The organism is Pseudomonas sp. UTLPPB19802, assembly GCF_059730225.1.
The window spans coordinates 3,410,065-3,525,407 of the sequence record NZ_AP048545.1 but is presented as its reverse complement, the minus strand read 5'-3'; the positions used below and the strand labels follow the sequence as shown (position 1 = coordinate 3,525,407).

At 61.9% G+C, this 115,343-nt stretch carries 101 protein-coding genes (2 of these 101 only partly in view); 36 read left to right on the top strand and 65 right to left on the bottom strand.

Annotated elements, in window-relative coordinates; translation table 11 throughout:
• From AC6I6U_RS15815 to AC6I6U_RS15785, 7 genes are all read left to right on the top strand, one after another.
• A protein-coding gene (locus AC6I6U_RS15815; RefSeq protein ID WP_497882839.1) for an HlyD family secretion protein crosses the window boundary here: on the top strand, window positions 1-1,028 show its 3' portion. It extends 256 nt beyond the left edge of the window; 1,028 of the gene's 1,284 nt are visible here — the last part of the coding sequence; its start codon lies beyond the left edge, outside the window; the stop codon is at window positions 1,026-1,028.
• Between the two features lie 35 nt (window positions 1,029-1,063).
• Entirely contained in the window at window positions 1,064-1,477 is a 414-nt protein-coding gene (locus tag AC6I6U_RS15810; RefSeq protein WP_497882838.1) for a hypothetical protein, read from the top strand.
• A complete protein-coding gene (locus AC6I6U_RS15805) occupies window positions 1,474-1,776 on the top strand; it encodes a hypothetical protein (protein ID WP_497882837.1) in 303 nt (100 codons plus the stop codon). Before AC6I6U_RS15810 ends, AC6I6U_RS15805 begins: the two co-directional genes overlap by 4 nt.
• Window positions 1,777-1,924: 148 nt before the next feature.
• Complete coding sequence (locus tag AC6I6U_RS15800) at window positions 1,925-3,097, top strand: cupin domain-containing protein (protein ID WP_497882836.1); 1,173 nt, start codon at window positions 1,925-1,927, stop codon at window positions 3,095-3,097.
• A 6-nt stretch (window positions 3,098-3,103) separates the two neighbouring features.
• Complete coding sequence (locus AC6I6U_RS15795; RefSeq protein WP_497882835.1) at window positions 3,104-5,194, top strand: peptidase domain-containing ABC transporter; 2,091 nt, start codon at window positions 3,104-3,106, stop codon at window positions 5,192-5,194.
• Window positions 5,191-6,501, top strand: a complete 1,311-nt coding sequence (locus tag AC6I6U_RS15790; RefSeq protein WP_497882834.1) for a TolC family outer membrane protein — start codon at window positions 5,191-5,193, stop codon at window positions 6,499-6,501. The genes AC6I6U_RS15795 and AC6I6U_RS15790 overlap by 4 nt, the downstream gene beginning before the upstream one ends.
• 324 nt (window positions 6,502-6,825) lie before the next feature.
• A complete protein-coding gene (locus AC6I6U_RS15785; protein WP_497882833.1) occupies window positions 6,826-7,173 on the top strand; it encodes a DUF6124 family protein in 348 nt (115 codons plus the stop codon).
• Window positions 7,174-7,345: 172 nt separating this feature from the next.
• On the opposite strand, the gene AC6I6U_RS15780 is transcribed toward AC6I6U_RS15785, so the two are convergent.
• The 3 genes from AC6I6U_RS15780 to AC6I6U_RS15770 all read right to left on the bottom strand — a co-directional run bounded on the left by AC6I6U_RS15780 (window position 7,346) and on the right by AC6I6U_RS15770 (window position 9,115).
• A complete protein-coding gene (locus AC6I6U_RS15780; protein ID WP_497882832.1) occupies window positions 7,346-7,783 on the bottom strand; it encodes an acetyltransferase in 438 nt (145 codons plus the stop codon).
• Between the two features lie 289 nt (window positions 7,784-8,072).
• A complete protein-coding gene (locus AC6I6U_RS15775) occupies window positions 8,073-8,645 on the bottom strand; it encodes a DUF3158 family protein (protein ID WP_497882831.1) in 573 nt (190 codons plus the stop codon).
• Window positions 8,642-9,115 (bottom strand): AcaB family transcriptional regulator, encoded by a 474-nt coding sequence (locus AC6I6U_RS15770; protein WP_497882830.1) that lies wholly within the window; start codon window positions 9,113-9,115, stop codon window positions 8,642-8,644. The genes AC6I6U_RS15775 and AC6I6U_RS15770 overlap by 4 nt, the downstream gene beginning before the upstream one ends.
• A gap of 389 nt (window positions 9,116-9,504) precedes the next feature.
• On the opposite strand from AC6I6U_RS15770, the gene AC6I6U_RS15765 reads away from it, so the two are divergent.
• Entirely contained in the window at window positions 9,505-11,109 is a 1,605-nt protein-coding gene (locus AC6I6U_RS15765) for an IclR family transcriptional regulator domain-containing protein (protein ID WP_497882829.1), read from the top strand.
• A gap of 2 nt (window positions 11,110-11,111) precedes the next feature.
• Here AC6I6U_RS15765 and AC6I6U_RS15760 read toward each other — a convergent pair whose 3' ends face one another.
• From AC6I6U_RS15760 to AC6I6U_RS15720, 9 genes are all read right to left on the bottom strand, one after another.
• Window positions 11,112-12,386 (bottom strand): OprD family porin, encoded by a 1,275-nt coding sequence (locus AC6I6U_RS15760; RefSeq protein WP_497882828.1) that lies wholly within the window; start codon window positions 12,384-12,386, stop codon window positions 11,112-11,114.
• 61 nt (window positions 12,387-12,447) lie between these two features.
• Window positions 12,448-13,317: an aldose epimerase family protein gene (locus AC6I6U_RS15755; protein WP_497882827.1), complete on the bottom strand. Its 870-nt coding sequence runs from the start codon at window positions 13,315-13,317 to the stop codon at window positions 12,448-12,450.
• A gap of 87 nt (window positions 13,318-13,404) precedes the next feature.
• On the bottom strand, window positions 13,405-14,496 hold the full coding sequence (locus AC6I6U_RS15750; protein WP_497882826.1) for a mandelate racemase/muconate lactonizing enzyme family protein: 1,092 nt from the start codon (window positions 14,494-14,496) through the stop codon (window positions 13,405-13,407).
• Window positions 14,493-15,305, bottom strand: coding sequence for an NAD-dependent epimerase/dehydratase family protein (locus AC6I6U_RS15745; RefSeq protein ID WP_497882825.1), 813 nt, complete (start codon window positions 15,303-15,305; stop codon window positions 14,493-14,495). Before AC6I6U_RS15745 ends, AC6I6U_RS15750 begins: the two co-directional genes overlap by 4 nt.
• Window positions 15,306-15,365: 60 nt before the next feature.
• Complete coding sequence (locus AC6I6U_RS15740) at window positions 15,366-16,652, bottom strand: MFS transporter (protein ID WP_497882824.1); 1,287 nt, start codon at window positions 16,650-16,652, stop codon at window positions 15,366-15,368.
• A gap of 63 nt (window positions 16,653-16,715) precedes the next feature.
• Window positions 16,716-17,009, bottom strand: a complete 294-nt coding sequence (locus AC6I6U_RS15735) for a Dabb family protein (protein ID WP_497882823.1) — start codon at window positions 17,007-17,009, stop codon at window positions 16,716-16,718.
• Between the two features lie 15 nt (window positions 17,010-17,024).
• Window positions 17,025-18,422, bottom strand: a complete 1,398-nt coding sequence (locus AC6I6U_RS15730; RefSeq protein WP_497882822.1) for an aldehyde dehydrogenase (NADP(+)) — start codon at window positions 18,420-18,422, stop codon at window positions 17,025-17,027.
• Entirely contained in the window at window positions 18,419-18,877 is a 459-nt protein-coding gene (locus tag AC6I6U_RS15725) for a nuclear transport factor 2 family protein (RefSeq protein ID WP_497882821.1), read from the bottom strand. The genes AC6I6U_RS15730 and AC6I6U_RS15725 overlap by 4 nt, the downstream gene beginning before the upstream one ends.
• A 15-nt stretch (window positions 18,878-18,892) precedes the next feature.
• Window positions 18,893-19,690, bottom strand: coding sequence for an RraA family protein (locus tag AC6I6U_RS15720; RefSeq protein WP_497882820.1), 798 nt, complete (start codon window positions 19,688-19,690; stop codon window positions 18,893-18,895).
• Window positions 19,691-19,906: 216 nt separating this feature from the next.
• On the opposite strand from AC6I6U_RS15720, the gene AC6I6U_RS15715 reads away from it, so the two are divergent.
• The 3 genes from AC6I6U_RS15715 to AC6I6U_RS15705 all read left to right on the top strand — a co-directional run bounded on the left by AC6I6U_RS15715 (window position 19,907) and on the right by AC6I6U_RS15705 (window position 23,367).
• Window positions 19,907-20,827 carry an alpha/beta hydrolase gene (locus AC6I6U_RS15715; protein ID WP_497882819.1) on the top strand — a complete coding sequence of 307 codons (921 nt, stop codon included), beginning with the start codon at window positions 19,907-19,909 and terminating at the stop codon, window positions 20,825-20,827.
• Window positions 20,828-20,975: 148 nt separating this feature from the next.
• Window positions 20,976-22,001: an NAD-dependent epimerase/dehydratase family protein gene (locus AC6I6U_RS15710; protein ID WP_497882818.1), complete on the top strand. Its 1,026-nt coding sequence runs from the start codon at window positions 20,976-20,978 to the stop codon at window positions 21,999-22,001.
• 70 nt (window positions 22,002-22,071) lie between these two features.
• Window positions 22,072-23,367 carry an MFS transporter gene (locus tag AC6I6U_RS15705; protein ID WP_497882817.1) on the top strand — a complete coding sequence of 432 codons (1,296 nt, stop codon included), beginning with the start codon at window positions 22,072-22,074 and terminating at the stop codon, window positions 23,365-23,367.
• 9 nt (window positions 23,368-23,376) lie between these two features.
• On the opposite strand, the gene AC6I6U_RS15700 is transcribed toward AC6I6U_RS15705, so the two are convergent.
• The 12 genes from AC6I6U_RS15700 to AC6I6U_RS15645 form a co-directional block, all read right to left on the bottom strand.
• Window positions 23,377-24,726 (bottom strand): carbohydrate porin, encoded by a 1,350-nt coding sequence (locus tag AC6I6U_RS15700; protein ID WP_497882816.1) that lies wholly within the window; start codon window positions 24,724-24,726, stop codon window positions 23,377-23,379.
• 84 nt (window positions 24,727-24,810) lie between these two features.
• A complete protein-coding gene (locus AC6I6U_RS15695; RefSeq protein ID WP_497882815.1) occupies window positions 24,811-26,130 on the bottom strand; it encodes a c-type cytochrome in 1,320 nt (439 codons plus the stop codon).
• Window positions 26,131-26,137: 7 nt separating this feature from the next.
• Window positions 26,138-27,904 (bottom strand): GMC family oxidoreductase, encoded by a 1,767-nt coding sequence (locus AC6I6U_RS15690; RefSeq protein WP_497882814.1) that lies wholly within the window; start codon window positions 27,902-27,904, stop codon window positions 26,138-26,140.
• A gap of 15 nt (window positions 27,905-27,919) precedes the next feature.
• On the bottom strand, window positions 27,920-28,642 hold the full coding sequence (locus AC6I6U_RS15685) for a gluconate 2-dehydrogenase subunit 3 family protein (protein ID WP_497882813.1): 723 nt from the start codon (window positions 28,640-28,642) through the stop codon (window positions 27,920-27,922).
• Between the two features lie 270 nt (window positions 28,643-28,912).
• Window positions 28,913-29,929, bottom strand: coding sequence for a LacI family DNA-binding transcriptional regulator (locus AC6I6U_RS15680; protein WP_497882812.1), 1,017 nt, complete (start codon window positions 29,927-29,929; stop codon window positions 28,913-28,915).
• 77 nt (window positions 29,930-30,006) lie between these two features.
• Window positions 30,007-30,909, bottom strand: coding sequence for a DoxX family protein (locus AC6I6U_RS15675; RefSeq protein ID WP_497882811.1), 903 nt, complete (start codon window positions 30,907-30,909; stop codon window positions 30,007-30,009).
• Between the two features lie 12 nt (window positions 30,910-30,921).
• Entirely contained in the window at window positions 30,922-31,455 is a 534-nt protein-coding gene (locus AC6I6U_RS15670; protein WP_497882810.1) for a GlcG/HbpS family heme-binding protein, read from the bottom strand.
• An 82-nt stretch (window positions 31,456-31,537) separates the two neighbouring features.
• Complete coding sequence (locus tag AC6I6U_RS15665; protein WP_497882809.1) at window positions 31,538-32,032, bottom strand: GlcG/HbpS family heme-binding protein; 495 nt, start codon at window positions 32,030-32,032, stop codon at window positions 31,538-31,540.
• A gap of 171 nt (window positions 32,033-32,203) precedes the next feature.
• Complete coding sequence (locus AC6I6U_RS15660; protein WP_497882808.1) at window positions 32,204-33,391, bottom strand: L-dopachrome tautomerase-related protein; 1,188 nt, start codon at window positions 33,389-33,391, stop codon at window positions 32,204-32,206.
• Between the two features lie 38 nt (window positions 33,392-33,429).
• The gene (locus AC6I6U_RS15655) at window positions 33,430-34,800 is read right to left on the bottom strand and encodes an MFS transporter (RefSeq protein WP_497883037.1); all 1,371 of its coding nucleotides are present in this window, start codon (window positions 34,798-34,800) and stop codon (window positions 33,430-33,432) included.
• Between the two features lie 77 nt (window positions 34,801-34,877).
• Window positions 34,878-36,080 carry a mandelate racemase/muconate lactonizing enzyme family protein gene (locus AC6I6U_RS15650; RefSeq protein ID WP_497882807.1) on the bottom strand — a complete coding sequence of 401 codons (1,203 nt, stop codon included), beginning with the start codon at window positions 36,078-36,080 and terminating at the stop codon, window positions 34,878-34,880.
• A gap of 162 nt (window positions 36,081-36,242) precedes the next feature.
• A complete protein-coding gene (locus AC6I6U_RS15645) occupies window positions 36,243-37,283 on the bottom strand; it encodes a LacI family DNA-binding transcriptional regulator (protein ID WP_497882806.1) in 1,041 nt (346 codons plus the stop codon).
• Window positions 37,284-37,582: 299 nt separating this feature from the next.
• Here AC6I6U_RS15645 and AC6I6U_RS15640 point away from each other — a divergent pair, with 299 nt between their 5' ends.
• The 4 genes from AC6I6U_RS15640 to AC6I6U_RS15625 all read left to right on the top strand — a co-directional run bounded on the left by AC6I6U_RS15640 (window position 37,583) and on the right by AC6I6U_RS15625 (window position 42,861).
• Window positions 37,583-38,299: a gluconate 2-dehydrogenase subunit 3 family protein gene (locus AC6I6U_RS15640; RefSeq protein ID WP_497882805.1), complete on the top strand. Its 717-nt coding sequence runs from the start codon at window positions 37,583-37,585 to the stop codon at window positions 38,297-38,299.
• 90 nt (window positions 38,300-38,389) lie between these two features.
• A complete protein-coding gene (locus AC6I6U_RS15635; protein WP_497882804.1) occupies window positions 38,390-40,165 on the top strand; it encodes a GMC family oxidoreductase in 1,776 nt (591 codons plus the stop codon).
• Between the two features lie 11 nt (window positions 40,166-40,176).
• Entirely contained in the window at window positions 40,177-41,484 is a 1,308-nt protein-coding gene (locus AC6I6U_RS15630; protein WP_497882803.1) for a c-type cytochrome, read from the top strand.
• A gap of 126 nt (window positions 41,485-41,610) precedes the next feature.
• Window positions 41,611-42,861, top strand: coding sequence for an amidohydrolase family protein (locus AC6I6U_RS15625; protein ID WP_497882802.1), 1,251 nt, complete (start codon window positions 41,611-41,613; stop codon window positions 42,859-42,861).
• A gap of 281 nt (window positions 42,862-43,142) precedes the next feature.
• On the opposite strand, the gene AC6I6U_RS15620 is transcribed toward AC6I6U_RS15625, so the two are convergent.
• The 5 genes from AC6I6U_RS15620 to AC6I6U_RS15600 all read right to left on the bottom strand — a co-directional run bounded on the left by AC6I6U_RS15620 (window position 43,143) and on the right by AC6I6U_RS15600 (window position 47,998).
• Window positions 43,143-43,841: a hypothetical protein gene (locus AC6I6U_RS15620; protein WP_497882801.1), complete on the bottom strand. Its 699-nt coding sequence runs from the start codon at window positions 43,839-43,841 to the stop codon at window positions 43,143-43,145.
• A gap of 698 nt (window positions 43,842-44,539) precedes the next feature.
• Window positions 44,540-44,956, bottom strand: coding sequence for a PAS domain-containing protein (locus tag AC6I6U_RS15615; protein ID WP_497882800.1), 417 nt, complete (start codon window positions 44,954-44,956; stop codon window positions 44,540-44,542).
• A gap of 238 nt (window positions 44,957-45,194) precedes the next feature.
• On the bottom strand, window positions 45,195-46,805 hold the full coding sequence (locus AC6I6U_RS15610) for a methyl-accepting chemotaxis protein (protein WP_497883036.1): 1,611 nt from the start codon (window positions 46,803-46,805) through the stop codon (window positions 45,195-45,197).
• Window positions 46,806-47,134: 329 nt separating this feature from the next.
• On the bottom strand, window positions 47,135-47,542 hold the full coding sequence (locus AC6I6U_RS15605) for a hypothetical protein (protein WP_497882799.1): 408 nt from the start codon (window positions 47,540-47,542) through the stop codon (window positions 47,135-47,137).
• Between the two features lie 69 nt (window positions 47,543-47,611).
• Complete coding sequence (locus tag AC6I6U_RS15600) at window positions 47,612-47,998, bottom strand: response regulator (protein ID WP_497882798.1); 387 nt, start codon at window positions 47,996-47,998, stop codon at window positions 47,612-47,614.
• Between the two features lie 200 nt (window positions 47,999-48,198).
• Here AC6I6U_RS15600 and AC6I6U_RS15595 point away from each other — a divergent pair, with 200 nt between their 5' ends.
• From AC6I6U_RS15595 to AC6I6U_RS15585, 3 genes are all read left to right on the top strand, one after another.
• Window positions 48,199-50,385: an ATP-binding protein gene (locus tag AC6I6U_RS15595; protein WP_497882797.1), complete on the top strand. Its 2,187-nt coding sequence runs from the start codon at window positions 48,199-48,201 to the stop codon at window positions 50,383-50,385.
• Between the two features lie 107 nt (window positions 50,386-50,492).
• Window positions 50,493-52,412 carry a GAF domain-containing hybrid sensor histidine kinase/response regulator gene (locus tag AC6I6U_RS15590; protein WP_497882796.1) on the top strand — a complete coding sequence of 640 codons (1,920 nt, stop codon included), beginning with the start codon at window positions 50,493-50,495 and terminating at the stop codon, window positions 52,410-52,412.
• 49 nt (window positions 52,413-52,461) lie between these two features.
• Window positions 52,462-53,103, top strand: a complete 642-nt coding sequence (locus tag AC6I6U_RS15585) for an HAD family hydrolase (protein WP_497882795.1) — start codon at window positions 52,462-52,464, stop codon at window positions 53,101-53,103.
• Between the two features lie 40 nt (window positions 53,104-53,143).
• On the opposite strand, the gene ykgO is transcribed toward AC6I6U_RS15585, so the two are convergent.
• The gene (gene ykgO, locus AC6I6U_RS15580) at window positions 53,144-53,290 is read right to left on the bottom strand and encodes a type B 50S ribosomal protein L36 (protein WP_497882794.1); all 147 of its coding nucleotides are present in this window, start codon (window positions 53,288-53,290) and stop codon (window positions 53,144-53,146) included.
• 358 nt (window positions 53,291-53,648) lie between these two features.
• On the opposite strand from ykgO, the gene AC6I6U_RS15575 reads away from it, so the two are divergent.
• Window positions 53,649-54,008, top strand: a complete 360-nt coding sequence (locus AC6I6U_RS15575) for a hypothetical protein (protein WP_497882793.1) — start codon at window positions 53,649-53,651, stop codon at window positions 54,006-54,008.
• 166 nt (window positions 54,009-54,174) lie between these two features.
• Here the strand turns inward: AC6I6U_RS15575 and AC6I6U_RS15570 are convergent, their stop codons facing one another.
• The 21 genes from AC6I6U_RS15570 to AC6I6U_RS15470 form a co-directional block, all read right to left on the bottom strand.
• Complete coding sequence (locus AC6I6U_RS15570; RefSeq protein WP_497882792.1) at window positions 54,175-54,732, bottom strand: lysozyme inhibitor LprI family protein; 558 nt, start codon at window positions 54,730-54,732, stop codon at window positions 54,175-54,177.
• A gap of 62 nt (window positions 54,733-54,794) precedes the next feature.
• Window positions 54,795-56,261 carry a TolC family protein gene (locus AC6I6U_RS15565; RefSeq protein ID WP_497882791.1) on the bottom strand — a complete coding sequence of 489 codons (1,467 nt, stop codon included), beginning with the start codon at window positions 56,259-56,261 and terminating at the stop codon, window positions 54,795-54,797.
• Between the two features lie 35 nt (window positions 56,262-56,296).
• Window positions 56,297-57,130: a sulfotransferase family protein gene (locus AC6I6U_RS15560; RefSeq protein ID WP_497882790.1), complete on the bottom strand. Its 834-nt coding sequence runs from the start codon at window positions 57,128-57,130 to the stop codon at window positions 56,297-56,299.
• A gap of 125 nt (window positions 57,131-57,255) precedes the next feature.
• Complete coding sequence (locus tag AC6I6U_RS15555) at window positions 57,256-62,511, bottom strand: beta strand repeat-containing protein (RefSeq protein WP_497882789.1); 5,256 nt, start codon at window positions 62,509-62,511, stop codon at window positions 57,256-57,258.
• A 175-nt stretch (window positions 62,512-62,686) separates the two neighbouring features.
• Window positions 62,687-63,196 carry a hypothetical protein gene (locus AC6I6U_RS15550; RefSeq protein WP_497882788.1) on the bottom strand — a complete coding sequence of 170 codons (510 nt, stop codon included), beginning with the start codon at window positions 63,194-63,196 and terminating at the stop codon, window positions 62,687-62,689.
• A 482-nt stretch (window positions 63,197-63,678) separates the two neighbouring features.
• Complete coding sequence (locus AC6I6U_RS15545) at window positions 63,679-65,100, bottom strand: HlyD family type I secretion periplasmic adaptor subunit (protein WP_497882787.1); 1,422 nt, start codon at window positions 65,098-65,100, stop codon at window positions 63,679-63,681.
• The gene (locus tag AC6I6U_RS15540) at window positions 65,087-67,240 is read right to left on the bottom strand and encodes a type I secretion system permease/ATPase (protein ID WP_497882786.1); all 2,154 of its coding nucleotides are present in this window, start codon (window positions 67,238-67,240) and stop codon (window positions 65,087-65,089) included. Before AC6I6U_RS15540 ends, AC6I6U_RS15545 begins: the two co-directional genes overlap by 14 nt.
• A gap of 516 nt (window positions 67,241-67,756) precedes the next feature.
• Window positions 67,757-68,620: a Fic family protein gene (locus tag AC6I6U_RS15535; protein ID WP_497882785.1), complete on the bottom strand. Its 864-nt coding sequence runs from the start codon at window positions 68,618-68,620 to the stop codon at window positions 67,757-67,759.
• Window positions 68,617-68,937 carry a hypothetical protein gene (locus tag AC6I6U_RS15530; protein WP_497882784.1) on the bottom strand — a complete coding sequence of 107 codons (321 nt, stop codon included), beginning with the start codon at window positions 68,935-68,937 and terminating at the stop codon, window positions 68,617-68,619. Before AC6I6U_RS15530 ends, AC6I6U_RS15535 begins: the two co-directional genes overlap by 4 nt.
• Window positions 68,938-69,058: 121 nt before the next feature.
• Complete coding sequence (locus tag AC6I6U_RS15525; RefSeq protein WP_497882783.1) at window positions 69,059-69,649, bottom strand: TetR/AcrR family transcriptional regulator; 591 nt, start codon at window positions 69,647-69,649, stop codon at window positions 69,059-69,061.
• Between the two features lie 11 nt (window positions 69,650-69,660).
• Complete coding sequence (locus tag AC6I6U_RS15520) at window positions 69,661-70,881, bottom strand: multidrug effflux MFS transporter (RefSeq protein ID WP_497882782.1); 1,221 nt, start codon at window positions 70,879-70,881, stop codon at window positions 69,661-69,663.
• 113 nt (window positions 70,882-70,994) lie between these two features.
• On the bottom strand, window positions 70,995-71,183 hold the full coding sequence (locus AC6I6U_RS15515; RefSeq protein ID WP_497882781.1) for a DUF1289 domain-containing protein: 189 nt from the start codon (window positions 71,181-71,183) through the stop codon (window positions 70,995-70,997).
• A 3-nt stretch (window positions 71,184-71,186) separates the two neighbouring features.
• Window positions 71,187-72,119 (bottom strand): CDF family Co(II)/Ni(II) efflux transporter DmeF, encoded by a 933-nt coding sequence (gene dmeF / locus AC6I6U_RS15510; RefSeq protein WP_497882780.1) that lies wholly within the window; start codon window positions 72,117-72,119, stop codon window positions 71,187-71,189.
• A gap of 11 nt (window positions 72,120-72,130) precedes the next feature.
• A complete protein-coding gene (locus AC6I6U_RS15505; RefSeq protein WP_497882779.1) occupies window positions 72,131-72,406 on the bottom strand; it encodes a metal/formaldehyde-sensitive transcriptional repressor in 276 nt (91 codons plus the stop codon).
• An 89-nt stretch (window positions 72,407-72,495) separates the two neighbouring features.
• Complete coding sequence (locus AC6I6U_RS15500; RefSeq protein ID WP_497882778.1) at window positions 72,496-73,812, bottom strand: MFS transporter; 1,317 nt, start codon at window positions 73,810-73,812, stop codon at window positions 72,496-72,498.
• 68 nt (window positions 73,813-73,880) lie between these two features.
• Window positions 73,881-74,405, bottom strand: coding sequence for a gamma carbonic anhydrase family protein (locus AC6I6U_RS15495; protein ID WP_497882777.1), 525 nt, complete (start codon window positions 74,403-74,405; stop codon window positions 73,881-73,883).
• Between the two features lie 11 nt (window positions 74,406-74,416).
• Window positions 74,417-75,607, bottom strand: coding sequence for a CaiB/BaiF CoA transferase family protein (locus tag AC6I6U_RS15490; protein ID WP_497882776.1), 1,191 nt, complete (start codon window positions 75,605-75,607; stop codon window positions 74,417-74,419).
• 23 nt (window positions 75,608-75,630) lie between these two features.
• Window positions 75,631-76,560 carry a hydroxymethylglutaryl-CoA lyase gene (locus AC6I6U_RS15485; RefSeq protein WP_497882775.1) on the bottom strand — a complete coding sequence of 310 codons (930 nt, stop codon included), beginning with the start codon at window positions 76,558-76,560 and terminating at the stop codon, window positions 75,631-75,633.
• Window positions 76,561-76,673: 113 nt separating this feature from the next.
• Window positions 76,674-77,585, bottom strand: coding sequence for a LysR family transcriptional regulator (locus AC6I6U_RS15480; protein WP_497882774.1), 912 nt, complete (start codon window positions 77,583-77,585; stop codon window positions 76,674-76,676).
• A gap of 114 nt (window positions 77,586-77,699) precedes the next feature.
• Entirely contained in the window at window positions 77,700-78,869 is a 1,170-nt protein-coding gene (locus AC6I6U_RS15475) for a YbfB/YjiJ family MFS transporter (RefSeq protein WP_497882773.1), read from the bottom strand.
• 14 nt (window positions 78,870-78,883) lie between these two features.
• The gene (locus AC6I6U_RS15470) at window positions 78,884-79,741 is read right to left on the bottom strand and encodes a LysR substrate-binding domain-containing protein (RefSeq protein ID WP_497882772.1); all 858 of its coding nucleotides are present in this window, start codon (window positions 79,739-79,741) and stop codon (window positions 78,884-78,886) included.
• Between the two features lie 425 nt (window positions 79,742-80,166).
• Between AC6I6U_RS15470 and ttdA the strand changes: the two genes are divergently transcribed.
• From ttdA to AC6I6U_RS15455, 3 genes are all read left to right on the top strand, one after another.
• Window positions 80,167-81,066 carry a L(+)-tartrate dehydratase subunit alpha gene (gene ttdA, locus AC6I6U_RS15465; RefSeq protein ID WP_497882771.1) on the top strand — a complete coding sequence of 300 codons (900 nt, stop codon included), beginning with the start codon at window positions 80,167-80,169 and terminating at the stop codon, window positions 81,064-81,066.
• Window positions 81,063-81,671, top strand: coding sequence for a L(+)-tartrate dehydratase subunit beta (gene ttdB, locus AC6I6U_RS15460; protein ID WP_497882770.1), 609 nt, complete (start codon window positions 81,063-81,065; stop codon window positions 81,669-81,671). The genes ttdA and ttdB overlap by 4 nt, the downstream gene beginning before the upstream one ends.
• 431 nt (window positions 81,672-82,102) lie before the next feature.
• Window positions 82,103-83,023 (top strand): LysR family transcriptional regulator, encoded by a 921-nt coding sequence (locus tag AC6I6U_RS15455; protein WP_497882769.1) that lies wholly within the window; start codon window positions 82,103-82,105, stop codon window positions 83,021-83,023.
• 71 nt (window positions 83,024-83,094) lie between these two features.
• Here AC6I6U_RS15455 and AC6I6U_RS15450 read toward each other — a convergent pair whose 3' ends face one another.
• Both AC6I6U_RS15450 and AC6I6U_RS15445 read right to left on the bottom strand, forming a co-directional pair.
• On the bottom strand, window positions 83,095-84,576 hold the full coding sequence (locus AC6I6U_RS15450) for a Fic family protein (protein WP_497882768.1): 1,482 nt from the start codon (window positions 84,574-84,576) through the stop codon (window positions 83,095-83,097).
• Window positions 84,577-84,748: 172 nt separating this feature from the next.
• On the bottom strand, window positions 84,749-85,237 hold the full coding sequence (locus AC6I6U_RS15445) for an Hcp family type VI secretion system effector (RefSeq protein WP_497882767.1): 489 nt from the start codon (window positions 85,235-85,237) through the stop codon (window positions 84,749-84,751).
• Between the two features lie 192 nt (window positions 85,238-85,429).
• Between AC6I6U_RS15445 and ssp4 (AC6I6U_RS15440) the strand changes: the two genes are divergently transcribed.
• Both ssp4 (AC6I6U_RS15440) and AC6I6U_RS15435 read left to right on the top strand, forming a co-directional pair.
• Window positions 85,430-86,353: an Ssp4 family T6SS effector gene (ssp4, locus tag AC6I6U_RS15440; protein WP_497882766.1), complete on the top strand. Its 924-nt coding sequence runs from the start codon at window positions 85,430-85,432 to the stop codon at window positions 86,351-86,353.
• Window positions 86,350-86,811 (top strand): hypothetical protein, encoded by a 462-nt coding sequence (locus tag AC6I6U_RS15435; protein WP_497882765.1) that lies wholly within the window; start codon window positions 86,350-86,352, stop codon window positions 86,809-86,811. The genes ssp4 (AC6I6U_RS15440) and AC6I6U_RS15435 overlap by 4 nt, the downstream gene beginning before the upstream one ends.
• Before the next feature lie 291 nt (window positions 86,812-87,102).
• Here the strand turns inward: AC6I6U_RS15435 and AC6I6U_RS15430 are convergent, their stop codons facing one another.
• Window positions 87,103-87,375, bottom strand: a complete 273-nt coding sequence (locus AC6I6U_RS15430) for a DUF3077 domain-containing protein (protein WP_497882764.1) — start codon at window positions 87,373-87,375, stop codon at window positions 87,103-87,105.
• Between the two features lie 522 nt (window positions 87,376-87,897).
• On the bottom strand, window positions 87,898-88,386 hold the full coding sequence (locus tag AC6I6U_RS15425) for an Hcp family type VI secretion system effector (RefSeq protein WP_497882763.1): 489 nt from the start codon (window positions 88,384-88,386) through the stop codon (window positions 87,898-87,900).
• Window positions 88,387-88,578: 192 nt separating this feature from the next.
• Here AC6I6U_RS15425 and ssp4 (AC6I6U_RS15420) point away from each other — a divergent pair, with 192 nt between their 5' ends.
• Window positions 88,579-89,493, top strand: coding sequence for an Ssp4 family T6SS effector (ssp4, locus tag AC6I6U_RS15420; protein WP_497882762.1), 915 nt, complete (start codon window positions 88,579-88,581; stop codon window positions 89,491-89,493).
• Window positions 89,490-89,951, top strand: a complete 462-nt coding sequence (locus AC6I6U_RS15415; RefSeq protein ID WP_497882761.1) for a hypothetical protein — start codon at window positions 89,490-89,492, stop codon at window positions 89,949-89,951. Before ssp4 (AC6I6U_RS15420) ends, AC6I6U_RS15415 begins: the two co-directional genes overlap by 4 nt.
• 521 nt (window positions 89,952-90,472) lie before the next feature.
• On the opposite strand, the gene AC6I6U_RS15410 is transcribed toward AC6I6U_RS15415, so the two are convergent.
• Window positions 90,473-91,825 (bottom strand): dicarboxylate/amino acid:cation symporter, encoded by a 1,353-nt coding sequence (locus tag AC6I6U_RS15410; RefSeq protein WP_497882760.1) that lies wholly within the window; start codon window positions 91,823-91,825, stop codon window positions 90,473-90,475.
• A gap of 104 nt (window positions 91,826-91,929) precedes the next feature.
• Complete coding sequence (locus AC6I6U_RS15405) at window positions 91,930-92,988, bottom strand: tartrate dehydrogenase (RefSeq protein WP_497882759.1); 1,059 nt, start codon at window positions 92,986-92,988, stop codon at window positions 91,930-91,932.
• Between the two features lie 232 nt (window positions 92,989-93,220).
• Between AC6I6U_RS15405 and AC6I6U_RS15400 the strand changes: the two genes are divergently transcribed.
• Window positions 93,221-94,615, top strand: a complete 1,395-nt coding sequence (locus tag AC6I6U_RS15400; RefSeq protein ID WP_497882758.1) for an MFS transporter — start codon at window positions 93,221-93,223, stop codon at window positions 94,613-94,615.
• Window positions 94,616-94,669: 54 nt separating this feature from the next.
• Here the strand turns inward: AC6I6U_RS15400 and AC6I6U_RS15395 are convergent, their stop codons facing one another.
• From AC6I6U_RS15395 to glnT, 5 genes are all read right to left on the bottom strand, one after another.
• The gene (locus AC6I6U_RS15395; RefSeq protein ID WP_497882757.1) at window positions 94,670-95,995 is read right to left on the bottom strand and encodes an ammonium transporter; all 1,326 of its coding nucleotides are present in this window, start codon (window positions 95,993-95,995) and stop codon (window positions 94,670-94,672) included.
• A gap of 210 nt (window positions 95,996-96,205) precedes the next feature.
• The gene (locus AC6I6U_RS15390; RefSeq protein ID WP_054058043.1) at window positions 96,206-97,540 is read right to left on the bottom strand and encodes an FMN-binding glutamate synthase family protein; all 1,335 of its coding nucleotides are present in this window, start codon (window positions 97,538-97,540) and stop codon (window positions 96,206-96,208) included.
• Between the two features lie 15 nt (window positions 97,541-97,555).
• Window positions 97,556-98,239: a protein glxC gene (locus tag AC6I6U_RS15385; protein ID WP_497882756.1), complete on the bottom strand. Its 684-nt coding sequence runs from the start codon at window positions 98,237-98,239 to the stop codon at window positions 97,556-97,558.
• Window positions 98,236-99,156: a class II glutamine amidotransferase gene (locus AC6I6U_RS15380; protein ID WP_497882755.1), complete on the bottom strand. Its 921-nt coding sequence runs from the start codon at window positions 99,154-99,156 to the stop codon at window positions 98,236-98,238. The genes AC6I6U_RS15385 and AC6I6U_RS15380 overlap by 4 nt, the downstream gene beginning before the upstream one ends.
• A 72-nt stretch (window positions 99,157-99,228) precedes the next feature.
• Window positions 99,229-100,563: a type III glutamate--ammonia ligase gene (gene glnT / locus AC6I6U_RS15375; protein WP_497882754.1), complete on the bottom strand. Its 1,335-nt coding sequence runs from the start codon at window positions 100,561-100,563 to the stop codon at window positions 99,229-99,231.
• A gap of 287 nt (window positions 100,564-100,850) precedes the next feature.
• Between glnT and AC6I6U_RS15370 the strand changes: the two genes are divergently transcribed.
• From AC6I6U_RS15370 to AC6I6U_RS15335, 8 genes are all read left to right on the top strand, one after another.
• The gene (locus AC6I6U_RS15370; protein ID WP_497882753.1) at window positions 100,851-101,456 is read left to right on the top strand and encodes a helix-turn-helix domain-containing protein; all 606 of its coding nucleotides are present in this window, start codon (window positions 100,851-100,853) and stop codon (window positions 101,454-101,456) included.
• A gap of 205 nt (window positions 101,457-101,661) precedes the next feature.
• The gene (gene purU, locus AC6I6U_RS15365; protein WP_497882752.1) at window positions 101,662-102,528 is read left to right on the top strand and encodes a formyltetrahydrofolate deformylase; all 867 of its coding nucleotides are present in this window, start codon (window positions 101,662-101,664) and stop codon (window positions 102,526-102,528) included.
• A complete protein-coding gene (folD, locus tag AC6I6U_RS15360; protein WP_497882751.1) occupies window positions 102,525-103,430 on the top strand; it encodes a bifunctional methylenetetrahydrofolate dehydrogenase/methenyltetrahydrofolate cyclohydrolase FolD in 906 nt (301 codons plus the stop codon). Before purU ends, folD begins: the two co-directional genes overlap by 4 nt.
• Entirely contained in the window at window positions 103,412-104,653 is a 1,242-nt protein-coding gene (locus tag AC6I6U_RS15355) for an FAD-dependent oxidoreductase (RefSeq protein ID WP_497882750.1), read from the top strand. Before folD ends, AC6I6U_RS15355 begins: the two co-directional genes overlap by 19 nt.
• Window positions 104,654-104,663: 10 nt before the next feature.
• Window positions 104,664-104,969: a sarcosine oxidase subunit delta gene (locus AC6I6U_RS15350; protein ID WP_497882749.1), complete on the top strand. Its 306-nt coding sequence runs from the start codon at window positions 104,664-104,666 to the stop codon at window positions 104,967-104,969.
• A complete protein-coding gene (locus AC6I6U_RS15345; RefSeq protein ID WP_497882748.1) occupies window positions 104,966-107,863 on the top strand; it encodes a 2Fe-2S iron-sulfur cluster-binding protein in 2,898 nt (965 codons plus the stop codon). Before AC6I6U_RS15350 ends, AC6I6U_RS15345 begins: the two co-directional genes overlap by 4 nt.
• 1 nt (window position 107,864) lies before the next feature.
• Window positions 107,865-108,467 (top strand): sarcosine oxidase subunit gamma, encoded by a 603-nt coding sequence (locus AC6I6U_RS15340; RefSeq protein ID WP_497882747.1) that lies wholly within the window; start codon window positions 107,865-107,867, stop codon window positions 108,465-108,467.
• A gap of 19 nt (window positions 108,468-108,486) precedes the next feature.
• Window positions 108,487-108,636, top strand: coding sequence for a hypothetical protein (locus tag AC6I6U_RS15335; RefSeq protein WP_497882746.1), 150 nt, complete (start codon window positions 108,487-108,489; stop codon window positions 108,634-108,636).
• A gap of 5 nt (window positions 108,637-108,641) precedes the next feature.
• On the opposite strand, the gene AC6I6U_RS15330 is transcribed toward AC6I6U_RS15335, so the two are convergent.
• Window positions 108,642-109,553: a LysR substrate-binding domain-containing protein gene (locus tag AC6I6U_RS15330; RefSeq protein WP_497882745.1), complete on the bottom strand. Its 912-nt coding sequence runs from the start codon at window positions 109,551-109,553 to the stop codon at window positions 108,642-108,644.
• 156 nt (window positions 109,554-109,709) lie between these two features.
• Here AC6I6U_RS15330 and ydiJ point away from each other — a divergent pair, with 156 nt between their 5' ends.
• On the top strand, window positions 109,710-112,778 hold the full coding sequence (gene ydiJ, locus AC6I6U_RS15325) for a D-2-hydroxyglutarate dehydrogenase YdiJ (RefSeq protein ID WP_497882744.1): 3,069 nt from the start codon (window positions 109,710-109,712) through the stop codon (window positions 112,776-112,778).
• A 75-nt stretch (window positions 112,779-112,853) separates the two neighbouring features.
• On the opposite strand, the gene treS is transcribed toward ydiJ, so the two are convergent.
• A complete protein-coding gene (gene treS, locus AC6I6U_RS15320) occupies window positions 112,854-114,920 on the bottom strand; it encodes a maltose alpha-D-glucosyltransferase (protein ID WP_497882743.1) in 2,067 nt (688 codons plus the stop codon).
• A gap of 172 nt (window positions 114,921-115,092) precedes the next feature.
• On the bottom strand, window positions 115,093-115,343 hold the 3' portion of the coding sequence (locus AC6I6U_RS15315) for a FadR/GntR family transcriptional regulator (RefSeq protein WP_497882742.1). The gene runs 466 nt beyond the window's last position; only the last 251 of its 717 coding nucleotides appear in the window; its start codon lies beyond the right edge, outside the window; the stop codon is at window positions 115,093-115,095.

Genomic DNA, 115,343 nt, shown 5'->3' with positions numbered 1-115,343 from the left:
TCACACACATGCAGGTGTCCGAAGGCCAACACGTCCAGGCCGGCGATACCCTGTTCGCAGTTTCCGCCGAGCGCCTCAGCGCAGCAGGCGCTACCCAGCAGTTGATCGCCGAACAACTGGAGCAGCGCCTGCACCTTCTGGAGCGTGATCGTGTACTGGCCAATGACCGGCTGCAAGAGCAGTTGCGTACGCTCGACCAGCGCTTGCGGGCCATCGACGAAGAGCTCTTCCAGTTCCAGGAAGAACGCAATCTGCTCAAGCGCCGGGAAGCACTCGCCATGGCTCATCTGGATCGCCAGCAACAGTTGGTCGCGGCCGGATTCGTCTCCAGGGCAGTACTTCAACAGGCCGAAACCGAGTTGCTGACGTTGCAAGGCCAGCAGCGTACCCAGCAGCGCGGGCGGACCAGCCTGCGGCGCGAGCGGGCGACACTGCAGGCCCAGCGCGAGGAAGCCCAGCTGCGCCAGCGCAGCGACTTGTCCGATGTCGACAGCCATGTTGCCCAACTGCGCCAGGAACAGGCCGAGAACACCGTGCGTAAGGGACAGAACATCGTCGCCCCGTTCTCGGGGACGATCACCGGCGTCGGTGTACAACCCGGCCAGCAAGTCCAGGGCGGCGCCCTGCTGGCGAGCCTGATCCCCGAGCACGCCACGCTCTGGGCCTACCTGTATGTCGGACCACGCCAGGCCGGGTTCATAGAGCCTGGCCAGCCGGTAGTGCTGCGCTACGCCGCCTACCCGTTCCAGAAATTCGGCCTGGCCCACGGCATCGTCGAGGAGTTGTCGAAAAGCCCCTATGCCCTGCAGGAGTTACCCGCGCACATCGCCAGTGTCGTGGAGGACAAGCCCAAGGGGGCCCAACTGTTCTACCGGGTCAAGGTCAAGCTCGACGAACAGGTCATCCGCCTCTACGGCAAACCCCACTCACTGCAAGCCGGCATGCTCCTGCAGGCAGACATCGTTCGCGACCGCCGGCGCCTCTACGAGTGGGCATTCGAGCCGTTGTATTCGATTTCCGGCAGGTAGCCGGGTACAGGGACTTTCAACCACGAGGGATACGCATGGAAAAACTACTCAAGAGCAAACTGGCAGTCATCACCGGCTGGGGCACAGGCGGTGCAGTGCTGTTCGCCTGGTTCGGCCGCGACCTGAAGGCCGACTCCCCCTGGCTGGCCATCGTCGATATGGCCCTGGCCACCTGCACGGTGACGTTCTTCGTCCTGTTGGTGATGGCGGCGGCCAAGGCGCCTACCGGCACCGGCAACACACAGGGCAATGAATCGGGCAACGGCCGGGCCCTGCTCGGATCGATCCTCTCGCTGTTGCTGCTGATTGGCGGCTGGAGTCTGCTGCAGGTTTCCATTGAGCCTGCCGCCACCAGAACCGCCACGACCTTCGGCGCCCTGTTGGCGGGCGGAGGGTTGCTGGTCACTTACAAATGGATAGCCAGACTGATGAACAAGGAGTGGTCATGAGAGAACTTCAGATGAGTGAGCTGACGCTGGTCGGCGCAGGTGACAGCAGTGCCGGCCAAGCGGCGGCCGCAGGCGTGGGCGGTGCGCTGGGCACCACTGCCGGCAAGATCACGGGGAGTACCGTGGGTGGTTACGTCGGTGGATTGATCGGGTCATTCGCAGGCCCGGTGGGTACCGCCGCGGGCGTGGTGATCGGCCGAGCCGCAGGGAACTACATCGGCGGCGCGATCGGTGCAGGCCTTGGTGGATACGCCGCCAGCGAAGCCTACAACGCCGCAGCGGGCACCAACTACCACTGATCCGACAACAACGCCCGCTACCCCGCAGGGCAGCGGGCGCCCACTCGCCCTTTTCCCTAATCGAATGACCGGGCCATGCACCTGCTCGGGGGCTTTTCGTGCCCACCGATCGCCAGTGCCAGCCCGCACTCTCATAAAAAGACACGCCATGATCAAGCCACGCAACAACATCGCCTTCGGCACCAGTGCCGAAGCTTTCGCCGAACACTATCAGGAACGCCAGCCACTGCTGATCAGGGGCGCAGTGACTCGGCATGACTGGACCTGGCGCCAGGTCAACGAACTACTGCAACGCTGCGACCCGACCAGCGAGGATTTCAAGCTGTCGTGCGACGGTCTGCGCCCCAAGCATGAATACGTCGAGCAATACCGGGACATCGGCACCTTGCGTCATCGTCTGATCAAGCCGGTGATCTACGACTACCTGCGCCAGGGTGCCACCCTGATCGCCAACAAGCTGGTGCACGAACCGCTGGTGGATGCGTTCGCCCGACAGGTTGCCGAGTTCACCGGACGCCAGGTGGTCAGCAGCGCCTACGCCGCGTTCGGCTCCCGCGATTCGTACAAGGCCCACTGGGACACCCGCGATGTGTTTGCCATCCAGCTGATCGGGCGCAAACGCTGGATCCTCCACCCGCCCTCCTTCGAGGCGCCGTTGTACATGCAGCAGAGCCGTGACCTGGAAGCCCGCTACCCGCGTCCGGAGGAAGCCTGGCTGGACGTGGTGCTGGAGCCTGGTGACGTGCTCTATGTCCCACGCGGCTGGTGGCACAACCCGCTACCGCTCGGCGAAGGTACTTTCCACCTGGCGCTGGGTACCTTCCCGGCCTACGCGGTGGACTATGTCGGCTGGGCGACCCAGCAGTTGCCTGAGCTGGCCGCCGCACGACAGTCGCTGCGCGGCTGGGAACAGGATCGCGCCCTGATGGCGCAGGTGGCCGAGCACCTGACGGTGCTGCTCCAGGATGAACACAGCTACCGACGCTTCCTCGATGAATTCCATGGCGCGGTGCGTGTCGAGTCGCCGCTGGCCATCGAGACCTTTGGTGTGCCCGCTGGTCCTGCGCTGTCGCCGGACAGTCGACTGCGCCTGAGCGGCAACCTCCCTCACGGGCTCGAACAGGGCTACCTCATCGCCAATGGCACCCGACTCAACCTCGACGCGGCAGGCCAGCAACTGCTGGAGGCGGTGGCCAGGCAGCCCGGCATTCGCCTCGCTCAACTGGCTGGACAGTGCCCACTGATCCCGCCTGCACAGTTGCAGAAGCTGGTGGCCGGACTCTGCCATCAGGACCTCCTGCACCTTGCCGACGCCAGCTGATCGGCCATGATGAAACTCGTATTGCAAGCCGAAAGCCAGGAATGCGGCCTCGCCTGCCTGGCGATGATTGCGCAGTTCCACGGCGCCGACCTCGACCTGATGCACCTGCGCCGACGTTTCTCGATTTCGCTCAAGGGCGCGGACCTGGCCCAGGTGGTGAGGTACGCCCAGCACCTGGATTTCACTTGTCGACCGTTGCGCCTTGACCTCGACGAAATGACGCAGTTGAAGCTGCCCTGCATCCTGCACTGGGACCTGAACCATTTCGTGGTGCTGGAGAAGGTCGCCAAGGGCCGTGTGCATCTGCTCGACCCTGCCCGTGGCCGACGGACCCTGCCCCTGGCCCAGGTCTCGGAACATTTCACCGGCGTGGCGCTGGAGCTGACGCCAAGCGCCACCTTCGAACCGGTGCAGCAACGCTCGCGGATCAGCCTGCGCAGCCTGACGGGTACCACCGCCGGGCTCAAGCGCGCGCTGGCACATATTCTGCCCCTGGCATTGGCACTCGAAGTAGTGGCGCTACTGTCACCGCAGGTCACCCAATGGGTGGTCGACAGCGCCCTGGTCAGTGACGACCGACACTTGCTGCTGCTCGCCGTACTCGGCGGCAGCCTGCTCCTGCTGGTCGACTTCCTGATACGCCTGGCCCGTGGCTGGATGGAACTGCGCCTGAACCAGCAACTGACCTTGCAGTGGGGCAGCAACCTGTTCGCACACCTGTTGCGCCTACCCTGGCCGTTCTTCGAAAAGCGCCAACTGGGCGACATCACCGCCCGCTTCCACTCCCTGGACAACATCCGCAGCGTGCTCACCAACGGCGCATTGACAGCCCTGATCGACGGCCTGATGACCCTGGTCACACTGGCAATGATGCTGGTGTACAGCCGCATCCTGACCTGTGTGGTAGTCGCGGCGCTGCTGCTGTACATGCTACTGCGTGCGCTGTTCTACCAACCCCTGCGCAACGCCTCGCAAGAGCGCATCATCATGGCTGCGCGGGAGAACACCTATTTCCTGGAGACGCTGCGCGCCATCCTGCCGCTCAAACTGTACAACACCACCGCCATGCGCCTGGCGACCTGGCAGAACCTGGTGACCGATGTGCAGAACCGGGACGTCACCACGCAGAAGATCGTGCTGGCGTTTTCGGCACTGAACACCTTCATCTTCGGCATGGAAGGCATGCTGTTGCTGTATGTGGGCGGAACCGCGGTACTCGACAACGAGCTGTCGCTGGGCATGCTCCTGGCCTTCATGGCCTACAAAAGCCAATTCACCGGGCGGGCCAGCAAACTGGTCGACCTGGCGATCGAAATACGCATGCTGGGATTGCATGCCGAGCGCCTGGCAGACATCGCGCTGGAAGCTCCCGAACCACAAGTGATGCAGGCCCTCGATTTTGATCATCTGGAGCCGCGCATCGAGTTTCGCGATGTGTCCTACCGCTATGCCGAAGGCGAGCCCTGGGTGCTGCGCAATCTGTCGCTGGTGATCGAGGCCGGCGACTCGGTGGGCATCGTCGGTCGTTCGGGCTGTGGCAAGAGTACCTTGTTCAAGCTGATGCTTGGCCTGCTTGCCCCTACCGAGGGGGAAATCCTGGTCGGCGGCGTGCCACTGCGCCAACTTGGCCTGCAAGGGCTGCGCAACCAGGTCGGCACCGTCATGCAGGAAGACCAGTTGCTGGCCGGCTCCCTGGCGGAAAACATTGCCAGCTTCGACCCGCATGCCTCCCAGGAACGGATCGAGGAAGCCGCGCGCGTGGCCCACGTACACAAGGTTATCTCGCGCATGCCGATGGGCTACCAGACCCTCGTTTCGGAAATGGGCAGCGGCCTGTCCGGCGGGCAGAAGCAACGGATCCTCCTGGCCCGTGCCCTCTACAAGAAGCCGCGCATCCTGGCCCTGGACGAAGCCACCAGCCATCTTGATCTACATAGCGAACATCATGTGGTTCAGGCACTTCACGGCCTGTCGACCACGCGCATCACAATCGCCCACCGCCGCGAGACACTCGGTTTTGCCCGACGCCTGATCTGCCTCAAGGAGGGTGCAATCATCGAGGATGTACGCCTGGATCAAGAGCAGGTGCCGGCATGACTCGCCTGAAAATCTGCCTGTGCGCACTTGTGCCATGGGGCACCTTGCTGGCGCCTGTCCATGCCGCCGACCTACTTGATCTCTACCAACTGGCCTTGACGAACGATGCCAGGTTTGCTGCCGCCCAGGCACAGCAACGTGCCGGCAATGAACGCCAGGCCCAGGGCGCAGCCGGGCTGCTGCCACAGATTTCCGCCAGCAGCCAGGTGGGCTGGACCGAAAACCAATACGAAGTCACCTACGGCCATCTCTCACAGAACCAGGGCAACCGCAGCTACAGCGTGCAGTTGATACAGCCGCTGTTCCGCTGGCAGAACTGGATCGCCTATCAGCAAGGTAATTTGCAACAGGTGCTGGCCGATGCGCAGTTGGAAAAGGAGCGCCAGGCCCTGATCTTGCGATTGGCGCAAGCCTACTTCGCGGTCCTGGCCGCAGAGGATGTCGTCGAATCGGTCGAAAAGCTGCGCATCGCCTCCAGCGCGCAACGTGACAGTGCACGTAAACGCTACGAGTTGGGCAGCGCGAACATCATCGACGTGCAGGAGGCGCAGGCCAGCCTGGACAGTGCGATCGCCCAGGGCATCAAGGCCCGAGGGGACCTGCAAGTGGCACACCATGCGCTTGAGCGTTTCATCGGTCGTGAGCCGGGCAAGTTGGCAGTGCTGGGCGAAACCTTGCAGGTCAGCACACCTCAACCCGAGAACTCCACCACTTGGGTGCGAGCGGCCGAACGAAGCAATCTGGATGTGCAAGTGCAGGAGATCACGGCACAGATCGCCGACGGTGAGGTGCGCAGTCGACGTTCGGAACACCTACCGACGATGGATCTGGTGCTCAGTCACTCGATGCAGCAGAACCCCAACGTCAGCACCCTGCGCAGCGACTCGGACGTGATTGCCTTGCGTTTGAACTTGCCGCTCTACAGTGGCGGGAGACTCTCGGCGGCGGCACGGGAAGCCGCCGCTCTCGCTGATAAAGCCCAGTATGACCTTGAAGATGCACGACGCGCTGCAGCACATGCAGCCCATCAAGCGCTGTCAGGAGTCTTCGACGGTGTTGCCCAGGTGGCGGCCCTACGTGCCGCCAAACGTTCGGCGCAAGCGGCAGTGGCTTCCAACCAGTTGGGCTATCAACTGGGGGAACGAGTCGGCAGCGATGTACTGGATGCACTCGGCAAACTGAGCGAGGCCGAACGCAAGCTCGCCCAAGCGCGTTACGACACGCTCATATCACAACTGCAACTCAAATCCTCGGTGGGCGCCCTCGGTTACACGGACCTGCGTGACCTCAACGCCTATCTGAACTGACCGTAGCCAGACAGCTCCCTTTCCATTGAGTGAAATTTCCTAGAAAATCCCGAGCGCTTGTTTGCGCCTGATCGCGGGGCTAGGCTCGGGTTCGTCACTGCCAATTCAGTGACCGGGTTTAGTCGCCCGCCAGCTTGATCAGGCGCACAGCGCCACCTTCTACGAGGCGCTTTTTTGCAGCCTCCGTTTTATGGTGGCCGTGCGCAGGGCACTTCGGTGCGCCGGGTTTCCTGATCACCGGTCGACTAACCTGCGTACGGCTGCCACCTCTTCGTTTAGTCGCGAACGTGACGGCTCCCAAAACCGATCGGGAGTTACCACCCTATGTTCAAAATCATCCCCACTCCCCCGCCCTCCTCCCATGCTGGAGGCATCAATCCGCGTATCGCGGACCGGGCCTTGTCTCACTACAACCTGGGTCCGGATGTGGGCTCGAAATCACCCTCATCTGAAGGGACTGGCCGACGTCTGCACGAACCTGGGAATCAGGAAGAAGCCCTGATCGATGTGTATTCGATTCTGCAGTCAGCCGCGGCTACGGCCTATGAGCACGCCGACAACCAGACCGGTTCGAACCGAAGGGTGGCGATGGGCGTGGTGCACCTGATCGAACTCGCACAACTGCGCATGGATTCGATGCTGGAAAGCCACGCCATCGGAGCCAGCGGTTGACCGACACTTGACGATGAAACGGAGAGCCTGGCTTTCCGTTTTCACTGGGCCTCGCGGCATAACCAGTCCAGGTTTTTGTCCGCACCCCCGGTGGGTCAGTTTTGCATCGGTACTGACAAGGGTAATGAATCGCCCCGAAGCAGAAGCCTGGGAGCGATTCACGATTACAGCCCTAGGCGGGCAGGCTCAGGTGAAGCAAAGGGAAAGGGCGGCCCTCGCCATCCAGCGGAGAACGACCGGTTTGAACAAACCCGTAATGTAGATAGAACCCTATCGCTTCAGGGTTTTGCTCATTCACATCAACACTCATCTGGCTGCGCGAACGGCGAGCATGATCCAGCAGCGCGCGACCAATACCTTTCCCTCGCAGATCCGGCTCGATAAAGAGCATCTCGACGTGGTGTTCATTGAGCCCGATAAAGCCCAGCGGGCAGTCCTCGGCATCTACCGCAACCCAGGATTGAACAGCGGGCAGGTACATATCGCGCAGTTGAGGAAGCAATGCCTCAATATCGGATTCTTGCAGGAAGTGATGAGTGGCGCGAACAGAGCGCAGCCAAATGTTGAGCAGTTGCGGATGGTCGGCGTGAGTAGCCTGACGAATGATCATGGAATCATCCTTTACACTTGATATCGGAAATGAGGCGCGCTAGTGGATAGCGACCGTATAAGTGTCGGCAACTTGTATGACCGCTTCGCGAGTCAACGCCTGGGCGGTTCACGGCAGAGCTGGCCGCAAAGGAGGGAGTGCGGACGTTACTGAGAGGCTTCCCAGGTGTCAACGAAATATCGCGAACCGGCCCGCACACAAAAAATCTGACAGTCCCGTCCACCAACCCGGACAGCTCTGTAGGGTGAGCACTCTCGCCTACCTTCACCCCAGAAGTTGGTAGCCATGTTCACTTCCCTCCCGAGTGAAGCCGGGCGTGTTCAAGTATTCGCTGCTGATACGCCTCATCGACCGCCTCTACCTTACTGGCACACAAGAACGCCTGGCGCCCCATGCTGTGCAATAGACCGATCTGCATGTTGATCACGATCCGCTGTACCTCCAACGCATACAGGTCGGAGATCAAGTTGATCGGCGTACGCTCATCAAGAATCAACTCCTTCCATAGATCAGCGCCCATCCGAGAACGGTCTGCCCGACGCCAACGTAGAAAAACAGTCCCCATTCCTGTCGACTGCTTGACCAACCGAGTGGGCAACAGCGTGAAGGGGTATCGCTCGGCCTGGGCCAGTACTTCCTCGATCGCCAAAGCGATCAATCCCTCCGTCAGCTCACCACACCGCTCACCCAATTCAAGCAGCTCCCCCTGTCCCCTAAAGGGCTTTAAAAACCCTTTAGGGAAAGCAGTGTGTTCCAGCTCATGGAAAGCAGTGTTTTCCAGTGGCTGGAAAGCCCTGTGTTCAGGCCCCTCTCCCGACGTCGCCGAGCCTAAAGCGTTGTCACCTCCTCGTATCGTGGTCATCGCATCAACCCTCCAAGGCCGCAGATGTCATCTGCACCGAAGTATCCCCAGGAACAGCACCGCCCCACACAACCCGGACCCACCCCAGCCGCTGAAACACCACGCGCCAGTCCAGACAGCCTTCGCAATACATGGCTGGCGCCATCAATGCGGCTCTCCATCGCCCGCCGGCCAATCAACGAAACATGATGAACATGCAGCAATCGGCGCACGATCTCGTCATAGGTAATCAGCAGGTACACGGCCAAGAAACCGAGCCTAGAACCGACCAACATGGGCAGAGTGACGGGCCGAACACTGAAGTTATCCTGCGCGCAAATCAGCCCAATGAAACGAGCCAAACTCGTGATCGGTGGTTTGTATTCACTGGCAGGCCTGCCCTGCCAGATACGCACGGCATGATGGGTGTGCGACGTCAGATGCGTAACACTGCGCAGCGGCCCAATTTTGCTTTGAATAGAACCGGACATGGATGACTCCTGGCTGAGGTATCAAGCACCCAGTGTCATCAGGAACGAATCGGTCATCAGCCAGAAAACAGAATCGAGACCCGGTGGTTTTATGCCAGGAGAAAAACCGAACTGATCTTGGACAACAGCAAGACGCTCAGCGTCCTGTAGGGCAGTACCCGCCGCTACCTGCGCCTCATGGTGAGTAGCTGCTCCGACGGTGGCCCCTTCCCTCGATTTACTCAGCTGTGCCTAACGCAGCCGTCATCTGCCTACTCCATTAACAACGGCTTGGTATCAGAGCAGGTCTTTTACGCTCTCACATCATGAGAATTTTCCACGGAATAAATTCGAATAAATGGAATTCACTCTCGCTTAATGATACTTCGTTGAAAAAAAACGAGGTTGTCATGGAACGAGCCAAAGGTACCGCAGCGCTTGAAAAGGCTTTCGACTTGCTCGAAGCCATTGGGCTTTCCTCCGAGGGCCTTGAGCCTCAACAGTTGAGCGCGCAGGTCAACCTGCCGCGCGCAACGCTCTACCGTCTGCTCGGTCTGCTGGTCGAACGTGGCATGGTCCGCCGCGATGCCACGCAGAAACGCTACCGCCTGGGCTTTCGCTACCTGGAAATGGTCCGCGGCGCCTGGCTGGAGCCAGACCTGGTGGCCGCCGCCAGCTTCGAGCTGCGCGCCCTGCGCGACCTCACCGGCGAAACCACTTACCTGGCTATCCGCGAGGGTGACCAGGTGCTGTCGCTGGAGCGTTGCGACGGTGCCCACAGCCATCGCTCCGCCGCGGCCATGGGCCAGAACAAGCCCATGCACTGCACCGGCCAGGGCAAGGCCATTCTCAGCGCCATGCCCGAGGGCGAACGCCGCGAATTGATGAAGCACATGCAACTGGCGCCGCTCACCCCGCTGACCATCACCGACCGCGACCGGTTGCTGATTGAACTGGAGGTGACTCGCACCCGTGGCTACGCGATCGACGACGAGGAGATCGCCCTGGGCATCCGCTGCGTTGCCGCCCCGGTGGTCGATTCGGCAGGACAGGTACGCGGCGCCCTGAGCATCGCCGGGCCGGCCTATCGTCTGACCCGCAAGCGCCTGGACCTGCTCGGCCCGGAAGTCGCCGCCTCGGCGCAACGGGTCGGCAGCCAGCTGGCCGTGCGGCACACCGCCGATAGCGCGGACGCCCTGCAACCCCTCGGCGACCGCTGGGCATTTCTCGGCGGCCAACCGCGCTGGAGCGAACGCGAGGCCTGCCTGTACTGGACCGACCGGCTCGGCCCGGCCGTCTACCGGCACGGCCCCAACGGCACGGAAAAGGTGTTCCGCTGCGAGCGGCCGATCCTCGGCATGGAGCTGACCGCCGACGGGTTGTTCGTCGCCCTCGATGAAGAGTATTTCTTCGTCACCGAAGGCCGGATACGCGCCCGTGGCCAGTGGGGTTTCGGCGTCCCGACCTGCCTGTGCAGCGACCGCGAGGGACGGCTGTGGGCGGCGATCAGGATGGGCAGCGGTCACTGGAAGGTCGGCGAAGTGCACCGCGACGGTACCCTGGCCAGTCACTGGCAGTTCAACGAGGCGATCAGCGCCTTGTGCTGGGATTTCCAGCACAGCCAGTTGTTTGCCCTGGGCGCCGACTCGGGCACGCTGTTTCGCCTGGAACAGGGCGGCCAGGTACGCCGCTTCGCCACTCTGCCCAAGGGTTCGGGACTGCTCAGCGGTCTTGCGGTGGATCACGACGGCAGTGTCTGGACCGCGCTTTCGGGCGGCTGGAGCATCGTCAAGTTCGACCGTGGCGGCAACCTCGAACGCATGGTCGGCGTACCCGTCGCCTCGCCGACCGACCTGTGCTTCGGTGGCACCGACGGGGCCACACTGTACATCACCTCGGCGCGCCAGGCAGTCAGCCGCGAGGCGCTGAAGACCGCGCCCTGGTCGGGTACCGTCATGAGTACCCCGGTGGACAGCCGTGGAGCCCCGGCCGCGATCACCCGGGGCCCCGCCTGAGGTTACTTGAGGGCGAAGGTGTAGCTGAGGATCACCCGGTTCTCGTCACGATGCTTGGTCGCATCCCCCTGGATCTCGACGTTGCGCCAGCGCAGCGCGAGGTCCTTGAGTGGCCCGCTCTGGATCACGTAGCTGACGTCGAGGTTGCGTTCCCACTCCTTGCCGGCGTGGCCGTTGACCTGGAAGTTGTCGCCATACACGTAGCGAGTGAAGGCACTCAGCCCCGGCACGCCAAGACCGGCGAAGTCGATGTCGTAGCGCGCCTGCCAGGAGCGCTCGCGAGCACGGTCGAAACGCAGCACCTGGATGGCGTTGGACACACCCGGCAGGTCGGTGTCATGCAGGAACGGCAAGGCACTGTCACCGGCGTTGAACTGGTAGCCCATCGTCACTTTTTGGAAACCGTAGGCGGCGCTGAGCAGCCCCGAGGTCATGCGGCTGTCGAGCACACCGGCACGGGCCTGGCCGCTCTCGCCGCTGTCGAGGTAGTTGAGGGTGCCGCTGAGCCGCCAGCGCCCGATGTCGATGAACTTGGTCCCGGTGTACAGCGTCTGCTGGTAGACATCTTCCAGTCGCCCTCCCCAGATCCCCAGGGACAGGCTCGGGTCTGGCGTCCAGGTACCGCCGAGGTAGTTGAAGCGGTCGCTGGTGACGTTGAGGTAGTTGCCGGTCTGCATGTCGCGCGAACCGCTGAATTCGCGGTAGTTGACCTGGCGCATCTGGCCGAGGCTGAAGCTGAAGTGCTCAAGTTCGTTGACATCCAGCATCGCCCCCTCGAAGAACTGCGGCAGCAGCCGCGAGTCGCCGGCATACACCAGGGGGATTTTCGGGAACAACCCGCCGACCTTCAGTTCGGTCCTGGAGATTTTCATCTTCAACGCCGCCGTGGCCTCGGAGTACTGGTTTTCCGAGCTGGGATCGGCATTGCGCGGACCACCGGCCCGGTTGTAGGCCCCCGGCAGCAACGCGCTGCCGCTGCGGTCCGGGGAGGAGTCGAGCTTGAGCCCGAGGCCGGCATACAGGTCCACGCCAAGGGCCACTGGCGTATCGGTATAGCCGGACTGCGCCTTGAGGATGAAGCCCTGGGCCCACTCCTCAATCTTCGATTGCGCAGGCGGCCTGGAGTCGCGCAGGTCGTGGTTGTAATAGAAGTTGCGCAGGGTCAGGTTGGCCTTGCTGTCTTCGAGGAAATCCGCCCGGGCACAGGCCGGCAGCAGGCCGGAGAGGCACAGCGCGAAAACGGGGACGGACGAGGGGCGAAGCGGACGGAATTGCATTGTTATTATTTTCCTTCGGTCGAGTGATGTTGCAGCACCGGCCCATGCAGCCGGTGCGGATTCAGCGGGCTTGCCAGTTGAATACGAGGGTGCTGCCCAGGCGCTGTCCCGGCTCGAGCACTTGCGTGCCCTGGTCGGGCCACTCGGCGGGCGGACTGTTGAAGGCGTCCGCCAGGTGCGAGACCGGCTCCAGGCACAGGTAGGCGGCGTCCACCGGGGCAAAGGCGACGAAATGCGTCAGCGGCGCCTGGGCCTCCATCAGCAGGCGGCCCTGCGGATACTCCACCCGCAGCGCGCCGTCCCATTGCGAGCCATACAGCGCGAGTTCCTGTTGCAGGCTGTCGTCGATGACCACTGGCTGTTCAAGGGCTCGCGAGTGACCGGTGGGCAGGTAGGCCGCGTCGATCGCCCAGGAACGGCCGACATTCAGCTCGACACGCATGCCCGGATGGCGCTGGAAATACGGGTGCAGGCCGAGCCCGGCGGGCATCGACGAGTGGCCGAGGTTGGTCAGGCCCAGGTCGATGCGCAGTTGCTGACCAACCAGGCTGAAACGCTGCTCGAAGCGCACCGGCCACGGCCAGTGTTCACCGTCGTATTCGCAGGCCAGGCTGACATGCTCGGCGCCCTGCTCCACCACTTGCCAGGCCAGCGTCTGGGCCACGCCGTGCAGGGTGTGGGGCAGCGCCGCCGGGTGCGCGGGCAAGGCATGGGTAACGCCGCCATGGCCGAGCCGGGCCTCGCGCAAGCGGTTGGAATACGGCAGCAACGGGTAGATGCCGCCCCGCGGCCAAGCCAGCGGATCGAAGGCCTCGGCCCGAATCGGCGTCATGATGTCCAAGCCATCGGCCTGCAACAGCGCCACACGGCCACCCCATTCGGGCAGCAGCGCAAGGGACCAGGTCGCGTTCGTCAGCTCTATACGTTTCATCGACAGCTCCAGATTCGCGGCATGCAGAGTCCCGCCCGGCGCACGCTCGCGCGCCGGTGGGCAGGTTTTTCAGGTGAGTTCCGGGGGCTAGCTGCGCCGGAACTGCTCGAACACGTCCATGTCGAGGTCAAGGCCGAGCCCGGTGCCGGTCGGCACCTGCATCATGCCGTCCTGCAGCAGGCCCTTGACGTCATGCAGCCAGCCGTCGGTTTCGACATAGTGGAATTCCACCAGTGGCACGTCGGGCTGGACCGCCGCCAGATGCAGGGTCGCCAGCAGCCCCGGACCGAAGTACGGGCTGTGGGGCAGCACGAGGGTGTCATGCCGGCTGGCCAACTCGGCGATGCGCAGGCATTCGCTGATCCCACCGACCTTGGTCACCGAGGGCTGGATCGAGTCCACCGCGCCCTGGAGCACCGCGTTCTCGAACTGCACCGCAGTGCACCAGTTCTCCCCCGCCGAGATCGGCACGCCGTGACCGCGCAGGCTGGCCAGGGCCGGGAAGTCCTCGGGCGGGAAGATCGGTTCTTCGAGCCAGGCCAGTTCGAGTTCCGCCAGGGCCGGCAGCCACTCGCGGGTATCACCGATACTCCAGGAGCAGTTGACGTCGGTCGCCAGCGGAATGTCTCGGCCGATTGCCCGGCGGCAGGCGGCCACTGGCGAGACGGTGTTCTCATGCAGCTTGATATGCTTGAAGCCTTCGCGCAGCGCACGCTCGCACGTTGCCGGCGCAAGGCCGTTGTCGCCGTAGCGCACCAGGCTCGCATAGGCGGGAATCGCCTCGCGGGTGGCGTTGCCGAGCAGACGGTGCAGCGGTTGCCCTTCACGCTTGGCCTGCAGATCCCACAGCGCCATGTCGACCCCGGAGAGGCCGAACATCGTCACCCCGTAACGACCGAAAATATGCAGGCGCAACTGCGCGTCGAGGTTCCAGGCCGGGATGTCGGTGATGGTCTGGCCGACGGCCAGCGGCGCGATCAGCCGGTCGATCATCGAACGCACCGAGTCCGCCACGAAATAGCCGAAGGCCTCGCCCCAGCCGACGTTGCCCTGCTCGTCCTCGACGCGAACCAGGACGTTCTCCAGGGTGTGCCAGGTCATCGGCGTGATGACCTTGGCCGGGCCACCGTCGTGGAACGGGATCTCGACGACGAACGTCTGGATGCTGGCGATTTTCATGGCCGTGCTTCCAGCAGGCTGACCAGTCTGGCGCCAGCGTAGGCACCGCCGACATGGTCACGTCCGGAGGTAGCCGGGTCCATCGCCTCGTAGGCCAGGTAGCCCGGCGCCAAGTGATCCTCGGCATTGTCCTGCGGCTGGTAGCCCAGCTCGCGGGCGCGGCGGTTGTGGAACAGTGGATGAGGGCTCTCGGAAACGCCGTAGACCACCTCGTGGCGTACCTGCGGGTGTTCCAGGCCGATGCGCACCAGTTGCGCCAGGTCGCGGGCGCTGGTCCACATCCGCAACCGGCGAGCGTCGGCCACCTGCGGGTCGGCGTTGCCGATACGGATGACGAAGGTCGCCAGGCCGTGGCGCTGGCTGAAGGTGGCACAGGCCGCTTCGCCGAACACCTTGCTCATCGCGTAGTAGCTGTCCGGTGCGGCGGGCAAGTCATCGAAAGTCTGGGCGGCGTCGGTGCGGTACTGGCCGACCACGTGGTGGCTGCTGGTGAACAGGAAGCGCTTGGCGCCATGGCGCTGTGCGGCTTCGAGCAGGTACAGCGTGGCGTGGTAGTTCGGCTCGACGGTGGCCTGGAAGGCAATATCGGTGCCGTGGGCGCAGGCCAGGTGCAGGATGCCGAAGACGCCTTCGACCGCGCGCTCGACCAGCGCGGGGTCGGTCAGGTCGCCGACGATTTCGCTCTCGCCCGGCTGCAGGTCACCGACCGGGCGGCGATCGAGCAGGCGCAGTTGGTAATGCTTGCGCAACAAGGGACGCAGGGCCGTACCGACGATGCCTGCCGCTCCGGTAATCAACAGGGTTTGCATGGAATGAAGTCCTCGTTCCTAGTCAGCCATGCCGGGCGGGCCGGCACGGCCGTTGAATGGTCAGGCCGCGATCAGGGCCGGGTTGGCCACGGTCTTCTCGGTGACGAAGATCGCCACGATCAGCGCGCCGATGATCCCCAGCAGGCCGGCCAGGGCGAAGCCGCTGGCAAAGGTGCCGGTGTACTGGATGATCAGCCCGGTGACGGTCGGTGCGACGATACCGGACAGATTCGCCAGGCCGTGCATGAAACCGCCGGCGGTGCCGACCTGGTGATCCGGCACGGCGTCCTGGATCATCGACCAGTACGCCGGGGCGGACAACATCAGGAAGCCGACCGCAACGGTCATCACCGCCACCGCGCCGGTGATGCTCTCCAGTTGCCCGGTCAGGCCAACGCAAGTGGCGGCGACCAGCAGGCAGCAGACCAGTACCACCTTGCGCGAGAACAGCCGCCGGCCGGTGCGTTTGAACACCCAGTCGATCAGCAGGCCGCCGCCGATGAAACCGAAGGTACCGACCAGCCAGGGTAGCGCGGTGACCACGCTCATGGACTTGAGGTCGACGCCCTTGGCATCGATCAGGTAGCTGGGGAACCAGGTCATGAAGAAGTAGAGGATGTAGTTGTAGCAGAACAACGACAGCCCCGAGATCAGCACCGCCCGCTGGCGGATGACCTCGATCACCGGCGTCGCCGGCACATCGCTGGCGGCCTGCACCGGCACTTCGCGATCGGCGTTGATCAGCGCCAGTTCCTCGCGGCTCACTTCAGGGTGTTCCTGTGGCGTCGAGGTTGCAATACGCCACCAGGCGATGGCCCAGACGATGCCGACCACCGAGATCACGATGAACGCCACGCGCCAGCCCAGCCAGATGGCCAGGAAGCCGACGATCGGCCCCGCCAGTGCCCCACCTAATGGCCCGCCAGCCTGGGCGATACCGATGGCGCGGGCGCGTTCGGCAATCGGGAACCAGCTGTTGATGGCCTTGTTCGCGGTGGTACTGACCGGGCCCTCGCCGATGCCAAACAGCGCACGGACGACCAGCAGCGACCAGAAGTTGAAGGCCAGTGCGGTGGAGCCGCACAGCACCGACCAGAACGACATCGACCAGGTCAGCACCCGCTTGGGGCCGAAGCGGTCGGCAAAGTAGCCGCCAACAAAACAGAACAGCGCATAGCCGAAGAAGAAGCTGCTGAAAATCAGGCCCTTCTCGGCTGGGGTCAGGTGGTAGTCCTGGGTGATGAACGGCATGGCAATCGACAGCGCCGCGCGATCGACGTAGTTGATCACCATGGCGAGAAACAGCATCGCCAGGATGGTCCAGCGAAAGGACTTCTTGTTCTTCATCGGTGTCTCCGCGCGCCCTCGTTGGGGCGCGTCTGTTGTTATTACGGTTATTGCGGCGAGTGTTCAGGCGGTGTAGTCGACCGCCACCCACTCGAAGTACTGCTTCAAGTCCTGGACCAACGCCTGGTGTGCCGGATGAGGCAGGTAGCGCGCTACCGCCTCGGCATCATCGAAGCTGGAGTCGAGCAGGTAGTCCCAGCAGATAGGACGATCCAGCTCGTTGGCCGCTACATGCCAGCCACGGATGAAGTCGATCTGTTGCGGAAGAATCCGCATGCGTTCGACCAGCTCAGCCTCGAACTCGGGCTGAACGGGAACATCCGGCAGGCGGCGAAACATCACGAGATGACGCATCATGGCTTCGCCCTCCCCTTATGCCTGAGCCCAGGCCGGCGCATCCTGCAGCGCGACCGGACGCAGGAATCGCTCCAGTGCCGCGTAGCCAACCGAGGTGGTCTGCGGCGCGGTGGACGATGGCCATGGACCGCCATGTTGCTGGGCCGCGCAAACCGCGACACCGGTTGGCACGCCCTGGAACAGTACGCGACCGGAAACCTGCCCTGCAGTTCGAGCCAGGGAACGGTTGGCCGGGGTGTCGTCGTTGGCCCCCCAGAGCGTGGTGGTCAGGGTGCCACCGATGGCCGCCAGCACCTGCTCGACCTGGGCTGCATCGTCAGCGACCACCACCAGCGCGGCCGGACCGAACATTTCCTCGCGCAGCGACGGGTTGGCGATGAACGCCGCCGCGTCGGCGCGATACAGACGCTGGGCCGGGCCAGCAGCAGCACTACCCTCGAACAGCGTCGTGGCGTGTTGGGCCACCACTGAACTGGCGTGCTCGAAACCTTCGCGCATGGCCGGCGTGAGCATCGCATGGGTACGCACCGGCCCTAGCGCTTCGCCCAGTTGCACGAGGAAACGCTCGCTGGTTTCGCCCTTGAGCAGCACGATCACGCCGGGGCTGGTGCAGAACTGGCCGCAGCCCAGGGTGATGGAACCGGCCAGGGTCGTCGCCAGGCCCTGGCTGTCGGCTTCCAGCGCGGCCGGCAGGGCCACCAGCGGGTTGATCGAACCCAGCTCGCCGAAGAACGGAATCGGCCGTGGTCGTTCATTGGCCAGGCGCCACAGCGCGGTGCCGCCCTGGTAGGAGCCGGTGAAGGCCACGGCGGCGATCCCCGGATGCTGCACCAGGTAGCCACCGGCGCCACGGGAGGCGCCTTCGACCAGGGTCAGCACGCCTTCCGGCAGGCCCTGGGCCAACACCACTTGGCGGGCCAGGTCGAACACCGCCCGCGACAGGCGTGGATGGCCGGAGTGAGCCTTGACCACCACCGGGCAGCCCGCGGCGAGTGCCGACGCGGTATCGCCGCCAAGCACGGAAAAGGCAAACGGGAAGTTGCTCGCCGAGAACATCGCTACCGGGCCCAGCGGGCGTAAGACGCGTACCAGACGTGGACGACCGACTGGTGGGGCACCTGCCACCGCTTCGTCCACCACCGCTAAATGGGCGGCACCGGCTTCCAGTTGTTCGGCGAAACCGCGCAGTTGGAACGCGGTACGCCCCACTTCACCGTTCAGGCGCCCGGCGCCGAGATGGCTTTCCTCGTCGGCGATCGCCACCAGGTCGGCCTGATGAGCCTCCAGGGCAGCCGCCAGGCCGCGCAGCAGGTTGGCACGCACGGCGACGCCGGCCTCGGCCCAGGTCGCAGCGGCTTGCACCGCCAGGCTGACCGCCTGGTCGATTGATTGATGAGCGTTGTCCTGACTCATGCCTGGCCTCCACGCGACTGCGGCTCAAGGTGATAACCACGACCGGCGTAGTCGAAGTCGACCAATTCGTTGATGGTGACGTTCTTGTCCGCCGGCGAGGCGTAGAACGCACGGATTTCACTGATCAGGCCGCTGTCCTTGTCGAAGATGTACCACTCGTCACCGCGCAGGGCGGTGCCCAGCTTGCTTTTCCAGTGGGTCCACTCGATCACGGCCTCGTCGCTGTCGTGGCTGACCAGGATTTTGTCGATGGTCCACTGCGAGCCGAGGTTCTCGACGCACCAGACCCACTTGCGAGCGATGGTGTCAGCGGTACGCCACGGCACGTCCGGCAGGCCGGCCGGAAAGTAGTGCACGGCGTCGGGGGTGAAGCAGGACACCAGCTTGTCGTAGTCGCCTTCGTTGCAGGCGGCAAAATAACGACGGATGGTCTGGGCGTGCTTATGCTCTGCCATGATCCGGGTCCTCAATTACTTGTTGATGATCGAAGGGATAGCCGGACGACCGGAAGCGACCCAATCCTGGTAGGCGGCAATGGCTTCCGGGCTCGGCGGGTAGACGCCCCACAGCGGCTCGCCGGACGCGATGCGCATGGCCAGGTAGTTCTCGATGTCGTCCTGCTCCAGGCAGACTTCGGCCAGTTCCTCGGCCAGGTGGGCCGGCACCAGGGTCAGGCCATCGGCGTCACCGACGATGACATCGCCCGGGTAGACAGCGATGCCGGCGCAGCCGATCGGCACTTGCAGATCAGCCACATGGTGGTACGAGATACGGGTGGTCGCGGTGATCTCGCGGGCATAGGCCGGCAGGCTCATCTCGGCGATCTCACTGCCGTCGCGCAGCGCACCATCGGTGACGATCGCGCGGGCACCACGGGCCAGCAGGCGAGTCACCAGAATGTTGCCGGCGGACGCGGCGGCCGGGTCGTTGCGGCTGTCGATCACCAGCACGTCGCCGGGCTGGATCTGCTCGACGCCCTGCCATTGCAGGTTGTCGCCATTGGGGCGGGTGGTCATGGTGCCGTAGGTGTCGATGTCCTCGCGGGCCGGGATGAAGCGCATGGTGAAGGCACGCCCGGCGAACGGCTTGGCGTTGCGGCTCATGGCTTTCAGGCCAACGAACGCCGGCTGGCGAAAACCGCGCTTGAACAATTGGGTGGTCAGCGAACCGCTGGAGCAGCGGGAGAGTTTTTCGAGGGTTGCATCGCTGACGGACACCTTGCGGTTGGCGCTGTTGTCGTAGTCTTCGGCGTATTGGTGGATCGCCATTGTTATTCTCCAGGCTGAAGGGGACGGCGGGCTCGGCGAGCCGGCAACTGGAGGTCGATCCTAGGGGCAAGCCTGGCTGCGACAAAATGTCATCGTCCGTCCAACAGGCCGCATGTCTCACATCGCGAGAATCGCCCCTGGCGACAGTGGCGGAAAAAAACCTCGGGAAAGCGCGCGCCACTAGGCTGTGCAGGACTTTTCACCAGAGCCCCTGCCATGACCACGTACACACTCGATCCCAACCTCGCCGCCTACGTGGCGCAAAGCGCGACCTTCGTACCCGAGAACGACAGCCTGCCAGCCCGGCGCAAAGCCTTTGCCCAAGCCTGCCGGCATTTCACCCCACCGCAGCCGGCGAACATCCGGGTCGAGGACGATGATATCGACGGGCTGGCCGTGCGCATCTACACCCCCGAACAGCCGGAGCCGGCAAGCGGCTGGCCCACCCTGCTCTACCTGCACGGCGGCGGCTGGAACATGGGCAGCCACGCCACCCACGACTGGTTTGCCTTTGCGCTGCTCAAACGGGTGCCGGTGGCTATCGTTGCCGTGGACTATCGGCTGGCGCCGCAGCACCCGTTTCCGGCACCGCTGGAAGATGCGCTGAGTGTGTGGACTGCCCTGCGGCGTGGGCATTGGCCACAACTCGATGGAGAGCGCCTGCTGGTCGCGGGCGACAGTGCCGGCGGTTCGATCGCCGCCGGCCTGTGCGTGGCACTCAGGCAACTCGGCCTACCGCAGCCGCTGCTGCAGGGGCTGGTCTATCCGGTACTCACGACGGACGAGTCACTGGACTCCATGCAGGTCCACGCTCACGCGCCGATGCTGACCACCGCGGGCTTGCGGGTATCACTGGAAGGTTATGTACCGGATGCCGAGCGCAAGGCCGACCCTCGCGCCCTGGCGCTGGAGATTGATCAAGCCGCTGGCCTGGCGCCCGCCTTCATCGGCGTTGCCGAGTACGATCCGTTGTTCGACCAGGGCCGCCAGTACGCGCAGGTCCTGCAACAGGCCGGTGTGCCCGCACGCCTGCATATCGGTCGTGGGCTGGTGCACGCCAGCCTCCGGGCCGCCGCAGTACCGGCGGTAGAGGCATTTTACGACGCTCTGGCCGAGGCTGTGCGCGACACCCTGTAGCACGCCGTGTAGCGCTGTCGTGCGGCCACGATTCCCACAGTGCGGGACGCAAATCGCCTCGACCGGACCGACGCGATTGCTGCCTGCGACGCTTTTGCACACCCTGCACGCATTCCACTTCATCCAAAAATAATCAGGGGAATGCAGCATGAAAGTATTTATCACCGGCGCCAGCGGGCGCGTGGGCAGCCAGGTGGCCAAGGCGCTGATGGCGCGCGGCCACACGATCATCACAGTGGTCCTGCCGGGCGATCGCAACCTGGCCGCGGCCCAGGCCGCCGGTATCGAATGCATCACCGGCGACCTCGCCGATCGCACCTGCGTGCGCCGGGCGATGGAAGGTGCCGAGGCGGTGTTCCACCTCGCGGCGCTGATCTCGTTCCGTAGCGAGGATCGTGATCGCCTGTGGCAGGCCAACGTCACCGGCAGCTACAACGTGTTCGACAGCGCCGCGCAACAGTCAACCGAACGTCCGGTACGACTGATCTTCGCCTCCAGCGACCAGGTCTACCCGACGCGATTCGCCCGCTATCGTCCGGTCGATGAAAACCACCCGCGCGAGCCCTACAGCTTCTACGGCATGACCAAGCTGCTCGGCCAGGACCTGCTGGACTTCTTCGCCCGCACCCACCCGAACCTGAACGTCACCACCGCAGTGTTCTCACATATCGAGGCGGCGACGGAAGTGGTCGACCCGAATGGCGAGTACTCGCGCCCGGCGTTCTCCCTGCAGGGGCGCATCGACAGCCTGCGCGCCGCCAACAGCCACAACGCCAACTCGGCAGCCAGCGATGTGCAACGCCTGCTGGATATCCTCGAACCCCTGGCCGCTGACGACGACCCACTGCTGCTCGCCCGCGATGCCCACGGCAATGCCCATACCCAGGAGCTGACCGACGTGCGCGACATCGTCGACGCGCTGCTGCTGATGCTCGACAAGCCGGCGGCCATCGGCGAGACCTTCAACCTGGCACCACCGAGCCTGGTCGGCCTCGACACCTTCATCCCCTACCTGGCCAAGGCCACCGGCCGACGCTACGTCGAGGCGAGCCTGCCGGCCGAACTCGGCCAGCCCCACAGCACGGCGGCGAAGGCCCGTGCCCTGCTCGGCTGGGTGCCGCGCTACAGCCTGTTCGACATGGTCGACGAAGCCGTGGCCGCGCAGAAACGCTGAGGTCCCTCTCCTTCCCAACCCGACGCGCAGGCTTTCTAAGGCCTGCGCGTGCCTGCACAGGCGAACCTTCATGAACAAGAATAAAAGCCAATACCGCTGGTTCATCGTGACCCTGCTGTTCATCGCCATGGTCATCAACTACATGGATCGTGCCGCCCTGTCGGTGGCCATGCCCTTCATCACCAAGAGCTTCGAACTCACGCCCAGTGAAAAGGGCATGGTGTTCAGTGGTTTCTTCATCGGCTATGCCGCGTTCAACTTCATCGGTGGCTACCTCGCCGACCGCTATGGGCCCAAACGCGTGTTCCTCTGGGCAATGTGCATCTGGTCCGGGTTGTGCGCACTCACAGCCACCGCCTACAGCTTCTGGTCGCTGCTGATCGTGCGCGCCCTGTTCGGCATTGGCGAAGGCCCGGTACCGACCACGGCGAACAAGGTGGTCAACAACTGGTTCCCGATCCGCGAGCGGGCCAGGGCAGTCGGTATCAACCAGGCCGGAGGTCCCCTCGGCGGTGCCTTGGCCGGGCCGGTGATCGGCGTACTGGCGCTGTCGCTGGGCTGGCAGTGGTCGTTCGTGATCGTCGGCGCCATCGGCGTGGTCTGGGCGCTCGCCTGGAAACTGATCGCCACCGACCACCCCGCCGAGCACCCGCGGGTGAGTGCCAATGAGCTGGCCGATATCCAGGCCGGGCGTGACACCGCCATCACAGCCGATGACGCGGCGAACAGGCCGGGCCTGCTCCGCGTACTGCTACGCCCTTCGGTGCTGTGCACCGGGTTCTCGCTGTTCTGCTACAACTACACGCTGTACTTCTTCATGACCTGGTTCCCCAGTTATCTGGTAGACACCAAGGGCGTCAGCCTGCAGCAGATGAGCTGGATCACCGCGTTCCCCTGGCTGGTCGGTGCCTGCGGCATGGCGGCGGGCGGATTCCTGATCGACCGTATCTACCAGAAGACCGGGCGCCAACTGTTCTCGCGCAAAGTGGTGCTGGTCAGTTGCCTGACCATCGCCGCGGCCTGCATCGGCATGAGTGGCCGCTCGGAGTCGACTCACTTGGTGGTGTTCTTCATGTCCATCGCGATCGGCTTCCTGATGCTCACCGCCTCGGCCTACTGGGCACTGATCCAGGACACCGTGCCGAGCTGCTACGTCGGCACCGCCGGTGGCCTGATGCACGGCATGGGCAACTGCGCCGGGCTGTTCGCCCCCACCCTCACCGGCTTCATCATCCAGACGACCGGCACCTACAGCGCGGCGTTCGTGGTGACCGGGGTGCTGGGCGTGGCCGGAGCACTGGCGGTCGGGTTGTTCGTTCGCGAGCGCCGTGACGATGCCGGACAGCGCCTCCAACCCCTGACATGAGTCGGGAAGTCAGAAGGCCGCTTGCATTTTCAATCCACCCACCCAGGCATCATCGATGTGCGAAACACCGCCCGGATGACGCACGTATTGCAGGTTCGGCCTTACTGTCAGCCAGCGGCTGACATGCACGCCGTAGTACAGCTCGGCGTTGTATTCAGTGTCCTGGATCGGCAGGTAGTTCGGATCGTCGTAGTCGTCCACGCCGCTGGCACGGTTGAGCGCCTCACTGTTGCGCCGGTAGTCCGGATTGACGTGAACCTGTGAAACGGCCAGGCCGATGTCGTCTTGCGGGCGTGCATCGAACAGCCCCTTGTACACCGCGCCAACGGAGACGTAGCGGTCGACCTTGTTGGTCTTGCGGTCATGCAGGGTGGCCATGCTGAACAGGCTCAAGCCACGCGAACTGTCGCCCCCCTTGCCGGTGACCTGCTGCTGCACGCCGAACCACAGGCCGTGCTTGCTGGAAGCGCTGCGATAGGCCTCGCCACTGAGTACCGCGGGTTCTCCGTTGCGGTCCTTGTAGACATCACGGGCCTTGGCGGTGCTGTAGTAGTAACCGACACGGTACTCACCTGGCAGACCGGCGAGGGTTGGATGCCAGACCAGCTCCACCGGCAGTACCGCACCCTGGGTGCCACTGCCGCTGAGCTTGAAGCCATTGCCCGGCTCGGTATTCGACGGGTTCTGCTCAAAGGCACCGACCTGGGCATAGAGCTCTGGAGCCAGATGGTACTTGACCCGCAGCCCCCACTGCTGCACCGGCCAGTTGTACCAGATGGCGCCCCAGTTACCGGCCTGAGAACCGCAGAAGGTCAGGTTCTGGAAGTCACAGGCAAAGCTGTTGAAGTCCTCGCCCTCGCCGAAACGGCCCAGCTTGATATCCAAGCGCCGGTCGAGGAACTTCTGCTGGTACCAGGCCTGGGTCATGCGCCAGTGGGAGCCACGCCCCCAGACCTCCTGGGAGGAACTGAGCGTACCGACCCGTGGATCGCCGACCCGATCGTTGGAGATATTGTCGCCATTGCGGTCGGCGATGCTGAGCTGGAACTCGGCGTCCGGCCAGCCGAGCAGCTTCTGCAGGTCCAAGTGGGCGCCCAGGGAATACTGGTCGCTGTAGCGAGCGGTGCGGTCGTGGTTGTAGCCGCCGCCGAGGTTGGTACCGATTTCGCCGACGTATTCGAGGTCGAAATCGATACCGCGCTTGACCAGGTCGCTACGGGTACCGCCCCAGTCGCCGAGCATCCACGGCGAGTCGGGATCGAAGGCGTCGGCGGCGTTGGCATAGCCAGCGCCCAGGCTCAGGGCAAAGGCCAGGGGAAGTGCGCAAGGGTGCGCGATGAAGTGTCCGTACTTGGGCATGTTCGTTGAATTCAAGGTGCTGAAACGTGAGATAGACACGGGCCGCCAGGCAGTCCTGGCAGCCCGTTACCGAGATGTTGCCGATCAGTTCGCGCTAGCGCGCAGTGGCTCGCGCAGCTCCAGTTGCTTGCGCATGGCGCCGACAGTTTTGGCGTCAACGGCCGTGGCCGAGTTGCCCCAGCTGTTGCGCAGGTAGGTGAGGATGTCGGCAATCTCGCCGTCGCCGAGCTTCCAGTCGAACGCCGGCATGCCGGCCCCGGTGACGTTGGTGTGGGTGTGTACGGCATGGGAGCCGCCCAGCACCACACTGGTCAGGGTATCGACATTGTCGGCGAGAACCGCCTTGTTGCCGGCGAAACCGGTGATCATGTGCGGTACACCCTCTCCGGCCGGTGCATGGCAGGCCGAGCAGTGCACCTCATACAGGCCGGCGCCGGCCTTCATCCGCGTATCGCTGGCCGCCAGGGCCGGAGCCGGTGCCACGGGCTTGCCGGGCAGCGACTTGAGGTAGGTGGCGATGGCGGTCAGATCGGCATCGGTCAGGTGCTGGGTCGAGTTTTCGATGGCTTCGGCCATCGGGCCGCTGGCTACCGCAACACCGTCCGAGCCGGTCTTGAGGTAGTCGACAATCTGCTCGACGCTGGCATCGCCCAGGCCCTGGTGCGCATCGTTGGTGATGTTCGGTGCAAACCAGGTGCCCACCGCCCCGCCCTGCAGGTGCGCCGAAGTGATCGCGCCGCCCAGGGCATTTCGCGGGCTGTGGCAGGCAGCGCAGTGACCGGCGCCTTCGACCAGATAGCGGCCACGGTTCCAGGTGGCATCGTGGGCCGGGTCCGGCACCAAGGGTCGGTTGTCGAAGAACAGCCAGTTCCAGCCGGCCATCAGCAGCCGCTGGTTGAACGGGAAACGCAGCCCGGCCAGTTCATCCACCGTGTTGCGGCGCGGGGTGAGGGTGCTGAAGTAGGCCCACAGCGCGTGCAGGTCCTGGTCTTCCATCCGCGTGTAGTCGGTATACGGCATGGCCGGGTACAGCAGGCCATGACGACCCTGGCCATGGCGCACGGCGTTGAAGAAGTCCCGCTCGGTGTATTGACCGATACCGGTGTCCCGATCAGGCGTGATGTTGGACGACACGATCTGCCCGAACGGCGTGCCGATGGTATAGCCCCCGGCGAAGTCACCGGCATGGGCCGTATGGCAGGCCGCACAGTCGGCGCCACGCATCACGTACTCACCGCGCTGGACCAGCGCCGCATCGCTGGAACGCCAGTCGGCCAGGCGCACCTTGTCGTCCGCCACGCCCGAGCGTTGGGTGGAGTTGGCGTGAATCACCAGCCCCAGCACCACCAGGGCACCGGCCAGCACCACGCCGCCGGCCAGGCCGGCGATGTTTTTTCTGTTCATGCTCACCTCACGCCAACGGGCCGGGATTGTGTTGATACTTCTCGTGGATTGCCCGCGCGGTGCGGATGGCCAGTGCGCCGACGGTGCCGGTCGGGTTGTAGCCGGCGTTGGTCGGAAACGCCGAGGCGCCGACCACGAACACGTTGTGCGCGTCCCAGCTCTGCAGGTAGGTGTTCACCGCACTGGTACGCCGGTCCTCGCCCATGACCATGCCGCCCTGGGTGTGGTTGGAATACTCGTCGTAGGGATTCCAGGTCTTGGCCGCGGAGTTGAAGGTCACGTGGTGCCGGGCCCCCAGTTGCTGGCCGATCTCCACCGCCCGCTGCTCGATGAAACGCGCCATGTTGCGGTCGTTCTGGTTGAAGTCGAAGGTCATGCTCAGCAGCGGCACGCCGTAGCGGTCCTTGTAGTTCGGGTCCAGCGAGAGGTACGAACCGCGATCGGGCATGGACGTACCCTGGCCGAAGATGATCGCGTAGTTCTGGTAGTACTTCTGGTAGGTACGTTTGAAGTCCTTGCCCCAGCGCGGGCTGCCCGGCGGCAGCAGGCCGGCACGGCCGATCGGCATGCCTTCGCGGGACACGGTGAGCAGGCCTGCGCCACCGATGAAGTCCAGCGCACTGTGGTCGAAGTTGTCGCCGTTGTAGTCGTCCACCTGGATACCCAGGCCACCGGCACCAATGAACGGGTTGAGGGTCTCGCCCTCGAACCAGATATGCGCACCGGAACAGGTCTGGTAGTTGTAGTTGCGGCCCAAGGTGCCCTTGCCGGTGGCCGGGTCGTACTGCTCGCCAATGCCACTGAGCATCATCAGCCGGGCGTTGTCGTAGGTGAACGAGGCCAGGCAGACGATATCGGCCGGCTGGTACACCTGCTGGCCCTTCTCGTCGTAGTAGCTGACACCGGTAGCGGTCTTGCCGTCCTCGGCCTTGTGCACCTGGTAGACATAGCCCTGGGTGACCAGGGTGAAGTTCTTGCGGCGCATCAGTGCCGGAATGATGCAGGCCTGGGGCGAGGACTTGGAGTAGTTGCCGCAACCATGGAACATGCAGTAGCCGCAATAGGTGCACGGCGCCATGCTCACGCCCAGCGGGTTCACATAGGCCGCGCCAACGTGGGCCACCGGGATGTAGAACGGGTTCAGGCCCATGTTCGCGGTGGTGTCACGATACATCTGCATCAGGCGCGAGTCCTTCAGCGCCGGCGTCGGGTACTCGCGGCTGCGCGGCCCCTCGAACGGGTTGCCACCCGGACGGCGCTCGCCGTTGAGGTTGCCGGCCACGCCGGAAATGCCGGCGATGCGCTCGAAGCGATCGTAGAAGGGTTCCAGTTCCTGGTAGGTGATGCCCCAGTCCTGCACATGGTCGAGCCCCTTGAGCTTGCTCGCGCCGTAGCGCTCCAGGGTGGCGCTGCGCACCTTGAAGTCCCACTCGGTGAAGCGCCAGGCCATGCCGGCCCAATGGAAACCGGCGCCGCCGACCGACTTGCCCATCTGGAAGGCTTTCAGCTCACGGGTCGGAATCGCCGTCTGTCCGGCGTGGTTGCGAAACGTCAGGGTGTAGTCGCTGGGCTGCAGCAGCAGCTCGCGGCGCAGGGTCCAGCGCAGCTCGTCGGGATCGACGGCCGGCGGCGTATCGGTGGAGGTATCGAGCCAGGGACCACGGTCGATGGCGACCACTTCCAGTCCGGCGCGAGTCAGTTCTTCGGCCATCAATGAGCCGGCCCAGCCCAGGCCGACGATGACGACGTCGGCCTTCTTGCGTTGTATTGCCACGTTAGTCTCCTCGGCTCAGCTCACAGGGATCAGGCTGATGGGCTCAAGACCCAGGTTCTGTCCACGGCGTTCGATGTATTGGCGGTAGTCGTAGCGGGCACCGGGGAAGCCGACCAGCTTCCAGCCGACCATGTCGCGGTTGCCGCCATACAGCGGGTCGCTGAAGTAACCCTCGCGTACGCTCTGCAGCAGCGCTTCGAACAGGCGTACACCACTGCCCTCGCCGCTCCAGTCCAGGCGTCCGGCCTCCATTTCGACGAGCACGGCGTCGATGATTGGGCCATCGAGTTCGGCAAAGGCGCGCTGGTGCTTTTGCTGGGCGTAGTGTTCGAGGAAGGCCAGGCCCGCCAGGTAGTACTCGCGGCGGGTGCGCAGGTCGATGGCCAGGCCCATCAGTTGGCTCTCGTCGGCCTGCAGCGGCTGGTCGAGGTAGACGTCCTTGGATTGCCCATAGGGGCCGGCCATCTGCGCATCGATAAAGTCCACGCAACCGGCTTCGCTGGCCGAGGGTCCGGCTTCGTCATGGGGAATCAGGCGGTCGAAGACAGCGGTCAGGGTCGCCCGCGCCTGGCCCTTGAACACCTCGGAGCGACCGCCGGAAAACACCGGCGTCGGCAGCATCTCGGGATTCAGACCGGTTTGCGGCGGCACACTCTTGAGTTCGCCCGCAGTGACCTTGCCCAGACCGATGGTGGCTGCCAGGGCCCCCAAAGAACGCAAGGCGTCCCTTCGTCTCATGTTTTTCTCCTTCGGCGACCGTCATGCGGCCACCTGCTGATCACGGTGGTGCCGTGGGCATCGGCAGAACGCGAAGGCGCGTTTTTTCGGGCGCACAGAAGCTCGCGACGATGGGCCGAAGGCACGTCGGGCAAGGGAAAATAAGAGGCGGATAGGCGAAAAAACGCGGCCAGGCGACCTGTCGGTCACGGCGCGGCCAGTCTAGGGTGCGACAACCCGCCACGCCATCGGAGTTTTGACGTGTTTACGTCAAAACCGCCTGCAGGCCTTTCAATCCGGGAGGGTTTCGTCGATCACCAGGCGCAGTTGTGCCTGTACCTGTGGCGGTGTATCCAGGTCGCCATTGGCATGCAGCAGGTGCTGCACCGCTGCTTCGGCCTGGCCTTCGGGGTCCTGGTCGATGACCAGCGACAAGAGTCCCTCGCGAAGCAATCGATGGTGCTGCTCGGTAGCCTCGTAACCGATCCAGACAGGACGCACCGACTGCTCCCGCAGCACCTGGCAGACACCCGTTGAACCACTGCCGGTGGTGTATAGTCCCAGCAGTGGCCCCTCCTGCAGGGCGGCACGCAACGCCGCGGCCGTACGCGCATTATCGTCCTGGCACTCCACCGGCCCGATCACTTCCAGTTGTGGGGCCTGCTCGCGCAGCACGTCGAGAAAGCCACCGACTCGCTGCTGGTGGGCGTGATAGAGCAGGGAGTTGGTGACCAGCAGCACCCGCCCGGCTTCGCCACGTAGCCACTGGCTGAGAAGACGTCCGGCGCTGCGGCCGGCGCGCTGGTTGTCGATACCGACGTAGATGGCACCGGGCAGGTCGGACAGGCTGCTGGTCAGCAGGATCACCGGCACGCCCTGGGCCAGTTGCGCCGCCAGGGCTTCGCGGATCGCCGGGGTGTCCTGCCCGACCACGATCAGCCCTTGACGGGGTGTACGTGGATTGCGGATCAGTTCCAGCAACTGCTGCGGGTGTGCCTCGGCCCAGAGCTGGCGCTGCAGTACCAGGCGCGAGCGCAGCAGATCGGCCTGCCGGGAGAAGGCCTCGGCCAGGCGCTGGAAGTGATCGGTGGGACTGTCGACCATCAACAGGTCGAAACGCAGCAGCCCATGCACGGGGGATGGCAGCAGGCGGCGCAAGCCAAGCTCGCGTGCAGCCTCGAGGACCTTGCGCCGTTTGCGGTCGGATACGCTGCCGCGCTCGTTGAGAACGCGGTCGACAGTACTCAGGCTGACACCCGCCAATTGGGCGACATCAGCCATGCCTTGGCGACGGTCAATCTTGTCCACCTGCAACCACCCAGTTACCAAAAGGGCGGAGTCTGCCATGCTTGCGCAGATTTCGCCTACTCCACCCTGAAGGCTGGTCAGTCGTGACGAACCCCGCGCGCATTGACCGCCAGCGCAATCAGCCAACGCGGTAACAGCCTTCGACTCAATAGCCAGCCATCCAGGGAAAACTTCCCTGCCCCGGTAGCCATCACCCCCGCGAACACCACCAGCAACAGCATCACATACTCCCAGCCGCCGCCTCCTGGCGAAGCCCAGGCATAACCGCGACTCCACTCGCCGCCGAAACCGACCGTCGCCACCAGGAAGTAGACCAGGCTCATGAGCGCGCCCAACCTGGCGAACAGGCCGAGCCCGACGCTGACGGCGCTGGCGAATTCGATCAGCCCGCCCAGGACCACGAATGCTGCCGCGGCCTCACCCAGGCCAAAACCCTGGAATCCGGCCTCCAGCTTATGGAACCAGCCCAACCCGGCGAAAATCTTCTCCGAACTGTGACACAGCTCGTTCAGGCCGAAGTACAGGCGCACAATCGTCGCCTGCCAGAGCAATGTCCCGAGCCAGGCCGCCGACTTTCCACGATCACGACGCAGGTCGCCCATCACACAGTCGATGAACTGGAGCAACAACGGCACCGCAGCGAAACTGGCGACCCAAACCATGACGTTGGCGTCATTCATCGCCGCCACGCGCCAGGCAATCAGGAAAGGCAGCAACGACATGAGGAACCCCGGAGCGAATGCCCTGGGCGTGACTAGCACGGCACTGAGCAAAGCGACGCACAGCCAGAGCGTGCTGGACCAGGCGGCGAAATCCGGGAGCGAGTGATTGCCCCAACTGCAGTAGACAGATGCCAGCAAGGTTGCCGCCAGCCCGGCCACGCTGAGCGCATTGGGTACGGTGGAGGGTTTGAGCATGCCGTAGTCGTTTGCATAGGCACCCTCGACAACAGCAGCAGAAAGCACAAGAGGACTGTTCATGGCGGGCCTCGATCAAGGATGGGTGGCAGGCAAGGTTTTCTCGAAGGCACGCACCAGCTCGGTGGCAAATCGCTGCTCCTGGGCATCGCCGGCACCACCGGCAACGCCGATGGCCCCCACTGCCCGCTCCTTCTGACGGATCACCACCCCTGCGACCGCCGGCAAGATGCCGGGGATGCTGCCCAACTGCAGATTTTCCTTGCGGGCCAGGTCATAGAACACGATCGTGTCGACGTCGTTTATCGCCGCCGAATTGGCTTTTTTCATCGCCGCCTCGATACAGCCGGGAGCAGCGCCATCCATGCGTTTGAAGGCCAGCAGGTAGCCATTGGCATCGGTCACTGCGATGCAGGGATGAACCCCTTCGCGCAGGGCCTTGGCCACTGCGTTATCAAGCAGCGTGGTGGCCCCGGCCAGCGACAAGTTGGCGGTGGCACGTAACGCCGAGCCGTTTTCAGAGGCCGTGGCCCAGGACGCGACCAGCATCGCGAAGGTGACAGGCACAAGCAGGCGCACGGAGGCCTGGAGCCCGGAACATAAGCTCATGAGTGATTCCTTTCCAAGAGAGGGTTGCAGAACCCAGCCTTCTGCCTTGCGCCGCTAGCGGCAAGGCAGAAGGCCAGTGCCATCAGCGGAACGTGGCCGCCACGTCCTCGGCCAGCTTCTGCTCGGTCAGATCCGTTGCCCCACTGATGCCGACACTGCCAATCACGTGGCCGTCATGCTTGACCACCACACCGCCCACTGCCGGCAGGATGCCGGGGATGGTGCCGATCGCCAGGTTTTCCTTGCGGGCCAGGTCGTAGAAGGTGATGGTGTTGATCGCGAATCGTGCAGCGGACTGGGCCTTGGCGATCGAGGCCTCGACACATCCGGCGTAGGCACCCTGCATCCGGGTGAACGCCAGCAGGTGGCCGTCTGCATCGGTGACGGCGATGCAGATGTTCATGTCTCGGCTGTTGGCGATTTCGGTCGCGCGCCCTGCCAGTTGCAGGGCAGCCGTCGTCGACAGGTTTTCCTGGGTGACGACTGACGTGCTCGTGCCGGCAGCCGCCTGGACGGACGAGGAGGCGGCAGCGATCAGGGCAAGGGACAAGGCGGCCATGGTCATTGTTGTTTTCATTGGTACATCTCCTGGGTTGATGGCCTGTGCGCTGTTGCACAGGCCTGATGAAGTCGTTCGCTGGCGTTTTTCGCGCAGCCGAACACGATCCGCGAATCGCCGCAGCGCTCGCAGGAAAAGGGGTTTCGTTGTGAAAAGGGTCAGGTGTCGACGACCACCTGAAGCCGACAGTTACCGGACGGCCGCCTTCAACGGCTTGCCCACGACCGCCGGGACTTTCTCGCGCCCGCCCAGGCTGGTGGGCAGTTGCACCTTGTAGATCTTGAATGGCATCTCGATGGCGTCCTTGCCGCCGGGTCCCCGGTTCGAGGCCATGCGCGCACTCTGTGGCACGGGGATGTACAGCTCGCGCTTGTCGGAAATGATCATGGCGTCCGGGTTCCACAAACGCGGATCCTCGGCGACCACCCGCAACGTGCCGTCTGGCGAGTAGACCGTCACCCTGGGCTTGTCGTACTCACCCATGTAGACGTTGCCGGCACTGTCCATCGCCGTCCCTGTCAGCGGGCTGGTGTCATAGACGAACTCCACCTGCCGGGACAACGCCTCCTCACTGACGTGGGCGTCACGCAATGCCTGGGTCGGCACCCGCCACAGCGGCCCGCTCAGGGGCTGGTAATAGAGCCACTGGCCATCCGGACTGATTTCGATGGGATCGGAATGCACCTGATGGTCACTGCCATCGGCCAGCAACAGCACCTGGCCGTTTTCGCCAATCGGCCGCCGCTCGGGACTCATCTGGGTCGACGGGTGTCCGGCAAGGCGCCTTACCGATTCACCCGTGCGCAGGTTGACCACGATGATTGCGCCCAACCCGGAGTCGGTGACATAGGCATGCTCGCTGTCCAGGCGCAGGTCGTTGAGGTTGGCACCGGCCGGCAGCACGCTGGCCGGCAGGCTGATGCTGCGCAGCAGCTTGCCGGTGCGGGTGTCGAACTGGAGGATTTTCTGCCCCGGATTGATCCCCTGGGGGCCCGCATCCTCGCCCTGGTCGATCGCCCACAGCGTGTCGTCGTCAAAGATGTGGATGGTGTTGATCTTGACCAGTGCGGCGGAACTGGGCTTGCCTGGTGCCCAGTCATTCCATTGCCCACCGGGGAAGGGTTTCAGGCTGCCGTCGGGCATGACCTCGGCAATCGACGGTGTGTTCTCGAAACCCGGCCAGCGTGGCAGGCCGACGAACAGGCGGCCGTCAGAGGTCAGTGCCACGGCGTTGCACAACCAGTCCAGGCGGGCGACTTCGGTTAACGGCTGGCCGTTCGCCGGAACATTGCCTGCCTGTGCCAGGGAGGCACACGCCAGCCCTGCAGCGCAGAAGGCAATCCTGAGGGCGCGGGTCAAATGTCCTGATGCGTTCATTATTGTTGTCCTTTTCAGTTGTATGGCCAGTGCGAGTACTAGCGTGCGGTTGCGGGGTTCAACGGTGGTTCAGGGAGGCATTCACCCTGGGGACTTGCGGCATCGTCCGGACGTTGCAGCGGGCCGACGATGATCAGGTAGCTGACGAACGCACCCACGGCATTCAGCGCGACATAGACCAGGGCGCCGTTGAAGGAGTGCATCGACTGCACCATGTAGCCGATCACCACCGGCGTGACGATGCCGGCGAGACTGCCGAAGGTGTTGAAGATCGCGCCATTCATGCCGATGCTGTCCTTGGGCGAGACGTCGGCAATGATGGCCCAGCCCAGTGCGCCCATGCCCTTGCCGAAGAACGCCAGGGCCATGAACAGCACCACCAGCAGGTCGGTCTCAACGTAGTTGCACAGGATCATGCTCATCGACAGGGTCATGCCGATGAAGATCGGCAGCTTGCGCGCGCGCGTCAGCGATACGCCTCGACGCAGCATCCAGTCTGAAACCATGCCGCCGCTGATACCGCCAATGAAGCCGAAGAGCGCAGGGACGGCCGCCAGCAGTCCGGCGTTGAGCAACGAAAGCCCACGTTGCTGTACCAGATAGACCGGAAACCAGGTCAGGAAGAAGAACGTCAGGGTGCTGATGCAGAACTGCGCCAGGTAGATGCCCAGGAACATACGCTGTTTCAGCAGATTGCGGGCGCGTGTCCAGGTCTGCTGCCAACCCTGTGCCGGCGCTCGGCTGGCTGCATGCTCGCGCAAGCTGGCGCCGCCCTGGCGCATGGCCTCAAGCTCCATCGGGCTGATCCTGCCATGCTCGATTGGGGCCTTGATCCGCAGGATGAACACCACTCCCATGCCGACCCCGGCCGCCCCCATCACATAAAACACCCACGGCCAGCCCCATCGGGTAGACACCCATGCCAACAGCGGAGTGAAGACCACGGCAGCAAAATACTGGGAGGAATTGAAGATGGCTGTTGCCGTACCACGCTCGGCGGTCGGAAACCACATCGACACGATCTTGCTGTTGGCCGGAAAGCAGGGAGCCTCGGCAGCGCCCACCAGAAAACGCAAGGCAAAAACCGCAACGAAGGCGAAGCCTACCGGCATCATGGCCACCGTACCGATCAGGCCGGTGAAGACCGACCAGGCCACGATGGCCAGCCCCAGTACACGGATACTACCGAAACGGTCGATGGCCAGGCCGCCGGGCAGTTGCAGGAGCATGTAGGCCCAGGCAAAAGCCGAGAACAACCAGCCCATCTGGGCGTGGCCCAGTCCCATTTCATCCGAAAGACTGGCGCCGGCGATGGACAGCGTGGCACGGTCGCCCTGGTTGATGATCATCATCACGAACAGCAGGGCAATCACTTCATAGCGCCGGTGTTCGGCCATGAAGCGGCGCAGAGAAAATGTTTTTTTCATTGTATTCTCAAGAGCAGATTGCAAAGGTGGGCAACCCACGGTTGCCCCACAGGCATCACTCAGCCGCGAGTTTCGCGAATGATCGCGTCCGCGCGACGTCGGACTTCAGGCCGCAACGCCGTACCCAAGCCAGGTAGTACGGGTGCCAATGCAGAGCCGGCATCGATCTGCGGAAGATGGGTCACCAACTCCCCGTACCAGGTCGACAGGGAAGCCCGAACCACTTCCTGCAGCACCGCAGTAGGCGCATGCAGCCCCAGGTGCAGCCCGGCGAACAGCGCCACCGGCCCCGTACAGTCATGGGGCGCCAGGGGCTTGTTGTAGGCCTGTGCGAGCGCGGCAATCTTGCGCGCTTCGGTAAAGCCACCACACCACACCAGGTCCAGCATCAGGTAATCGAGGCTGCCCGCCTTCAGCAGGTCCCGGTAGGCAGTACTGCCGCCCAGCGTTTCACTGGCGCAGATCGGTACGCGGGTGCGGCTGCGCAGGTCGGCCAGTGCCTGGGCATCGTCCATCTTGCACAGCGGGTCTTCTACCCAGTAGACATCGAAGGCTTCCAGCGCCTGGCAGATGCGCAATGCCGCCGTGCTGTCCCAGAGGCTGTGCAGCTCGCACATGATTTCAATTCGGTCGCCCACCGCCTGGCGAATCTGGCGGAACGCCTCGCAGCCCTTGCGCACTTCATCCAGGCTGATGCTGTTGGCGCCCTGCTGGCGGGCGAACTGATCGAACGGCCAGATCTTCATGGCCGTGTACCCCTCCTCCACCAGACTGACCGCCAAGGCGCCCGCGTCACGACTGAATGCCAGCTGATCGTCATAGGGGCCCTGGGCACGATCCGCCGCGGTGATTTCCCTACGCGCGCCCTGCTGGGTATTGAATTCGTAACCTGCGCAGGTGTTGTAGACCCGAATCCGCTCCCGACAGGCACCACCCAATGCCTCATGAATGGGAACCCCGTGGCGCTGCCCCTTGAGGTCCCACAACGCGATGTCCACGGCACTCGCGGCCCGTATCTCCGCACTGGCGCTGTGATAACCGACATAGGGCGTGGTGAGTTCAAGGGAAATCGCCTCGATGTGCCGGGAGTCCCGGCCAAGCAGTCCCGGGGCAATCAACTCGTGCACGGCCGCTTCAACGGTGGCCGCGCCTCGAAAGGTCTCCCCCAGGCCGACCAACCCCTCATCGGTTTCGATCTCCAGCCAGATCAGCTTCGGTCGTTCGGGCAGGCGCAGGGTTCTAACGCAGGTAATCTTCGACATTGTTCTTATCCTGAATCCGTTCGCGCAAATGGTATCGTTACCATTTCTAATAAAAACCTAGCGCATCGCTCGAAACAGAACAAGATAAATCAGGAAAAATATTGACAACCTGGAAAAATGATAACGCTATCCAGTAGCGCAATCATCGCGAAAACGACCGACCTAGACGGCCGGCCCGGTGCTGGCACGCTGTATGAGGCTGAAGCCGATATCAACGGTGGTCGGCGACTGGCTTTCGCCCTGCAGGCGCTCCAGCAGCAGCCTGGCGGCCGTGTCGCCCAGGGTGGCGCCATCGATCCTGACTGTCGACAGTGCCGGGAAGGTATGGGCGGCGAAGGCCATGTCGCCAAACCCCATGACCGCCAATTGCCCCGGCACGGCAATGCCGCGGGCAGCCGCCTCGGTCAGTACGCCATGGGCGATCGTATCGGAAGTGCAGACCACCACGCAGGGCTCGGGTGATTCCAGTCCCTGCACCTCAAGGAGCTGGCTCAACCCCTGGCGTCCCTGCTCCAGGGTGGGCAGGCCCTGCCAGGTTTGTCGATGCACGGTATCGATACCCTGCTCCGCCAAGGCCTGGATGAAACTGTTGGCACGGCGCATGCCCCGCGGGTCATCGACGGCGAACAGGGCGAACTGGCGATACCCCTGCCCAGCCAGCAAACGAGCGACATCGCGCCCTGCCTGCTCGTGGGAAAAGCCCACCAGCATGTCGATCGGCTCAGCGGACAGGTCCCAGGTTTCCACCACCGGCACGCCCGCCGCACGCAGGCGATTACGGCTGGTGTTCGTATGCATCGTACCGGTCAGGATGATGCCATCCGGACGACGACTGAGGATCACCTCCAGCAGTTCCTGCTCCTGCTCACTCTGGTAGCCCGACACCCCCAGCAACACCTGGTAGCCGGCCTTGGCCAAGCGGTCGTTGATGGCCTGGAAGGTGTCGGAAAAAATCGGGTTGGTCACCATCGGCAACACCACCGCCACCAATCGCGTACGGTTGGAACGCAATGCTCCGGCCAGTCGGTTGTGCACGTAACCGGTCTGCTCGATCGCCCGGCGAACCTTCAGGCGAGTGGGCTCACGCACCGCCTCAGGCTGGTTGAGATAGCGGGAAACCGTCATGGGGGCAACACCAGCCAGTCGCGCCACGTCACTCAAGGTGACCGTCGCTCGACCCTGCCCCTTACCGTCTGAAGACATATCCGCCCTACCCCGTGAATGCGCCAATGCTGAAGTCGAGCAAGAGTAGCCTGCAAAAATTTTGAAGGAAACCCGTCAAAATTCTCGTGGCGTGATGTTCTACCGCCCCCCTAGACTCGCCTCGCCTGGAGCCACGCAGTTCTCGGCCCTGTTTCGCACAGGCCGTTACCGCCCTGCCGACCCGATGCAGCATGTTCGGCGGGAACTGCGCCTGGGCAAATAACAATAACGCAAGCGTCACCCCCGACGCGGTGTGACAGCACCGCTCGCAGATGACGCACGTCCTGAGGATGATGGACATGAACAGACGTGAAGCCTTGATATCGCTTGTTCAACTGAGCGCCGCGGGCGTCATCGGCAGCGCCAGTGCTGGCGTGATACGGACCGATACCCACTTCCCCATCGGCACCCACGCCGACGCCCTGCCCAAGCCCCCGTCCCGGGGTGAACTGCAATACCTCACCGCAGCCGAAGCCAAGGAAGTGGCCGCCATTTTCGATAGATTGATTCCCGAAGATGAATTGGGCATGAGCGCCAGCCAAGCGGGCTGCGTGGTGTTTCTCGATCGGCAGCTGGCCGGCCCCTACGGCCAGGCCTCCAGCACCTACCGCCTCGGCCCGTACACCAAGGGCACCGCAGAACAGGGTCCGCAGTTCAGGCAGACACCTGCACAACGCTACCGTGAAGGCCTTGCACACCTGGGTGACTACTGCCAAAGCCACTACTCCAGCGCCTTCAGCGGGCTGACATCCAGCCAGCAGGATGAGCTGCTGCACGCCATGGAAGCCGGGAGCAACAACCTTCCAGCTGCACTCGACAGCGACTTCTTCGCGCTCATGTTGCAGAACGTCCGCGAAGGCTACCTGGCAGACCCGATGTATGGCGGCAACCGCGACATGGTTGGCTGGAAGCTGATCGGTTTCCCTGGTGCTCGCTATGACTACCGCCCCTATATCCACCGCAAGGGCATGGCGCTGGACCTGGAACCCGTGAGCCTGCTCGACAGGGCCGGCTGACCGCTCGATAGCCACGTAAAACAACTTATCTCCCGCGAGGCGGCCATGGCATCTGCCGGCACCCGGCTGCGTGCGTACCAAGGAAAACCCATGAAAACAGCAAGACCCAAAGCGGACGTGGTCATCATCGGCCTGGGCTGGTCAGGCTCGGTCATTGCCGAGGAACTGGCCCGGGCCGGGCTCAAGGTGGTGGCCATCGAGCGTGGTGCCTGGCGCGACACCGCCAGCGATTTTCCACCCTCGGTAGACACCGACGAGTTGCGCTGGGCAACCCGCAAGGAAATTCTGCAAGCGCCCAGGCTGGAAACCTACACCGTGCGCAACAACGCCAGCCAGCAAGCCCTGCCGGTACGCGAGTGGAGCAACCTGACCCTCGGTAACAATGTCGGCGGAGCAGGCACCCACTGGGCCGCCGCGTCCTGGCGCTTCAATCCCTTCGACTTCCAGCCCTACAGCAAGACCCTCGAACGCTACGGCAAGGGGCAACTGGCGCCGGGACTGCAGGTTCAGGACTGGGGCGTGACCTACGAGGAACTCGAACCCTTCTACGACCGCTTCGAACGCATCGCTGGCACCAGCGGCAAGGCCGGGGTCATCCAGGGCCAGGTGATGCCGGGTGGCAACCCGTTCGAGGGCTCGCGCAGCCGTGAATTTCCGACGCCCCCGCTGGTACCCAGCCATTGGAACGACCTCTTTACCGAGAAGACCACGCAGATGGGTTACCACCCCTTCCCGGTGCCTGCCGGCACGATCTCACAGGCCTATGTCAACCCGCTCGGCGTGCGCATGGGCCCGTGTACCTACTGCGGCTACTGCCAACTGTTCGGTTGCGGCAACTGGTCCAAGAGCAGCCCGAACGCCTGCGTCATGCCGGCCTTGATGCGCCACTCGACGTTCGAAATGCTGACCGAGACCGAGGTCCTGCATATCAACAAGTCGGCGGACGGCAAGACCGCCACCGGCGTGAGCTTCATCGACCAGAACGGCGTGGTCGGTGAGCAACCCGCCGACATCGTCATCGTCGCCGCCTACCAGCTCGACAACGTGCGCCTGATGCTGCTCTCGGGGATCGGCGAACCCTACGACCCGCGTACCCGCCGCGGCGTGATCGGGCGTAACTACAGTTTCCAGACGCTTTCCTACGCCTATCTCTGGTTCGAGAACGAGCACCTCAACCCATTCATGAACACCGGCTGCCTGGCCATCCAGATCGATGACTTCAACGCCGACAACTTCGACCATACCGGCCTGGGTTTCATCGGCGGCGCCGGCATTCAGTCGCTGTCCAACAGCGGCCTGCCCATCGGCATGGCAGGTGTCTTGCCCAAGGGCGCGCCGACCTGGGGCAAGGGCTGGAAAAAGGCCTTCCGGCACAGCTACCAGAACTGGGCGATGATCCAGGGCCAAGGCACCAGCTACGCCCACGAGGACATGTACTTCGACCTCGACCCCACCTACAAGGACAACTACGGTCGCCCGCTGATGCGCATGACCTTCGACTACAACCTCAACGACAAGCGCTCGGGGGAATTCATCCGACAGAAATGCGAGCAGATTGCCAACGCGGTAGGCGGCCGGCATATCGAGTCCTACAACTTTGCCGCTGATCACTACAGCCCCTTTCGTGCCAATGACTCCTCCCATACCAATGGCGGCGTGGTCATGGGCACGGACCCGAACACCAGCGCCCTGAACCGCTACCAGCAGTGCTGGGCCGCGCACAACGTCTTCGTACTGGGCGCCTCGTCGTTCCCCAACAACGGCGGCTACAACCCAACCGTGACCATTGGTGCCCTGGCGCTGTGGACAGCCAAGGCCATCATCGAGCAATACCTCAAGAACCCCGGCCCACTGGTTCAAGCGTGAAAGGAACTGTCATGACAAAAGCAACGAAACTGACAGCCCTCGCCTGCGCGGTGTCGGCTGCCCTGGGCATCGCCCTGTACCTCAATGGCAATACCTCGGCCGACAACGTCGCCGATGACCAGGTGACGGCAGTAAATGCACCCGCACCCGATCCGGCAGCCGTGGCGCGGGGCGCCTACGTTTCACTCCAGGGCGACTGCGCGGCATGCCACACAGTCCCAGGCGGCCGGGCCTTCGCGGGCGGGTACGGGTTGCAGACCCCCTTTGGCGTGATCTACTCGACCAACATCACCCCCGATCTCAAGACCGGTATCGGCAACTGGACCGAGCGGGACTTCTTCCGTGCCGTCCGCCATGGCCGGCACCAGAACGGGCAACGGCTCTACCCGGCGATGCCCTACAACGCCTACGTCAAGATCAGTGACGCCGACATGCACGACTTGTGGGCCTACATGCGTACGCTGCAGCCCGTCGAACAGTCCTCATCACGCAACACCCTGGGCTTTCCCTACAACATCCGCCACGCGATGCTGGGTTGGAACCTGCTGTTCTTCGACAACACACCGTTCGTGCCACAGCCTGGTCAGTCCGCGCAGTGGAACCGCGGGCGCTACCTGGTGGACGGCGCCGGCCATTGCGCGGCCTGCCATACGCCCAAGAACCTGCTCGGTGGCGACTTCGGCAGTTACCTTCAGGGCGCTGAGTTGCTGGGTAGCTACGCCCCGGAGATCACAGGGGATTCGTACCGAGGCCTGGGCAACTGGAGCAGCGAGCAGATCCAGGCGTACCTCAAGACTGGCGCCAACCATCAGGCGATTGCCTCGGGACCGATGGGCGAAGCGGTCGAATTCTCAACCCAGCATCTCAACGACCAGGATCTGGCGGCGATTGCCGACTACCTGAAATCCCTGACCGGATCCCGTACCCCTCGACCGCAGGCGTTGGCCGCCTCCGACCCGATCATGCAGCGGGGGGAGAAAATCTATGAATACAACTGCATGGCTTGCCACAACGTGGCCGGTGAAGGGATCAACGGCATGGTGACCGCTTTTGCGGACAACCCGGGGATCCGCACACCCAGCGGATCGAATCTGATCGCCACGGTCCTCAAGGGCGGCAAGGCCGTGGTCACCGACCACAACGTGACCGGTGCCGGCATGCCGTCGTTCGACTGGAAACTGGGCGATAAAGATATTGCCGCCGTGCTGACCTATATACGTAACAGTTGGGGCAATGCAGCTCCTGCCATTGGGGCGGAACAGGTCGCAGCAGCGAGGAAAACCCTGGAGGCGACCCCGCCTCTGCACAGCTCATACTGATTGAGGTAGACGCTCTTGAAATCATCCATGGCCGCTCTCCTGCTACTGCTCTGCTCTCCTGTGGCATTCACATCCGCCACAGAACCCTCCGATGCGCTCTTGATACAGGGTGGACGGATCATGACGATGGACCCGGCCATCGGTGACATTGAGGGCGGCGACATCCTGATCAGAGAAGGCCGAATCGTTGCAGTGGGCCGCAATCTGGAGCCGGGGAACGCACGACGTGTCGACGCTCGCGGCCAGTTCGTGCTGCCTGGTTTCGTGGATACCCATAACCACCTTTACGTGACCACGATGCGGGGACAGTTTCGAAACCGGCAAGGCCCGTTCTTCCCGGTCAGCTCGCGTCTGGCTGCGCAAATGACTGCGGACGATACCTACACTGCCATGTACCTGGGCGCATGGGAGCTCCTCGCCGGTGGGATCACGACCACCGGCGACTTTTTCGACAACGTGCTCTCACCGGCTCATGGCGAAGCCGGGGTACGGGCATTGGAAGACGCGGGTATCCGCGCAACGCTGTTCTACGGAGGGCCCGACAAGACTACCCGGACAATCATCGACCTCAAGCAGCTCCAGGCCCTGGTCCAACAACAAGGTGCCGATGGCCGGGTAAGGATGGGATTGGCATGGCGCCTGCCGCGCAACCGCGAAGACACCAGCAACTGGGCGCTACGCCAGCGCGAGTATGACGCGGCGCGCCACCTCCAGATACCGATCCAGGTTCACGTCAGTGGCGAAGCACAGCCGATGTTCGATGCGCTGATCAAGCGCAATTTCCTGTATCCGGGCCTTACGGTCGTCCACGCCACCGACGCCACCCCAGAACAGTTGCAGGCGCTGGAAAAGGCCGGTGGCAGCCTGGCGTTGACACCTGTCAGTGAACATCGCGTGGGGTACGGCCTGACCCGTCTTGATCATTTCAGCGCAGTCACCCGACAAGGACTGGGCATCGATGGAAATGCCCTGGCAGGCAGTGCCGACATGTTCACCAGCCTTCGTCTGGCGGCGCTGACCTGGAGTGGTGGGCTGCACAATGAGGCTGCTCCCGACCCACGCGCCCTGTTACGGCTGGCAACCCAAGGCGGCGCCGAGACGCTGGGGCGTGCCGATGAAATCGGTACGCTTACGCCCGGCAAGCGCGCCGACCTTCAAATCATCACACTTGATGAACTCAACCTTGCCGGTTTTAGCGGAGGCGATCCTGCAGCACTGCTGGTTTATTCAGCGCGGCCGGAGAATGTGCGCACTGTAGTGGTGGAGGGGCGCGTCGTGAAACAGGACGGCAGACTTCAGGGGGTCGATTTACCCGACTTGTTGCAGCGCTCCGCGAAATCCGCCATGCAAATAAGAGCGCGCGCCGCCAACCCTTGAAAATCTGATCGTGGCGGGTGATAGAGCCCTAAGTGGAGGATGTAGGGTTCGACCTGGTGGTGCGTGAGAGCACCCAGGATCGAGCCCCCACCAACTGCCGCGTTTCGTACAGGCCCTAGCCCAGTTCGCGGGCCAACTGCTCGCGGTCGAGCGCACCATCCCTTCGGGCAATGAAGGCACGCAACGACCTCCTTGCCGATGCCGGCTTCGCCGTGAATCCCATCGAAAACGCAGTCGGGAACGTCAAAAATCAGGGTGAGTTACCGGGAATTATCAATACATTAAAACTTAGCGAGAAAGTCAACCAACTTCCTATACTCTACCGACTCACTTGCGCAGTCATAAATACCCGAAAAACGCCTGATCAAATTTGAGTCAACAAACAAATAAGTGCCAACCGATTGATTTTGGACAAGGTAACTCGTCGCCGTCTGATTACAAGGAATACCGACAATCCCGGCATGTGTCTGTCTTGTTGCATGGAAAACGCGAAGAACCACAGAAGAGCTACCCATGATTTCTTCATATAAAAGCATCAGGTGACCAACTCTGGAGTTTCCATCCACGCCCAAAGCCCTGAGTTTTCCACCAACAGCGGACAGTACATTTCTCGCGACACCAATGGATGAATGGTCCTTCAATCCCGGCAGCAACTGGCGAATTATTTGATCGCCTACAACATCCTGACCGCCCCTGATTTCAATTTTCTTTTCATGACTTTGCATTTCAACAAAATAACCACAACCACTAATAATCCTCAACCATGCATCATAGTCAAACAGATCCTTCCCATTTTTACGCATCGCTTCGGTCATGGCACTCAGCATGACAGCTGCGCCCTTGAGCAAGGATCTGGAATCATCCCCTAACCGACCATCGAAGCTAGTCGTAGAAATAAAAATATTCCCAGTAGCGTTTAGCCGACACCCCACAACATCATCGTCGGATTTTTGAGCCGGCTGAATATCCAGTTTTTCCATTTCCCTGCCCCTATTTTATAAAAATAGCAACTAGCTCTACGCAAGCATAAGTACAAATCCCAGCTTGCCTCCACAAGCCAAGTCTCAACCACGCTCTCACGTTATACGCCTTGCCCCAAGAAAATTGAAAGGGAATTACTCAAGTGATTCGCGATGTCAGCTGAAACTCAACCGGTCTCCATGTCCCTCATAGGCAGATCACAGATTGAGTTCCTGTTGGCCTTCGAGAATGACTCTATCGATCTGGTACTTCACGTGAACCGAGGCCAGTCGGCATCTGCTCGTCAAAAACCCACCCCTCCAATAGATTGGCGTTCATCCGGGAACGGTCTGTTCGGCGCCAACGCGACAAAAAATCCCCGCACCCGTCGAATGCTTGAGCAACCGAATGGGCAACAGCGTGAAGCGGTATCGCTCGGCCTGACCAGCCCCCCCATCGATCGCCAAAGCGATCAATCCCTGCGTCAGCTCACCAGGCTCAAGCAGCTGTTGTCTTCCCCTCGTGTCGTGGTCATCGCATCAACCCTCGAAGGCTGCAGATGTCACCGCCCACCATGAATCACGACTGTTGATGACTGATTCAGGTTGAAGCAGCTTCTGTCCACTCGACCTTGCTGGACTCCCGCCACCTCACATCACTTCAGTTTCCGTATAAGTTAGCATAACCATGTTCAAGTCCAGCCCCATGGAATTCATCCTCATCCAGGATGCCAAGTCACTCCTCGGCGCCTAAACTTTCTACAGCCATACCACCTCGACAGACGCCCTGCTCTCCGCCCGGAGTTCTTCTGAACTGTCTGTAAATTGAAAGACTCTATTGGCAAGGCATATGGAAAGTCGCGTACCGCGCCAATCACCCGTGTCAGGCGGCCTTGCTTATCACGCACCGCACGCCCCCGCTCGCGACAACAGATGTAGCCCCGTTTTTTGTGCTGCATCCGGTACTCGAAGACATACTCCCCCTCCCCCTGGCTGCCAAGAGTCTCGCGGTCGAAGATTGCCATGATTTTCGGCAAGTCCTCTGGATGCGTGATGCCGACCTGGGCATCACAGCCCTCCGGCAGCTCGTGGGCAACGTAACCGAGCAGTGCCCGGAACTGATTGGAAAAGCGCATGCAACTGGCAGGGTCCTGCACTGCGTCACGTCGAAACGCTGATTCTAAACACGGACGCCAGGTGATTGCTTGTACGAGCCTGAAGCAGGCCTTGTTCAGGCCTGACACGTCAAGGGCACAAAAATCCTGGCCGAGTCCACACAACAGCGGAGCCCGCCGAGCCATGCTATGGCTCAGCGGGGGTCGTGCTTCGCCAATTGTCGAGTCGACTTCATCGCCTACGCCCATACTGCGTGCACTACAGCTTGAATTGCGCCACCATCCCATTCAGCCCGACCGCCAGGCGCGACAGATCTTGCGCCGCGGCATTGGTCTGGTTGGCACCCGCCGAGGTTTGCATCGCCAGGTCGCGGATGTTCACCAAATTGCGGTCCACTTCACGCGCCACTTGCGCCTGTTCTTCCGAGGCGCTGGCGATCACCAGGTTGCGCTGGTTGATCGAGGCGATGGTTTCGGCAATCACCTCCAATGCCTGGCCAGCGCCCTGGGCCACACCCAGGGTATTGCTGGCGCGGTCCTGGCTGCTTTGCATGGCGGTGACGGCGCGCTCGGTACCGGTCTGGATACCGGCGATCATCTGCTCGATCTCCTGGGTCGACTGCTGGGTGCGGTGGGCCAAGGCCCGTACTTCATCGGCCACCACGGCAAAGCCGCGCCCGGCTTCACCGGCACGAGCTGCCTCGATGGCGGCGTTGAGCGCCAGCAGGTTGGTTTGCCCAGCGATGGCGCCAATCACATCCAGCACCCGGCTGATTTCGTTGGCGTTGCTGGCGAGCTGTTCGATTTCGCCATTGGTTTGGGTGACGTCGGTGACCAACTGCTGGATCGAGGCCAGCGCCTGGTTCACCTGATCACGCCCTGCCTGGGTGCTCTGGTCTGCGTCCTTGGAGGCCTCTGCGGTGTTCACTGCGTTGCTCGCCACCTCTTCCACGGCAGCAGTCATCTGGTTCACCGCGGTAGCCGCCTGGTCGATTTCCGCGCTTTGCTGGTGCAGGCCGCGGCTGGCATCTTCGGTCACGGTGTGCAGCTCTTCCGAAGCCGAAGCGAGCTGGTCGGCGCTGCCGGCAATCTGCTGCAGCGTATCCTTGAGGCTGTTCTGCATCTGGTTCAGGGCTTCAAGCAATTGCGCCGGCTCATCCCGGCCGCGGACCTGGATGCCACGGCTAAGGTCGCCACCGGCTACCCGCTGCGCCACCGCAACGGCCTCGGCCAGGGGCGCAACAATACTGCGGGTGAGCAACATGGCGATCACCACGAGCGCCAGGATGATCAACACCAACATCACCCAGATAATCATCTGGGCGCGCTCAGCGACGAGGCTGCTCTGATTGGATGCGTCTTCAGCGCCCTTGCTGTTGTAGACGATCAGGGCGTTCATGGCTTTCATCATCGCGTCGGCGCTTTGGCTGATCGGCCCGCCGATCAGTTGCCTGGCATCCGCCGTACGGCCTTCACTCACGGCACGCAGCACGGGTTGCTGCTGCGTCAGGTAGCTTTGGTAGGCGACAGTAAAGGTGTTGAACAACGCGCGGTCATCGGCTTCGATGATGAGGTCTTCATAGTCCTTGAGACTGGTCTTGAGCCGCTCGGCAGTCTCTTGCAGCATGCCCAGGTTGCGTTGGCGGCCGTCGAGGCTTTCATCCAGGATGGCGCGCAGGGTGACCGCACGAGAACGACCCAGTTCGCTGCTGATTTCACTCAGGGACACCACGGCCGGCATCCAGGTCTCGCGAATGGCGTCGGTGGCGCTGTCCATGCGATGGGTCTGGTTCAGCGAGAGCAGGCCCATGGCCAGGACACCGGCGCCGAGTAGAGCAAACAGCAGCGCTGCGCGTTTTCCGATTTTCATATTGCGTAACAGCATCGAACATTCCTTGACGAAAGCAGGCAGGCGTCAAGAACGCGGGCAGCGCCATTCCTGAGGCGCTGCAACAAATGAGTTAAGAGGTCATCGGCCAAGCACAAATTATTTTTTCATATGATGTCACAAGGCCATAAACCCAGTCCAGATCGTAGGAATGTAGGACAGGCTGACAACATGCACATCGCCGTCAGGCCGGCAGGCCCTCTTCCCATGCTGGAGGAGCGCGCCGCTGGCACCAGCGGCTGACCACTTTCTGTGGAGGAACGGGAAGCGCCGCTTGCCGTCTTGCGTAAACCTGTACGGGTTGGATCGGCTCAGGCAACACTCTTGCGCAGCGTGTCCAGGCGAACCTGATAACTCCTGGAGTCGGCAACCCCCAGGCAACCCATGCGCTCGAAGTTCTGCAAATGCGTGAGCAGTGAATCAATCGCGCCTGGCTCGGCCTCAACCACTCTGCGGCACAGCGCTCCCAGCATGACCGCCGCGAGCTCTGGGTTGTCGAGCCGCGTAGCATCAAAGGCACCGGCGATCTCGAAGGCCAGGGTTCCGAGCGCAGGGTTGATCGCCTGGAGCCTTCTCAGCTCCATGTGTTGCTTCACGCTCAAAGGCAAAGGCATCGCGACTCCGTCACGTCGATATTTTGGCGCCAATGGAATTACATCATAGCCCCACAAGACGACGTCTTGCGAGCGCTGCGTTGCACCGGGACTGCTATCGTTCATCCGGGAAGACACGCCTGGAGCGGAAACAGGCAAGGTTTCGCAGGGTTCAATCGCTCAACACTTGCCGGGTTACTGCGGGTTGCCCGCCTTTGCGGCAATCAATTGCGAGAACTTCTCCAGGGACCACGGCTTGGGAAAGAACGTGACTCCAGGGCCGAGCTGGGGAGACGCATTCATGTATCCCGAGGTCAGGATCACCGGAATCTGCGGGTAGCTTGCCGAAACAGTGAGTGCCAGATCCCCGCCAGTGATCTGTCCCGGCATGCAAAAGTCCGTGATCACCAGGCGCGTCTTGCCGTGCCCCGTCGAGATGAACGCCAGGGCATCGTCCGCCGAGGTGAAGGGACGCGGATCGAACCCCAGCTCGGCCACCAGCTCCACCATCAGGTCAAGCAGCATGGGCTCATCCTCGGCAATGACGATCGTGAGCGCTGGGGAGGTTTGAAGCAGGGACATGGTCGGGCACCCAAGGGAAAGTGGCCATTTGGTCATATGGAAACGAGATCGTTCCAAACTATTTTCAACATCGCGTGTAATTTTTTCACAGCCTGTGGCTCCAAGGTGTCTGGAACCCAGCCCTTGTTATCTTCGGCCGGCTCCAGATCTTTAGCTCAACAGCCCTGCGCATCCGGCGTACAGGCGGCGATGGTAGACAAATGTCCGACAGCAATTCACTGCAACACCTGACGCGCGAAGAGCTGGAAGCCGAAGTGATGCGCTGGCGTGGCTACACCGGGACTGCCGATCAAGCCGTGCGACACGGTAGCGCCGTCGACCTGAATGCGATCCCCTCTTCGGTCGAGGCCCTGCGCCTGAACGAGCAACGCCTACGAACCGTCCTGAACACCATCGAAGCGGCATTCGCCATCGCCGAAGTCAAGTTCGACGAGCAGGACCGCCCGATCAACTACCGTTTCCTCGATGCGAACCCGGCGTTCGAGCGGCAATCAGGCGTGGACCTCAGGGGCAAGTGGGTCACCGAATACGCACCCGACCTGGAACCCTTCTGGTTCGAGGTCTATGGCCATGTCGCCAAGACCGGCGAACCGGCCACCTTCGAGAGCTATGCGACGACCTTCGATCGCTGGTTTGACGTGCGGGCGGTACAGGTGGGCAATCCGGCAGACCGCCAGATAGCCGTGTTCTTCAGCGATGTCACCCAGCGCCGGCGCGATCAGGAGCGCCTGCGGGAAAGCGAAGCGCTTGCCCGCGAAAACATCGAGAGGGTTCAACTGGCCCTGGAAGCCGGTGCAATCATTGGTACCTGGCATTGGGACTTGCTGACAGGCCTGTTCAGCATCGACGCCGCGTTCGCCCGTGCGTTCGGCCTGGACCCGGCGCTGGGGCAGCGTGGACTCAAGCACGAACAGATCGTCTCCACGGTCCACCCGGATGACCAGGAGGCCCTGACGGCGACAATCGACGAGGTGATCGCCAATGGCGGCGCCTACATACACCAGTATCGGGTCAAGCGTGACGATGGCCAGTATTACTGGATCGAGGCCAATGGCCGGGTCAACCGCGCGGCCGACGGCACGCCCTTGAGCCTGCCCGGCGTTCTCATCGATATCGAGAAACGCCGGGCCGTCGAGGATGAGCGTGACCACGCCATCGCGGAACTCATCGCCCTCAATGACACGCTGGAACAACGCGTGGAGGAGCGGACTGTCGAGCTGATGCAGGCGGAAGAAAAACTGCGCCAGTCGCAGAAGATGGAGGCGGTCGGGCAACTGACCGGGGGCCTGGCCCATGACTTCAACAATCTCCTGGCGGCCATTTCCGGCTCGCTGGAAATGACCGTGACCCGGCTGGCCCAGGGCCGGGTGGCGGAAACCGACAAGTACCTGATCGCCGCCCAGAACGCCGTCAGGCGCGCTACCGCCTTGACGCATCGGCTGCTGGCGTTTTCCCGCCGGCAAACACTCGACCCCCGGCCCACCGATGTGAACGCCCTGGTGCATGACATGAGTGAGCTGGTGCAACGCACGGTTGGACCGAGCATCCAGCTGGAAACCGTCGGCGGAGCCGGCCTGTGGCCTGCGCTGGTGGATGCCAGCCAGTTGGAAAACGCCATTCTCAACCTTTGCCTCAACGCGCGGGACGCCATGCCAGAGGGCGGTCGGATCACCCTGGAAACCGCCAACCGATGGATCGACCGGAAGGCAGCGGCGGCCTACGAAATCACCGAAGGCCAGTACCTGTCGCTCAGCGTGACCGATACCGGCAGCGGCATGAGCCCCGAGGTGGTCGCCAAGGCCTTCGAACCCTTCTTTACCACCAAACCCCTGGGACAAGGCACGGGCCTGGGCCTGTCGATGATCTACGGCTTCGCCAAGCAGTCCGGAGGGCAAGTGCGGATCTACTCGGAGTTGGGCATGGGCACGACCGTGTGCATCTACCTGCCACGCCATTACGGGGAACTGCAGATGGATGAGCCGGTGTCGGCTTCACCGGTGGAGGGGACAGGAAAAGCCGAGACCATCCTGGTCGTCGATGATGAACCCACCCTGCGCATGCTGCTCACCGAAGCCCTGGGCGCAAACGGCTACACGCTCATAGAAGCCGCCGACAGCATCGCCGGCCTGAAACTGTTGAGGTCCGATGTGCATATTGATCTGCTGATCACCGACGTCGGCCTGCCCGGCGGCATGAATGGCCGGCAGATGGCTGAAGCCGGAAGAGAGCTGCGTCCAGGCCTCAAGACCCTGTTTATCACCGGCTACGCAGAAAATGCAGCGATCGGTAACGGGCACCTTCCTCCCGGCATGCAGGTGCTCACCAAACCCTTTGCGCTGGAATCGCTGGTCGCTCGGGTTCAAGAGATGCTGATACATCAAGCCTGATCCAGGGAGAAGACGCCCTCGGCTTGCGCAACGCATACACCTGTCGCTCATAGTGACCTTTTACTGCTAGGCTGCCCACCAGATCGCCACGCTCCCCAGGAGCATTCATGCCCGCTCAAAACAACGCCAGCCTGTCCCAGGTTCTCGCATTACCACTGCTTGAGCCCGTCATATCCAACGATATCGAGCTCCTGCACAGCATCAGTATCGAGCTGATCAGTGAACAGAACCTGGAAGTCCTGTACGGGAAGATCGTCGACGCCGCCGTCACGATCACCGGCTCGCAGTTCGGCACGATGCAGCAACTCTGCCCCGATGACGATCCGTCAGGGCACGGCGGCAAGCTGCGGCTGTTGTACGCCCACGGCCTGTCGCCGGAGGCTGTTTGCTTCTGGCAGTGGGTCTCCCCCACCGCCATCAGTAGCTGCACCCAGGCGCTCAAATGCGGCCAGCGCGCGATCATTCCCGACTTTGAACGCTGGGCCACCATCGCTGGCACTGAGGATCTGCTGGCGTTTCGCCGGGCCGGCATACGCTCGGCACAAACCACCCCCCTGCTCTCGCGCAACGGCACGTTGCTCGGGATGATCTCCACGCACTGGAACGTGCCCCATACGCCCTCGGCCCGTGACCTGCGCCTGCTGGACATCCTGGCCCGGCAGGCGGCCGACCTGCTGGAAAGAACCGCCGCCGAGGAAGCGCTGCGCAAACGCGAACAGGAGCTTGCGCAAACCTGCCAGGCCCTGAAGGAAACGGAAGAGAAACAACGCCAGGCCGAAGCACAACTGCGCCTGTTGAACCAAACACTCGAACAGAGGGTGGTCGAGCGCTCGGCCGAGCTGTTCAAGGCCGAGGAACAACTGCGCCAGTCACAAAAGATGGAAGCCGTGGGTCAGCTCACCGGCGGCCTGGCCCATGACTTCAACAACCTGCTGACCGGTGTTCTCGGCTCCCTCGAGATGATGAGCCGAAGGATCCGCCAGTCTCGCATGGACGAACTGGACAAGTACGTCACCGCCGCTCACGGCGCCGCGACGCGGGCGGCCTCCCTGACCCAACGCCTGCTGGCCTTCTCCCGACGCCAGGTGCTGCAGCCTGACCGCATTGACGTCGACAGGCTGGTCAGGGGCATGATGGATTTGATCAAGCGCACGATCGGTCCGGGCATCACCCTTGAGGCCACCTCGCCAGCTCATCCATGGTCGACCTATGCGGATGCCGGGCAGTTGGAAAACGCCCTGCTCAACCTGTGTATCAACGCCCGTGATGCCATGCCCCATGGTGGGCTCATCCGGATCGAGGTGGCCAACGACCTGGTCGCCCACGACGCGCTGAGGAGCCACGCGATTCCTAATGGCGAGTACCTGCGCCTGAGCGTGACGGATAACGGCGCGGGCATGCCCCCTGAAGTCCTGGCTCATGCGTTTGAGCCGTTTTTCACCACCAAGCCGGTCGGCCAGGGCACCGGCCTGGGGCTGTCGATGATCTACGGCTTCGCGGAACAATCGGGAGGACATACGCGAATCGAGTCCCAGGAAAATGCCGGGACCACCGTCTCCATCTACCTGCCGCGCTTCAAGGAAACCGAACACCCGCAATGCCCGCCAGGCCCAGCACAAGCGATCGCTGCCGCCGGAGAGAGCGAAAGCATACTGCTGGTCGATAATGAGCCCACCTCACGCAGCCATGTCGCCGAAATGCTACGCCAGCTGGGGTACACCGTTCTGCAAGCCGAGGACAGCCCTGGCGCCTTGAAGATGCTCAGTTCAGGCGCCAGGATCGATCTCTTGTTGACTGACGTGGGTTTGCCAGGCGGCATGAACGGCAGGCAACTGGCTGAAGCAGGCATTGAGTCCAGGCCAGGACTCAAGACCTTGTTGATCACCGGCCATGCCGAGCAGGCGGCGATCAGGAGTGAAAACCTCCATGGCGAAATGCGCGTGCTGGCAAAGCCGTTCTCGGCAGAGACGCTCGGCACCCGCCTACGTGACAGTTTGAGCAGTGCCCGATCGCAGCAACACCTGTAAAGTGGCTGCCGGGTCCATCATCGCTTGCAATACGGAAGGAGCACCACCGATGCACAACGAGTCCAAGGGCATTGAAGCGGTTGTTTTCGATCTCGGCGGAGTGCTGGTCGACTGGAACCCTCGCCATCTGTATCGAAAGATCTTCGTGGACGACGACGCGGCGATGGAAGCCTTCCTGCAGGACGTCTGCAACACCGAGTGGAACGAGCGCCAGGACAGGGGACGCCCGTGGGCCGAGGCAACCTGTGAGGCCATTGCTCGCCATCCGTCCCATGAGCCGCAAATCAGGGCCTATCGCGAGCGCTGGGAAGAGATGCTCAATGGCGCTCTGGAGGGCACCGTGGAGGTGCTGGAAGAGCTCGATGGCGCTGGCGTAAAGCTGCTCGCCTTGACCAACTGGTCGGCAGAGACCTTCCACTACGCCGAAGAGCGTTTCGCGTTTCTCAAAAGATTCGCCGGCATCCTGGTCTCGGGCAAGGCGGGACTCATGAAGCCCGAGCCAGAGATTTTCCAGCTACTGATCCGTCGCCATGAACTGAACCCTTCACGCACGGTTTTCGTCGACGACGTCCAGAAAAATGTCGATGCCGCGATCGCCCAAGGCTTGCAGGCGGTTCGCTTCACCAGCGCTGCACAACTGCGCAAGGACCTGGCAAGGCTCGGCCTGCCAGTCGAAACTCCAGCGCAGTAACCGCGGCCAGTATCTGGCGAAGCTCGACTCGACGCCCCACTTACCCGCGCTTCTTCCTGACCCCTCCCTGGCGCGCCTTGAAGCGTGGGTTGCTTTTGCAGATGACATAGATCCGCCCGCGACGCTTGACCACCTGGCAGTCACGATGACGATTCTTGGCTTGCTTGAGGGATGACAAGACTTGCATGGGGACCTCCTTCGATATGTAATAACATTACGTTAACGCGAATCATTTGCATTGCGCAAGGGGGCATGCTCATAAACGCCTGAGCGATTTCTGCGACAAGGCGCGAAACGACCTATCGAAATTGCGTCGGTTTCCTGTGCCATAGAGGCTTCGGCCTGCCAGCTTCCCATTCACCGGTCGTTCAACCTGCGTACCGCTCGACACCTTTTATAGGCAGACAGCTTTTCGATGTTGGAATACATGGCCGCAGCTCAGTCAAACCTTTCATTTGAAAGTATGAGACCGCCTCGCTACGATCCACCTTCTCTATTGAGTCATATTGGCGCGTGGCTTCGATCGGGATAAAGGATATTCGTTCATGTCAGAGCACTACGTTCAAATTGCTTTTGGATTAACAGCCCTGCTTGGAGCAGCAACACAATGCATCAAGTACCGATCTGCCCAAAAAAAAGGGATATCCAGGTCCGAATACATCCTGCAGAGAGCCGGTGGCGCTGAGAAATTACTGAAAAAACTAAAGCGAAACAGACTAATCGCTTACACCCTCATCAGCAGCCCATTCGCCTGCTTTTTATTAACAACCAAAGCATTCACGTTCAATTTAGCCCTATTCTTTATATTTGAAATTATTTTGCTTCCTATAGCCTTGGTAATTTTATGGGACGCAAGAAATAGTCAGAAAATCGCCAAAAGTGCAGTAGAGAATCAGACCTCATAGGTGCGAAGTGAGCGCGACACATATGGTCAGGCTAGCACCCGCTGCTGGCTCACTCCATGGCTACCGTATAAGTACCTGTTTCCATACCCTCGGCGCACTCGAGCACCTCATAAGAGCCGAAGTGCTTTGTGCAACGCCTCACACTCACCTCACGATATAAAATCTCTCAACCTCCCCTAGGTAGATTGCTGAAAAAATCGATTCGTTTCTTTGTCTCCTCAATCGCACACTCGATAGAAAACACGTTCACCATCATATTATTACCTCCCTGCAGTCCACCGACATAGCTGCAGTGCTCATCTCTGAAGGTTTTCCATGCAATCTGTGCCTTCATCAACTGCCCTCTGGTTTTCCTCGTATCCCACTTATCTGTCTCGGGCAGCTTATCAAGGGCAGCCGTATAGCTGGAGTCCAACTGTTGCTCCAGTATCTTGAGTTTCTCTCCCGAGCACTGTGCCACGCCTAACGTATTGTTCAGAGAACAAGTCTCTTCTTCCGCAATCACACCCGAACAATAGATCATTCCAAGCGCACTGAAAGATATTAGCGCTCCAACCTTCATATATATGTTCATCCAATACCTTTCCCCGTCTAAAGATGCGTTGGTCTTGCAAAGCACTCCATAACTACTCCAAGCCTTTTTGGTTCTCCATCCCTTGGACACCTTCACTTCCCCCTGGGAAATTTTACCCATTTCAAAGTAGCCGTAGGAACCAATCAACACCAAACAGCGCACTCACCAATACCAATCGAAACGCAAATATTTGATGGAAGATGTGTTTCCAGTTATGGGTAAATAACCTTCAAGTCCAGACCTCCCAAACTCGATGCCAGTTGAATCCGCGCATTCTGCCAACCTGCCACGGCGCTGATCTGCTGCTGTTGAGCGTTGGCCAGGGCCGTCTGGGTGGTGATCACTTCGAGGATGCCGGTCACCCCCTTGGCATAACGCGCCTGCGCCGCCTCGAAAGACTGCCTGGCGCTTCCAAATACTTCCTGACTGGTGCGTACGTTCTCGGTGCCGACCTTCAAGGCCTGGTAGTCCGACCAGACGCTGGAAGCCACTTGCAGTTCAGCATCGCTCAGGGCCGCCTCCTTGCTCTCGATCTGCGCCTGTGCAACGTGGACCTGGTAGGTACGGGTAAACCCCTCGAAAAAAGGAATGTTCACCTCAAGCGCCACCGAGCGGTCACGTACCGTCTCGCCCGTGAACTGCTGGCCGGCGCCGGAGCTTTGTGGCTGATTGTCGTAGCTGTACTTGCCGACGAAGCTGATTGTCGGCCGGCTCTGGGCACGGACCACCTGTTCATTGGCCTGAGCCGCCGCCAACTCGGCGCGGGCAGCAATCAGAGAAGGGTGTCGTTGTTGAGCAGTCTTGAGCAAATCATCGACGGACTCTTCAAATGCCATGTCCGGGGGAGCCATGCCCTCCTCTCCCAGAAGATGCAGAGGCAGGTTGGGACGTCGTCCCATGTCGATCGCCACCTGCCCCATTGCACTCTTCCAGTCACCTTCGGCCTTGTTGCGATTGAAGGTGGCCTGGTAGTAGGAGGTTTGGGCCTGCAATTGATCGCTGACCGCTGCCACCCCATGGCGCACACGCAACGTGGCGGCGTCCAGGACCTGCTTGGCATCCGCCTCAATCTGCTGGGTCGCCTGCCGGTCCTGCTGCGCCACCAGTGCGGCGTAGTAGTCCTTCACCGTACTGGCAAAGACCGTCTGCAGGGCACTGTCCTGCTCGGCCAAAGCCGAAGCGAGTTTGCTCTGGGCATAGTCGACGCCCGCCGAACGGGCACCGAAGTCGTAGAGCACCCAGTTCAGGGTCATGACTGCGTTCTGGAAGTGGCTGTTGGACTGGACCTCAAAGGGATTGGATGAGGTGCCGTGGCTGGTCGAACTGTCCTTGGCCTCTTGCAGCGTCCCGCTGAGGGTCGGCAGGTAGGCGGCCTTGGACACACCCACCTGGGCGGTCTGAACCTTGACGTTCGCCCAGGCTTCACGCGTCTTCGGGTTATGGCACAAGGCACTGGAGACGATGTCCAGCAGGCTCAGATCGGCCTTCGAGTTGTCCATGCAGCCATCCACCGTGGGCGATGAATCGAACATATGATTGGCGGCGGTGGCCGGTACATCATCGAACTGGCGCAACGGATCGGACGGCCAAAATCCAGCCGCCGATACCGGCCCCATTCCGATCACCAGAGCGATGCACACGCCCAGATTGAACGACATCGCCTTACGAATTTTCAGCATGCTTTGCGCACTCACCCTAGCCTTTCACTTCTCACTCAGATGATCGTCACGCCACGCGTATTGAGCTCGGCATGGTTCCAGAAGCTGGTCGCTGAATAGCGCGCAAAGAGGTCGGGCGGAATGCACAGCGGGCGGGCCTGGTACTCGACGGATTTGCGCACGGAGTGCAGGCCGGGCATCCCCAGTTGAGCATCGTATTCAGGTTCGTCGTACACCACGTTCTGCAGGTCGTGCTCGAACCAAGGCTGGCCCAACTCGGCGTAGAGCCGCTCGAGGGTGCGCCGCGGCTCTTTGACCAGGTGATCGTAAGGGACCAGGATCAGGCGCTTGGCCTGCTCGCTGAACCACGCCTCACGCAGATTGCTCCAGGCCAGGCCGATGAGCCCCGTGTCTGAGTTCATCAGGGTTTCGGCCCGGGCATAGACGGAAGCGCCCGGTTGGAAGTTGAACATGCGCGACAGTTGCAGGGGGTTCTTGGCGAGCATGCGCTCGATGCTGTCGATGATCCAGCCGACCTCGCGGACGCAACAGATGATGCGCGATTGGGGGTACAGGGCTCCCCACAGCGCCGCCCTCCCCGTCCAGGTACGGTTGGTATCGAAGAGCACCCGGTCCTCGGGCATCCCGGAAACCTGATCGGTGTAGTACGACTCGACGACGGCGCGCAGGATCGACGCGCGCTTGCGGTCATCGAAAAAGCCGCCGAACTCACCGCCGCACATCTTGGTGTGTGTGGCGCCCACCAAAGCGGCAACCGGGCTGGTGATCGCGGCGGAAAAACGTGGGTTCTGGCGCAGCAGGGCCGACAAGAGCGTCGATCCCGAACGCGGTAAACCCGATATTGCATGAAACTGAGTAGCCAAGGGCACTCCTTGGGTGTTTGCGGCTTCAAGACGGCAAGCCGAAATCACCGTGCGCTGACAGGCGATACCCCTGGCGGCTGATCGCCGTCAGGGGTATCGAATAGATTGATGAAAGTAACGTGGGTCGGTAATCAAGCCGCGTGAGAAGAAGCGCTCAGCGTCACTTTCTGGTCCGCCAGAGAAGGCGGCAGCAAGGTGGTATCCGCTACCCCGCCGTCAGCACCAAACGTGGACATCGCCTGAATCAACTGGCTCACGCCACTGCCGCCCACGGGCGAGGTGTTGCTGCCCGCGCCATAGAGTGACCCGATACCAGCCAGGTCTGTTTGATCCAACGTCCGGTTGCTGGCGGTGAGCTGATAGTTCATCACCGAGTTCTGGTCAGCGTTGTCGGCAAAGCCCAGCGCGTGACCGATTTCATGCTGCAGCACCTGGGAAAGCGTGGCCTCGGTACCGGCGTAGATTTGCTGCCCATCGGCGCCCGTGGTCAGTGCATCCTGCGCCGTGTCTTCAACACGAATGATGGTGTTCGACTCCAGCTGGCCAGCTTTGGCCTGATAGCTGGTGTAGCCAATCACCCCAGTATTGGCGGTATCGAAATCGCCAAAGCCGATCCGGATGTTCGACTGCGAGGAGTCAGCCACCTCTTCGAAGGTGACGCCTGGCATCGCATCGGCCCAAGCGCCAAAGGCCGCCTGCACAACAGACTCCTCGGCACTGCCCATGTAGCCGGAGAACGGGGCAGCCTTTGTGCCCGCGCCATCGGCCAAGCTCCAGGTGATGACCTGCTGGTCCCATTTGACGCCCTCAAGCACGACAGAGCCCGAGCCTGCGGTGGGCGTCAACGCTGCAATGCTGGCTGCCTGGTGCTGGGCCGCCTCGGCTGATTGGGCGGCGGAGAAATTGCCGTGGCTCAGGTCGTATTGCGCGATAGAACCAATGTTGGCCCCCACACGAGAGGACACCAGCGACTGCGTGCCGGCAAAACCGTACCCGCCGCCATCATCCCCGCCGCCGTAGCTGCCCGGCAGGTCTTCCCCTGGTCCAGTGCCGGTATAACCGTAGCCACCGATAATGTTGCCCGAGCCGTCAGCGCCGGAGTAGACGGTGTCGGTTTCAACACCGCTACCACTCCAGTTATAAACGACCGAGGTGCCATCAGCGCGGTCATCGATGATCCGGTCATTGATGCCGGTCGCGGAGAAATTATCCTTGTTGCCCTGAACGACCATCGTGCTGTTATCGCCCTGTAGGGTGATCTGATCCGATGAGCCCTGTATCACGTTCCCCGAGCCATTGATCGAGACAGCTTTCCCGAAGGTAACGGTAATGGTGTTGTTGCCGCCGGACAGCACATCGGAAGAGCCATCGAGCGTGATGTTGCTGTTGATCGCGGAGATCGTGTTGTTGTTGCCGGTGATGACATCAGTGGCATTGCTATACCGGTTGCTGATGGTCAGGCTCTGCCCATTGGCCGAAATCGCGTCACCCGACCCCGTGATGACAGACCCATCACCCAGGACGCTAATGCTGTTGTTGCTGGTGGAGATACTGTCCGAGCCGCTGGCGGTAATATCGTTGCCACCGCCTACGACGTTGACCGCTGCCCCTGTGTCGAGAAAGACCTGGTTGCCTGTGGCATTGATGGTATCGGTGCTGAACTCACTGCCACCGGTGGTCCCAACGTGGATGAGATCCCCGGTGCTGGCATTGATGGTGTTAGCGCCCCAGCCGTCACTGGTCAGCGTGACATCCTTGCCCAGTGTGATGCCGTGGCCATAGCCATTGAGATTGACTGAGCTGCCATCTCCGAAGCTGAAGGAGTCGTAGTAACCGACCACATTCTCGTTTGCGCCGGTCATGGATACAGCGGCATGGCTAGCCGAGAGGGTTTCGTTCGAGCCCACCAGGGTTACGGCACTGTTATCGGCCGACACCGTGTTGCCGTCACCCATGATGACGTCGCTGGCACCACCACCGGTATTGGAGATAGACAGGCTTTCGCCGCTGGCAGAGATCGCATCACCTGCACCGGTGATTGCATCGCCGCCGCTCACCAGGTCCAGCGTGTCGTTGCTGGCGATGATGTTGTCGCTACCGTTGGCAGTGACGGTGTTGCCACTACCCACAACGTTGAGGGATGAACCACTGGCCAGACTGATGTTCTGGTTGTCATCCACATAAAGCCTATTGGTGAAGTAGTAGTCCGAGTTCACCGTTGCGCCGATAGACAAGATGTCATCGGAGGTCGCATAAATGGCGTTGAAGCCATCACCGACGCTGTTCAGACTCGACCCTGCCCCCAAGGAGATCGTATCCCCGTAGCTCGTCACCGATGCCGTGGTGTTAGGACCGAAGGTGACCGAGTTGTAGTTGCCAGCAACGGTTTCGTCCGTACCGGCCAGCGACAGTGTGTCAAAGGTGCCTGTAACCGACTCGCCAGAGCCCTCAAGGATCACGGCACTGTGGTCAGCCGACAAAGTGTTGTTGTCACCGGTGATGACGTCGCTTGCCCCTCCATTGTTCGAAATCGACAAGCTGTCGCCGCTGGCGGAAATTGCATCACCACCACCGGTGATGGAGTCGTTGCTACCCAGAATGTTCAGCGTGTCGTTGCTGGCCGTGACAACATCCCCGCCATCCACCGCCAGGGTATTGCCGTTACCCACCACGTTTACCAAGGCGCCAGTGCCCAAGGTGATGTCCTGGTTATCGTCCGTGTACAGCGTATCGCTGAAGTAGTAGCCCCAGTTCGCCACCGCATTCAAAAGCACCGTGGAGTCGGACGCTGCGTAGATGGAGTTGAAACCACTACCGGAACTGACCAGGCTCGAACCGGCGCCAAGAGTGACCGTCGCCCCATAGGTATCGAGAGAAGCGGTATCTCCCTCCCCAATGCTCACCGCGTCATAGTTACCCGAAAGGCTTTCACCCGATCCATCCAAGGTAAGCGAGCTGTTATTGGCCGAAATAGAGTTGTTATCTCCCACGACAATATCGCTCGCGCCACCAGACCCTGTTGTAATGCTCAGGCTGTCGTTACTGGCGTTGATGGTATCGCCTGCTCCCGAAATCGCATCGCCCGATCCCAGGAAGGTGAACGTATCGTTGCTGCCGTACACCGCATCACCGCCAGCGCCAGTAACCGTATTTCCTGCTCCGACAATATTGACGTAGACGCCGCTGTCCAAAGCAATGTTCTGGTTGTTGGAGACGTTCAGCGTATCGGTGTAATAAGAGTCATAGCCGATGGTGACCCTGTCGTCAGAGGTCGCGTAGATGGTGTTGGAACCGTCACCATCACTGGTCAGCGTCGCACCGGCCCCCAGGCTGATTGAAGCGCTGTAGGTATGCAAGACAGCCGATGCAGCGTCGTCCAGAGTGATGGTTTCGAAGTTGCCAGAGACAGACTCGCCGGTACCAGAGAGCTCAACGGTGTCACTGCTCCCGGTGACGGTCTCACCCGATCCCTGCAAGCTCAGTACACTGCTGTAGGCTGAAATGGAGTTGTTATCCCCCATCACTACGTCCGCGGCACCAGTGGCTCCCCCCGAAATGAACAGTGAGTCGTTACTGGCAGAAATCGTGTCGCCGGAGCCGGTCACTGAGTCGCCGGAGCCCAGGAACGTGAACGTATCACCGCTACCCGAAATGGTGTCACCACCGGCGCCAGTGAGCGCGTTACCCGCCCCCACCAGATTGAGGTAAACGCCGCCGTCCAAGGCGATGTCCTGATTATTGGAAACGATCAGGGTGTCGGTGTAGTAGGAATCGTTGCCGATAGTGAGCTTGTCGTCAGCGGTGGCGGTGATGGTGTTAGAACCGTCGCCATCACTGATCAGGGCCACACCATCGCCTAAGGTGATCGAGGAGCCATAAGTGTGCAGCGTGGCAGAACCACCATCATCCAGGTGGATGGTATCGAAGTTGCCTGAGACCGATTCGTTGCTACCCGAGAACTCGAGGGTATTACTCCCCCCAACGAGGGACTCATCCGAGCCATCCAGGGTCAGCACACTGCTATTGGCCGAGATAGAGTTGTTGTCACCGATCACTACATCCGCAGCATCACTGGTTCCACCCGAAATAAACAGAGAACCATTACTGGCAGAAATCGTGTCGCCGGAGCCGGTCACCGAGTCGCCAGAGCCCAGGAACGTGAAAACATCACCGCTGCCCGAGATAGTGTCTCCACCGGCACCTGTGAGCGCGTTGCCCGTCCCCACAAGATTGAGATAGACGCCACCGTCCAACGCGATGTCCTGGTTGTTGGAGACAATCAGTGTGTCGGTGTAGTACGAGTCGTTGCCGATGGTCAGCTTGTCGTCAGAGGTCGCCGTAATGGTATTGGAGCCGTCGCCATCGCTGATCAGGGCCACACCATCGCCTAAGGTGATCGAGGAGCCGTAGGTGTGCAGCGTGGCAGAGCCACCATCATCCAGATGGATGGTATTGAAGTTGCCTGAGACTAACTCGTTGATACCAGACAGCTCAAAAATATTACTCCCGCCAACGAGAGACTCACCAGAGCCCATCACTGTCAGCGTGCTATTAGTGGCCGAAATGAGATTTTTATCGCCTGTTAACACATCAGGCGCGTCACCTGATGGGGTCGATATGATCAGACTGTCATTGTTCGCCGAGACGTCATTGCCAGAGCCGGAGAGCGTCAGCGAGCTATTCGGCTCAAGATTTACTTGAGCATCATCAAGCGACGTAGTCATTCCTTGGCCAGCGACTGTAGCCGTTTGCTTGCCGTCCCCGTCGGTGTCTAGCTCCATAGCGCCAGTGCCGCTTTGATTAGTGGTAAGCGCGACGGTGGGGTCACCTGGGAGGGTGTTATCTTGAATAGTAGTTGTCGAGTCACCCAAACTGTCTATTGTATTTTTTAGTCCAGACCCGTCTGGTGCCTGCATCGCATCCTGTTGCGATTGCAAGTAGCTGTTTAACTGATCCTGCGTAGTCGGCAATACGTTATCACTTGCCGGCGTCTCAGTACCAAATACGCCAACATCCGTTGGTAGCGGTATATTGGCAGCCGCCAGTGCAGTATTCGCGACACTGTTTGAATTCTGTGTGGCAGGTGAATAGGTGAGTCCTAGCGCCTCAATATCTTGATACGTCGAGACAATTTTTTGCCATTGGGCGCTCAGATCATCCCCAGTAGCGAGGACTTGCTGTTTATAAGGAGTACCTGCATCTGCATTAACCCCCCCAGTCACAGGATCGTTTTTAGGAACTACGTCCACGCCTCCAGTAGGGCTTGTGTCACCGGGGTTGAATGCGCCATTCCCTTCGACCTTTAGAGTGCCCCAAACAGAAGGAGTATTGTAAATTACATCATTCGCAGCCAGCGCAATGTTCCCTACCGTCTGGACCGGGTTCATATCCAGCTTGGCGTTTGCTGTTGTAGGCCCTGCCGAAATATAGTAAGAGCCTTGGGGGGTTGTATATATCAATGTCTGGTGATATGTCATAACCCCCAACAAAGATTTTACAGGAACGAATGCCACCGATATTGAAGATCCACTTCCAGAACCTGACATAGAAACCTCCATTCACCTAAAGATGCGTTGATCTTGCAAAGCAGTACATCATTTTCCCGAGCCTCTTGGGCTCACCACTGCTCTGGTCTGGCCTGAAAGTAATTTCAAACACAGTATTCGATATCAGAGAATCATCTAACAAAAAACCACTTCCCATGTCCTGCCTATCAGGACTATCCGCTGGTAGATTGTGATTGTAATCCGGCACTAGGACACTCTCTCCTTTGTGGCGCGCGCGCGAGCCAGCAGCCCTCATAACCGTCTCAATATCAGAAAAAAGCATTCCTGCTGGAAAATATTTATTGCAGACATCCGTTAAAATATAGGTGCGCCGGGACTCCTGATTTACCATTTTTTTAAACTCGCCTTGTATTTCTTCCTTGAACTCTCGCCCCCTAATCTGAAGTTCGCTACTACCCGCCACCTCAACCGAATTTTCATCGGACTCACGAAAAAATACAGCCCATATCAAGACGACTGAAACAACACAAACGAGCGTAAACTTCATACCTCTGGTGATTTTCATTTAGTAATCCACCTCAAACACAGCCAAACCCTAGCAAGTCGAAAGCAGGCAACGATCAATTCAGCGGATACGAACAACCACCCTCCCAGATCGACCGCTTCTGCGTGAACAAACCTCAAAAGTTACCTTAACGAACCTCTCGATCTTTTCTCTCTCAGTCTCTAGCTCGTTAGGCATTTGAACTTTTCCCAAACTCCAAAAAGTGTCATATCGAGACTTCCCCATCGGGCCGAACCTTAGAGATTCAAGCACATTTACTCTAATATTCCCTTCACCCTTCCAATACACCCCAAATCTATGATGCCGACAAGCCATATCCGGCGCCTGAATGTGCCAAATGAACATTCTTCGCCTACGATCGATAGTCCAAGATGTCGGATGAACTCGCTACTTCATTCACAAAAGGCATGACCAACCCTCAAATCCCGACCATCCATTAATCAGAAAACCGCTCACCCAAAACATCTTCAGATAAGATAGGTCTATCGTTCTCTCAACGCTTCGCTCTCGTACCTCAGCAACGGTGTCAGCATGTATTCGATAATCCGTCGCTGCTCGGTCTTGACCTCCACCGAACTGGTCATCCCCGGCTCCAGCTGAATGCGCTTGCCATCGGCGACAATCTCATGCGCCCCAAGTTGGATACGGGCCGGATAAACCAGTCCCAGCTTTTCGTCCTTCACCGAATCCTGCGAAATCGACATGACCTTCCCAGTGATCGTCCCGTAGTGGGTGTACGGAAAGGCGTCCAGCTTGATCTCGGCCTCCTGCCCTGCGCGAACAAAGCCAATGTCGCGGTTGAGAATCTGCGCATCCACTTCCAGCCCAACATCGTCAGGCACGATCACCAGCAAGGCTTGGGCCGGCGTCACCACCCCACCGATGGTGTGCACCGCCAGTTCCTGGACAGTCCCGCTCACCGGAGCGGTCAAGTGGGTTTGACCCTGCCGTTGGCGGGACTTGGTTTCATCACCCTGGTCCTGGGCGAGTTGCTGTTGCGCCTGGTTGAGCAGGTCGAGTTGCTCACGCCGAAACTGGGCGATCGCCGTATCAATATCGTCGCGCTGTTCCTGGATGGTGGCTTGCAGTTCCTTGGCGTAGCTCTGCTGCCCGGCCAACTCCTGCTCCTGCTCGATACGGGCCTGCACCTTTTCAAGGTAGGCGTGCCGTGGCACGTAGCTTTGCTGCAGCAGGGTTTTGTAGTCCTCTTCCTCCGCTCGGGTCATGGGCAAGGTCTGCTGCAGGCTGCTGATCTTGTGCTGGGTGGTCTGCAGTTCCTGCTGGCGCTTCTGCAGCTCAGAACGCAGACCGGTGAGCTTGCTTCGTTGCTCGTAGAAAGCACTCTCGGCAAATCGTTGGGTATCGCGCTGGCGATCCTCGCTCGCATCCTGAACCACCTCGACCATTGGCGCCCGGTTGGTCGTTTGGGTGTCCAGCAGGGCCTGGGCACGGTTGATCACCAGCATCGCGTCGATTCGGGCCATCCTGGACTTGCTGACATCAGCGGTGGCCTCGGTCGGGTCCAGGTCGATCAGCGCCTGCCCCTGGGTCACGTGCTGGCCGTTGTCGACCATGATCGCCTTGACGATGCCCGCTTCGAGCGGTTGGATGGTCTTGCTGTTGCCATTGGGCACCACCTTGCCCTCTGCCACGGCCACCACATCCAGCTTGCCGACGATGGACCAGATCAGGGCGATTGCGAACAGCAGCATCAACATCCACATCAAGCCACGCCCAATGGGCGACGCTGGCGTTTCGAGTACCTCCAACGCTGCGGGCAGAAACTCAACCTCATCGCGCCTTCGCTGCACGCTATTGCCCTGGGCTTTCTCAACTTCAAGGGCTGCACGGACTATGTCGCGGTAATGCCGCAACCGGGGGAACAAGCGATCAAGCAGCGACATGGAGATGCCCCGTCTGATGGTGCCACAGCGAGGCATAGCGGCCGTTCTGTTCGAGCAGTTCCTCATGGCTGCCCTCTTCGACGATGGCGCCCTTCTCGACGGTGATAATGCGCTGGGCGATCCTGACGGCGGACAGGCGGTGGGCGATGATGAACACCGTGCGCCCCTTGCAGATCTGGTGCATGTTGCCGTGGATGATGGATTCCGACTCGGCGTCAAGTGCCGAGGTCGCCTCATCGAAGATCAGGATCTTCGGCTGGGTCGCCAGGGCCCGAGCGATCGCGATGCGTTGCCGCTGCCCGCCGGATAGTCCAGTGCCCCGCTCGCCCAGTTCGGTGTCGTAGCCCTGGGGCAGCTCCAGAATGAAATCGTGAGCGCCGGCCAATTCCGCAGCTTCGACCACCTGCTCGAAGGCCATACCGGGCGAAGCGAAGGCAATGTTGTCGCGCACCGTGCCCTTGAACAGCATGTTCTCCTGCAGGACCACGCCGATCTGCCGACGCAGCGATGCGGGATCAAGTACCGACAGGTCCATGCCATCGATCAGCACCCGCCCGCGTTCCGGTGAGTACAGGCGCTGAATCAACTTGGTCAGGGTGCTTTTGCCAGACCCGGAGGGGCCAACGATGCCGATCACGCCGCCGGCCTGCACCGTCAGTGAGAGTCCACGCAGGATCTCGGGGCCATCGGCGCGGTAGCGAAACACCACTCTATCGAACACCACTTCGCCTTTGACGGGCGGCATGGACGCTTGTCCGGCAGACGCTCCGGATTCGGCCTTGTTGTCGAGAATGTCGCCCAGCCGGGCCATGGACAGTCGTACCTGCTGGAAGTCCTGCCACAGTTGCGCCAGGCGCAGAATGGGCCCGCTGACGCGACCGGAGAGCATGTTGAAGGCGATCAACTCGCCGACCGACAGGTCGCCACCGATCACCAAGCGAGCCCCGAACCACAGCAATGCCGCCGTGGTGAGCTTGCTGATCAGGGAGGCCACCTGATTGGCAGAGCTGGAGAGGTTTGAGGCCTTGAAGGCGCTGGAGACATAGGCGGCCAGTTGCTCCTCCCAGCGCCGTTGCATCAGGGGTTCGACGGCCATCGACTTGAGGGTTTCGATACCGGTCACCGACTCGACCAGGAACGACTGGTTTTCCGAGCTGCGACGAAACTTCTCATCGAGCCGGGCCTTGAGCACAGGCGTCACCAGGACCGACAAGGCGACATAGCACGGCAGGGAAATGAACACGATCAGGGTCAGCCAAGGCGAGTACGTCAGCATCACCGCGAAGAACACCAGGGTGAAGAACATATCCATCGCCACCGTCAGCGCGTTGCCGGTGAGGAAGTTGCGGATGTTTTCCAGCTCGCGTACCCGCGCCACGCTGTCGCCTACTCGCCGGGCCTGGAAATAGGCCAAGGGTAACCCCAGCAGATGGTTGAACAGACGCGCGCCCAGTTCGACGTCGACCCGGTTGGTGGTGTGGCTGAAGACGTAGGTACGCAGACCACCCAACAGCGCTTCGAACACGGAAATGGTGATCAGGCCAAACACCAGAACATCCAGGGTCGACATCGACTTGTGCACCAACACCTTGTCGATGACCACCTGCATGAATAATGGCGAAACTAAGCCAAACAACTGCAGGAAGAACGACCCTGTCAACACTTCCACGAATTGCTTGCGGTACTTGACGATCGACGGAATAAACCACGACAGGTCAAACTTCCCACCACCTTGCACCAATACCGCCCGCGAAGTGACAAGAATCAAACGACCGGACCAGACTTTTTCGAAGTCACTCGTACTGATCTGGAAGGTTCGTTGTTGCACTTCATCGTGCAGCAGCAACTGCTCGTTCACGCACTTGGCCAACACCAGATAACGGCCATCACTCATCTCGACAATGGCCGGGAGTGGAGTCTGCGCAAAGCGGCTGATCGGGGTGCTGGTGGCGCGTGCCTTGAGGCCGACCTGTCGGGCCAGGCGCACCAGGGTCAGGGTATCGACCGGCGTGGACAGGCCGGACAGGTGCCTGAGGCGTTCAACACTGACCGCCACGCCAGAGAGCTGGGCAATGACCACCAGAGAGGCAAGGCCACTGTCGACCCGGTTGGATTGAGCGGGCTTGGGGGCCCTGTCCATTGATGCGCTTCCTGACACAAAGATTCCCTAGGCCAGCATTCCTGCCAGACTTCGTAACAAGCCAGATACTTAATAGCGCTTCAATGCTGTTGGATGAACAAGCCAGCCGAAAGAGCGCCTGAAATGCCCTCCGCCCACCTGTGCCAATCAGGTTTGGAGTTTTATCAAAACGCCATATTTCTAACAGGCCGCACGGTGCTTTTCCTTCGATTTTTCTCGCAAGCACACTTTTTAACATTCCCATTCAGCCAGGGTTCAGAATGGGAAAAACAGATGAAATTTGCTGGCCAAGCACTTAAACTGGAATAATTGTTGCTATATACAGATAATAATTTTTCCGAAACTTATAAGATGAAATTTTTTTCATTTTCGAGTGAAGCCCAAAATAAGTGCATCACTCAATAAACCGGCAACTCACCGAAATGAAAAACCGCTGCAGGGTAGAGTCACCACGATGCGAGCCCTGAAACATCACATGCCAGGAAGGCGAAATCCTCTCGCCAAAAGCAACCTCGCCTATGAACCACTCTTCCAGTTCTTCATGGTCCGGTCGCTGTCAAACATGCTGAACGACCATTCACTGCCGTGCTTTTCCTTCTGGAACAGGCCCAGGTCAACCAGGCCATTCAGAACGCTGGCGGCAGTGTTGTAGGCACAGCCAAGGTTTTCCCTTGCATCCGTCACGGTAAATACCGTCTCGACCCCTTGCCTGGCCACGTTGAATACAACCCGCTGCCTCTCGGACGATTTTGAGTAAAGCCCGGACTTGTACAGGAACGTGTTGAACTGCGAGATGGATTCAACCGCCTGCTCGTAGGTGTTTTTGAATTTGCTGATCGATCGGGTAATGATCCGGCACTGATAGTCCAGGAAATACGTGAGATCCATCTGGTCCGTCTCAGTGTAGAGATAGCTCTTGCCGTACTGAAGCGGTGCTGCCTTGAGCAGCGTACTGATAGCGATGTACCTGAAGGTACTGAAGCCCTTCTTGAACATGAACCAGTAGAACAACGACCGGGCCACCCGACCATTTCCATCCTGAAGCGGGTGCTCATAGCCGATTGCGAAGTGCAGGATGATTGCCTTGATCAACGGGTGCATGTACTCCTTGCTGAGCACATCCGTATGATGTTGATTCACCCAGCGGCACAAGGCGGCAATCCTGTCAGGCAAGCCGTCAACCGGTGGAGGTTGATGCATGATTTCGCCATTACCCTCAACAACCACGTTATCCGTGGTCTTGAATGCTCCCGGATGGTACCTGTCGTCATCGATGCCCTCGACACCGATCTGGTGCAGTTCCTGGATAAGCGCCGGGCTTAGATCCCTGTCCCTGTTTTCCCAGGCAAAACTCATCATCCTGAAATTGCCGATGATCATGTTCTCGTCGACTGAACGGGGTACTTTTTTCTCTTCAACAATTCCTTGGCGGCTTTGGTCGTCGTTGCTGCACCTTCCAACTGGCTGCTGCTGATCGCCTCATCCTCGACCAGGTCATTGAGCAAGTACTCGAGGTGCTTGCCCTCGCCAATCTTCGTGCACATCCACTCCAGCGCGGCGGTGGTGGTGTGCTGGTCACAGGTGGACACCGCCAGGTGCATCGCCGGCGTATAGAGATAACGACAGGCCTGCTCGGGCTCGCCCAGATTGATGGCGGGGCCAAGGTGGTTGTTCCGGGCGAACTTGATGACGGACAATGCCTGGCGACCTTTTACTTCCTGCGATTGTTCCACGGGTAATGCAGGACAAGCCCCAGGCAAACCAGGCCACCGGCAATGGCATAGCCAATCAGACTGTTATCCATCTTCGCTCCCCCGACTACAGACGCTTGAACAACTGCGAGTACAAGCCCCGAAACGCCTCAAGACGCCGGAAATAGCCCTCGTCATTGCCGTAGATCAGCTCGACATGAAGGCTGTCGATCACCGCCATGTAGGCTTCGACGAGCCAACTGCGCAGGTCCTGCGCCACGTGCCGATGCTCCAGGACGAAGACGTCCTCGAAACGCCCACGCAGGAACGCCAGGTAGTCATTGAATCCCCCCATCACCACCTCCCTGAGTGGCTGAGGCGGATAGAACGCCGCCCGCAACAAAAACCGCAGGGAATCGTTTTCCGTATAACGGTCCCGCAAGCGACACCAATAGCCTTCGCCCAACAACCCTGCCGTATCCTCGCGAGGCCCGAACTGCACGCGCACATGCTGGGTCTCCGCTTCCAGTGCCAGGCCCAGCGCTGCCCGGTAGAGGTCGTCCTTGCTGGCGAAGTGAGCGTAAAGCGACGCTTTCTTGAGCCCGGCCAATAGCGCAATGTCGTTCATCGAGGCCGCGTCATAGCCGTGCTCGGCAAAATGGCTCAGGGCCAGTTGCGCGATACGCCCCGCTGCCGGGCTCAAATCGTTCGAAGTCATACACCCTCCATTCAATGTCCGGCCAGATTGTAAGACTGCGACGCACCAGCGGGCACGCTGATTCTGGTCACCCCGCAGACCAGCAAGGTACTGGCCACCAGCAAGCCTGCCCACGCCACCGCGCCATGCTCCAGGACCAGGCCGGCCAGCGGCGTGGCGGTGGAGGAAACCGACAGTTGAAACGCGCCCAGCAATGCCGCCGTCGAGCCCAGGGCCTTGTCCTGGGAGGACATCACCAGCGACATCAAGGTCGACTCGGCAATACCCAGACCAAACAACGCCACGGCCATGCCGGCGACAACGCCGAGCAGCCCGGCCCCCAGCATCGTCGATGCCAGGACAACCAGCGTACCGGCCGCCATGCAGCAGACACCGAGCATCGACAGTCGGCCAAGCCCCAGGCGGCTGACCCATTTACCCGCCAGCATCGCCCCCAGCAGGATCGTCACCCCGGTGGCCCCAAAGACCAGGCCAAAATCCTGCGGCCCCAGGCCATAGATTTCCTGGTAGACCAGCGGCGCACCACCGATGTAGGCGAAAAGGAAAAAGAACACTGCGGCGACCGCCAGGGTCGGCATCAGGAACTTGCGATCACCGGCAATCGCCAGGTAGGTCCGGCAGGCTGCGCCCAGATGCAGTGGCTCGCGCTTGTGCGCGGGCAGCGTCTCCGGGAGCGCCAGCCAACTGTTGCACAACACCGCCAGGCCGAGGCCCGCCAACACCAGCATGACCGCCCGCCAGCCGAAGTGGGTATCGATGAAGCCACCCGCCGCCGGCGCCAGGATCGGCGCCAGTCCCTCGATGGTCATCAACATGGCGAACAGCTTGGTCGCCGTCACGCCGTGGCTGAGGTCACGCACCATGCTCATGATCACCACCAGTGTCAGCGCGCTGCCGAGCCCCTGCACGAAGCGCAAACCGATCAGTATCTCCAGCGTCGGCGCCGAGGCGGCGCCCAGCGAGCAGACCGTGAAAATCGCCAGGCCGACCAGCAACGGCTTGCGCCGGCCATAGGCATCCACCACCGGACCGAACAGCAGTTGCCCGGCGCCCATCGCCAACAGGAAAAACGTCAGGGTGAGCTGCACGCTGGCAAAGCTCGCCCGGTACGCCCGGGCGATTTCAGGAAGGCTGGACAGGTACATATCGACGGCTGACGGACCCAGCGCGCCGATCAACCCCAAGGCAATGGCAATGCGCACCGGCACGGCATTGTCGTTAGAACTGCTCATTTCAGACCTCCAGATTAACCTACCGACCGGTCGGTCGTAAGGTTTGGCGATCCTATAGTGGCCCCACTCTCGCGTCAACCTACTGGAGCGGAGTGCAATTTCGCCGCTGGCGACTAGCCCTTGTTTTTCTTCTTGGTGATGCTTTTCATGCGAGCGCTGGCCTTCTGCACCGTCGCCATTTTTTCCGGGCGCTTCATGCCGCGCCACTTGCGGATTTCCTCGCGGGTGCGACCGCAGCTCACGCACATTTCGCTGTTCAACTGACACAGTGAAACGCAGGGGTTTTCAATGTCCTTTGCCATGGATCAAGCCGCCCGGTATTCGACCGTCAAGTGGGTCACTTCATGCACCGGCTTCAAGGCCGTGCGCACATCGTCGGCCGACCACTGCGCCGAGCCCTGCACACTGACGATGGCGGCACGGGCATCCGGGCCGACGCGCCAGACATGCAGGTCGATGATCCTGAGCTGGCCCGATTGATCGAGCAGTTCACGGATCTCTTCGGCAACGTGTTCGTCGGTCTTGTCCAGCAGCACCGAAGCGGTGTCCTGCATCAGCGTCCAGGCCCAGCGCGCAATGACCACCGCGCCGACGATGCCCATCACCGGATCGAGCCAGACCCAACCGAGGTACTTGCCGGCCAACAGCGCAACGATGGCCAGCACCGAGGTGACCGCATCCGCCAGTACGTGGACGTAGGCCGAGCGCAGGTTGTTGTCTTCCCCGTGGGCGTGCCCGTGGTGAGAATGATCATGGGAATGGCCATGGCTGTGGCCGTGATCATGACCGACACCACCCGCCAGCAGCAGCGCACTGACGATGTTCACGATAAGGCCGATGACCGCGATCAGCGTCGCCGTGCCGAACTGCACCTGGGTCGGTTCCAGCAGGCGCATCACCGACTCGACGCCAATCCCCAGCGAGATCAGCCCAAGGATCAGCGCCGAGGCGAAGCCGCCAAGGTCGCCGACCTTGCCGGTGCCGAAGCTGTAGGCGGCATTCCCGGAATGCTTGCGCGCAAAGGCGTAGGCCGCCGCCGCGATACCCAACGCCCCGGCGTGGGTGGCCATGTGAAAACCGTCGGCCAGCAAGGCCATGGAGCCGGTGATGTAGCCGGCAGCAATCTCGCCCACCATCATCACGACGGTGAGGATCACCACCCAGAGCGTACGCCGGGCGTTGTCATCGTGGCCAGCGCCGAGAAAATCGTGGCTGTGCCGGTAGTCCGTGGTGCTCATGTCGGTTTCCCTCACTTCGAATAACGACGGATGGCTTCGAGCAGTTCCTCGACGCCTTGCGTGCGCTCTTCGTCGGTGAGGCCGGCCTTGGCGACATGCTCACGGGCGTGGTCTTCGATGATCTCGTCGAGCAGCCCATTGATCGCGCCACGGGTGGCAGCCACCAGGTGCAGGGTCTTGGCGCAGTCCGCCTCGCCCTCCAGCGCCCGCTCGATGGCCTGCACCTGGCCGGCAATGCGCTTGACCCGCTTGAGCAGGTCATCCTTGTTGGACTTGACGTGACCCATAGCATACCCCCCTACCCTATATTGGAGAGCATGATGCCGTCCGATCCAGGGTTTTGGCAAGGGCCCTTCGACTCAAAGGCCCTGCCCCATCAGGACCTGGGATTCTTCACATAACGCACCACCACGAAACAGGCGACCAGGATCAGCGGCGAAATCGACAGCATGCCCATGTAGGTACTGCCCGTGAGGTCATTGATCCTGCCGACCATCACCGGCGCGACCATGCCGCTCAGTTGCCCCACCGAGTTGATCGCGGCGGTGCCTGTGGCGATGGCCAGCCCGGAGAAGGTCGACTGGGGAATCGTCCAGAAGATCGGGATGGCGATGAAGGTGCCTGCGGTCGCCAGTACCAGCGCCGCCATCATCGCCAGGGAAGAATCCGAGAACAGGCAGGCCAGCACGTAGCCGACAGCAGCGGCCAGCAGGCAGTACACCAGGTAGCGCTTGCGTTCGCCGGTGCGGTCAGAGCGGCGGGTCAGCAGGATCATGCCGATGCACGCCACCCCATACGGCAACGCCGACAGCACGCCGACCCACAGCAGGCTCTGGATACCCGACGACTTGATCAGGTGCGGCATCCAGAAATTCAGGCCATAGGCGGCGCTTTTCACCACGAAGTAGATGAACGCCATGATCGCCACTTCGCGGGTCAGCAGCACTTTCCACAGCGAGCCGAGCAACGGCTTCTGGCTGGCCTGGTCCTGGGCCAGGTTGGCGGTCAGCCGATCCTTCTCGGCCCTGCTGAGCCATGTTGCCGACTCGATATCGCGATCGAGCTTGTACAGCACCAGCACGCCGAGTACGACGCAGGGCAACCCGGAAAACAGGAACAGCCAGTGCCAACCCGCCAGGCCGAACACACCGTCCATGGTACCGAGGATGATCCCCGCAGCCGGCCCGCCCATCGCCCCGGCCAGCGGCACCGAGAGAAACCACAGGCCGTTCATCTTCGCCAGGTGTTTCCTGGGGAACCAGCAGGCCAGGTAGAACAGGATGGCCGGGCCGAAACCAGCCTCCATCACGCCGATCAGAAAGCGCAGGAAGTACAGCGTGTACTGGGTGTAGGCAAACACCAGCGCCGCCGTCGCCAGTCCCCAGGACACCATGATCCGGCAGATCCACGCCGGTGCACCGTAGCGCTTGAGCCCCAGGCTGCTGGGCACCTCGAACAGCACATAGCCGATGAAGAACATGCTCGCCGCCAGGCCATACGCGGCGTCGGTCAGGCCCAGCTCCTGCTGCATCTGGGCCTTGGCAAAGCTGATGTTGATCCGGTCGAAGTAGGAAAACAGAAAGCAGATGATCGCCAGCGGCATGATGCGCCAGGCCACGCGGCGGTACAGCAGCAGTTCATCGATGTTGGCGTCAGTGCGCTCATGAGCCAACTCGGTGGTCAAGGCAGTCATGATGTTTCTCCATTCTTGTAATTATCGGAGAGAGGCCGTGCCGGCATGGGGCACGGCTCAACGGTTTGTCAGCAGAGGCGAACCAGTTTCTCCTTGTAGGCCTGGCCCTTGGTCACGTAGTCCGCGGCATTCTCATGCAGCTTGGCGATCGCCTCCGGCGACAGCTCACGCAGGACCTTGGCCGGCGCGCCGATGATCAGCGAGTTGTCGGGAAACACCTTGCCCTCGGTGACGATGGCGCCGGCACCCACCAGGCAGTTGCGGCCGATCACCGCGCCGTTGAGCACCACCGCCTGGATGCCGATCAGCGAACCGTCGCCGATGGTGCAGCCATGCAGCATCGCCTGATGACCGACAGTGACGCCGCTGCCGACCGTGAGGGCGAAGCCGGGGTCGGCGTGCAGCACTGCGCCTTCCTGGATGTTGCTGTGCTGGCCGATGACGATGGGTTCGTTGTCACCGCGCAGCACCGCCTGGGGCCAGACGCTGACACCCTGCTCCAGGGTGACGTTGCCGATCACGCTGGCATCCTCGGCAACGAAGGTTTCGGCGTGAAGGGCCGGGGTAAGTGTGTCGTATCGGTAGATAGCCATGGACTGCCCTCTCAAGCCTGGTCGTCGGTTTTCAGCACGCCGGCGGCGCACAGCTCGGCAATATGCTCGTCGCTGTAGCCCAGTTCGCGCATGACCTTGTGGGTATGCTCGCCAATCCGTGCAATCGACTGGCGCGGCTGCAGGCGCTCGCCATCGAGCGACAGCGGCAGCAAGGGCATCGGGGTGAAGCTGCCGTCCTCCAGTTGCAGGTTGGCCATGCCGCCGCTTTGCAACAGGTGCGGGTCGTCGAACAGCTCTTCGGGCCGGCGGATCGGCGCAAAGGGAATGCCCCTGGCTTCCAGTTGCACCGCCAGTGCCTGGGCATCCAGCCCGGCGAACACCTCGGCCAGGTGCGCCAGCAACCGCGGGCGCTGGAGCACCCGGTCGTTGTTGGTGGCCAGCGACTGATCGTCGAGCAAGGCGGTCTGCCCCAGCAACTGGCACAGTGCGTTCCACTGCCCTTCCCCGGTGGCCGCGACGAACATCTGCTCGCCACCGGCGAACTCGAAGACATCGTAGATCGCCCAGGCACTGATGCGATTGGGCATCGGCGCCGCGGCCTGGCCGGTCACCACGAACTGCTGCATGTGCTGCGCGGCCAGCAGCACGCAGTTCTCGTAGAGTGCACTTTGCACCTCATGACCGACGCCAGTGACCTGGCGATCATTGAGCGCGGCGAGAATGCCGATCGCGCCGAACATGCCACCCATGATGTCGTTCACCGAACTGCCGGCGCGCAAGGGCCGACCGACCGGCCCGGTCATGTAGGCCAGGCCGGCCATCATCTGCACCACCTCGTCGAGGGCCAGGCGGTTGTCATACGGCCCGCTGAGAAAACCCTTGTGCGAGGCGTAAACCAGGCGCGGGTTGCGCTGCTTCAGCGCGGCGTAGTCCAGGCCCAGGGCCTGCATGCGCCCGGGCTTGAAGTTCTCGATGAACACGTCGGCGGTGTCGATCAGTTCCAGCACGGCATCACGACCCCGTGGGCTTTCGACGTCGACGGCAATACAGCGCTTGTTGCGGTTGAAGGTACGGAAAAACCCCGCACCGGCACCGAGCAGACGGCGGGTGCCGTCGCCACGGGGCGGCTCGATCTTGATGACCTCGGCACCGAGGTCCCCCAGGATCATGCCGCAGGTGGGACCCATGACCATATGGGAAATTTCGACAACACGAATGCCGTCCAAGGGCAGTCTGGACATGATGGTTTCCTCGATTGGGCGAGTCAGGCGCGGCGAGAGGCCTGCGAGTAGTTGAGCGGCAGGCCGGCGCGGGCAATGCAGCCGTAGAGCGTTTCCTCGGGCAAGGCAGTACTCAGCACCTCGCGGCAGGCGATCAGCGCCGGCAGGTCGATACCGGTGTCATGGCCCATGCTCTGCAGCATGAACACCAGGTCCTCGGTCACGGTGTTGCCCGAGGCGCCCGGCGCGAAGGGACAGCCACCCAGGCCGGCCAGTGACGCATCCAGTTCAGTGATACCCTGCTGCACTGCCACCAGGCTATTGGCCAGGGCCAGGCCACGGGTGTCATGGAAATGGGCGGCCCTGAGCTTGTCGCCGGCAATGGCCCGCACCGCCTGGATCACCGTCGCCACCTGGCCCGGATTGGCGTAGCCGGTGGTATCGCCGAGGGAAATCAGGTCGCAACCCGCCTCCAGCACATGCCGGGACAGCTCACACAGGTCGGCCAGCGGCACGTCACCCTGGCGGGTGCAGCCGAAGGCCACCGACATGCCGGCGATGATCTGCACCTCGGGCAAGCCCATTTCACTGCGCAACTGGCACATGCGGCCCAGCTCCTCGACCATCTCCAGCGGCGTGCGCCGCACGTTCGCCAGGCTGTGGGCGGCGCTGACCGAGACCGGGGCGATGACCCGGTGGGCACCGGACTCCAGCGCGTCCCTGGCACCGCGCAGATTGGGCGCCAGGGCCGTCACCACCAGGCCTGGGTAATCCAGGGCATGGGCCACCACTTCCCTGGCATCGGCCATCTGCGGCAGCAACCGGGCGGGCACGAAGGACGCGACCTCCATATGGCGAATGCCGGCGGCATAGGCGCGGTCGATCCATTGGCGCTTGGCCGCGGTGGGCATGGTCGTCTGAAGGCTTTGCAGGCCATCACGCAGGCCGACTTCGTTGATCGTTATTGTTGTCATGAAGCTCTCTCGCAGGCTGAGGCGTGAGCCCAGACTAGAAGGTCGCCACGACCCGGAAAAGACGTGATTCACGACCTGATCCATCGTCAACGACGATGGATAGATGCACAGGCTCAGGGCAGTGCCTGTCGCTCCGGCGCCCGCGCCAGCAGATGGTCCAGCAGGCGCCGGGCCGAGAGGGACAGCGAATCACGGTCGCGCAGGCAGATGACGAACTCACCCAGCGCCCAATCATCGGTCAGCGGGATCACCCGCAGGTCGAACAATTGCACATAGCGCTCCACCGCCTCGCGCGGAAAGATCGCCAGCCCGAGCCCGAACTGCACCAGCCGATACACCGCGTCGAACGAAGACACATAGGAGCGGCAACGCAACTCCTTGCCCCGCTCCTCGGCATGCTGGCGCATGAAGGTATTGAGGGTGGCGAAGGCCGACAGCCCCAGGTGATCGAAATCCAGGGTTTCCTCGAACGCCAGGCTGGTGCGGTTCGCCAACGGGTGGTCGACGCCCACGACGACGGCCAGGTGGTCCTGGCGATAAGGAATGAACTCGAGGCCGCTGAGGGCGGTGGAGCGCCGGCAGATGCCCAGGTCGGCATTGCCCTCGGCCACGCCGCGCACCACCTCGGGGCTGAAACGTTCCTCGATATCGGCCTGGATACGCGGGTGCTCCAGCATGAAGTCGGAGAGTTCTTCGGGCAGGAACTCCATGATCGAGGAAATGTTCGCCAGCACGCGAACGTGCCCGCGGGCCCCGTCGGCGTACTCGCTGAGTTCACTGTCCAACCGCTCCATGGCGCGAGTCAGCATCCGCGCATGGCGCAGCAGCGCCTGCCCGGCCGGTGTCGGCTCGACGCCACGTTTGCTGCGCTTGAGCAACGGCGTGCCAAAGCGCAGCTCGATATCGGAAATCCGCTTGCTGACCGCCGAAGGCGCCATGAACGCCCGCTCGCTGGCCCGGGCGATGGTGCCTTCCTCGCACACCAGCATGAACAGGTGCAGTGAGAGATGATCCAGATGGTGCATGTCGAAACCCGCGTGAGGACTGGGCGCGATTCGTCGCGTGGCGCCAATGAACCACGCGGGAGGGAATCTGGCAAACCGCGACCTCGTCGACGAGCCGGAACCGGCCCGCCCGGCTCAGTCGCGCGAGGTGCGGCCAAGGGTCAGTGTCGCTGCCGCCCACAGCGCCAACGCCGCGGTCCACAACGATGGCGCAAACGAGTGGGTCCGCGCATACAGGACACCGGCGATCAGCGGCCCGAGGATCTGGCCGATACCATACGCAGCCGTCATCACCGCCATGATGTTCATCCGCAAGGCCGAGGAGACCCGCTTGGCCGCCGGCAGCGCGATGGTCACCGTGCCCATGAACGTCGCGCCGACCACCAGCGCACTGGCGATATAGGCCAGCGACGTCTGGCTGATAGCCGGCAGCACCACACCGATGCCCTGCAGCATGAGATTGCCGCGCAGCGCCACACGGGCGCCCAGGCGCACATGGGCCCGGTGCCAGAGATAACAGGACGGCGCCGCACCCAGGCCGAATACCGCCCACAGGTGCACCGGGTTGATAGAGCCCAGCGCATCCTTCACCAGCAGCGGCAGGTAGGTCGCGGTGATGATGTAGCCGAGTCCTGCCAGGCCATAGAGGCCGATCAGACGCCAGGCGCCCAAGGGCAGATGATCGAGCCGGAACGAACCCGCCTGCACCTGCCGCGACTCGACCGGACGCTTGTCGAGCATGACCGAACCGCCCCACCCCAGCAGTAGCGACACGGCCGCCAGCACGCCCCATAGCTGGTAGGAGTCGAGGGCAAAGCGTTCGCCCACCGCGAGCAGTTCGGCGGACAAGGCAATGCCGACCCCGACCCCCGCATACAGAATCGGCGCGCCCTCCGGATGTGCGCGGTGCTGCAGCAGCCAGAGCGACGCGGCGATCATCGACAAGGCACTGAACACCCCCGCCGCCCCACGAATCAGAATGATCGCCCAGGGGTTGGCAACCACACCGAGCAACGCCAGGGAAATCACCGTCGCCACCACCGAAACCAGCACCCAACGGCGGGCACTCGACGCCTCCAGCCGGGCGGCCAGCAATGCGCCGACCAGATAACCCAGGTAGTTGGCCGACGCGGCCAGCGTGCCGTCACTGACCGAGAGCACGCCCTCGCCGACCATGACCGGATAGACCCCGGTAAAGGCGAAGCGACCAAAGCCCATGCCCACCGCGATCACGGCGGCGGCAGCCAGGGCAGAAGTGAAGTTGCGATGCGCTGAAGCAGACGTATCGAGCTGTGAAGCGAGCATGGCGCCACCTGTATCTACGAAGCTAGGGTGAGATCCTTGAAAGCATCGACAGCGGCAGTCCGGCCGCCTTTTCTGTGCACCAGCCAGGTCGCCACGGTGGCGATCAGCCGGGTCGTCACTGCAGGCGACAACGGCTGCAGGGCCAGCAGGCTGGTCGGCGCGATGCACAGGCTCTGCCCGGCGACCACGCAGGCGAGCATGGCATGGTAGGAGGCGACCTCATGGGTCAGGGACACCGCCCGTTCGCCGTGTTCGGCCAGCCATTGCTGGCCAATGCGGCGATAGGTGCAGCCCGCCGCGAAGGCCGCCAGCGACAGCGGCGCCTCGCCCGACCCCACCGGCATAACCGCGACCAACTGTTCCTCGAAGACCGGAACACCGGCCAATCCGCGCAGGGCCAGGTCGTCCTCGACCGTCGCCCCCACCTCCGCCGTCAGCGCCACCAAGGCACAGTCGACCAGGCCATCACTCACCTGATCCAGCAGTGCCTCACTGGTGCCGGTCCTGACCGCCAGGCGCACCTGCGGCCAGCGTTGCTGGAAGGCCGTCATCACGCCGGGCAAGCGCGCAGCCGCGGTGCTTTCCATGCTGCCGATGCGCAAGGTGCCTTGCGGATGAGCCGGATGCAGGACCTGCACCGCCTCCTCCGCCAAGGCCAGCAGGCGCTGGCTGTAGCCGAGAAACAGCTTGCCCTGGTCGGTCAGCGACAAGCGCCGGCCTTCCCGAACGAACAGGTCCACGCCCAGCTGCTGCTCCAGCGCCTGGATGCGGGTGGTGACATTCGATTGCGCGCGACCGAGGACGACCGCCGCCTTGGTCACGCTCAGCTCCGCGGCCACTACCTGGAAGATTTCCAGCGAACTCAGGTCCATTTCAATTCTCTATTTGAGATTCATATGAAAATCATATTCCCAAAAAGAGATTTAAAGAAGAGCCTTTTGTCCTGCCCCGGATAACAGGGCCGCTAGCGAGTTAAACCTTGGACAAATAATTAACCTGTAGGAACTAGTGTAATAACCAGCAACCAATTAAATCATTTTTGGAAAGCTGGTAATTTTCAATCCAGCGCACCTTCCCCCGAACACACGGATCAATCGTCGCAAGGCGCTGGCCCCTGGCGGGTTGGCCCGACCTTCGCCCCAAGGACACACGCATGGCTATCGGCCCTGCGCGGGAGCGTGCGCCCGAAAAACAGGCCGCGCCAAGACCGCGGTACTTGCTGTTCCGTCCAAAGGTTTCGCTGCGCAAACCGGCAGACAGATAAAACCAAGCCTTGAGAAGCACTGAGGAAAACAAGATGGATAAAGAATCAGCCGTGAGTTCGCTGACCGATGTGATGGCCAAGTTCACGGCCTACATCGGCAAGCGCCTGCCGACCGACGTGAAGAAAAAGACCGCCCAACTGCGTGCCGCCGAAACCAACCCGCTGGCGATCGCGGTCTACGACTCGATGGCCGACAACCAGGAATACGCCGACAAGCTGGACCGCCCCAGCTGCCAGGACACCGGCGTCATCCAGTACTTCATCAGTGCCGGCGCGCGCTTTCCGCTGCTGGGCGAGCTGGAAAACATCCTCGAAAACGCCACCCGCGAAGCCACCATCAAGGGCCCGCTGCGCCACAACGCGGTGGAAACCTTCGTCGAGAAAAACACCGGCACCAACACCGGCTCGAAAATCCCCTGGCTGGACTGGGAAATCATTCCCGACGCCGACTACGCGCTGATCGACGTGTACATGGCCGGTGGCGGCTGCACCCTGCCCGGCTCGGCCAAGGTCCTGATGCCAGGCCAGGGCTATGAAGGCGTGACCGAATTCGTCTTCGACGTGATCACCTCCCGTGGCGTCAACGCCTGCCCACCGCTGCTGGTCGGTGTCGGCGTGTCCACTTCGGTGGAGACCGCTGCCCGCCTGTCCAAGCGCGCCATCCTGCGCCCGGTGGACTCCAGCCACCCGAACGAAAGCGCGGCGCTGATGGAACAACTGCTCGAAGAAGGCCTGAACGAAGTCGGCATCGGCCCGCAAGGCCTGACCGGCAACAGCAGCGTGATGGGCGTGAACATCGAATCCTCGGCGCGCCACCCGTCGACCATCGGCGTGGCCGTGTCCACCGGTTGCTGGGCGCACCGCCGCGGCAAGATCCGCATCAACGCAGACCTCTCCTACGACATCCTCTCCCATGAAGGAGTAGTACTGTGATCAAAGTCCTGAACACCCCGATCAAGGACGAGGACCTGGCCGAACTCAACGTCGGTGACGTGGTGTACCTCACCGGCCAACTGGTGACCTGCCGCGACGTGGCCCACCGCCGCCTGATCGAACTCAAGCGCGAGCTGCCGGTGGACCTGCGCGGTGGGGCGATCTTCCACGCCGGCCCCATCGTGCGCAAAAAGGACGATGGCAGCTTCGAAATGGTCTCCATCGGCCCGACCACCAGCATGCGCATGGAGAAGTTCGAGAAGCAGTTCATCGAGGAAACCGGCGTCAAGATGATCATCGGCAAGGGCGGCATGGGCCCGGAGACCACCGCCGGCTGCCTGGAGAACAAGGCCGTGCATGCAGTATTCCCCGGTGGCTGCGCGGTACTGGCCGCGACCAAGGTGGAAGAAATCGAACGCGCCGAATGGCAAGACCTGGGCATGCCGGAGACCCTGTGGGTCAACCGCGTGCGCGAGTTCGGCCCGCTGATCATCTCCATCGACACCAAGGGCAACAACCTGTTCGAACAGAACAAGGCGCGCTTCAACGAGCGCAAGGGTTCGATCATCGAGAAGATCAACGCCCAGGTGCGCTTCATCAAGTGAGTCGAACCGGCAGCCACGGTCTCGCCGAGGCCCTGGCTGCGTGGGCGCCACACCGTGCCACGGCAGCGCCCACGCAGCGCTGACGCGGCATGGCTGCCCACCCCACTCCAAGCCTGCTCGTGCAGTGAGCCCCCACCTGTGGCGAGGGGGCTTGCCCCCGCTCGGCTGCACAGCAGCCGCAAAACCCGCAAACGCGGTATCCCTGATACTCCGCATGCACAAACTATTGCGACGCCAAGCCCTCTCCAGCCCACAACCAAACGACACCTACGACAACGCCCGCGTACGACGACGAGCATCGCATTCCCTAATACCTGCTCCTGTCTTTTACAGTTGCCAGGATATTCAACCGATGCCCGCGTGGAGTATATGTAGTGAACCAAAAGCGTTGGCTACCCTGAAACAACGAAACAATTAACCTGGAGGAACGAATGAACAACACCCAGGACCTGGCCTTTTTCCACCTGCTGGCGAAACAGGGCAGCCTTGTCGCGACCGCCAGGGAGATGGGGGTCACGCCGCCTGCCGTCAGCAAACGGCTTGCTGCACTGGAGGCGCGCCTGGGTGTGCGCCTGGTCAACCGCACCACCCGCTCGATGAGCCTGACCGCCGAAGGCGAGCTGTACTACGCACACATCGCGCGCATCCTCACCCAGATCGACGAGGTCGAGCAGTTGGTCAGCAGCACCCGCGGCACGCCCAAGGGCCTGCTGCGGGTGAACGCCTCGCTGGGCTTTGGCCGTCGTCATATAGGCCCGGCGCTGGCGGCGTTCTACGCGCTATACCCCGAGGTGGAAATCCAGCTGGAAATCAGCGACCACCCGCTCGACCTGACCGCCCATGGCTTCGACCTGGGCATTCGCTTCGGCACCTTGCCGGACGCCACCCTGCACGCGCGCAAGATCGCTTCCAACCGAAGATTGCTCTGCGCCTCGCCGCTATACCTGGAGAAATACGGCACCCCGCAAAAGCTCGCCGACCTGCAGGACCACAACTGCATTTTCATTCGCCAGAACGAAGCGCCTTATGGGGTGTGGACCTTCAATACCGGCTCACGTACCGAGAACATCAAGGTCCACGGTGCCCTGGGCTGCAATGACGGTGAGGTCGCCCTGAACTGGGCACTGGAAGGCTACGGCCTGCTGCTGCGGGCCGAGTGGGATATTGCGAAGTACGTGCGCAGTGGGCGCCTGAGACTGGTGATGGAGGAACACACGCCGACAAGAGCGGACGTGTATGCGGTGTACCCGCAGCAGTTGCACCTGTCGGCGCGGGTGCGGAGTTTGATTGATTTTCTGATTGAGCGGTTTAAGCATATTGATAACATTGTGGATCGGGATGGCAGTCACTGACTGCAATGCGGCCGGCAGGGCATATTTGAGTCGAGAAATTTCAATCGGCTGCCTACGCCTGCGCCATAGGGTTACTCCTCTTGCTTCCTGAGAAAAGCTTGCGTGACCTGCTCAATGTAATCGAACACTTCTTCCTGAACCGAATACTTGTACTGCTTACGGCGGTGCTTCGAGACCGTACCGTTTTGCGACAAGCACATCATCACGAGGTTGGACAGGTCACTACCCCGGACGTCGTAGCGCTCGTCCACAGCCTTGATAATCCTGTCGTAGCGCTCAAGGAAAACCGTCTCCTCTCGCAACTCGACTTCCAGGGCACGCTTGGCCATCTCCAGAGTGAACTGCACGCCAGGCGTCGCATCCCAGAAGCGATAGATAGCAGAATGACCGGTGAAGTTGAACGACAGATTGCCCTGATCGATCCAGCGCACATCCCAGAACTCACGCGCAGGCCGGGAGAACGCCTGCAAGGTTTCCAGGTACAGGCGCTCCTCGCGCTTCATTGCGACTGAAACCGGCAGTATCAGGCCATTTTCCAAGGCGCCGGCACGGCATAACGTCTGGTGAATCAGGAAGCGGGAAAGGCGACCGTTCCCATCCATGAAGGGGTGCAGGAACACAAAACCAAACGAAATGATTCCGGCAGCGACCAATGGGTCGATCTGTGCAGCGGCATCATTTCCCAAGGCCATCAATTGTTCCATCAACTCCCGGCACAGTTCGGGTGGAGGTGGAACATAGCTGACACCGGCAGCACCTTGCAGGCCGTTTGCCAGATGGTTCTGTTCATGCCGGAACGCGGCAGCCATATCGTAAGGATTGGAGAGCGTCGCATTCTGAAGGGCTACCAGGTATTCCTCACTCAATGGCGCACGGTCATGTGCTTGCCTGAGCAACTGGATGAAACGTCGGGACTTGTCCTCGCTAGGGGCCTCTTTTTCGATCGCGAATGAATCTTGGGTTTCATGCAGGTAGGCCCAGTTGATCGCACGATCCATCATGCCGGATGGCAGGCTCGCGATGAACTCATGTGCACGTGCAAGGATGTCATGTCCAAGCAGTTCCAGGATTTGAGGTGTGCGCTCGACAGTGGCGCAGTAGCTCAATGTGCCAATACCGTTGAACTTCACACGCCAGCGAGAGTTGCTCTCCCCAGGCATCGTCACGTACTGCTCTGGGTCGAACAAAGGAACGATGCCGACTTTCACGGGTGCATGTTGAGTCAGCTCAACGCCGGTAAAGGCCTCGTAGAGAAAGGAGGCCTTGCGAATGTAGATTCCATTTGGGGCATTGCGCAGTTCGGTTTCCAACTCCGCGGCGGGGATCTGAGGTAAGGCCTGGGCCAGGATGGCGAGATTGACACCTTCATGCTTCAAGGCGAATAGTACGTGTCCCAACAGATCGTCTGGTGCCGGTGCTATTCCTGGAGGAACGGCCAGCGTTCCACCAATTCTTTCAAGGCGAGTGACGGGCTGGACTCTGGCCGGCTGGCGCAAAGGAAAAGCGGAGAGCCGCAACCTGTCCTGCAGCCAGGCATATCCAGCCGTGTTCATGGTGCAAATCCTCATTTTTGATCAATCCGCACAGTTTTTCTTAAGCGGACCAAGAAAATCCTAAGATTTGCAGGTTATCCCAATTTTTTCCTAACTAGCCAGCGCTATCTCGCCATCGACCGAGGGCCGCAGTTTGCGATGGCGCGCGCGCCCCTCGGAAGATAACGGGCCGTCAGATCTTCACATTCTCACGAATATTCCACCCGTACTTGATGGTCCCGCCCTCCTTGCCCCCATCAGCATTCTGCGGTTGGTACGCCACCTCGACCTTGGCGAAATTGAGCGAGACCACTTCGCGCAACATGTCGCTGCTGGGCTCGCTTTCGGTTTCATAGCTCGACACCATCACTTCCCTGAGCTTGAACACCACATATTCCACCGGGCTATTGCCGCCGGCCTTGCGTACCGACAGCGTGGCTTCGGGATAATGCTTGCCCGATGAACAGGCGGCCATCAGATTGGGTGACGACTTGTCCATCAGCTTGCCAATGTTTAGGTTGCCGATACTGACCTTGCCAGAGCCGCCGCCACTGCCGGTGTGCATGGTGCCGGATTGACTCATCGTCCAGCGCACCGTGGTGACGTCGATTTCCTCTCGATGTTGCTGATCCTTGGACTCGCCTTTGATATCGCCCAGCTTCAAGAACATGTCGGTTGCCATGGTAATTCCCTGTCGTTGATATCCGCCGAAAGTGGCGTCGGCCTGCACGTTCTTATCAACGAGGTGGTGGTGACAAGGCGTTGAACCGTTATCGGGAGTGGTCCTACTTTCACTGCTGACGCGTCCTACCGCCTCTATCGGGTTGGCTGCCTATGCTGCGTTCCTTCTGAATGAAAGTCAGGGAGTGGCGCAGTGAATTCCGAGTTAGCGAAGACAGGTGTACCCAGTGCCCATCGCAATACCCGCCAGCGGGTGGCGGGGCTGATTGATATCCCACGGTTGTTCCAGGCAATCGATGCCGATCCGGCGATCGTCGGGGCTGGCGTGGTCTATATCGAAAGTGACTTCTCGATGGTGACGCTGCGCGAGTTCCAGCCGATTTGCAGCATTGCGCCGAAGAAGATCGTGTTGCGCGAGGCTCCACGGCATATCGCGCTGGCAGAGTTCATGCGGGAGCTGCAGACACAGCCTCGGGAATCGCGGCTGGTGATGGAGGCGGTGAATACGGCGTTGAGCTGTGTGGGGGCGGTGATTGGTTGGATCGTGGTTTCCAGTGGAACGGTCGCGATCCCATTTACCGCGGGTGCCAGTGCGGTAGTGAGTGCAGTCAGTATGGCAGCCGCCAGTGCCAGTAGCCTGCAATGCCTGGTTGGGCTGGTTCGTATAGACAATGAAATCCGCAACCCCCAGCAAAACGACTGGCTAGATAGCCTTGATTGGTACCGACATGCCATGGCTGCATTGGATGCCGTATCACTGGCCGGTGTTGGGGTATCGACCCTGACCACCATCCGTCTGCTAAAAGCGACCAAGGCTGCCACTGGCAAAAGCACGCAGGAAGTCCTCAGGGGGCTCAATCGCCAGGAGAGAGCGAAGCTGACTAGAGAATTGCTAAGCATCCAACATCCGGGACTGACGTCAAAGATGATCAAGCTGAGACAGCTGTCCGGTGAATTTCCCAAGCGATTCACGCCAACACAAATCCGAAAGGCAACGATCATTCAGATACTCGATACGATTGGAGCATCTGTTAGCTTTACCAGCTTTGCCAGCAGTGCTCTCTCAGGGAACATAAAAGCAATCGCGGTGGGATTGTACGAGGAGTTCGATTCATGATTTTTTTGGTGAATCTCCCTCAGTTTTTACTGCGGCATGTTCCGATATTCCTGGCCGGTATTTTCCTGGGACTGCTCTCTGCTGCCACCTCGATCAACGCAGCAGCGAATATTTTCTTTTCCAAGATGAGTTATGCATACCCTTTTTTCATGGGTGTCGCACTTACCGTGGCTATCTGCATCAGCAACGCCATGATCATCTATGGCCGTCCCCAGTGGGTCCGGGTCATGGTCGGTGTCTTTGTGTTCTGTCTGCTGATGCAGCTCTCACCAGCGGCCTATAGGCTCAACCCTTTTCTTTGGTTCGTCGATGTCCTGTTTCCATTACTGGGACTGTTTGTACTCAACAGCAAACGCCACAGAAAAATGCGCCGCAAAATGGTTCAGGTCAGGCGCTTTCGAGTGATGGTGAGGAAGGCCATGGACATTGTTCAGGAGCGCGAGAGGGGCAGGTCATGAACAAGTCTGAGACTGTACCGCCAATCTTGAGTAGCTGCAAAATGACCAGGATCGCTACAGGTAAATATCCGCTGAAAGCAATCGCAGTCGGGTTGTACGAGGAGATCGAATCATGATGATTCTGGTCAATGTTCCTCGATTCCTGCTACGCCATTTTCCTATATTTATCTCCGGTATTCTTTTGGGATTGATTTCGGTCGAAAAACGGGACGGATTTATTTTCTGCACTTTTTTCAACTCCCAGGCTCGGGAGAAAATGAATCCGTCTCCTTTTCCGTAGCTTCCTTTTCCCTAAACTACCGCTCTAACCAGCATCCCCTGTGTCAGATCATCGATGATCGCCTTGCCCATTTCGCTCAAGTAATGCGCGGCCCAGGCATAGCGTTCACCATCGCTCTCCAGAGCAGCATCGAGGGACAGCGCTTTGGCGCAGTGGAGCAAGACAGAGGCGTGCTCCATCGCTTCCAGGATAGGTACATCCGGGTTTACCCGAAACAACTCACGCCCTTGGGAACCGCATTGGGAAAAGGTGGTGACGCCGAGGGTCTTGGATAGATCACTCATTGCGCACCTCCCGCGTCAACAATGAAATGGTTGTAGGGCTGCGAGGAGTGGTATGTCGAGCGAAAAGCGAGACTTATACGCGTACTGAAAGCATGCATGGATAAAGCTCCCGTATCAAAGTGAGAGCTGCCACGTTCGTTTCCAAGCGAATGGGTGGCAGCTGTGCGCAGGTTGGAAAACCGGAGATACAGGAACCCGGCAGGGCCGAAGCCCTCCCACGCACAGCCGCCATTGCACGAATGTGCGGACACAAAAAAGCGCCTGCATTCATGAATGGGCGCCAGTTGCGCCTGTATCTGGTCGGGTTTCCAAGCCCGGTCGTTGAATTGGCAACGACAGGGAAAAGGTAGCGCGCACCATCAGAGGTCGCAATGCGACTGGCGGTGCGTATTTAAGTCGAAAAATTTCAATCGGTACAGGAATACCGGTGATATGCCGGGCAAGTCACCCGCTCTGTCCTGCCATCTACCAGGGGCGTAGCTCTGCGATAGCGCACACCCCCTTCCGGAAGATAACGGGCCGTCAGATCTTCACATTCTCGCGAATATTCCACCCATACTTGATGGCCCCGCCCTCCTTGCCCCCATCAGCATTCTGCGGTTGGTACGCCACCTCGACCTTGGCGAAATTGAGCGAGACCACTTCGCGCAACATGTCGCTGCTGGGCTCGCTTTCGGTTTCATAGCTCGACACCATCACTTCCCTGAGCTTGAACACCACATATTCCACCGGACTGTTGCCGCCGGCCTTGCGTACCGACAGCGTGGCTTCGGGGTAATGCTTGCCCGATGAACAGGCGGCCATCAGATTGGGTGACGACTTGTCCATCAGCTTGCCGATGTTCAGGTTGCCGATACTGACCTTGCCAGAGCCGCCGCCACTGCCGGTGTGCATGGTGCCGGATTGACTCATCGTCCAGCGCACCGTGGTGACGTCGATTTCCTCTCGATGTTGCTGATCCTTGGACTCGCCTTTGATATCGCCCAGCTTCAAGAACATGTCGGTTGCCATGGTAACTCCCTGTCGTTGATATCCGCTGAAAGTGGCGTCGGCCTGCACGTTCTTATCAACGAGGTGGTGGTGACAAGGCGTTGAACCGTTATCGGGAGTGGTCCTACTTTCACTGCTGACGCGTCCTACCGCCTCTATCGGGTTGGCTGCCTATGCTGCGTTCCTTCTGAATGAAAGTCAGGGAGTGGCGCAGTGAATTCCGAGTTAGCGAAGACAGGTGTACCCAGTGCCCATCGCAATACCCGCCAGCGGGTGGCGGGGCTGATTGATATCCCACGGTTGTTCCAGGCAATCGATGCCGATCCGGCGATCGTCGGGGCTGGCGTGGTCTATATCGAAAGTGACTTCTCGATGGTGACACTGCGCGAGTTCCAGCCGGTTTGCAGCATTGCGCCGAAGAAGATCGTGTTGCGCGAGGCTCCACGGCATATCGCGCTCGCAGAGTTCATGCGGGAGTTGCAGACCCAGCCTCGGGAAGCGCGGCTGGTGATGGAGGCGGTGAATACGGCGTTTACCTGTGCGGGGGCGGTGATTGGTTGGATCGTGGTAACGAGTGGAACGATCGCTACACCGTTCACTGCTGGCGCCAGCTTGGTGGTTGCCAGTGTCGGCATGGCGGCTGCGCTAGCCAGTAGTGCTCAATGCGGGCTTGGCGTCCTTCGTGTTGTATCTGAAGCATCACAGCCTCAACTCAATGACTGGCTAGATAACAGTGAATGGTATCGATACGCGACGATGGCGTTGGATGCTGTATCGCTGGCAGGTGTAGGAACATCGTTACTGACGACCGTCAGGTGGGTAGGCATCACCAAGGCGGCTACAGGCAAAGGCACACTCGAAGTACTCAGGGGGCTTAGCCGCCAGGAGCGAGCCAAATTGACCAGGGAGTTGCTCAGTATCCAGCATCCAGGGTTGACGTCGAAGATGATCAAGCTGAGACAACTGTCTGGTGAGTTTCCCAAGCGATTCACGTCCACGCAAATCCGCCAGGCAACGATCACTCAGATAGTCGATACGATTGGAGCATCAGCCAGCTTTGTCAGCAGCGCCATTTCAGGGAATGTGAAAACAATCGCAGTCGGGCTGTACGAGGAGATCCAATCATGATGATTCTGGTTAATGTTCCTCGGTTCCTGCTACGCCATTTTCCTATTTTTATCTCCGGTCTTCTTTTAGCGCTTTTTTCAGTTGGCTGCTCGATCACCACGGCTGCGATTGTTTATTTTCCAGGAGAAAGTCCCGCGTATCTTCTCGTTATCAGCATCGCCTGCTCCCTGATCGTTGGCATGAGCAACGCCATGATTTTGTACGGAAGACCTCAGTGGGTCCGGGTCATGGTCGGCGTCTTTGCGTTTTGTCTGGTGATCCTGCTGACGCCGAGTGCCTTTAGACATAACCCCTATGTCTGGTTTTTAGGCGTTCTCTTTCCATTGCTTGGACTGCTTGTCCTCAACAGCAACCGCCACAGAAGAATGCGCCGCAAGATGGTCCAGGTCAGGCGCTTTCGGGTGATGGTAAGAAAAGCTCAGGCCATTATTCAGGAGCGCGAGAAGGCCAAGCCCTGAACACGTCTGGCAGCCACTGACGAGCACAAAAAAGGCTACGGGTTGCGCAACAAGCCCGTGACCAACGCTCCCGCATCGGGAGCTCCGACATTGATCGTTCCCGCGCTCTGCGTCACTAGTTTCCGGTAAAAATCGAAAGGGGCACACCGCAGCCTTTGTGGCGAGCGGGCTTGTCGGGACGCCGCATCGCCGCGCTCGGTTGCGAAGCAGCCGTAAACCCGGACTCCTCGTTCTTTCTGATGCACCGCGTTGGCTGGTTCTTGGGGGCGCCTTGCGCCCCAGCGCAGGCAAGCCTGCTCGCCACATTGGTCCGTGGTGCGGCTTGAGGTCGGTGGGTTTAGCGACATCCCGGGCTTCCCGTTCTTCCTGTACTGCTGAACATGGTCAGATAATCAAGTCGGAATGAATCGATTATTGCTGAGAGACAGATGCCAAAAGGGGGAGCACGCTCCCCTTTCGGTTTCTACCGGACTAGTGACGCGGAGCGTGGGAACGATCAGCGAACGGTTTCCGGGACTGAATCAGCTACGCGTCACCGCATTCACACCCCCCAACGAATGCGCCTTGTCACCCTGCAGATGAAACGTCGCCGGCTTGGCCGCTACAGTTTCTTCCAGCGGCTCCTCCTTCCCCTCCATCGCCCGCTTCAACTTCGCCGTATCCAGCGCCCCGACCCACTTGGCAATCGCCAGCGTGCCAATCCCATTACCAATGGTGTTGGTGATCGCCCGCGCCTCGGACATGAACCGGTCCACCCCCAGCAGCAACACCATCCCCGACACCGGAATGTTCCCCAGCGAAGCCAAGGTCGCCGCCAGGATGATGAACCCCGACCCCGTCACCCCCGCCGAGCCCTTGGAGGTGAACATCAGCACCGCCAGCACGATCAGTTGGTCGGTCAGGGTCAGCGGCGTGTTGGTCGCCTGGGCAATGAAGATCGCCGCAATGGTGTAGTAGATCGCCTGCCCGTCCGGGTTGAAGCTCAGGCCCGCGGGAATCATCATCCCGGCCACCGGCTTGGAGCACCCTGCCCGCTCCATCTTGTTGATCATCTGCGGCAGCACCGATTCCGAGGAGCTGGTGCCGAGCACGGTAAGCAGTTCCTCCTTGATGAAGCGCAGGAAATTCCACAGGCTGAACCCGCAATAGCGGCAGATCGGCCCGAGTATGAAGATGACGAACACTACGCAGGTCAGGTAGACGCAGGCCATCAGCTTGCCCAGCGAGAACATCGAGCCAAAGCCGTACTTGCCGATGGTGAAGGCAATCGCCCCAAACGCACCGATGGGCGCCAGGCGCATCACCATGTTGACGATGTTGAACATGCCGCGCATCAGGCTCTCAAGCACGTCGATGAACACCTTGGCCCGTGGGCCGGCGTTGGCCAGGGCGACACCCAGCAGGATCGAGAACAGCAGGATCTGCAGCACGTTACCCTTGGCGAACGCATCGACGATGGTGTCGGGGATGATGCTCAGGATGAAATCCATGAACGAGTGATGCGGCGTCTGCGTGGTGTAGGTGGCGATGCTGGAGGTGTCCAGGGTCTTGGGGTCGATGTTCATGCCGGCACCGGGCTTGAACAGGTCGACCACGACCAGGCCGATGACCAGGGCCAGGGTCGACACCACTTCGAAGTAGAGCAACGCGCGAAAGCCGACGCGGCCCAGCTCCTTCATGTTTTCCATGCGCGCGATGCCGCTGACCACGGTGAGGAAGATCACCGGCGCCAGGAGCATCTTGATCAACTTGATGAAGCCGTCACCGATGGGTTTGAGCGCCGTGCCGGTTTCCGGGAACAGCACGCCGACAATGGCGCCGAGCACCACCGCAATGAGGACTTGTACGTAGAGTTTGCCAATTATGCGTTTCATGACAGGCCTATGTTCTTATTGTTGTAGGGAATACCCCGGAGTGCAGCCTGAAACAGGCCGCCTCCAAGGCACGGTGACGCTTTAGGTGGGAACGCTGTCGCGGGTCAGTGTCGGATCAGTTCGATGACCGCGTCGGTCACCTGGCGCGTGGTCGCGGTGCCACCCAGGTCAGGGGTGTGCACGCCGGCTTCGGTCACGGCTTCGATGGCAGACATCAGGTGCCGTGCGGCTTCGGCTTCGCCCAGGTGTTCGAGCATCATCGCCGCCGTCCAGAACGTCGCGATCGGGTTGGCGACGCCCTTGCCGGTGATGTCGAAGGCCGAACCGTGGATGGGCTCGAACATCGACGGGAATCTGCGGCTCGGGTTGAGGTTGGCGGTGGGTGCGATGCCCAGGCTGCCCGACAACGCTGCGGCGAGATCCGAAAGGATGTCGGCGTGCAGGTTGGTCGCCACGATCACGTCGAGGGTGGCCGGCTTGAGCACCATCCGCGTGGTCACGGCGTCGACCAGTTCCTTGTCGATGCGCACGTCGGGGAAGTCCTTGGCGACTTCATAAAACACCTCGTCCCACAGCACCATGCCGTGGCGCTGGGCGTTGGACTTGGTGACCAGGGTCAAGTGCTTGCGTGGCCGGCTGCGGGCCAGTTCGAAGGCGAAGCGGTGGATGCGCTCGACGCCGACGCGGGTGAACACCGAGACCTCAGTCGCCACCTCTTCCGGCAGGCCGCGGTGCACCCGGCCGCCGTTGCCGGAGTACTCGCCCTCGGAGTTCTCGCGCACGACGACCCAGTCGATTTCATGGCCGTTGTGCAACGGGCTTTTCACCCCCGGCAACACGCGCGCCGGGCGCACGTTGGCGTACTGGTCGAAGCCCTGGCAGATCGGCAGGCGCAGGCCCCACAGCGACACGTGGTCCGGCACGTTGAGCGCGCCCACGGCACCGAAGAAGATCGAATCGAAGGTTTTCAGTTCGGCCAAGCCGCCTTCGGGGATGTAGTGGCCGTGCTTGAGAAAGTTGTCGGAGTTCCAGTCAAAGTGCTTGAAGTCCAGGGTGAACGTCCCCGAACGCTGGGACAGGGCCTGCAACACTTCGACACCAGCGTCGATCACTTCAACACCAATACCATCACCGGGAACAGCAGCAATCTTGTAAGTCTTCATCGTCAACACCCACTGGTTTGTTTTTGTCCACCTGCCAGGGAGAGCAACAGGTGCGTGGGCTGACTATAGGGAACACTCGAACGCCGGCGGTTAACTCAGAATCACTACATAATTAAGTTATTTTCACTAATCCGTGACGTGCGAGCAGGATCGTGGCGTTACCGGATAAACTCGACAATACGCTGAATCAGTCGCTGCGCCGACGCCTGCACCCGCTCCAGGAAGCCCGTTCATGAGCCTGTCCCGTTCCACCCGGATTGCCCTGCTGGTCGCCGCCACGTTCTTCATGGAGAACCTCGACGCGACGATCATCGCCACCGCATTGCCCGACATGGCGAAGAGTTTCGCCGTGCTGCCGGTGGACCTGAACGTGGCGATCAGCAGCTACCTGCTGGCCCTGGCCGCCTTCATCCCCATCAGCGGCTGGCTGGCCGACCGCTTTGGGGCGCGCAAGGTGTTCTGTTCGGCCATCACCCTGTTCTGCGTGGCCTCGGCCTGGTGCGGCATGAGCCACAGCCTGAGCGAGTTCATCGCCGCGCGGGTACTGCAGGGCTTCAGCGGGGCGATGATGGTGCCGGTCGGGCGCCTGGCGGTGTTGCGCACCACGCCCAAGGAAGGCCTGGTCAAGGCGATTTCCTATATCACCACGCCGGCCCTGGTTGCGCCGGTACTCGGCCCGCCACTGGGTGGGTTCATCGTCACCCATTCGACCTGGGAATGGATTTTCTTCCTCAACCTGCCGCTGGGTTTCATCGCGCTGATCTGCGCCTGGTACCTGATTCCCGACCATACCGAAACCCGCACGCGGCGCTTCGACTGGCTCGGCTTCGTCCTGTTGAGCAGCAGTTGCTTCACCCTGCTGTATGGCTTCGAGCGGCTGGGGGCCGACCTGGCGAACTACCTGCCGGGCCTGCTGCTGATTGCCCTGGGCGTGGCGCTGATGGGCTGGGCCATCCGACACATGCGGCGCAGTAAAGAGCCGCTGCTGAGCTTCGATGTCATCGGTATTCAGACCTTTCGCGTGAGCTTCATCGGCGCGTCGCTGTTTCGCATTGCCATCAGTACCCTGCCGTTCCTGCTGCCGCTGATGTTCCAGCTGGCCTTCGGTCTTTCCGCCCTGGATGCCGGCCTGCTGGTGCTGGCGGTGTTTGCCGGTAACCTGGCGATGAAATGGTTTACCACCGACACCCTCAATCGCTGGGGATTTCGCCAGGTGCTCATCGTCAACGGGGTTGTCGGTACCCTCTCGATTGGCGCCTGCGCGCTGTTCGAGGCCGGCAGCAGCAGCGCGCTGATCATGGGCCTGCTGTTCATTGGCGGGCTGTCCCGTTCGCTGCAGTTCAGCGCCTACAACACCCTGGGCTTCGCCGATGTCCCGCAGCCGCAGATGAGCAATGCCTCGACCCTGTTCAGCATGGCCTTCCAGCTCAGCATGGGCCTGGGCGTCGCCGTGGGCGCGCTGTTGTTGCGCAGCGCGATGGCCCTGCATGGCAATGCCGGGCAGGCGACCACGGCCGATTTCCAGCTGACCTTCCTGCTGGTCAGCGGCATCGCGATCATCGCCATGATCGACAGCTTTTCCCTGAAGGCCTCTGCCGGGTACTCCGTGCTTAAAAACAAGGCGTAACGATGATCGCCATGGACCGGCAGGGGCGGCAGGCAGGCCCTGCCGCCCCGCCACTCAATGGTTGTAGGCGCGCTCGTTGTGCTCGGCCAGGTCCAGGCCCATCTCTTCGACGTGTTCGTCGGCCCGCAAGCCCACCAGCCACTTGACCACTTTCAGGATGACCCAACTGACGGCAAAGCAGTACACGGTGGTGAACAGCACGCCCTTGATCTGCGCCAGCACCTGGCCGCCCAGGGTCACGCCTTCCACCAGGCCACCCAGAGACGGCACGCAGAACACGCCGGTGAGTACGGCGCCGATCATGCCGCCAATGCCGTGCAGGCCGAACACATCCAGGCTATCGTCATAACCCAGGCGTTTCTTCAGCACGGTGACGCTCAGGTAGCAGAACACCCCGCACAGCAGGCCGATCGCCAAGGCGCCGCCGACGCCGACATAGGCGCAGGCCGGGGTGATGCCGACCAGGCCGGCCAAGGCGCCGCTGGCCAGGCCGAGGGCACTGGGCTTGCCGACCTTGAACCACTCGGTGAACATCCAGCCGAGAATGCCGGCGCAAGCGCCCAGCTGGGTGTTGAGCATGACGATGCCGGACAGGCCGTTGAGGCCACCGCCCGAACCGATGTTGAAACCGAACCAGCCAACCCAGAGCATCGCCGCACCGGCCATGGTCAGGCTGAGGTTGTGGGCCGGCATCGGCGCGTTCTCATACCCCTTGCGCTTGCCGAGCATCAGGCATGCCGCCAACGCCGCCACACCGGCATTGATGTGCACCGCGGTGCCGCCAGCGAAATCCAGCACGCCCCAGTTGTGCATCAATGCCCCCGCGCCGCCCCAGACCATGTGCGCCACCGGCGCGTAGACCAGGGTGAACCAGAGGGCCATGAACCACAGCGCCGCCGAGAACTTCATGCGCTCGGCAAACGCCCCGGCGATCAGTGCCGGGGTGATGATGGCGAAGGTCATCTGGAAGGTCACGAAAACGCCTTCCGGGATGTCGCCGACCAGACTGTCCGCAGTCATGCCGGCAAGAAACAGCCGGCCCAGGCCACCGACGAAACTGTTGAAGCTGACCTGCCCCTCGACCATGTTGCTGGTGTCGACCACCAGGCTGTAGCCGAAGATCACCCACAGCACGCCGACCAGGCCGGCGATGCCGAAACACTGGGTGAACAGCGACAGCATGTTCTTGGCCCGCACCAGCCCGCCGTAGAACAGCGCCAGGCCGGGCAGGCACATGAACAGCACGAGGACCGCCGCCGTGACCATCCAGGCAGTGCTACCGGTGTTCAGGGTCGGGGCGTCGGCCGCCTGGGCCAGGGGAATGCTCGCACCGAGGGCGAGCAAGGCGAGAAGGGTTTTGCCGGGTAGACGATTGACCATTGTCGAAGCTCCTGCAGTGAAGGGGAAAATGCCTGGCAGAAAGCGATGGGGTGGCGCGTCGGGCCCTGCGGGCCTCTTGTTCGGGTGCTACACAAACTCTGCAGGAGCCGGCTTGAGCGGCCGATCAGGCTATACAGCTCTCGCTGTATGGCCGCCTTCGGCGGTTCGCCAGCAAGCCGGCTCCCACAATGGCAGTAGTGCTCCTACGTCCTAGTACTGCTGGCCCGGAATCCACGAGGTCCCGGCCAGCGGCACGCGGGCCATGGCGGCGGACTCGACGGTCAAGGCCACCAGGTCCTCGGGGTCGAGGTTATGCAGGTGGGACTTGCCACAGGCGCGGGCCATGGTCTGCGCCTCCAGCACCAGCACACGCAAATAGTTGGCCAACCGGCGTCCCCCCTCGACCGGATCCAGGCGCTTCGACAGTTCCGGGTCCTGGGTGGTGATGCCCGCCGGGTCGCGGCCGTTCTGCCAGTCGTCGTAGAAACCGGCCGCCGAGCCGATCTTCTTCAGTTCTTCGTCCAGGCGCGGGTGGTTGTCGCCCAGGGCGATCAGCGCCGCCGTGCCGATGGCCACCGCGTCCGCACCCAGGGCCATGGCCTTGGCCACGTCGGCACCGTTACGGATGCCGCCGGAGACGATCAGTTGCACCTTGCGGTGCATGCCCATCTCCTGCAGTGCCTGCACCGCCTGGGGAATCGCCGGCAGAATCGGGATACCGACGTGCTCGATGAACACTTCCTGGGTCGCGGCAGTGCCGCCCTGCATGCCGTCGAGCACGATCACGTCGGCGCCGGCCTTGACCGCCAGCTTGACGTCGTAATACGGGCGGCTGGCACCGATCTTCACGTAGATCGGTTTTTCCCAATCGGTGATCTCGCGGATCTCGGCGATCTTGATCGCCAGGTCGTCCGGGCCGGTCCAATCCGGATGGCGGCAGGCCGAGCGCTGGTCGACACCGATCGGCAAGGTGCGCATGCCGGCGACCCGCTCGGTGACCTTCATGCCCAGCAGCATGCCGCCACCACCCGGCTTGGCGCCCTGCCCCAGGACGATCTCGATGGCGTCGGCCTTGCGCAGGTCATCGGGGTTCATGCCGTAGCGCGACGGCAGGTACTGGTAGACCAGGTGCTGCGACTGGCCGCGCTCTTCCGGGGTCATGCCACCGTCACCGGTGGTGGTGCTGGTGCCGGCGATGGTCGCGCCACGGCCCAGGGCTTCCTTGGCGTTGGCCGACAACGCGCCGAAGCTCATGCCGGCGATGGTCACCGGAATCTTCAGGTGGATCGGCTTCTTGGCGAAGCGGTTGCCGAGAATCACATCGGTGCCGCATTTCTCGCGATAGCCTTCCAGCGGGTAACGCGAAACGCTGGCGCCGAGCAGCAGCAGGTCATCGAAATGCGGCAACTTGCGCTTGGTGCCGCCGCCACGGATGTCATAGATGCCGGTTTCGGCGGCGCGCTGGATTTCCTGGATGGTCAGGCGATCGAAGGTGGCCGACTCGCGCAGCACCGGAGCGGCTTTCGGGGTAGTGGATTCACTCATGTTCTGGTTCCTGGATCAGTACGCGCTGGCGTTGTCGACTTTGAAGTTGTAGAGCTGGCGGGCCGAGCCGTAGCGCTTGAAGTCGCTGGCCTTTTCGTTGAACCCGGCCTGGTTCAGCAGGGCCTGCAGTTCCTCGAGGTGCTCGGGGCGCATCTCCTTCTCGATGCAGTCCGAACCCAGCGATTCGACCTTGCCCTTGACGAAGATCTTCGTCTCGTACAGCGAGTCCCCCAGTGCATCGCCGGCATCGCCACACACCACCAGGCGCCCGGCCTGGCCCATGAAGCAGCTCATGTGGCCGATGCTGCCGCCGACCACGATGTCGATGCCCTTCATCGAGATGCCGCAACGGGCACCGGCATCGCCCTCGATCACCAGCAGGCCACCGTGGGCCGTGGCACCAGCCGCCTGCGAGGCGCTGCCCTTGACCCGCACATGGCCGGACATCATGTTCTCGGCACAGCCGACACCGACGTTGCCGTGCACGGTGATCGAGGCCTTCTGGTTCATCCCGGCGCAGTAGTAGCCGGCGTGACCCTGGATATCCACGGACACCGTTTCGTTGACGCCCACGGCCAGGTTGTGCGCACCGTTGGGGTGGGTCACCAGCCATTCGCGCTCTTCAAGCTGGCGAGCCTGGTCGTGCAGCGCCTGGTTCAGGTCACGCACGCTGGCGGTGGAAAGATCGATGGTTTTCATGGGCGTGCTCCTTGGGCCAACTGACGTTCCCAGATGTACAGGGTGGCGGGAACAGGTTCCCAGACCTTGGCCTTGTCGATGCCCGGCAGGCTCGACAGCGCCTGGTATTCCGAGGCCATGGCGACGTAGTCGTCGGTCTCGGCGAGGATCGCCGGCTTGCAGGCGATCGGGTCGCGGATCACCGCGAAACCGTTGCGGGTGCCGATGGCAAAGGTGAAGAAACCGTCGAGGTCGTCCAGGGACTTGTCCAGCGCCGCCTTGAGCGAATCGCCCTGCTGCAGGCGCCAGGCCAGGTAGCCGGCCGCCACCTCGGTGTCGTTCTCGGTTTCGAAGTGAATGCCTTCGCGGCGCAGGTTCTGGCGCAGCCGTGAGTGATTGGACAGCGAGCCGTTGTGCACCAGGCACAGGTCGGCACCGGTGGAGAACGGGTGGCTGCCCTCCATGGTCACCGCGCTTTCGGTGGCCATGCGGGTGTGGCCGATGATGTGGCTGCCCTTCATCGATGCCAGGCCGAACCGCTCGGAAATCTCCCGAGGCAAACCCATGCCCTTGAGGATCTCGATGCTCTGGCCGGCGCTCATGATGCGTACGCCCGGTGCCAACTCCGCCAGTGCCTTGCGTACCGCGGCTTCCTCGGCCTGGATCTTCAGGACGATCGCGCTGGCGTTCTGAAACCAGTCCAGCGGCGCACCCAGCCGCGCTTCCAGGGCCCCGACCAGGGCCTTGAAGTCATAGCCTTCGCTGGTGGCCTGCAAGGTCAGCTTGACCCAGCCTTCGCCCACTTCATCGCCATAGATGGCAAACCCGGCACTGTCCGGTCCGCGGTCGGTCATGGCCTCGAGCATCGGTTCGAAGAGCTGGCCGAGCTGGGACTCCAGCGCCGGGTTCTTCAGGTAAAGCCCTACAATTCCACACATATCACAATCTCCTGGGCAGAAGACGCCCTACCCACTCGCAGGGCGCCGGAAACGGTTGGTCAAACGGATGGGTCAGAAAAATTCGGTGTAGCGCTGCACTTCCCAATCGCTCACATGGCGGCTGTACTCAACCCACTCCATGCGCTTGAGCTTGATGAATTCGCCGACGATCTCGCGGCCCAGCACTTCGGCGAACAGCGGGTCGGCTTCGAGCGCATCGCAGGCCTCCTTCAGCGATTGCGGCAGGGTCTTGATGCCACGGGCGGCGATCTCTTCCAGGCTCAGCTTGTAGAGGTTCTCGTTGCAGACGTTGTCGATTTCCAGCTTGCGGTCGATGCCATCCAGGCCCGCGGCGATGATCGCCGCACTGACCAGATAGGGATTGCAGCCAGCGTCCGGCAGGCGGAACTCCAGGCGGCCATAGGGCACCCGGACCATGGCCGAGCGGTTGTTGGCACCAAAGGCGATGAAAGCCGGCGCCCAGGTGGCGCCGGACAGCGAATTGCCGACCACCAGGCGCTTATAGGAATTGACCGTGGGCGCGGCGAACGCACACAGCGCCGGGCCATGGGCCAGCAGCCCAGCGGCGAAGTGATAGGCCAGCTTCGACAGGCCCATGCCGCTCGGGTCGCTGGGGTCGTGAAACAGGTTCTTGCTGGTGGCGCTGCTGATCGACAGGTGAAAGTGCATGCCGTTGCCCGCGCGCTTCGGATCAGGCTTGGGCATGAACGAGCAGATCATGCCCATGTCGTTGGCGATCTCGCCGGCGGCCATGCGGAAGAAGGTGAAGCGGTCCGCCGACTCCATCGCATCGCTGTAGGTGTAGTTGATCTCGAACTGGCCGTTGGCGTCTTCGTGGTCGATCTGGTAGATGTCGAACCCCACCGGCTGCAGGGCTTCGGTCAGGCGTTCGAGAAACTCGCGGGAACGCGACAGGCCCTTGTAGTCGTAGCACGGTTTGTCCAGGGCATCGCTGGCATCCACCAGTTGCAGGGCGCCACTGGGGTCGCGGCGGAACAGGCTGAACTCGGGCTCGAGCCCGGTGTTGAGCGTCCAGCCGCGATCGCTCAGGCGCTCGACCTGGCGTTGCAGCACATAGCGGCTGTCGTAGGGCCAAGGCTTGCCCTCGACATGACCGATGCACACCACCCGGCCGTAACCCTTCTGCCACGGCACCGGGGTCAGCGAGGCCAGGTCGCCCCTGGCCATGAAGTCCGGCCCGTGTGGCTCCATGCCCATGCCACAGATGGCGAACCCGGCGAACCCCGCACCCTCTTCAGCAACCATTTCCAGCCCCGAGACCGGCACCGACTTGGTCTTGGATGAACCGTGGATATCGACGAACTGAGCCAGCACGTATTTGATCCCGTGCTGCTCGATCAGTCGCTGTGTTTCGGGTGGCAACATGAGCGTTCACTCCTGGCGAAAGGCAAGACGTTGTGTTTGAAACCATCGTTTCGCTTCCTGGCCAGAACATATTCCAATCAGGAAACTTACTTTCCCAATAGGAATGCAATGGCCTTGCCAAGTTTGTCCACCCCGCTCGTTATCGTCAGGATTGCGGCATTTCCTCTGTATATATGGGAAACTTGTTTTCACCGAGGGAATATCCGGCGCCGAACGAACAGCCGGAAGCCCGAACGCACATTCCTGGTGCGAATTTAAAATTATTGAACAGAAACCGTGCAGAGCCGATGAACATGCCTGACGAACAACCACCGAAGTTGAAGCTCGAGCAGTACCTGGGGATCCAGATCAAGCGCCAGCGCCAGGCCCAGGAGTTGAAACTGGCCGACGTCGCGCGCATCGCCGGGATCAGCCAGGGCATGTTGAGCAAGATCGAGAATGCCCAGGTGTCCACCAGCCTGGATATCCTCAGCCGCCTGTGCGACGTGCTCGGCATGCCGATGTCCAAGCTGTTCAGCCAGTACGACCAGCAAGGCGGCAGTGCGCTGCTGGTCAAGCACGACGAGGGTCTTGAGGTGGTGCGCCGCGGCACCGAGAAAGGCCACACCTACCACCTGCTCAACCACACCCGCGGGCCGAAGAAGAGCTTCGAGGCGTACATGGTGACCATGGACGATGCCAGCGAGGAATTCCCGACCTTCTCCCACCCCGGTACCGAGTTCCTGCACCTGCTCGAAGGTGAACTGGTCTACCGCCACGGTAACCAGTTGTACCCGATGGAGGCCGGCGACAGCCTGACCTTCGACGGCGAGATTCCCCATGGCCCGGAAAAACTGGTGCAGGTGCCGATCCGCCTGCTGTCGATCATGAACTACGGCACCTCGGGGGAATAAGGCCGGCGCCTTTCCCTCTTCCCGAAAATTTCCCACCAGTTAAAAAAGTTTCCAGAAACTTCTGGACGCTGCATTTCCTTTCGCCTATAAAACCGCAAAAAGAATATTTAATTCCTCACAGGAATTTTTATTCACCAACAAAATTGCCGTCCACCCCTGAATTTCGCCTTGCGCCGAGCTGCCGTCACTTTCCAGAGGACATGCCATGCAACACGAAAAGACCCCGTTCATTCTCAAGATCAGCTGTCCGGCGACGTCCGGCATTGTCGCGGCAGTGTCCTCGTACCTGGCCGGCAACGGTTGCTACATCGGCGAAATGGCGCAATTCGACGACGACTTCAGCGGCAAGTTCTTCATGCGCGCGGTGTTCCGTTTCAACGACGGCCATAGCGGCGACATCGCCCAGCTCAAGGCCGGTTTCGCCGAGGTCGCCCAGGCCTTCGGCATGCACTGGGAACTGCACGACACCCGCGAGCCGATGCGCGTGCTGCTGATGGTCAGCAAGTTCGACCATTGCCTCACCGACCTGTTGTACCGCTACCACAAGGGCGAGATGGACATGACCCTCACCGCTATCGTCTCCAACCACCTGGACCTGCGGCCCATGGCCGAGCGCGAGGGCATTCGCTTCATCTACCTGCCGGTCACCAGGGAAACCAAGGCCCAGCAGGAAGCGGCGCTGATGAAGGTGGTCGACGAAACCGGCACCGAACTGGTGGTGCTCGCCCGCTACATGCAGATCCTTTCGGACGACCTGTGCAAGCAACTCTCGGGCCGGGCGATCAATATCCACCACTCGTTCCTGCCCGGCTTCAAGGGCGCCAAGCCCTATCACCAGGCCTACGAGCGCGGCGTGAAGCTGATCGGCGCCACCGCGCACTACGTCACCAGCGACCTGGACGAGGGGCCGATCATCGAGCAGGAAGTGCAACGGGTGGACCATGTCTACCTGCCGGACGACCTGGTCGCCACCGGGCGCGACACTGAAACCGTGGCCCTGTCCAAGGCGGTCAAGTACCACCTGGAGCACCGCGTCTTTCTCAATAACGACAGAACGGTGATCTTCCGGTGAATACCTCGAAACTGATCGATGGCAAGGCTGCCGCCGCGCGGGTGCTGGCCCAGGTCAAGACCGACGTCCAGGCACTGAAAAAAGCGGGGATCGAGCCGGCCCTCGCGGTGGTTCTCGTCGGCCAGGACCCGGCCAGCCAGGTCTATGTGCGCAACAAGATCCTGCGCGCCGAAGAGGCCGGGATTCGTTCACTGGAATACCGCCTCAACGCCGACACGACCCAGGCAGTGCTGCTCAACCTGATTACCGAGTTGAACGAGGACCCGAGCGTCAACGGCATCCTGCTGCAGTTGCCACTGCCGGCCCATATCGAGGAAACCCTTGCCTTGCAGGCCATCGCACCGGGCAAGGATGTCGACGGTTTCCACAGCGAGAACGTCGGTGGCCTGAGCCAGGGCCGCAACGTGCTGACGCCCTGCACCCCGAGCGGCTGCCTGCAGTTGCTCGAAGACGCCTGCGGCGACCTCGCCGGCAAGCACGCGGTGGTGATCGGCCGTTCGAACATCGTCGGCAAGCCGATGGCCGCCCTGCTGCTCAAGGCCCACTGCTCGGTCACCGTGGTCCACTCGCGCAGCATCGATGCCCAGGCCCTGTGCCGCCAGGCCGACATCGTGGTCGCTGCGGTCGGCCGCCCGCGCCTGATCGACGCCAGTTGGCTCAAGCCCGGTGCGGTGGTGATCGACGTCGGCATCAACCGCATCGACGACGACGGTCGCAGCCGCCTGGTCGGCGACGTCGACTTCGACAGCGCCCTGCCCCAGGTCTCGGCCATCACCCCGGTGCCCGGTGGCGTCGGCCCGATGACCATCGCCTTCCTGATGAAAAACACGGTGACCGCTGCCGTCCAGCAGGCCCACGCCCAACGTCGTCACCTGGAGGTCCTATGCCATTCAATCTATTGAAATACGGGCTCGGCTCGGAGTACCCGGTAGAAGTCGACCTGCCCGCGCCGAAGGCACTCAAGCCGTCCTACGACGTGGTGATCATCGGCGGTGGCGGCCACGGCCTGGCTACCGCCTACTACCTGTCGAAATATCACGGCATCAGCAACATCGCAGTGCTGGAAAAGGGCTACCTGGGCGGCGGCAACACCGCGCGCAACACCGCGGTGATCCGCTCCAACTACCTGACCAGCGAGGGCGTGCGTTTCTACGCCGAGTCGGTGCGGATGTTCGAGGGCCTGTCCAACGAGTTCGACTTCAACATCATGTACTCCCATCGCGGTCAACTGACCCTGGCCCACACCGATGCCACCGTGCGTTCGTTCCGCCAGCGCGCCGAGGTCAACAAGCATTTCGGCGGCCGTACCGAGATGATCGATCGCCAGCAGATCCGCGAGCTGGTGCCGACGCTCAACCTCGATCCCGGCCACCTGCCGGTACTCGCCGGCCTCTGGCACATCGACGGCGCCACTGCCCGCCATGACGCGGTGGCCTGGGGCTATGCCAAGCAGGCGGCCAAGCGTGGGGTGGAGATTCACCAGCTCACCGAAGTCCAGGAACTGGTCATCGACAACGGCACGATCACGGCGGTGAAGACCAACCGCGGCACCATCCGCTGCGGCTGCGCGGTACAGGCCGTGGCCGGCATGAGCTCGCAACTGATGAAGAAGGCCGGCATCCGCTCGCCGATCCAGACCTTCCCGCTGCAGGCCATGGTCACCCAGCCGTTCAAGCCGTTCCTCGACCCGCTGGTGAGTTCCTCGGCCCTTCACTGCTACGTGCAGCAGACCAGCCGTGGCGAGGTGGTGTTCGGCGGCGGTTCCGACCCGTACCCGCTGTTCAACACCCGTTCGACCCTGGACCTGAAGGAAAGCCTGCTGGCCCACGCCATCGAGATGTTCCCGTTCCTGGCCAACGCCAAGCTGATGCGCCAGTGGGCCGGGATCACAGACATGACCCCCGACTACAGCCCGATCATGGGCCTGTCGCCGGTGAAGAACTACTACCTGGACGCCGGCTGGGGCACCTGGGGCTTCAAGGCCACGCCGATCTGCGGCAAGACCATGGCCGAACTGGTCGCCAGCGGCGGCCAGGTGCCGGAGCTGATCAAGCCGTTCGGCCTGGAGCGTTTTTCCACCTTCCAGCAAGTCAACGAAATGGGCGCGACAGCGGCCAGCCACTGAGGAGCGGCACATGAAAGTGATGAATTGCCCGCTCAACGGGCCACGCAATATCAGCGAATTCACCTACGGCGGCGAATTCAAGACGATGCCCGATCCGCAGACCTGCAGCGATGCCGAATGGGCCGACTACGTGTTCAACAGCGAGGACACCCTCGGCGTCGTCCGCGAATGGTGGCTGCACAACCCGTCCAGCTATTGGTTCCTGGCCGAACGTCATACCGGCAGCGACGAGATCCTGCGCACCTTCGATCCCCGCGAACTGTTCGACACCCGCGTTGACTTCACTGCCGCGACCACCCAGGAGACCGTGCGATGAACCGCCTCCCCGTGCCCATGGGCCTGCTGATCGACCGCAGCCAGCCGCTCGACTTCAGCTTCGATGGCAAGCCCTACCAGGGCTTTGCCGGTGACAGCATCGCCAGCGCCCTGCTCGCCAATGGCCGCTTCCTGCTGTCGCGTTCGTTCAAGTACCACCGCCCGCGTGGGCCGCTGACTATGGCCGGCCAGGATGCCAACACCCTGGTGCAATTGCCGCGCGAACCCAACGTGCTGGCCGATACCCACCTGCTGGAAAATGGCGAGCAGGTCAGCGGACAGAACTTCAGCGGCTCGCTGGACAACGACCGCGATGCCTACCTCGGCAAGTTCTCCCGGTTCATGCCGGTGGGCTTCTACTACCGCTCGTTCTACAAGCCCAGGGGCGCCTGGAAGCTGTGGGAGCCGGTCATCCGCAAGAAGGCCGGCCTGGGCGTACTCGACCTGGGCTTCAAGCCCGAGTACTACGACAAGGCCTATTTGTTCGCCGACCTCGCGGTGATCGGTGCCGGCCCCGCTGGCCTGCAGGCGGCCCTGGGCGCGGCCGATGCCGGGGCCAAGGTACTGCTGATCGAGCAACAGCCGATTCTCGGCGGCTCGCTGACCTACGCCCGCTTCGACCTCGACGGCCGCCGTGCCGACAGCCTGCGCCAGGAACTGGTCGACGCAGTGGAGCGCCACGCCAATATCCGCGTGCTGAAAAACGCCACCTGCAACGCCTGGTTCACCGACAACTACCTGCCGGTGATCCAGGGCAAGCGGATGTACAAGGTCCGCGCGAGCCAGTGCCTGATCGCCAGCGGCTCGTTCGACCAGCCGGTGATCTTTCGCAACAACGACCTGCCCGGCGTGATGCTCAGCAGTGCCGCACAGCGGCTGATGAAGCTCTATGCGGTCAAGCCGGGCAAACGTGCCGTGGTCCTGACCGGCAACGACGACGGCTACCTCGCCGCCCTGGACCTCGACGACCTGGGCGTCGAGGTCGCCGCGCTGGTCGACATGCGTGCGCACCCGGCCAGTCGCGAGCTGCTGCTGGAGCTGGAAAAGCGTGGCATTCCCTGCCACGCCGGCAGCACGGTGTATGAAGCCCTGCACGAAAAAGGCCTGCGCCATGTCAGCGGCGCCGACATCCGCAAGATCACCGGGCAAGGCCAGGTCGCCCCGCGCGGCCTGGTCCTGGACTGCGACCTGCTGTGCATGTCCGGCGGCTACATGCCGGTCTACCAGCTGATGTGCCAGGCCGGCGGCAAGCTGGCCTACGACGATCAACTGGCGCAGTTCAGCCTCAGCGGCCTGCCGCAGCACCTCAGCGTGGCCGGCTCGGCCCATGGCTACCACGCGCTGGACAACGTGCTGGCCGATGCCACCGAGGCGGCGGCGCAAATCGTCACCGCCCTGGGCCTGACGTCCACCGCCAAGCCGCTGCCGCTGCGCGCCGAAGCCCAGGTCAACTTCCCCTGGCCGATCTTCCCGCACCCCAAGGGCAAGGATTTCGTCGATTTCGATGAAGACCTGCAAGTACGCGACATCATCAATGCCACCCGCATCGGCTACCGCGACGTGCAACTGGTCAAGCGCTTTTCCACGGTCGGCATGGGCCCGTCCCAGGGCCGCCACTCGGCTTTGCCGACCGCACGGTTGGTGGCGGCCTCGACCCAGCGCAGCGTCAGCGAGACCGGCGTGACCACCGCGCGGCCACCGTTCGAGGCGGAAAAACTCGCCCACGTCGCCGGCCGAGCCTTCGACCCGTACCGGCAGACCCCGATGCACCGACGCCACCTCGACGCCGGCGCGAAGATGATGCCCGCCGGGATCTGGCAGCGTCCGGCCTACTACGGCAAGCCGAGCCAGCGTGACGCCTGCATGCAGGCCGAGGCGCTGCATGTGCGCAGCAAGGTCGGCATCATCGACGTCTCGACCCTCGGCGGCCTGGACGTGCGTGGCCCGGACGCCGCCGAACTGCTCAACCGCCTGTACACCTTCGCCTTCCTCAAGCAGCCGGTGGGCCGCTCACGCTATGCGCTGATGACCAACGAACACGGCGTGGTGATCGATGACGGCGTCTGTGCGCGCTTCGCCGACAACCACTTCTACGTGACCGCCACCACCAGCGGCGTCGACCGCATCTACCAGCAGATGCTCAAGTGGAATGCCCAGTGGCGCCTGGACGTCGACATCGCCAATGTCACCGCGGCGATTTGCGCGGTCAACGTTGCCGGGCCGGACTCGCGCAAGGTGCTGGAACAGGTCTGCAGCGACCTCGACCTGTCGGCCGAAGGTTTCCCCTACCTGGCCGTGCGCCAGGGCACGGTGGCCGGGATCAAGGCCCGTCTGCTGCGGGTCGGCTTCGTCGGTGAACTGGGCTACGAAATTCACGTCCCGGCCCGCCATGCACTGAAACTGTGGGACGCGCTGATGGCCGCCGGCAAGGCCCACGATATTCGCCCGTTCGGCGTCGAGACCCAGCGCCTGCTGCGCCTGGAAAAGGGCCACGTGATCATCAGCCAGGACACCGACGGCATGACCCACCCAGGGGAAATCGACATGGGCTGGGCGGTCAGTCGCAGCAAGCCGTTCTTCGTCGGCCGTCGCTCGGTGGACATCCTCGAAGCCCAGCCGCAGAAGCGCAAGCTGGTCGGCTTCACCCTGCCCAAGGCCAGCCCGCAGCCGCTGGAGGGCCACCTGGTACTCAAGGGGCCGGACATCAGCGGCAACGTGACCTCCTGCGAATACTCGCAGACCCTCGACCGGATCATCGGCCTGGCCTACGCCGCCTTCGACCAGTCAACGCCGGGACAACAGATTCCGATCCGGGTCGAGGGCGGCGTGATCGTCCAGGCCACGGTGGTGAAGCTGCCGTTCTTCGACCCTGAAAACCAGCGCCAGGAGCTCTGACATGTCCAGTCTCATTACCGAACGCCCCAGCGCACCCGCCCGACTGGCGGACAGCACCTTGCAACAGTGTGCCCTGACCGACCTGACCGACCTGCCCCGGGTCGGTTTTCGGGGGCCGCAGAGCGCGACCTACCTGCAGCACCGTGGTTTCGCCCTGCCCGAGGCGCCCAACCGGGCCGTCACTCAGGACGACGGCAGCCATGTGGCGCGCCTGTCACAGACCGAGTACCTGATCCTCGGCAGCCTGGCCGACCGTGGCCAGCGCATCGCCGAGGAGGAAGCCCGCTGGGCGCTGGACCACGGTGCCAACTACCTGCTGCCACGCCAGGACAGTCATGCCTGGCTGCAGTTGAGTGGCGTGTGCATCGCCGAGGTGATGGCCAAGCTGTGTGGCGTCGACCTGCGTGCCCAGGCCTTCGGGCCGGGCGCCGTGGCCCAGACCTCGGCGGCGCGGATCAACGTGATCGTGGTCAACCTCGGCGGCAATACCCAGCCGACGTTCCAGATCCTCTGCGACCGCGCCTCGCTGGCGTACTTCAGGGAAGCCGTGCTCGATGCCATGGCCGAGTTCGACGGGCAACTGTTGCATCTGGAGAGTGTGTAGCGAGCCTTTCTACCCTTGCATGAGCCAGGGCCCGGTTCTGCTGACCGGGCTCGACACCGCGCAACTCGCCGCCCTGTACCAGCACATCCGCCTGGACGGCTGTCCCAGCCCGGCGCTTCGCACCTTGCTGGCGCTGCAGCAGATGGTCGAACAGGACCGCCGGCGATAGCCCCTTCAGCGCTCCCCCTCGGGAAACGACAGGCTCAACAACCATTCACTGAAGGCAATCAGCGACGGCAGGTTCTGGTAGCGGTTGGCATATGCCAGGTAGTAGCTCTTGCCGCTTTTCATGGGCTCGAACAACACCACCAGCGAGCCCGCCCGGATCTCGTCCTGCACCAGCACCCTTGGCACCAGGCCGATGCCGATACCGGCGACCGCCGCCTGGATCAGGTGGCTGGTGAGTTCGAAGCCGGGACCGGGGCGCATCAGGCGATGGTCCAGGCCATTATGCTCGAACCAGTCCGACCAGGCATTGGGCCGGGAGACGACATTGAGCAGCGAATGGCTGACCGCGATCTCGGCCGGTGTCGTCGAGCGGTACTCGGGCAAGGCCGACGGACTGGCCACCACCACCAGTTCCTCGGTCAAAAGCTTGTGGGACATGAACCCCGGCCATGAGCCGGAGCCTGCATAGATGATCGCGTTCATTTCGCCGGCAGCACTGGCCAGGTCGGCCTGGATGATCCGCGAATGGATGTGCACGACGATATCCGGGTGCTTGGCGTAGAAGTCATTCATTCGCGGCAGCAGCCACTTGGAGCCGAACGTCGGCAACACGCCCAGGTGCAACACACCCTCCTGGGAGCGAAACGCGATGGTCTTGAGCGTGGCGCTGCGAATCCGCCCCAGGGCTGCCGATAACTCATGCTGGTACAGCGCCCCGGCAGCCGTCAGCTCGATGCGCCGGCCATCACGCATGAACAGCTCGACCCCCAGCAGCGTCTCCAGTGCCTGGACCTGCCGGCTTACAGCGCTCTGGGTCAGCAGCAGCTCGTCGGCCGCCTTGGTAAAACTCCCGTGCCGGGCCGATGCTTCGAAGGCCACGAGTACCGACATGGAGGGAGTGAGACGTCTAGGATTCATTCATAAAGCTCATGCAAAGGCTGCGTGTTTTACGTTTGTAAGCGGCGTTTCATCCACGAATAATCGAAACTATACCGCTTCGCCCCGACGCCGACTCAGACTTGAGCATACGTTAAGCGAATATAAAAACGAATTAGCCTGCAGGAACCGCCACGAATGATCGCCCGCCTCGCCCCGGCCAACGGCCAGACCGCCCCGTACGAACGCTTCCTCAAACAACTGGGCAGCGAAGGCTTCCAGGGGGAAATCGCCGCCGACCTGGGTTCGCGCACGGTGCTGTCCACCGATAACTCGATCTACCAGCGCCTGCCCCAGGCTGCCGTGTTCCCGAAAACCTACGCCGATGTCGAGTTGGTGGCGAAACTCGCCGCCCACCCGCAGTACCGTTCCGTGGTGCTGACCCCGCGCGGCGGCGGCACCGGCACCAACGGCCAGTCGTTGACCGACGGCATCGTCGTCGACCTTTCCCGGCACCTGAACGGCATTCTCGAAATCAACGTCGAGGAGCGCTGGGTGCGGGTCCAGAGCGGCGTGGTCAAGGACCAGCTGAACGCCGCCCTCAAGCCCCACGGCCTGTTCTTCGCCCCCGAGCTGTCCACCTCGAACCGCGCCACCATCGGCGGGATGATCAACACCGACGCCAGCGGCCAGGGCAGTTGCACCTATGGCAAGACCCGCGATCACGTGCTCGCCCTGTCTACCGTGCTGCTCGGCGGGCAGCGCCTGGACAGCCAGCCGCTGCCCGGCGAACAGGCCGACCGCGAAGCGGCCCGGCAGGACCTGGTCGGCAGCGTCTATCGCTGCGCCCGCGACATCGCCGACCAGCAGGCGCAACTGATCCGGGACACCTTTCCGCCGCTCAACCGCTGCCTGACCGGCTATGACCTCGCCCACCTGCGCGAAGAGGACGGCGGCTTCAACCTCAACAGCATCCTCTGCGGCTCCGAGGGTTCGCTGGGCTTCATCGTCGAAGCCAGGCTGAACGTCCTGCCGATCCCGCGCCACAGCATCCTGGTGAACGTGCAATACACCGCGTTCATGGATGCCCTGCGCGATGCCAAGGCGCTGATGGCGCTCAAGCCGCTGTCGATCGAGACCGTCGACTCCAAGGTCTTGCGCCTGGCCATGCAGGACATCGTCTGGCACGGCGTTGCCGAATACTTCCCGCCGATCCCCGGCCAGCAGACCCTGGGCATCAACCTGATCGAGTTCAGCGACGATGACCAGGAGCAACTGGAACGCCGCGTCCATGACTTCATCGACCACCTGAAGACCGACACCAGCGTGGTGCGCCTGGGCCATACCCTGGCGGTCGGCAACGAAGCGGTGAAACGCGTCTACACCATGCGCAAGCGCTCGGTGGGCCTGCTCGGCAACGTCCAGGGCGAGGCGCGGCCGCAGCCGTTCGTGGAAGACACCGCGGTGCCGCCGGAAAACCTCGCCGACTTCATCGCCGAGTTCCGCGCCCTGCTCGACTCCCACCAGCTCGAATACGGCATGTTCGGCCACGTCGATGCTGGCGTGCTGCACGTGCGGCCGATCCTCGACATGAAGGACCCGCTCCAGGCGGCGCTGATCCGCCCGGTATCCGATGGCGTCGCGGCGCTCACCCAGAAGTACGGCGGCCTGTTGTGGGGCGAGCATGGCAAGGGCCTGCGCTCCGAGTACTCCCCGGCCTACTTCGGCCCGCTGTACCCATCGCTGCAGGCGATCAAGGCGGCATTCGACCCGTTCAACCAGCTCAACCCCGGCAAGATCGCCACGCCGTCGAGCGTCAGCGAAGCCAAGCTGACCAAGGTCGACGAAGTGGTCCTGCGCGGCGACCTCGACCGGCAGATCGACGAGCGGGTCTGGCAGAGCTACCAGAGCGCCGTGCACTGCAACGGCAACGGTGCCTGCTACAACTTCGACCCCGATGACGCGATGTGCCCATCGTGGAAAGCCACCCGTAACCGCATTCATTCGCCCAAGGGCCGGGCGTCGCTGGTGCGCGAGTGGCTGCGCCTGCAGGGCGCCCAGGGCGTCGACCTGCAGGGCAACGTGGCGAGCAGCTTCAGTGTCGGCAACCTGCTGGCCAGGGTGCGCAATACCGTCGGCAAGCGACTGGGCGAGAAAGATTTCTCCCACGAAGTGTACGAGTCGATGGCCGGCTGCCTGGCATGCAAGTCCTGCGCGGGCCAGTGCCCGGTGAAGGTCAACGTGCCGGACTTCCGCTCACGCTTCCTCGAGCTGTACCACAACCGCTACCTGCGGCCGCTGAAGGACTATGTGATCGGCTCGCTGGAATACAGCATTCCCTATATCGCCCGCTTCCCGCGGCTGTACAACGCGATGATGAACGCACGGCCGGTCAAGTTCCTGCTCGAGCACGTGGTCGGCATGGTCGACAGCCCGCTGCTGAGCCTGATGGATTTCCACCAGGTCTGCGCCCGCTGGAACGTGCAGACGGCCACCGCGCACAAGCTGTCGAAACTGAGCGAGGAGCAGCGTCGGCGCAGCGTGGTGATCGTGCAGGACGCCTTCACCCGCTACTTCGAAACCCCGCTGGCAGCCGAGTGGATCGAACTGATCGCGCGCCTGGGCTACGACATCTACCTAGCGCCGTTCGCCCCCAACGGCAAGCCGCTGCAAGTGCAGGGTTTCCTCGGTGCGTTCAAGAAGGCCGCGGCCCACAACGCCAAGGGCCTGAAGGCGCTGGAAGCCCATGGCGTTCCGCTGGTGGGACTCGACCCGGCGATGACCCTGGTCTACCGCCAGGAATACGCCAAGACCCTGGAACAGGACGCCGCACCAAGCGTGGTGCTGGCCCAGGAATGGCTGGCGACTGCCCTGCCGAAGCTGGAGAAGCCGCAAACGCCGCAGACCTACCAGTTCCTGCCGCACTGCACCGAACGCACCAACGAACCGGCAGGCGTCGACCAATGGAAGAAGGTCTTCGACGGCTTTGGTCTCAACCTGCAGGTGTTGGCCAGCGGCTGCTGCGGCATGTCCGGTACCTACGGGCACGAAACCCGCAACGTGAAGACCTCGCAGGTCATCTACTCGCAATCCTGGCAACCGCTGGTCGAGCGCTACCAGCCCAGCGGCCGCTTGCTGGCCGACGGCTATTCCTGCCGCAGCCAGGTCAAGCGCCAGGCCGGTGAAGTGGTGCTGCATCCGTTGCAGGCCCTGCTGGGCCAGCTTCGCGAGCGCGGCGAGCCACTGGCGGCCAGCCCGGCGAACTGAGCGCCAGGCCAGGTATTCACTGACAGGGCGGCGGACTCTACCCCCTGCCAGTGAAACCCCTCGGGGTCGTAGTCACTACAGCCCCGGGCCACTCTGGACGATCCGCAGCGACAGGGCCTCGTAGGGATCGAGGTCGATGTTCAACACGCCCTCCGCCTCCAATTCCCCCTCGACCCGCTCGTTGATCATGTCCACCACGGTACCGGGCTGAACGTTCGGCAGGTGGATGGCTTCGCTGATGCCCTCTCCGCTGAAGTTCAGCGCAGTGACCTGGATGCCCTTGCCGGCCGGCAGCTCATGCACCATGACCAGCAAGCCGGGACTGGTGACGTCCGGTACCAGCAACTGCCGGCTGCTGGCAATGCCATAGGCCTGGCGCACCGACACCAGCCGCTTGACCTGGCTGGCAAACGAGTCCGGGCTTTTCAACTGCTCGGACAACGGGCCATACAACGACCGCGCCAGCGGCATGCCCCTGGCCGACTCGGTCGCCTGCGGATTCAGCCCGCCGAGGTCATAGCCGCCGCGATGAATCCAGCGGGTATCGCCATCGCCCATCCGTTCTTCGACCTGCTCGCGCTCCAGCGGCAGCGCGCCGACCATGTCCCAACCGGACAGCGCGAGCACCCCCGGCTGCATGGCATTGAACATCACCAGCAGCAAGTGGATTTTCTGCACCCGCTGCACATCGTCGGCCGTCAGGGCGGCCAGGTCCCGCAGCCCGAGGGCCGCGGTGATAATGCTCGCGGTGGTGCAGGAAACACCATTGGTCACGAAGCGCAGGTTGTAGGGCGCGTGCTCGCCACTGAGGCGTTCGTACATCTCTTCGCGGATATGCTCGCGCAGGATGCTGCCCGGCAGGGTCTGGCCCTTGTACAGGTACATGTCGTGGGCATGCAGGGTCCAGAAATGCACCAGTTCCAGGGTGAGTTCATCGTGGTTCTGCAGGGCGTGGATCAACGAGGCCGGGTCGATGCCGAAGGCATACATCTGGTTGAGCATCAGCCGCAGGAATTCGGTATCGCCGGTCAGCAAGGCATGCTGGTAGGCCGGCCGGGTAATGAAATCGTACGAGAGGTCTGCACCACCCTTGGACATCTGCGCGATGTCGTCGAGGGTGAGGTTGAGTTCCTGGAAGCTGAAACCACCGGCCTTGCGGATCATGCCGCCGAGCAACTGGTTGCCATTGATCGACAGCGGGTGGCTTTCCGACCAGGCCGTGTCATTGTGGCGGATCTCCACGCCGAGGAAGCCGTTGGCGTCCAGCCGCAGGCCCCGTGCGCCCAGGCGGTCGAGGGCATGCAGGGCGTCGCCGATGATCAGTTGCTGCGCGGCAAAGGTCGGGTCGAGCCAGTTCAGCGACGGCTGCCCGTCCTTGAAATAGTGCAGGTACACCCAGCGGCGCGCCTTGCCATCGGCCCCGACCACCACCGCTGTCGCGCTCCAGTCGGTTTCCTTCACCCCCGGCTCGAAAAAGATCACCCGCTGCAACTGGCCGACTGTGTAGCGCCGTTCCTTGAGCAGGTCGCACTGGGCCGGGCTGAGGTTGGCGGAGTCGCGACCGGGAGGAATCTGCGGCAACAGGTCCCAGTCCTCCTCGCGGATCTCGACCATGTGATAGATCCCCGGATAAGGCGCGACGCCCAGCTCCGCCAGGCGAAAGTCGGCGCCCTTGCCGGTGTGCGAGGGGATCAGGTCGTCGATGGTGACCGCGTTGTGCGCTGCGGCCACGCGATTCATGCGGATCAGCTCTTCCTCGCTGCCGTACAGCGGGTCGATGTTCCAGCTGATCCGATCGAAGTTGCCATCGATGCTCGGGGTGTATTGCCGCCCGGTGATCCCGCCGGCCTGCTTGATGGGCCCAGTATGAATGCCCTGCACGCCGATCGACGACAGGCTGCGCCAGAGTTCCTCATCACCCAGCGCCTGCAGGACCGAACCACCCTCGGCGGTGACGATGGAGTCGGGGTAGACCGTCAGCCAGACCGAGGCGATGGCGGTGGCGTCACGTGGCCGTACCTGGGCATACGGGTTCATCCATTGGCGAGCCTGCCCCGAGTAGGCTTGCGCGTTGTCCTGCGCCGCCTTGAGCATGGATTGCTCAACCAGCCACTCCACGTGGGTTGCATCCTGTTTCGACATAGCCTGCTTCTCCCTGACTGAAGAAATTTGCCCATACCTAGGATTCAGAGGGGCGCAGGCGGTAATCGTTCGCCGGAGTCGGCAGGATTGGCCTGGCGAAACCGCTAACGTGCGCGCAGGATCGCCGCGAAATCATCAGCCACGCCCACGCTGGCGTCGCCTTTCCAGGCGATCACTGCTCGTCGGCGGAAAACCGGTCGCGACTGTTGGTCAAGTGCAACACCATGGCTGCGCGGGCGGCATCCGGGTCCTGCCTGCGGATGGCATTGAAGATGGCCTCGTGCTCGAGGTTGGCCAAGCCGCCGTAACGGGCCATGTCCACGCCCGCACGTTCATCGGGCCGGACCTGGGTGCGTGGAATGACCGAGCTGCCCAGGTGCTGCATGATCTCGGTGAAGTAGCTGTTGCCAGTCGCCTCGGCGA

Bases quoted from the DNA above. Each gene is read 5' to 3' on its own strand.
- AC6I6U_RS15675 (WP_497882811.1), bottom strand. From the start codon at position 30,909: ATGAACAGTCCTCTTGTGCTTTCTGCTGCTGTTGTCGAGGGTGCCTAT.
- AC6I6U_RS15805 (WP_497882837.1), top strand. From the start codon at position 1,474: ATGAGAGAACTTCAGATGAGTGAGCTGACGCTGGTCGGCGCAGGTGAC.
- AC6I6U_RS15540 (WP_497882786.1), bottom strand. From the start codon at position 67,240: ATGGACAGGGCCCCCAAGCCCGCTCAATCCAACCGGGTCGACAGTGGC.
- AC6I6U_RS15770 (WP_497882830.1), bottom strand. From the start codon at position 9,115: ATGTCCGGTTCTATTCAAAGCAAAATTGGGCCGCTGCGCAGTGTTACG.
- AC6I6U_RS15410 (WP_497882760.1), bottom strand. From the start codon at position 91,825: ATGAAACGCATAATTGGCAAACTCTACGTACAAGTCCTCATTGCGGTG.
- AC6I6U_RS15475 (WP_497882773.1), bottom strand. From the start codon at position 78,869: ATGCTCGCTTCACAGCTCGATACGTCTGCTTCAGCGCATCGCAACTTC.
- AC6I6U_RS15750 (WP_497882826.1), bottom strand. From the start codon at position 14,496: ATGAAAATCGCCAGCATCCAGACGTTCGTCGTCGAGATCCCGTTCCAC.
- AC6I6U_RS15660 (WP_497882808.1), bottom strand. From the start codon at position 33,391: ATGAACGCATCAGGACATTTGACCCGCGCCCTCAGGATTGCCTTCTGC.
- AC6I6U_RS15480 (WP_497882774.1), bottom strand. From the start codon at position 77,585: ATGCACCATCTGGATCATCTCTCACTGCACCTGTTCATGCTGGTGTGC.
- AC6I6U_RS15355 (WP_497882750.1), top strand. From the start codon at position 103,412: ATGCCATTCAATCTATTGAAATACGGGCTCGGCTCGGAGTACCCGGTA.
- AC6I6U_RS15645 (WP_497882806.1), bottom strand. From the start codon at position 37,283: ATGTCTTCAGACGGTAAGGGGCAGGGTCGAGCGACGGTCACCTTGAGT.
- AC6I6U_RS15495 (WP_497882777.1), bottom strand. From the start codon at position 74,405: ATGGCTATCTACCGATACGACACACTTACCCCGGCCCTTCACGCCGAA.
- AC6I6U_RS15450 (WP_497882768.1), bottom strand. From the start codon at position 84,576: ATGAACACGGCTGGATATGCCTGGCTGCAGGACAGGTTGCGGCTCTCC.
- AC6I6U_RS15330 (WP_497882745.1), bottom strand. From the start codon at position 109,553: ATGAATCCTAGACGTCTCACTCCCTCCATGTCGGTACTCGTGGCCTTC.
- AC6I6U_RS15595 (WP_497882797.1), top strand. From the start codon at position 48,199: ATGTCCGACAGCAATTCACTGCAACACCTGACGCGCGAAGAGCTGGAA.
- AC6I6U_RS15640 (WP_497882805.1), top strand. From the start codon at position 37,583: ATGAACAGACGTGAAGCCTTGATATCGCTTGTTCAACTGAGCGCCGCG.
- AC6I6U_RS15695 (WP_497882815.1), bottom strand. From the start codon at position 26,130: ATGAACAGAAAAAACATCGCCGGCCTGGCCGGCGGCGTGGTGCTGGCC.
- AC6I6U_RS15720 (WP_497882820.1), bottom strand. From the start codon at position 19,690: ATGGCGATCCACCAATACGCCGAAGACTACGACAACAGCGCCAACCGC.
- AC6I6U_RS15470 (WP_497882772.1), bottom strand. From the start codon at position 79,741: ATGGACCTGAGTTCGCTGGAAATCTTCCAGGTAGTGGCCGCGGAGCTG.
- AC6I6U_RS15710 (WP_497882818.1), top strand. From the start codon at position 20,976: ATGAAAGTATTTATCACCGGCGCCAGCGGGCGCGTGGGCAGCCAGGTG.
- AC6I6U_RS15425 (WP_497882763.1), bottom strand. From the start codon at position 88,386: ATGGCAACCGACATGTTCTTGAAGCTGGGCGATATCAAAGGCGAGTCC.
- AC6I6U_RS15785 (WP_497882833.1), top strand. From the start codon at position 6,826: ATGTTCAAAATCATCCCCACTCCCCCGCCCTCCTCCCATGCTGGAGGC.
- AC6I6U_RS15670 (WP_497882810.1), bottom strand. From the start codon at position 31,455: ATGAGCTTATGTTCCGGGCTCCAGGCCTCCGTGCGCCTGCTTGTGCCT.
- treS (WP_497882743.1), bottom strand. From the start codon at position 114,920: ATGTCGAAACAGGATGCAACCCACGTGGAGTGGCTGGTTGAGCAATCC.
- AC6I6U_RS15800 (WP_497882836.1), top strand. From the start codon at position 1,925: ATGATCAAGCCACGCAACAACATCGCCTTCGGCACCAGTGCCGAAGCT.
- AC6I6U_RS15625 (WP_497882802.1), top strand. From the start codon at position 41,611: ATGGACCCGGCCATCGGTGACATTGAGGGCGGCGACATCCTGATCAGA.
- AC6I6U_RS15455 (WP_497882769.1), top strand. From the start codon at position 82,103: ATGAACAACACCCAGGACCTGGCCTTTTTCCACCTGCTGGCGAAACAG.
- AC6I6U_RS15715 (WP_497882819.1), top strand. From the start codon at position 19,907: ATGACCACGTACACACTCGATCCCAACCTCGCCGCCTACGTGGCGCAA.
- purU (WP_497882752.1), top strand. From the start codon at position 101,662: ATGCAACACGAAAAGACCCCGTTCATTCTCAAGATCAGCTGTCCGGCG.
- AC6I6U_RS15585 (WP_497882795.1), top strand. From the start codon at position 52,462: ATGCACAACGAGTCCAAGGGCATTGAAGCGGTTGTTTTCGATCTCGGC.
- AC6I6U_RS15505 (WP_497882779.1), bottom strand. From the start codon at position 72,406: ATGGGTCACGTCAAGTCCAACAAGGATGACCTGCTCAAGCGGGTCAAG.
- ydiJ (WP_497882744.1), top strand. From the start codon at position 109,710: ATGATCGCCCGCCTCGCCCCGGCCAACGGCCAGACCGCCCCGTACGAA.
- AC6I6U_RS15515 (WP_497882781.1), bottom strand. From the start codon at position 71,183: ATGGCAAAGGACATTGAAAACCCCTGCGTTTCACTGTGTCAGTTGAAC.
- AC6I6U_RS15565 (WP_497882791.1), bottom strand. From the start codon at position 56,261: ATGCTGAAAATTCGTAAGGCGATGTCGTTCAATCTGGGCGTGTGCATC.
- AC6I6U_RS15685 (WP_497882813.1), bottom strand. From the start codon at position 28,642: ATGAGACGAAGGGACGCCTTGCGTTCTTTGGGGGCCCTGGCAGCCACC.
- AC6I6U_RS15520 (WP_497882782.1), bottom strand. From the start codon at position 70,881: ATGAGCAGTTCTAACGACAATGCCGTGCCGGTGCGCATTGCCATTGCC.
- AC6I6U_RS15615 (WP_497882800.1), bottom strand. From the start codon at position 44,956: ATGCGCTTTTCCAATCAGTTCCGGGCACTGCTCGGTTACGTTGCCCAC.
- AC6I6U_RS15400 (WP_497882758.1), top strand. From the start codon at position 93,221: ATGAGCCTGTCCCGTTCCACCCGGATTGCCCTGCTGGTCGCCGCCACG.
- AC6I6U_RS15630 (WP_497882803.1), top strand. From the start codon at position 40,177: ATGACAAAAGCAACGAAACTGACAGCCCTCGCCTGCGCGGTGTCGGCT.
- AC6I6U_RS15430 (WP_497882764.1), bottom strand. From the start codon at position 87,375: ATGAGTGATCTATCCAAGACCCTCGGCGTCACCACCTTTTCCCAATGC.
- AC6I6U_RS15730 (WP_497882822.1), bottom strand. From the start codon at position 18,422: ATGAGTCAGGACAACGCTCATCAATCAATCGACCAGGCGGTCAGCCTG.
- AC6I6U_RS15795 (WP_497882835.1), top strand. From the start codon at position 3,104: ATGATGAAACTCGTATTGCAAGCCGAAAGCCAGGAATGCGGCCTCGCC.
- AC6I6U_RS15525 (WP_497882783.1), bottom strand. From the start codon at position 69,649: ATGACTTCGAACGATTTGAGCCCGGCAGCGGGGCGTATCGCGCAACTG.
- AC6I6U_RS15550 (WP_497882788.1), bottom strand. From the start codon at position 63,196: ATGAAAATCACCAGAGGTATGAAGTTTACGCTCGTTTGTGTTGTTTCA.
- AC6I6U_RS15350 (WP_497882749.1), top strand. From the start codon at position 104,664: ATGAAAGTGATGAATTGCCCGCTCAACGGGCCACGCAATATCAGCGAA.
- AC6I6U_RS15385 (WP_497882756.1), bottom strand. From the start codon at position 98,239: ATGAAAACCATCGATCTTTCCACCGCCAGCGTGCGTGACCTGAACCAG.
- AC6I6U_RS15635 (WP_497882804.1), top strand. From the start codon at position 38,390: ATGAAAACAGCAAGACCCAAAGCGGACGTGGTCATCATCGGCCTGGGC.
- AC6I6U_RS15485 (WP_497882775.1), bottom strand. From the start codon at position 76,560: ATGACAACAATAACGATCAACGAAGTCGGCCTGCGTGATGGCCTGCAA.
- AC6I6U_RS15790 (WP_497882834.1), top strand. From the start codon at position 5,191: ATGACTCGCCTGAAAATCTGCCTGTGCGCACTTGTGCCATGGGGCACC.
- AC6I6U_RS15415 (WP_497882761.1), top strand. From the start codon at position 89,490: ATGATGATTCTGGTTAATGTTCCTCGGTTCCTGCTACGCCATTTTCCT.
- AC6I6U_RS15735 (WP_497882823.1), bottom strand. From the start codon at position 17,009: ATGATGCGTCATCTCGTGATGTTTCGCCGCCTGCCGGATGTTCCCGTT.
- AC6I6U_RS15740 (WP_497882824.1), bottom strand. From the start codon at position 16,652: ATGAAGAACAAGAAGTCCTTTCGCTGGACCATCCTGGCGATGCTGTTT.
- AC6I6U_RS15760 (WP_497882828.1), bottom strand. From the start codon at position 12,386: ATGCAATTCCGTCCGCTTCGCCCCTCGTCCGTCCCCGTTTTCGCGCTG.
- AC6I6U_RS15575 (WP_497882793.1), top strand. From the start codon at position 53,649: ATGTCAGAGCACTACGTTCAAATTGCTTTTGGATTAACAGCCCTGCTT.
- AC6I6U_RS15590 (WP_497882796.1), top strand. From the start codon at position 50,493: ATGCCCGCTCAAAACAACGCCAGCCTGTCCCAGGTTCTCGCATTACCA.
- AC6I6U_RS15755 (WP_497882827.1), bottom strand. From the start codon at position 13,317: ATGAAACGTATAGAGCTGACGAACGCGACCTGGTCCCTTGCGCTGCTG.
- AC6I6U_RS15725 (WP_497882821.1), bottom strand. From the start codon at position 18,877: ATGGCAGAGCATAAGCACGCCCAGACCATCCGTCGTTATTTTGCCGCC.
- AC6I6U_RS15775 (WP_497882831.1), bottom strand. From the start codon at position 8,645: ATGACCACGATACGAGGAGGTGACAACGCTTTAGGCTCGGCGACGTCG.
- ttdA (WP_497882771.1), top strand. From the start codon at position 80,167: ATGGATAAAGAATCAGCCGTGAGTTCGCTGACCGATGTGATGGCCAAG.
- AC6I6U_RS15810 (WP_497882838.1), top strand. From the start codon at position 1,064: ATGGAAAAACTACTCAAGAGCAAACTGGCAGTCATCACCGGCTGGGGC.
- AC6I6U_RS15705 (WP_497882817.1), top strand. From the start codon at position 22,072: ATGAACAAGAATAAAAGCCAATACCGCTGGTTCATCGTGACCCTGCTG.
- AC6I6U_RS15610 (WP_497883036.1), bottom strand. From the start codon at position 46,805: ATGAAAATCGGAAAACGCGCAGCGCTGCTGTTTGCTCTACTCGGCGCC.
- AC6I6U_RS15380 (WP_497882755.1), bottom strand. From the start codon at position 99,156: ATGTGTGGAATTGTAGGGCTTTACCTGAAGAACCCGGCGCTGGAGTCC.
- AC6I6U_RS15700 (WP_497882816.1), bottom strand. From the start codon at position 24,726: ATGCCCAAGTACGGACACTTCATCGCGCACCCTTGCGCACTTCCCCTG.
- AC6I6U_RS15605 (WP_497882799.1), bottom strand. From the start codon at position 47,542: ATGAACGATAGCAGTCCCGGTGCAACGCAGCGCTCGCAAGACGTCGTC.
- AC6I6U_RS15340 (WP_497882747.1), top strand. From the start codon at position 107,865: ATGTCCAGTCTCATTACCGAACGCCCCAGCGCACCCGCCCGACTGGCG.
- AC6I6U_RS15435 (WP_497882765.1), top strand. From the start codon at position 86,350: ATGATTTTTTTGGTGAATCTCCCTCAGTTTTTACTGCGGCATGTTCCG.
- AC6I6U_RS15545 (WP_497882787.1), bottom strand. From the start codon at position 65,100: ATGTCGCTGCTTGATCGCTTGTTCCCCCGGTTGCGGCATTACCGCGAC.
- ykgO (WP_497882794.1), bottom strand. From the start codon at position 53,290: ATGCAAGTCTTGTCATCCCTCAAGCAAGCCAAGAATCGTCATCGTGAC.
- AC6I6U_RS15620 (WP_497882801.1), bottom strand. From the start codon at position 43,841: ATGGAAAAACTGGATATTCAGCCGGCTCAAAAATCCGACGATGATGTT.
- AC6I6U_RS15335 (WP_497882746.1), top strand. From the start codon at position 108,487: ATGAGCCAGGGCCCGGTTCTGCTGACCGGGCTCGACACCGCGCAACTC.
- AC6I6U_RS15490 (WP_497882776.1), bottom strand. From the start codon at position 75,607: ATGTCCAGACTGCCCTTGGACGGCATTCGTGTTGTCGAAATTTCCCAT.
- AC6I6U_RS15650 (WP_497882807.1), bottom strand. From the start codon at position 36,080: ATGTCGAAGATTACCTGCGTTAGAACCCTGCGCCTGCCCGAACGACCG.
- AC6I6U_RS15405 (WP_497882759.1), bottom strand. From the start codon at position 92,988: ATGAAGACTTACAAGATTGCTGCTGTTCCCGGTGATGGTATTGGTGTT.
- AC6I6U_RS15500 (WP_497882778.1), bottom strand. From the start codon at position 73,812: ATGACTGCCTTGACCACCGAGTTGGCTCATGAGCGCACTGACGCCAAC.
- AC6I6U_RS15345 (WP_497882748.1), top strand. From the start codon at position 104,966: ATGAACCGCCTCCCCGTGCCCATGGGCCTGCTGATCGACCGCAGCCAG.
- AC6I6U_RS15600 (WP_497882798.1), bottom strand. From the start codon at position 47,998: ATGTCCCTGCTTCAAACCTCCCCAGCGCTCACGATCGTCATTGCCGAG.
- AC6I6U_RS15665 (WP_497882809.1), bottom strand. From the start codon at position 32,032: ATGAAAACAACAATGACCATGGCCGCCTTGTCCCTTGCCCTGATCGCT.
- AC6I6U_RS15445 (WP_497882767.1), bottom strand. From the start codon at position 85,237: ATGGCAACCGACATGTTCTTGAAGCTGGGCGATATCAAAGGCGAGTCC.
- glnT (WP_497882754.1), bottom strand. From the start codon at position 100,563: ATGTTGCCACCCGAAACACAGCGACTGATCGAGCAGCACGGGATCAAA.
- AC6I6U_RS15780 (WP_497882832.1), bottom strand. From the start codon at position 7,783: ATGATCATTCGTCAGGCTACTCACGCCGACCATCCGCAACTGCTCAAC.
- AC6I6U_RS15745 (WP_497882825.1), bottom strand. From the start codon at position 15,305: ATGCAAACCCTGTTGATTACCGGAGCGGCAGGCATCGTCGGTACGGCC.
- AC6I6U_RS15395 (WP_497882757.1), bottom strand. From the start codon at position 95,995: ATGGTCAATCGTCTACCCGGCAAAACCCTTCTCGCCTTGCTCGCCCTC.
- AC6I6U_RS15535 (WP_497882785.1), bottom strand. From the start codon at position 68,620: ATGATCATCGGCAATTTCAGGATGATGAGTTTTGCCTGGGAAAACAGG.
- AC6I6U_RS15555 (WP_497882789.1), bottom strand. From the start codon at position 62,511: ATGAACCCGGTCCAGACGGTAGGGAACATTGCGCTGGCTGCGAATGAT.
- dmeF (WP_497882780.1), bottom strand. From the start codon at position 72,119: ATGAGCACCACGGACTACCGGCACAGCCACGATTTTCTCGGCGCTGGC.
- AC6I6U_RS15370 (WP_497882753.1), top strand. From the start codon at position 100,851: ATGAACATGCCTGACGAACAACCACCGAAGTTGAAGCTCGAGCAGTAC.
- AC6I6U_RS15765 (WP_497882829.1), top strand. From the start codon at position 9,505: ATGGAACGAGCCAAAGGTACCGCAGCGCTTGAAAAGGCTTTCGACTTG.
- AC6I6U_RS15390 (WP_054058043.1), bottom strand. From the start codon at position 97,540: ATGAGTGAATCCACTACCCCGAAAGCCGCTCCGGTGCTGCGCGAGTCG.